The following is a 110,696-nucleotide window of genomic DNA, read 5'->3' on the forward strand; positions in this document are numbered from 1 at the left end:
GGACCTTGGACTTCACCTTCTGGGGAGTCCGGCCCTTGCGGACCAGCTGGTTGATCGTGGGCATGAATGCTTCACCTTTAAATGTCCGCCCATCAAAGCGAACGGTTACTGTACTGCGGTGGATGAAGCTCCGGTCCGTAACCCACCAAAACTGGCGGAAAAGGCCGACCTGATAACAGCAAAAGACCCCGGGGGAATCGCATTGATCCTCCGGAGGCTCCATCCGCGCCAGCAATGTTCAAGCGCTGTTGCAACTGAAAGAGGCAGCAAACTGCCCTTTTCGGTCGAGCGCGCCCCTAGCGGTGATTCCCTCCCCGGTCAAGGGTGCGGTCAAGGGCGAAGCAAGATTGTTGCGCCGCTCGGGCTGGGCTAACGGTCGGCAATGCCCGCCGTCCGCCACGCCAGCTTTGCCCCGCATGCCGCGCCCGACACACGGCTGCTGATCCTCGGTAGCCTGCCCGGCGCGCGCTCGCTCGTCGCGCGGCAATATTACGCACATCCGACGAACCAGTTCTGGCGGCTGCTCGGCGAGGTCGTCGGTATGCCATTGGCGGCGCTCGCCTATGACGACCGGCTGGCCGCGCTGCGCGAAGCCCGCGTCGGCCTGTGGGACGTCATCCGCACCGCCGAGCGGCGAACGAGCAGCGACAGTGACATCCGCGAGGCCGACCCGCACGACCTCGCCGCGTTGGTGGCGACGCTGCCCGACCTCCGCATCGTCGCGTTCAACGGCGGCAAGGCCGCGGCGATCGGACGGCAGCAGTTGCCCGCGCCGAAGGGCGTCACCCTGATCGATCTGCCGTCGAGCAGCGCCGCCAACACCCGCGGCTATGCAGCCAAGCTGGAGGAATGGCGGGCCCTGCGCGACACCCTGACCGACTGAGCGTCACTCGACGACTTCGCCGCGTGCCATCACAAAATCGACCTTCTTGAGCACCGTCACATCGGCGATCGGGTCGCTTGCCACAGCGATGATGTCGGCGCTCTTGCCCGGGGCGATTGTCCCGATCTCGTTCGACAGGCCGAGGAGGTCGGCGGCGTTGACCGTCGCCGCCACCAATGCCGCGGTCGGCGTCATGCCGTTCTGGACCATCAGCTCGAACTCGTCGCCGTTGCGGCCGTGCTTCGACACGCCCGCGTCGGTGCCAAAGGCGATGCGCACGCCGCGCGGGACAAGCTGCTGCAGGCTCTTGCCCGTGATCGAGATGCGCCACTGGATCTTGGCGAGCACGTCTGGTTCATAGGCGTTGGCATTGGCGGCGATGCGTTCCTTATATCCGTTCACCGTCGACAGCGTCGGGACATAATAAGCTTTCGACTTCACCCAGGCGGCGATCGTTGCTTCGTCGAGGATCGTGCCATGTTCGATCGAATCGGCGCCGGCATCGAGCGCCAGCCGGATGCCGTCGGCGCCATGCGCGTGGACCGCGACTTTCTTGCCGAACATATGCGCGGTGTCGACGATCGCCTGCGCCTCGTCATCGAACATCTGCTTGCCGAGGCCAGCGCCGATCCGGCTGTTGACCCCGCCGGTCGAAGCGAATTTGATCACGTCGGCGCCGCGGCCGATCTGCAGCCGCACCGCGCGGCGGCAGTCGTCGGCGCCGTTGCACGTGTTGCCCGCGCCCGCGAAGAAGGGGCGGAGCTCGTCGCGATAACCGAGCGATCCATCCATATGCCCCGCGCTGCCCGAGATGCTGTTGCCCGCATCGACGATGCGCGGCCCCTGCACCTTGCCCGCGGCGATCGCATCCCTGAGTGCCAGCGTCGCGCCGTCGCCGTCGCCGAGGTTGCGCACGGTGGTGAAGCCCGCGCGTAGCGTCTTCATGCCATTGGACTCGGCATTGAAGGCCTGTGCCGCGGGGCTGAGCGTGATCTCCTCGAGCTGCCCGGCGAGGCCGCCGGCATCGCTGGTCAGATGGACATGGCTGTCGATGAGGCCGGGGAGGACATATTTGTCTTTGAGGTCGATGACGGTCGCGCCGGGGTCGGCGGGTTGATAGCCGTCGACGATCGACACGATCTTGCCGCCCTCGACAATGATCGTCGACGCGCCGCGCGCGGATTTGCCCGGTTCGGCGAGAAGCTGGCCGGCGTGAATGAAGGTGCGCGCGGGCGCTTGCGCCGCCAGTGGCGCAGTGACCAACGCCCCGGCGAGTGCAAGCGGGAAGAAAAATATCGGCTTCATCTGCGCATCCTCTGTTAGTCGTTCGGGACGGTTAAAGCCGATCAGAAGCCCATCGTAAAGCGCAGCGCCGCACCGCGGTCGTCGGGGAGCGCGGCGATATGGCCGGGGTCGCGCCGCCACCAGGCGTTGGCAGTCAAATCGCCACCAAGAAGCGCGACGAGATAGCTCGCCTCGACCACCAGTTCGCGGCCCGTCGGGGCAAGATGATAAGTGCGGCGGCCGAAATCAGTGCGGCCGCTGGCATAATCATGCGCGACCGGGAGCATCAGGTCGATACCGCCGCGCGACACGCGGAGCGGCTGCGCGAAGCGGAGCGCGGCGCGGTCGCCCGAAGTGAGTAGCCCGGCCTTGGCGATATCGACCGAGAAAGCCGACGACCAGAGCGCGCCGCCCGCGACGAGGCCATGGCTGTCGGGGCGCGTCCACATCTGGCGCCACGCGGCGGCAACTTGCCAATCATCGCGCATATCGAGGATGAGGCTGGCATCGCCGACAAGGCTGGTCGCGCCGCCGGCGCCGAAGACGGGGCCGAGGCGGGCGCCGAGGAGGCTGTCCGATTCGCGCAGCCAGCTGGCGCCGAGCGCGGTGCGGACGGAGCCGAAGCGCGCGTCCCATGCGGCGCCGACGCGCTGGTAGCGGCTGTCGCGGCCCGAGCGGTAGCGGAGGAGGGGGTCGTCCTGCCAGCGCGAACCCGATACCCATCCGCTTTCGGCAGTTACATTAACATATTGATTATAAGATATATTATATCGGAGAAGGGTACCAATACCGGGGCGGGCGGCAAAGCCGAGCCCTTCGTGCGCCGCGTCGCCGATCAGCATCGCATGCCCCGATACGCCGCGCTCGCCCGCGAGCAGGCCGTCGACGCCGCGCCCGGCGGCGAAACCCAGACGGGTGCGTGTATCGAGGCGGGTGACGACCGAGGCGGCGAGGGTGCGCGCGCGTTGCGCATCGTGGAAGGAGAGGCCGGCGAGCGCGTCGCCGTCGCCCACGCCCGGCGCGGTGACGAGCGACAGCGCGGTCGCTTGGCTCGCGGCGCTCTGCTGGCGCACGAGCCCGCCGAGCGCGCCCGACAGCCTGAAGTCGGGGCGGCGCTGGCGCAGCGACTGGCCAAAGTCGACGCTGAAGGCGCGGCCAAATCCGTCGGACACAAGCCCGACCGTCGCCCCGGGACGGTTCGCACCGGCATCGCCCATCGGGCCGCCGAGCATGCCGAGCGCGGTATCGAGCCGGACCGCGGTCGACGTCCCCGCGAGCGTCGTCGCCCCCACCGGCTGAAAAGCGCGCGCGATGTCGAGGATACCCTGACCGAAGACCGCGTCATCGCCCGCCGCGCCCGCGTCGCGCGCCGATTGATAGAGCAATTGCACGATCTGCTGGCTCGAAAGATTCGGAAAGGCCTGCGCGAGCAGCGCCACCGCGCCCGCGACCTGCGGCGCCGCAAAGCTGGTGCCGTTGAGCAGGAAAACGAAACCGCCCTCGGTCTTCAGCACACCATTTTCATAGGCGCAGCAGACGCCCTCGCCGAGTGCCGACAGATAGGAGCCTGCATAAGCCCCCGCGCGGTTGCTGAAACCCGAACTCGCGCCATTTACGTTGACCGAGCCCGCGATAATGACGAGCCCGCCGCCCGCGTCGCGCATCCCCTGCGCGAAGGGCTGGGGCGTGTTCGGATCGTTGCCGTTCGCGGTGGTATCGCCCTCGTTCCCCGCCGACAGGATGACGACGATCCCCGCCGCGGTCGCGCGCGCCACCGCGGCGCGGAGCGTCGCGCCGGGCGCGTCCTCGCCGCCGAGCGAGATGTTGACGACACGCGCGCCCGCGCTGACCGCGCGGTCGAGCCCTGCGGCGATCGCCGTTTCGGGAAAGCGGCAGCCGCTTTCGTCGTTCGACGGATCCTCCGTCGCGCAGCTGCCCGGCCGGTCGGCGCGCAGCACGAGCAGATTGGCGTTGAAGGCGATTCCCATGGTGCCGGCGTCATTTTTTCCGCCGAGCAACACCTGCGCGACATTGGTGCCATGGCTTCCCTCGCCATCGATGCCGCGCGATCCCGCAACATCGGCCGAAGCAGGCGAGATGCGTCCGGCGAATTCGGGGCTGTCCTGGTCGATGCCGTCGTCGATCACCCCGGCGAGAATATTCTGCCCCGTCGCGCCCGCCTGATAGGCGGTGATCGCGCCGTGGAAGTTGACCCCGTCGGAGCGGCGAACCTCTGCAGTGTTGAAATTGCCCGTCGGCGGCGGAGTGGGCGTGGGGGTTGGTGTCGGCGTGGGAGTCGGTGCGGGAGCGGGCGGCGGCGCGGGGGTCGGCGCGGGACGCGCGCCGCCGCCGCCGCAGCTGGCGAGCGACAGCGCTGCGATGCTCAGCAGAATGGGCAAAGGCCGCCCTGCCATCCATCGGATGCAGCTGCGTCGGTCCGCGTCGGCCATGGCCGTTCCCCTGACTTTTGTCATCCCGGCGAAGGCCGGGATCTCGACCTCTCTCGTTTTGACGCGCCGTTGAGATCCCGGCCTTCGCCGGGATGGCGGTCAAGATAACATCTTCCGATCTTGCGCCATAGACGTTGCCGGAAGGTAAAACGGACTGCCTTGCCGCCACACGCCGCAGCCTTTATGCGGCCGGGCACCATGCCCGCGCCGCTCGACCATATCGATTGCTGGATCTTCGATCTCGACAATACGCTCTACCCGCCGTCGGCGAAGCTGTTCGACCTGATCGATGCGCGCATGGGCGCCTTCATCATGCGGCTGCTGAACGTCGACGCAGTCGAGGCACGGCGGGTGCAGAAGCAATATTTCCACGACCATGGCACGACGATGGCCGGGCTGATGCGCCATCACAACGTCGACCCCGAGACGTTCCTGGTCGATGTCCACGACATCGCGCTCGACCGGCTGACGGTCGACGCGCGATTGCGCGCCGGGCTCGCGCGGCTGCCCGGCCGACGCCTGATCTTTACCAATGCCGACGCGGACTATTCGGCGCGCGTGCTCGAAGCGCGCGGGATCGCCGACCTGTTCGACGGCATCTGCGACATCCGTATCACCCGTTACACGCCCAAGCCCGACCCGGCCGCCTATGCCGCAATGGTCGCGCATCTGGAAATCGATCCGGCGAAAAGCCTGTTCGTCGAGGATATGGCGCGCAACCTGACCCCGGCAAAAGCGCTGGGAATGACCACCGTCTGGCTGGACAATGGCAGCGAAAGCGGCCATCGCGACCACCTGCCGGACCAGGTCGATTTCCACGTCAACGACATCGCCGACTGGCTCGATAGCCTGCCTTTACCATGGGGAATTTCATGAGCACCGACCTGCAAACCACGATCGAAACCGCATGGGACGCGCGCGACACGCTGGGCCTGACAACGCAGGGCGCGGTGCGCGAGGCGGTCGAGACCGCGCTTGCCGGACTCGACGACGGCAGCTTTCGCGTTGCGGAGCGCGACGCCGGCGGCACGTGGCAGGTCAACCAGTGGCTGAAGAAGGCGGTGCTGCTGTCGTTCCGCCTCAACGACATGGAACTTATCGAAGGCGGTCCCGGCGGCGCGCGCTGGTGGGACAAGGTGCCGTCGAAATTCGCCGGATGGGGCGAGAACCGCTTTCGCGACGCGGGTTTCCGCGCCGTCCCCGGTTCGATCGTCCGCCGCGGCGCCTTTATCAGCAAGGGCGCGGTGTTGATGCCGAGCTTTGTCAACATCGGCGCCTTTGTCGGTGAGGGGTCAATGGTCGACGCATGGGCGACGGTCGGCAGCTGCGCGCAGATCGGCGCCAACGTCCATCTGTCGGGCGGCGCCGGGATAGGCGGCGTGCTCGAACCGCTGCAGGCCGGGCCTGTCGTCATCGAGGACGGCGCGTTCATCGGCGCGCGCGCCGAAGTCGCCGAGGGCGTGATCGTGCGCGAGGGCGCGGTGCTGTCGATGGGGGTCTATCTGGGCGCGTCGACCAAGATCGTCGACCGCGCGACGGGCGAAATCTTCATCGGTGAGGTGCCAGCTTACTCGGTCGTCGTTCCCGGCGCGATGCCGGGCAAGCCGCTGCCCGACGGCAGCCCGGGGCCGTCGCTGTACTGCGCGGTGATCGTCAAGCGCGTCGATGCCAAGACGCGCGCGAAGACGGGGATCAACGAACTGCTGCGCGATTGAGGCAAATAATCCTCCCTATGGCTTCGCCACAGGGAGGATCAATTCCGACACTCGTCGAACTGCACCGGGCATTGGTAGACATGGAATAACAATAAAATTATTGCGAACTATTCGCGATTGGGGAGGCCATCTGTTTCGATAGCGGCCGCGAGGGGGAATTATGTCGGCCGTTCTTCACGGGTCATCGCTTGCCATTGCGGCCTTGCTGTCGGTCGCGCCGGTCGCGGCGCAGGAATCCACCGGCGACGCGCCGCCCGCGATCCCCGTTCCGGTGAATGGCGCCGAACGCTATACCCCCACCGACTTCGCGCGCTTCGCGCCGCGCACCGCGCTCGACATGGTCGAGAAGGTGCCGGGCTTCCTGATCGTCACCGGAACCAACGGCGGCGATCGCGGGCTGGGCGCAGCGACCGAGAATGTGCTGATCGACGGCGCGCGCATCGCCAACAAGTCGACCGACGCGCGCACCGCGCTGGCGCGCATCGCCGCGGCGGAGGTCGCCTATATCGACATCGTCGACGGCGCCGGGCTGAACGTTCCGGGGCTGACCGGACAGGTCGCCAATGTCGTGCTGATCGCGGGCGCGGGAAGCGGCGGATTCAAGACCACGATCCGCTGGCAGCCCGAATGGCGCCCGCGGCTCGAGAAGAACTGGCTGAACGGCGAGATTTCGACGACGGGCAAGATCGGCGGCACCAACGTAACGCTGAGCCTGAAGAATGAAGCGAGCCGTAAGGGTCACTGGGGCCCCGAACAGGTTTATGACGGGGGCGGCGTGCTGCTGTTCACGCGCGACGAGTTCGGCGCCTATGACGGCGAACGGCCACGGCTCGCGCTGGCGCTCGCGCGGACGACGACGGCCGGCAACAAGTGGAATTTCAACCTCGGCGGCCAGTTGCAGATACTCGACGAATCGGTACGCGGCACCTCGGTCCGGCCCGCGAACGGTACGGTGCGCGAGACGTTCAAATTTACCGAAGACGAGCATAATTTCGACATCGGCGGCGATTATGAGCTGGGGCTGGGCAAGGGCCGGCTCAAGCTGATCGGACTTTACCGGTTCGAGCATAGTCCGTTCGTCGACAGCTTCATCGTCGAGCGCGAGATCGGCGGACGCAGTGGCGAGCGCTTCAAGCAGACCGCCGACGAAAGCGAATCGATCCTGCGCGGCGAATATAGCTGGCGCACCGCGGGCGGCACCGACTGGCAGGTCGCGCTCGAGGGCGCGTACAACACGCTCGACGTCGACGCCGAGCTCGCGACGCTCCAGCCCAATGGCAGCTTCCTGCCCGTCGTCTTCGGCGGTGGAAAGACCCGGGTCGAGGAAAAGCGCGGCGAGGCGTCGCTGACCTGGGGCCGGTCGCTCGCCCCCAATTTGACCGCGCAACTCAACCTCGGCGCCGAATATAGCGAACTGACCTCGTCGGGTCCGGGCGGGCTGACGCGCAACTTTATCCGGCCGAAGGGCAAGCTCGCACTGGCGTGGAAGGTCGGCGCGAAGACGACGATCAACTGGTTCGCGCAGCGCCGCGTCGACCAGCTCGACTTTTTCGATTTCGCGAGTTCGGTCGATGTCGCGAACGGGCAGGGCAATGGCGGCAACGGCCTGCTCGTCCCGCCGGTGGTCAATCGCACCGAGCTCGAATTTGTGCAGGACATGGGCGCGTGGGGCAATGCCTCGGTCGCCTTCGCTTATGCCTATGCGCAGGATCTCGTCGACCAGATCCCGCTGTCGCCGACGACCGAGGGCCGCGGCAATCTGCCGCCCGCGCATCTCTATCGCATCAGTTCGAAGGCGACGCTGCTGCTCGACCGGCTGGGCTGGAAGGGCGCGCGGATCAACAGCGACCTGACCTGGCGCCGCAACCGCGTGCGCGATCCGCTGACCGGGCTATGGCGCGACCAGAGCGAGGGGCAGGAATATATCGTCGATCTGTCGCTGCGCCACGATGTCCCCGGCACCAATCTCGCGTGGGGTGCGGGCTATTTCGACGAACGCTACAGCCCGAACCTGCGGCTCGGCGCGATCGAGCATGAATATACCGACGGGCCGTTCGTCACCGCCTTTGTCGAGCACAAGGATGTCGCGGGCTTCACCGTGAAGCTGTCGTACCGCAACCTCGCCGGAATGCGGGACGGGTTCGATCGCACCGTCTTCGTCGACCGGCGCGACGGGCCGATTGCGTTTAGCGAAAGCCGCCAGCGCAAGTTCGGGCAATATTTCCAGCTGACCGTGACGGGGACGCTTTAATCGTTCCGTCATTGCGAGTGAAGCGAAGCAATCCAGAGCGGTTACCGCACACTCTGGATTGCCGCGTCGCTTCGCTCCTCGCAATGACGAAGTAGGCTTATCGCTCGCTGAGGTAATAGCGTTCGCGCGCGGTCAGATCGTCGTTCAGCTCATAGACGATCGGCTGCCCCGTCGGGATTTCGAGCCCGGTGATGTCGGCGTCCGAAATGCCCGACAGATGCTTGACCAGCGCGCGCAGGCTGTTGCCGTGCGCCGAGATCAGCACCGTCTTGCCCGCGGCGAGCTCTGGCACGATCGCCGCTTCATAATAGGGGAGCACGCGCGCGATCGTGTCCTTGAGGCTCTCGGTCGAGGGAATCGCGATGCCGGCGTAACGCGGATCGTTCGCAAGATCATATGGCGAACCGGCATCGAGCGGGGGCGGCGGGATGTCGAAGCTGCGGCGCCAGATCTTCACCTGATCGTCGCCGTGCTTCGCCGCGGTCTCCGCCTTGTCGAGCCCGGTGAGACCGCCATAGTGGCGCTCGTTGAGGCGCCAGTCCTTGGTGACGGGGAGCCACAAACGCCCCATCGCCTCGAGCGCGAGGTTGAGCGTCTTGATCGCGCGCGATTGGACCGAGGTGAAGCCGATGTCGGGCGCGATCCCCTTGGCCCTCATCAGTTCGCCCGCGGCCCACGCCTCGGCCACGCCCTTTTCGGTGACATCGACATCCCACCAGCCGGTGAAGCGGTTTTCGAGATTCCACTGCGACTGGCCGTGACGGATGAGGATGAGCTGGGGCATGGACTGTCCTTCGATTGGAGAGGATTCGCCGCCCCATAGCGCGGCGCGAACGGCAGGGCCACCGCTCCCCTTGAAATGATTTCTTTGCATCCCAGATTCGGATCATCCGGTCGCCGGAACGGGGCCGGGTGGCGATCGCGGCACAGGCGCCGCGGTCGCAGACTTCGCTTTTTCAAGGAAGGAATGACCCAATGCGTAACAGTTTCGACTGGACCCCCTATCGCCGCTCGACCGTCGGGTTCGACCGGCTGTTCGATTTCCTCGAGACGGGCGGTTCGGGCGCCGAAAATTATCCGCCGTTCGACATCGAAAAGATCGCCGACGACCATTTCCGCATCACGGTTGCGGTCGCGGGATTCAAGTCCGACGAGATCGATATCACCGCGCAGCAGAACATGCTGACCGTCAGCGGCCGCAAGGCGCCGGTCGCCGAGGGCGAGGAACGCCAGCTGCTCTATAGCGGCATCGCGACGCGCGCGTTCGAGCGCCGCTTCCAGCTCGCCGATTTCGTGCGCGTGGAAAAGGCCGACCTGTCGGACGGGCTGCTCGCGATCGACCTGGTGCGCGAAGTGCCCGAGGCGATGAAGCCGCACAAGATCGCGATCGGCGGCGCCCAGCCGGTAATCGAGGAAAAGAAGGCCGCGTAACGCACCCTTCGCCACAATGCCCCGTGGGGCATCACCAACGGGGTCCGGAGTCCCTTCCGGGCCCCGTTTCCGTTTAGGCAGCTTGCCCGACAAGCGATGCGTCGTGGCCGAGGCCGCGTCCTTATTTGTTTCGCACAAAGACACGAAGAGGAAGCTGTGAGCCGTCAGGCTCTTCCTTTCATCGACGATGCGCCTTGATGCGACGTCGCAAGGAAAAGGTCGCTTCGCGGCAAACGCGACATCTTCGTGTCTTTGTGCCTTTGTGCGAAACTCTCTCAGAGCATCCGCGTCATGAAGCGGCTGAACGGGTCAGGCTTGTAGTCCGCAAAGGGTTCGCAGTCCTGAAACCCATAGCGCCGATAGAGCGCGAGCGCGGGTTCGAACGCCGGGCCCGACCCGGTTTCGAGGCTGAGCCGCTTCAGCCCCCGGCCGCGTGCCTCCACCATGATATGGTCTAGCATGCGCGCCGCGACGCCTTGCCGCAGGAAAGCATCCGACGTCCGCATCGACTTGATCTCGCCATGCGCCGCGCCCAGCATCTTGAGTGCCCCGCATCCCGCCAGCTCATCGCCGCGATGGATCGACCAGAAGGTCACATCGGGCGCATTGAGCCCGTCGAAATCGAGGAAGTGGCAGCTGTCCGCCGGCGAATTTGCCAGCATCCCCGCAAAATGCTGTTCGAGCAGCGCGCGGATCGGCGCGCCCGACAGATCGTCGACGACGATCCGCCAGGCCCCGATCGCATTGGGACTCACAGCATCTGGTCGAGCGTCTGAAGGCATGCGTGCGCGAGCAGTTTCGAGCGTTCGGGCGACCAGCCGGCGACAGGGTCGGGCAGGTCGCGATTGTCCTTGAACGGCATTTCGATCGTCATCGACACCCCGCCGAAGCGTTCGGCGAGCTGCGTCGTCGACATCGAGAGATTGGCTTTGCCCGGCGCCGATTCGGCATAGCCCAGATCGACCTGGAAATCGGGGGTGTTCGCGGCGAGTGCCGCCTCGAACGCCTTGTACTTGTCGGTCTGCTCGGCCTTCAGCGACGGAATACCCTCGAAGCCCGCGATAAAGACCGCGGGGATCGCCTCGTCGCCATGGACGTCCATCGCCCAGTCGACGCCGGTCTCGTCCATTGCATTCCGCACGCATAAAACTTCGGGGCTGCGCTCGGCGGTCGGCTCGTGCCATTCGCGGTTGAGATTTACCCCGGCAAAATTGGTGCGCAAATGTCCGCGGCACGACCCGTCGGGATTCATGTTCGGGACGATATGGAAGCGGCATTTCTGCAGCAGCGAACGCGCGTGCGGGTCGGCGGGGTCGGTGAGCTTTTCGAGCGCGCCTTCCATCCACCATTCGGCCATGCTCTCGCCCGGATGCTGGCGCGCATAGAGCCAGACCTGCGTATCGCCGCTGCCCATTTCGAGGCAGTCGATCGGCTGGCCCTCAAGGCTGGTGCCGAGGCAGCGATAGGTGACGCCTTCGCACTCGGCAACCGAGGCGATAAGGTCGTGATGACGCTCCATCGAATAGGGCGCGAAATAGGCGAGGTAAAGGATCGGGCTTTCGGCGGTGTGACGGATCGTCAGCGTGCCGGCTTCATAGTTGGTGTCGAGGCGGAACCAGTTTTCGCGGTCGGTGCTCGCGCAGGCGGCGTAGCCGGGCCAGCCGTCGGGATAGGCCGAGGCGTCGAGGCCGGTGATCGCGAGTTCGAGCGCGTCGCCCACCGCGCACGACACGCGGAAGTGAAACCACTGGAAGAAATCGGATTCGCGATCCTTGCGGATGGACAGGCGGGCCGAGCTGCCGTCGATGCTGTCCACGACGATGTTGCCGCTGTCGAAAGCGGCGTTGATGCTGATAGTCATTTGACGCTGATAGTGCGTCCCGATTCTCCGGGGAAGTCCTTGAATAAGGCTTCGGCCAATTTCGCCGCGGCGAGCGACGGCTGCGACGCGGGCGCCTTCACCGGCACCGCGGCAAGCGCACGGCCTTCCCATAGGGCGCGGCCGCTGGCGCTGTCGTCGATGCGCACCGCAAGCTGAAGATCCTGCATCTTGCGGGGTCCGCCGCCGAGGTTGAGCCCGATGCCGAGCCCGACCCCCGAGCCGTAACTGCCCGTCGAACCACCGACCCCGACCGAGACCGGCGAACGCTTCGCGACGCTCTCTCGATCCATGCGGTCGAAACCGATGCGGACTTTAAGCGGCGCGCGCGCGCCGTCGGGCGCCGCGACCAGCCCCTGCAATTGCAGCTGTTGTTCGACCGCGGTGCGATAGCTGTTCCATTCGAGCGACGGCTGGCTTGTGCCAACCATCGCCGCGGCATCGCCGAGCGGCGCGCTATCGACGGTATAGCGCGTGCCCGGCGCCCAGCCCGCAGGGGCGGCGGCGTGGAACCGGGTAACTTCGACCGGCGGGACCGCGGTGGCGCAGCCGCCGAGCGAAAGCGCCGCTGCGCAAAGCAGGGCGACGGAAAGAGGACGCGTCATCCCCGCATCATGCGCCACGAAATATGGCTTGGCAATGAACGGGATGTCTATCGCTTCGTCATGCCGGGCTCGACCCGGCATCCATCGACGGTGGCGCGGATGGACCCCGGATCAGGTCCGGGGTGGCGAATGGGAGGGGCGCGGTTTGTGCCGCACCAATCGCCTCAGCGATAGAAGATGTGATTGTCGATTTGCGCGACGCGCGTCTTGCGCCAGCCCGGCGAGACGTAGCGTGCGTGAAAGAAGAGCGCGCCCGGCGCGTGATTCTTCCAGCTGCCGTCGCGTGCGATCTGCGCGATCGCGACGGCATTGTTCCACTGCGCGCCATTACGGATCGCGGGCATCTTGCCGCCGCGTACGAAGCTGAACTGGCTCTTCTGGTGCACGACGCCGCAGAGGCTTTTGGGAAAGCGGCCCGACTGGGCGCGGTTGATCACGACATGCGCGACCGCGAGCTGGCCGGGGAGCGATTCGCCGCGCGATTCGAAATAGACCGCGCCGGCGAGGCAGCGCAGTTCGGGATCGAGGTCGGCGGGACGCGGCGTCGCAGCCACGAGCTCGGCGAGCGAATCGGCGGTCAACGGAGCCGGCTTCGGCTCGGCGACAGGCGCTTCGTTTTTTTTGTCGATGTCATCGATCGGCGCTTCGGCCTCGGTCGACAGATCCGCCTTTTCGGCCGCGGCCGGCGCGTCGGCGCCCGGCAGGACGATAGCGGGGATATTGGCGTCGGCGGCAAGATCGCTTGCAAAGCCGGGTTCAGCCAAAAACAGCATGGTGGCGGCGGTCATGCCGACGGCAGCCACGCTGGCTCCATTCAAAATGCGACTCATATTGTCCGTCAAAAGTGCGGCCGATGAACCGAACCTCTCAAAACAGGTGGGGGGCTAGGGCCCAATTTCACCTGCGGTCATCGTCCGACTGCGTGTCCAAACCGTTTTGCCGGGGCATCAAGGCGATACAACCCACGGAACGACCTACGCGTTATCGAATGCGCGCCACTTATTGTGCGCTGCAACAGAGTCAAGTTAACGCGGCCCACTCCGCGACGAGTTGTGGCGCATCTGCGATGTCCAGTTCAATCAGCCACATGTCGGGATCGGCCTGGCGCCGCCGATCCTGATAATTTGCGCGCGATTCCCCATCATTGGGGTCGTCCGGACCAACGGCCTCCCAGATATAGTGGCCGCCCGCCGAAAAGCGCCGTTCGAGCAGCGGGCCGGGCTCGCCGCGATCGGTGCACTGAACGAGGATGATTCCCGACGTTTCGTCGCCCTTGGCGAGAATCGTTGCAAAGCCGCCTGCCGCTTCGGTGCGACGCAGCAACAGATCGACGAGGAAACGGCTTTTCAGCCGCGCCACGGGAAGACTCGCTGCGCGGCTTTACGCCGCGTCACGCGCTTCGGTGTCGACGAGCAGCGCATAGAGCGCTTCGTCGTTCTTTGCGCCGCGCAGGCGTTCGGCGATCGCCTCGTTGCGCAGCATGCGCGACACGCCGGCGAGCGCCTTCAGATGGTCGGCGCCGGCATCGAGCGGCGACAGCAGGATGAAGAGCAGGTCGACCGGCAGGCCGTCGACCGCGCTGAAATCGATCGGACGCGAAAGTTGCAGAAACAGGCCGCGCACGCCGGTGAGGTCGGCCATCTTGGCGTGGGGCAGGGCGATGCCGCGGCCGAAGCCGGTCGAACCGAGCCGTTCGCGTTCGAGCAGCGCCTCGCTGACTTCGCCCGCGTCGAGGCCGAGCGAACGGCTGGCGAGATCGCCCACGAAGGGGAAAAGCGCCTTTTTCGAATCGAGCTGCACATGCGCGCGCACGGTCGCGGGATAAAGAAGGGAAGAAAGGTTCATCGGTCTGGTCAAATCTTGTAAAACGCCGGCCGCTGCCAAGTCATCTGCTGGCGAGCGATCGCGGATCTGTCGTGGCAGGCCCCCGCCATCCCGGCATCGGGCAGTGTTGGGCGCGGCCCTTATGCCGGTTGGCGAAGAAAATCCAGCCCTATCGTGGTTCGACCCAGCCGATCGTCCCGTCGTCGCGGCGATAGACCATGTTGTGTGCGCCGGTCTTGCTGTTGACGAACAGCAAGGCATTGGTGTTCCGAAGGTCGAGCATCATCACCGCATCGGACACGCTGCTGCTCGGGATATCGACGCGCGTTTCGGCGATGATCGCGGGCGCGTCGCCCGCATCCTCTTCGCCGCCGCCGTCGAAGACGATGTAGCTGGCATTATCCTCGATCTCGTCGACCGTCGGCGAAGGCTCGGCCGGACCGTTGTTGCGATCCTTCAAACGTCGCATATAGCGTCGCAGCTGCTTTTCGATGCGTTCGGCGGCGCCTTCGAACGCGACATGCGCATCCTGTGCCTGGCCATGCCCCTTGAGCACCAGCCCCTGCATTACATGCGCGACGATGTCGCACTGGAAACTGTCGTGCGGCCCTTTTCCGAAGGTCGCGTGCGCCCCGATCGCCCGCGAGAAATATTTGTCGGCAATCGCGTTCATCCGGTCCGACACATGCGCCTGGAGCGCTTCGCCGGTTTCGATCTGGTGGCCAGAGACGCGGATTTCCATTTTTCTTCTCCTCTATGGCCGGCGAGGTGACATCAAGCGCGTGTCATCACACCGTATCGAGCCACAGCGGCTGGGTGAGCCCTGTGACAAATTCGGCGTGGCGCGCGAGTTCGGCGGCCGACGCCATATGGGGACGGGGTTCGCGAAAGGGCCGTTCGGCACCGCGCGCCGCGGCGGGTGTAGCGACGGCAGCTGCGAATTCGGCGGCAGCGGCCGACGATGCCAGCCCGAGGCCGATCTGACGGCCGCCGGTCATTTCAATATAGAGATGCGCGAGCAATTCGGCGTCGAGCAGCGCGCCATGTTTGACGCGGTGGCTGCGGTCGATGCCATAGCGCACGCAGAGCGCGTCGAGGCTGTGCTTCGCCCCGGGGTGGAGCTTGCGCGCCATCTGCACGGTGCAGCACATGCGCGTCATGTCGAGCGCGGGGCGGCCGGCGCGCGCCAGTTCGGCGTTGACGAAGCCGAAGTCGAACGCGGCATTGTGCGCAATCAGCGGTGCGTCGCCGAGAAACTCCATGAGTTCATCGACGCGAGTCGCGAACAGCGGTTTGTCCGAGAGAAATTGGATCGACAGGCCGTGCACCGCTTCAGCCGCAGCGGGCATGTCGCGTTCGGGGTTGAAATATGCGTGGAAGGTGAGCCCGGTCTCACGGCGGTCGACCAGTTCGATGCACCCGATTTCGACCAGCCTGTCTCCGGTCTTGGGATCGAAACCCGTGGTTTCCGTATCGAAGATAATCTCTCGCATCAAGCTTCTAATCTGGACCCTATCGGGCACGGAAACAAGAGGCGATCGCCCGAATCTGGCGATGCGTCGCGCTTTTCGGCCGACCCGTTTCGATAATGAAATCAGCGCGCGCCCGCTTGACCCTGTCGAGCACTTGCAGTCGGCGTATCGCTTTCAGCTTGGCATAGGTCATACCCGGCCGACGCATCACCCGCCGCGTCTGCATCCAGGCGGGGGACGAGACGACCGCGATCGCGCCGACCTTTCGCCAGCCGCCCTTTTCGAAGAGCAGCGGGATGTCGAGGACAACGACGTCGCGTGCACGATGCTTCGCCAGGAATCGCTTTTGCGCCTTGCCGACCGCGGGATGGACGATGGCCTCGAGCGCGGCGAGTTCGTGCGTGTTGCCGAGCACCAGCAACCCGAGTTTCTGCCGGTCGACCCCCGCGGGGCCGGTGGTGCCGGGAAAGCGCGCCTCGATCGCCGCGACGAGCGCGCCGCCCGGCCCCTGGAGCCGATGCACCTCGGCATCGGCATCGAACACCGGCACGCCTTCGCGTTCGAACATCGCCGCCGCGGTCGACTTGCCCATGCCGATCGAACCGGTGAGGCCGAGGATGAAGGGCCGCCGCAGCCGCGAAGCGGGGCGCGGGCGATGCGTCATGCGGTCAGCAGCGCGCGCAATTCCTCGTCGCGGCCCTCGGGCGGCGCGGCGCCGAAGAACAGCTCGAAGGCGAGCGCGGCCTGGCCGATCAGCATGTCGAGCCCGTCGACGGTGTCGAGCCCGCGCGCTTCGGCGGCCTTGAGCAAGCCGGTCTGGAGCGGCGAATAGACGAGGTCGTAGACGATCGCATCCTCGGGAAGCGGCGACAGGTCGAGGTCGAGCGGCGGCTGGCCCGTCATGCCGAGACTGCTCGAATTGACGAGCAGCGATACCGGCGGAAGCGCGGCGTCGAGGGCGACGACATCGCCCTTGAGCCCGAAGGTTGCGAGCAGGCCCATGGCTTTCAGGGGCGAGCGGTTGAGGATCGTTACAGGACCGACGTTCGCGCGCGCCAGCGCGAACAGCACTGCCCGCGCCGCACCGCCCGCGCCGATGATCGCAACGGGGGTGCCCTCGAGATCGAGTTCGGCGAGCGGCGAATAGAAGCCCGCGGCATCGGTGTTGGTGCCGATGAGCGCGCCATCGGGTTGGCGCACGATGCTATTCATCGCGCCGATCGTGCCCCGGATATTTCCGGGGTCATCGACCAGATCCATCACCGCCGCCTTGTGCGGCATGGTGACGTTGCAGCCGCGCCAGTCGGGATCGGTGCGGCGCGCGGCAATATAGGCGGCGAGGTCTTCGGGCTTCACATGAGCGCGGCGATAGTCGCCTGCCATGCCCAGCGCATCGAGCCAGAATTTGTGAATCAGCGGCGACTTCGACTGGGCGATCGGGTCGCCGATGACTTCGGCATAGGGGATATTGCTCATGATGTGGCCAATCCCGTGGTGCGGAGCCAGGACAGCAAAGGGAGCATCGGCATGCCGATAATGGTCCAGGGGTCGCCCTCGACCCGGTCGAATAATTGCACGCCCGCTCCCTCGATTTCGTAACAGCCGACGGTCCAGCGGATGCTGTCCCAGTTGCGCGCCACATAGTCGGCGATGAAGGCGTCGGACAAGGGGCGCATCCACAGCTTCGCCTCGCCGATCGCGCGCCATATCGGCGCCCCGTCGCGCGCGGCGACCGCGGCGCTGAACAAACGATGGCGCGCGCCGGCCATGCGGCGCAGATGTTCGGCCGCCTCTTCGGGGTTCCCGGGTTTCGCCAGCATCGTCCCGTCGTCGAGCGCCAGCGTGCTGTCCGCGCCGATCACCGTGACGCCGGGCAGGCGCGACGAGATCTTGATCGCCTTCGCCTCGGCGAGCGCGTCGGCGATGTTGCGTGGCGTCTGGCCGGCTGCAAGCAGTGACGCCGTCAGCGCCTCCTCGTCGACATGCGCGGCGGTCGTCTCGAAATCGAGTCCCGCGGCGCGCAGCATCGCGGCGCGCCCGCTGCTTTGCGAGGCGAGGAGCAACGTCATGCGCTCGCGGCCGAGCGGTCCTCGACGAGCTTGATCACCGCCGCGGCGGTTTCCTCGATCGAGCGGCGCGTGACGTCGATCACCGGCCAGCCATTGTCGGCGAACATGCGCCGCGCATAGGCTAGCTCGGCCTTGACGCGCTCGTCGTCGACATAGCTGGTCTCAGGCGCCTGGTTCAAAGACAGGAGCCGGTTGCGGCGCACTTGCACCAGCCGGTCGAGCCCGGTGGTGAGCCCGACGATCATCGGGCGCTTGAGGGTGAACAGCGCATTCGGCGGCGGCGATTCGGGGACGATCGGGATGTTCGCGGTCTTGAAACCGCGGTTGGCGAGATAGATGCTCGTCGGAGTTTTCGAGGTGCGCGACACGCCGGCGAGGACGATGTCGGCCTGCTCCCAATTTTCCCAGCCGATGCCGTCGTCGTGCGCGACGGTGAACTGGATCGCCTCGACGCGCGCGAAATAAGCGGCGTCGAGTGCGTGCTGACGGCCCGGCCGCGCCTTGGCTTCCTGTCCGAGCATCCGCGACAGCGCATCGGTGACCGCGTCGAGCGCGGCGACCGTCGGCAGGTTGAGTGCGCCCGCGCGGCGTTCGAGGCTGACGCGCAGCTCGCCGTTGACGAGGGTGAAGAGGATCATGCCGGGGCTCGCCTGCACTTCGGCCATGATGCGGTCGAGATGCGATTCGGATCGCACCATCGGCCAGAAATGGCGCACCACTTCGACATCGTCGAACTGCGCGATCGCCGCCTTGGCGATATTTTCGAGCGTCTCGCCCGTGGAGTCGGATATGAGATGAAGGTGGAGCCGGCCCATCGCCGCACCATGGCGGGAAACCGCCGAAAAAGGCAAGCGGGGAAGCTTGCGCCGCCGCCTGTGGATAAATCTTGGAGAAGCACAGGGAGCAAATGGGCATGGAAGATTCATCCCCGACGCTGCCGATTCCGCCCATGCGTTTTCCACAAGGGATGAATCTTATCCACAGGCTGTGAATATGGGGGAAGGTGGTTGGCGACTCTGTACCGGATGGCGGTCGCTACGGAGTCAAGCTGTTGGCAAAATGGACGCCCCGGCCTAAAGCCGCGCTGTCCGCCGACCAACAAACCACCACAATCATATTATATATATATTGAAGAGAGAAAGAGGGGCCGCGTGAAGGCGTCACCGAAGAGCTTGCTGGCAACGCTGCGCGGGGTGCGGCAGGAGCGTCCGTCGCTCTGGCTGATGCGCCAGGCCGGACGCTATCTGCCCGAATATCGCGCGCTCCGCGAAACCAAGGGCGGGTTCCTTGAGCTTTGCTACGATCCCGAGGCGGCGGCGGAGGTGACATTGCAGCCGATCCGGCGCTTCGGTTTCGACGGCTCGATCCTGTTTTCGGACATCCTCGTCATCCCGCACGCGCTCGGCCAGCATCTGTGGTTCGAAGCGGGCGAGGGGCCGCGGCTTGCGCCGCCGCTCGTCGATGGCACGCTGGCCGCGCTCGAAGCGGCGCCGCAGCGGCTCGACCCCGTCTATGCGACCGTCGCGCGCGTCGCGTCCGCGCTTCCCCCCGAAACGACCTTCCTCGGCTTTGCAGGGAGCCCGTGGACCGTCGCCACCTATATGGTCGCCGGACAAGGATCGAAGGACCAGGCCGCCGCCCGGCGCCTCGCGTTGGGCGATCCAGCTGCGTTCCAGGCGATCATCGATGCGATCGTCGATCTCACCGTCACCTATCTCTCGGGACAGATCGAAAATGGCGTCGAGGCGGTGCAGCTGTTCGACAGCTGGGCGGGAAGCCTCAGCCCCGCGCAGTTCGAGCAATGGGTGATCGCACCCAATGCCGAAATCACGCGCCGGTTGAAGGCGATGCACCCCGATACGCCGGTGATCGGCTTTCCCAAGGGCGCCGGGGGCAAGCTTCGCGCTTATGCCGACGAAACCGGGGTCGATGCGATCGGGCTCGACGAAACAGTCGATCCGGTCTGGGCCGATGCGGTCTTGCCCTCGCATCTGCCTGTGCAGGGCAATCTCGATCCGCTCGCGCTTGTCGCGGGCGGGGCGGCGCTCGACGCAGCGATCGACCGCATCCTTGTGGCCTTCCCGTCGCGTCCCCATATCTTCAATCTCGGCCATGGGATCGTGCCCGACACACCGATCGCCCATGTCGAGCATCTGATCAGACGCGTTCGCGGCGGATAATATATGGAACTGGCAGGCTTTCTGGGGGCGACGATGCTTTGGGTCAAAGCGGCGCATATCATTTTTGTGATTTTCCTGATGGCCGGCCTGTTCATGATGCCGCGCTTTTTCGTCTATCACCACCAATGTCCGGTCGGGTCCGACGAGGACAGGAAGTGGATCGAGCGCGAGGATCGGCTGCGCCGGATCATCCTCAATCCCGCGATCACCATCGTCTGGGTCTTCGGGCTGATGCTCGCTTTCAACGGCGATTATTGGCGCGAGGGCTGGTTTATCGCCAAATTCCTGCTCGTGATCGCGCTCTCGGGCTATCATGGCTGGATGATCGGCTATTCGAAAAAGCTCGCGCGCGGGCTTCGTCCACTGACCGAAAAGCAGCTTCGCCTGCTCAACGAGGTGCCGGGAATCGCCGCGGCGATCATCGTCATCCTCGTCGTCGTTCGTCCCTGACCCTGCGTCTTCCCGGCGCAGCCCGATTGACTTGAACCCGGCCCGGTTATAGGGGCCGATCAACCCCGCCTTGCGCGGGCGGCGCTTCCTTGCGCCGAAGCTATCTTTAACGGTCGTCCCACGGCCGGATAGGCACCCCCGCGGTGCATCGAAACCGATTGTATTTTCTCCCAAAACCTATCCTGGAATCCATCCATGCATCTTAAAGAACTTAAAACCAAATCACCCGCCCAGCTTGTCGAAATGGCTGAGGAACTGGGGGTCGAGGGCGCGTCGACGCTGCGCAAGCAGGACCTGATGTTCTCGATCCTGAAAGAACTCGCCGAAGAGGGCGAGGAAATCATCGGATCGGGGACGATCGAGGTGTTGCCGGACAGCTTCGGCTTCCTGCGGTCGTCCGAAGCCAATTATCTCGCCGGTCCCGACGACATCTATGTCTCGCCGAACCAGGTCCGCAAATATGGCCTGCGCACCGGCGACACCGTCGAGGGCGAGATCCGCGCCCCGCGCGACGGCGAGCGTTATTTCGCGCTGACCAAGCTGATCAGCGTCAATTTCGACGATCCCGACGTCGTCCGCCACCGCGTCAATTTCGACAATCTCACGCCGCTTTATCCGAACCAGAAGCTGTCGCTCGACACGATCGACCCGACGGTCAAGGACAAGTCGGCGCGCGTGATCGACCTCGTCAGCCCGCAGGGCAAGGGCCAGCGCGCGCTGATCGTCGCGCCGCCGCGTACGGGCAAGACCGTGCTGTTGCAGAATATCGCCAAGGCGATCACCGACAACCATCCCGAGGTTTACCTGATCGTCCTTCTCGTCGACGAGCGTCCCGAGGAAGTCACCGACATGCAGCGCAGCGTGAAGGGCGAAGTCGTCTCCTCGACCTTCGACGAACCCGCGACGCGCCACGTTCAGGTCGCCGAAATGGTGATCGAAAAGGCGAAGCGTCTCGTCGAGCACAAGAAGGATGTCGTCATCCTGCTCGATTCGATTACGCGCCTCGGCCGCGCCTACAACACCGTCGTCCCCTCGTCGGGCAAGGTGCTGACCGGCGGTGTCGATGCGAACGCACTGCAGCGTCCCAAGCGCTTTTTCGGCGCCGCGCGTAACATCGAGGAGGGCGGCTCGCTCTCGATCATCGCCACCGCACTGATCGATACCGGCAGCCGCATGGACGAAGTCATCTTCGAAGAATTCAAGGGCACGGGTAACTCGGAAATCGTGCTCGACCGCAAGGTTGCCGACAAGCGCATCTTCCCGTCGCTCGACGTCGGCAAGTCGGGCACCCGCAAGGAAGAGCTGCTCGTCGAGAAGGACAAGCTCAGCAAAATGTGGGTGCTGCGCCGTATCCTCATGCAGATGGGCACGATCGACGCGATGGAATTCCTGCTCGACAAGATCAAGGATTCGAAGACCAACGAAGATTTCTTCGACTCGATGAACCAATAGCCGACGCCGCGATGGCCGTGATCGAGCATGCCTTGCTTCCCGTGCGTGCGGGCAGCGAAGCGGCGTTCGAGGCGGCCGTCGCCGAAGCGCGGCCGCTGATCGAAGCGTCGCCCGGCTTTATCTTGCTCGAAATTCGTCGCCCGACAGGAACCGGACAACCTTATCTGCTTTTAGTGGAATGGCGGTCGGTCGAAGATCATCGGGAAGGCTTCCGTCAGTCCGATCGCTATCAGCAGTGGCGCATGTTGCTGCACCCCTTTTATGACCCTATGCCTGTGGTCAGCTATTTCGGAGATTTGGTGTGATTCTGGAATTTTTGACGCAAGCTGGCGCCGCTGCCAGCGGTTTCGGTGGCCCTGCGGAAATATGGGGCCACATCGTCAATGACTTTTCGAATATTACCGAACCCGCGGCCTTTGCCACCTTCCTTCAGGTGCTGATGATCGACCTCGTGCTCGCGGGCGATAATGCGATCGTCGTCGGCGCGCTCGCGGCGGGGCTTCCCGCCGAACAGCGCAAGAAGGTCATCCTGATCGGCGTGCTCGCCGCGCTGGTGCTGCGCATCGCCTTCGCGCTCGTCGTCACCCAGCTGATGCAGATCGTCGGATTGATCTTCGTCGGCGGGCTGCTGCTCGTCTGGGTGGCGTGGAAGATGTGGCGCGAGCTGCGTCACACCGGCCAGTCGCACGGGTCGCCCGAGATCGAGGGTGACGAGCATTCAGGCCTGAAGCCCGCGAAAAGCTTTGCCGGCGCCGCCTGGGCGGTCGCGGTCGCCGACGTCAGCATGAGCCTCGACAATGTGCTCGCGGTCGCCGGTGCGGCGCGCGAGCATCCGGGCATCCTGATCGTCGGGCTGATCTTTGCCGTCGCGTTGATGGGCCTCGCGGCGAACATCATCGCCAAATATATCGAACGCTACCGCTGGATCGCCTACGTCGGCCTTGCGGTCATCGTCTATGTCGCGGTCAAGATGATCTACGAAGGCTGGATCGATCCGGCCGTCGGGATCGGGACGCTGTTCAGCTAAACTGTATTCGGCATCAAAGAGGGCGGGTTGATGAGACCCGCCCTCCATTGTAGATTGCAAGCGCTCGCTAGAGCTTGCGGACCGGCGTCGCGCTGGTCGTGCCTTTCACGAGATTGATCGCGTTGTCGCAGTCGGTCTCATTCCAGTAAGATTCGCCCGACGCGATGATCTCGTGATTGGCGGCTTTCAGGCGCCAGCGCCATTGGCCGGCTTGTTGGTATTTTTCGAAATACATAGCTTTTCCCTCCTTTCCAGTCTTTCCAGACCGGTGGGTCCGCAATCGACCCAATATGTGTCGCACACCATATGATGTGCTCCAAGTAAAAATTTACCACAACTTGCTGTAGAGAGGTCGGTGTTGGCTAATTATGCTGGATTTCTTTTACGTTTAAAATATAGTTCTGAGCATGACTAATTTATTTGAGTCTTGCGATTCTAGGCGAGCTGCTCAACTTGCAGGCTTCAAAACGGTCGCGATGCTGGACTATCTGCAGAGGTCAGGGGTTTTTGTAGCTAGGCGTCCTGGAGGGAAGAGACGCGGCAAAGGTCGGAAATATGACTTCCGAGATATTTTGGTGCTCAAAGCGATTAAGCGACTGCTCGACTCTGGTGCGTCCGTTGCAAACCTAAAGAAATCGCTTGCCGAATTTCAGAAAAAGAAATGGTCGGCTGACGAGACCACGCTTGAGAATGCAGACGGGATCATCCGCTATCTAATTGTCAGCGGCGATTCTGTTTATCTGAGAAAAGATCCAGATACGATCGTAGACATGTGTCGACAGGGGCAATTGACATTTTCATTCATTATCGATCTCGAGAACCTGCATAACGAGCTTCGAGTTTCGTTAGGAATCCCGGTGGTCGAGCAGCCCGCGCTACCGTTTTTGGAAGCGATTTAGAAGAGCGCGGCACTTTTCTTTCGAGCGATCAGAGCCCATATACTTTTTGTGTCCGCCCTCCATATGACCCGCGTTGCCGTCGGCTGCGCCGACTATCCCTCTCTTGTCGCGCGTATCGTCGAGCGGGCCGAGGGCGATGAGATTCGCTTTACGACGCGGTTTCGGCCGAAGCGCGCCGACGAGCTGCTCGGCGGCAAGCTGCATTTCATCGTGAAGCACACGCTCGTCGCGCGCGTTGAAATCTTGCGCTTCGAAGATCGCAGCGACGGGCGGGTCGATATTGTGTGCGTCGCCGATCTTGAGCGGATTCACCCGCAACCGAAGCGCGCGCATCAGGGTTGGCGCTATCTCGCCGATGCCGACGCACCGAAAGGCGCTGATGATGCGAGCGGCGTCGGCGCGCTGCCGCCCGAGCTCTACCGCGAACTCGCCGAGCTGATGCTGATCTAGCGCGCGGCCATCTTATTTCTGGGTCGCCAGCATCTCGCCCATCTTTTCCCAGACCTTGTTGATAGCCTTGCGCGGGCGAACCATCACCTTGAAATCGCGTATCTTTCCATCCTCGTTCCAGCGAATGATGTCGACGCCATTGATCTGGATCCCATCGAGGGTGCTCTGGAACTCGAGCATCGCCTGGTCGCCGTCGACGATCTCGCGCAGATAGCGGAAACTGTCGCCGCCGAGAACGTGGCTCGCCGCGTGGAGATAAGCGAAAACCTTGTCGCGGCCGGCCTGCGGGGTGTGGACGACAGGCGAGTGGAAGACTGCATCCTCGGCGAGCAGGTCACGAAGCGTCTGCGGGTCGCCGCCGCCCGCCATATAGGCGTGCCACGCGGCGAGGCCGGGATGGGTGCTCATGCGAGATGCTCGGCGAAGAAGGCGCGGGTGCGGCCGTCGGCGAGCTTGGCGCCCTCGTCGTTGCGGCGATTGCCCATCGTCGCGGCAAAGCCGTGATCGAGGCCGAGGTAGTCGTGGAGCGTCACCTTGGGATGCGGATCGAGCCCGTCGTGAATCTTCTTTTGCGCATCATGGTCGACCAGATGATCGTCGGTCGGGATGTGCAGCATCAGCGGATGGGCGATTGCGTGGCTTTCGTTCAGCATCTGGTCGATCATCACGCCATAATAGCCGACCGACGCGTTGATGTCGGTGCGCGCCGCGGTCATATAAGCGAGGCGGCCACCCAGGCAGAAGCCGACGCAGCCGACCTTGGTTGCGCCCTCGCCGTGGAGCCAGCGGATCGCCGCTTCGATGTCTTTCACTCCGTGGTCGGCATCATATTGGCCGAAATAGCCAAAGGCTTCCTGCAGCTCGGACTCGACATCGGGGTTGAGTTCGACGCCCGGCGCGAAACGCCAGAAGATGTCGGGCGCGATCGCGAGATAGCCCTCGGCGGCCCAATCGTCGCATTTTTGACGGATCCCCGCGTTCACCCCGAAAATTTCGGGAATCACGATGATTGCGCGCGAAGAATCGGCGTCGGGACGCGCTACATAGGCGGGAATCGCGCCTTCGCTGTCGAGCGCGGGGATGGCGGTGTTCGTCGCGGACATTGGGGAGCTCTCCTGACTCTTGCTTCTTTGCAGTGAAAGCGCGAAGCTAGCTGGGCTGCGAGCATGGCTCAAGCGGCTTACCGGCATTTCGGGGCGGAGACAGGCGATGAAATTCAATATCGAGATCGATTGCACCCCCGAAGAGGCGCGGCGGCTGTTCGGCCTGCCCGACCTCGAGCCGCTGCACGATATTTATCTCGATCGCGTCAAGGAGCTGATGGCGAAGGGGATCACCCCCGACATGGTGCAGACGATGGTCAAGACGTGGGTGCCGATGGGCGAGAGCGGGCTCGGGCTGGTCCAGTCGCTGCTCGGCCAGTTCGGCGGCGGGCTGATGGGTGGCGCTACCAGATCGGCCGACACGAGCGACGACGACAAGCCCGCGCGGGGACGCAAGAGCTGAACCAAAACATTGTAAACGATACGATTTTTGCGCTGTCGAGCGGGATTCCGCCGGCGGCGATCGGCGTCGTGCGCGTGAGCGGGCCGCACGCGGGCGAAGCGCTGCGCCAGCTCGCCGGACGATTGCCCGAAGCGCGGCGCGCGGTGCTCGCCGAATTGCGGGGGGGCGGTGGTGCTCCCCTCGACCGAGCGCTGATTCTCTGGTTCCCCGGCCCGGCGACCGCGACGGGCGAGGATCTCGCCGAACTGCACCTCCACGGCGGGCGGGCGGTGGTCGCGGCGGTCGACGCGACGCTGGGCGCGATACCCGGATTACGCCGCGCCGAGGCCGGCGAGTTCACCCGGCGCGCCTTCCTCAACGGGCGGATCGACCTCGCCGAAGCCGAAGGCCTCGCCGACCTGCTCGCGGCGGAGACCGAGAGCCAGCGGGTACAGGCACTTGGGCTGGCGAGCGGCCATGTGTCGCGCGCGGTCGAGGGGTGGCAAGATCGGCTGCTGGCGCTGATGGCGGGGGCCGAAGCCGAACTCAATTTCGCTGACGAGGACGATGTCGAAGTCGGCGATGCGGTGACGCGGCGGATGGTGACCGGCATGGCCGCGCTTGCGTCCGAACTCGAAGAATGGCTGGCGCGGCCCGCGGCAGAAGTGATCGCCGAGGGGCTTTCGGTGGTGATCGCGGGACCACCAAATGCCGGAAAATCGACTTTAATCAATGCTTTGGTGCAGCGTGAGCTGGCGATCGTGTCGCCAGTGGCGGGGACAACGCGTGACGTAATCGAAACCCCGCTGGCGCTCGACGGAATCGCGATGCGTTTTTCGGACACCGCTGGACTGCGCGGCGAAGGGGCCGACACCATCGAGTCGATCGGCATCGATCGCGCCCGCGCGGCGGTTGAAGCAGCAAGCATCCTGCTTTGGCTGGGGTCGCCGGGTGAGGCGCCCGAGCATCCGCGCGTCATCCTGATCGCGGCGCAGGCCGATCGCTGGCGCGGCGACGCGGCCGCCGAGGCCGATGCGGCGCGGTGCGACCTGACGCTGTCGGCGGCGACGGGCGAGGGGATGGACAAGCTCCACAAATATATCGTCGAAATGGCGCGCACCCTGTTGCCGCGCGAGGGCGAAGCGGCGCTCCGCCAGCGCCAGCGCGCGGCGCTCGCCGAGGCGAGAGACTGGCTGGCCGTCGAAACGGGATCGCACGAGGCGGGCGACCTGATCCTCCTCGCCGAACGGCTGCGGCTCGCGAGCGGCGCGCTCGACCGGATCACCGGGCGAGCGGGGGTCGAAGATATGCTCGACACGCTGTTCGGACGTTTCTGTATCGGAAAATGATGTTCCACGTGAAACATCGCATCGGTCGCAGCATGGTGGATTCGCGTGTCGCTTTGCGGTAAAGGCCGCAGCAATCATGCACAGCAGCGACACTTTTGATGTCATCGTCGTTGGCGGTGGCCACGCCGGAACCGAAGCCGCGGCCGCCGCCGCGCGGCTTGGCGCGCGTGTCGCGCTTGTCAGTTTTGACCCCGCGTTGATCGGGACGATGTCGTGCAATCCGGCGATCGGCGGGCTTGGCAAGGGCCATCTGATGCGCGAGGTCGATGCGCTCGACGGGTGGATGGCGCGCGCCGCCGACAGCGCGGCTATCCATTACCGGATGCTCAATGCGTCTAAGGGCGCGGCGGTGCAGGGGCCGCGGATCCAGGCCGACCGGGCACTTTATCGCGATGCGATCCAGAAGCTGCTTGCGGCCGAAGGGGGTATCGTCGTTGTCGCTGGAGAGGCGGCGGCGTTGCGACTGTCGCCCGATGGCGCACGTGTCGAGGGGCTACAGCTCGGCGATGGCACCGCGCTGACCGCGTCGGCCGTCGTGCTCGCGACCGGGACCTTTCTCGGCGGCCGGCTGTTCCGTGGCGAAGAACGGATGGAAGGCGGACGCATCGGCGAGGCCGGGGCGCATCGGCTCGCCGAGCAGCTCCGCGCCGCCGACCTGCCGATGGCGCGGCTCAAGACGGGGACGCCGCCGAGGCTCGACGGGCGGACGATCGATTGGGCGCGGCTCGAGGAGCAGCCGTCTGACGATGGCAGCTGGACCTGTTCCACGTGGAACGACGCGCGGACGGTGCCGCAGATTTTCTGCGCGATCACGCGCACCAATGCCGAATCGCACCGGATCATCGCCGAAAACCTCCATCGCTCGCCGTTGTTCACCGGCGCAATCGGTGCGGCGGGTCCGCGCTATTGCCCGTCGATCGAGGACAAAATTCACCGCTTCGCCGACCGCGACGGGCACCAGGTGTTTCTCGAACCCGAGGGGCTCGACACCCACCTCGTCTATCCGAACGGCATTTCGACCTCGCTTCCCGCCGATGTGCAGCTCGCGATGCTGCGGACGATGGAAGGGCTCGAGACGGTCGAGATGGTCGTTCCGGGCTATGCGGTCGAATATGACCATATCGATCCGCGCGCGCTCGACCGGACGCTGCAGCTCCGTGCGATGGGCGGGCTTTATTGCGCGGGACAGATCAACGGCACCACGGGTTATGAGGAAGCCGCCGCGCAGGGGCTGATCGCCGGCGCCAATGCCGCGCTGGCGGCGCAAAGCCGCGAACCGCTGATTCTTGATCGCTCCGAATCCTATATCGGGGTGATGGTCGATGATCTTGTGCTCCAAGGCGTGACCGAGCCGTACCGCATGCTCACCGCCCGCGCTGAATATCGGCTGCGGCTGCGCGCCGACAATGCCGCGACGCGGCTGACGCCGAAGGGGATCGAGCTGGGGCTGGTTCGACCCGCGACCGCGGCGTTGTTCGCGGAACGGCAGGCGATCCGGGCGAGGGTGGAGGCGCTGCTCAGTGTCTCGGTTGCCACCGTGGATTATGCGATGATCGGGCTGGCGATTCCCGGCGACGGCATCGCGCGCAAGCGAATCGACCTGCTGCGTTTTCCCGACGTGACGATCGCCAACCTTGCGCGTCTCGCTCCCGAACTCGAATCGATCGATGCGGCGATTCTCTCGGAGATCGCCGAGGACGCGCATTATGCGCCTTATATTGCGCGGCAGGATGCCGAGCTGCGCGCGCTGGCGGCGAACGAGGCGATCATGCTCGATCCGGCGCTGGATTATTCGGCGATCGGCGGGCTGTCGCGCGAAATGGTCGAGCGGCTGTCGAAGGCGCGCCCCGAGACGCTGGGGCAGGCGGCGCGCATCGACGGGGTGACGCCCGCGGCGCTCACCGCGATCATGGTGCACAGCCGCCGACGCGCGGCGTAATGTGGAAGATGCTCGTTTCCATTTCGTCATTCCCGCGAAAGCGGGAACCCAGCGAGCCGAGATTGAAACGGGGTTCCCACTTTCGCGGGAATGACGAGTGAGGGTTGAGATGTCGATTGGGTTCTTGGACAGTGAAGATGCAGCACGTGCCTGGATAGGCGACGCCTTCGCGCCGACGCCCGACCAGTGGAAACGGCTCGAGCAATTCATCGAACTGCTCATCGCCGAAAATGCGCAGCAGAATCTGATCGCGGCTTCGACGATCCCGACGATGTGGGTGCGGCATATTGCCGACAGCGCGCAGCTTCTTTCGTTCGACACGCGCGACGGCGATGGTCTCTGGATCGATCTGGGAAGCGGGGCGGGATTACCCGGGCTGGTTGTCGCGATTTTGAGCGCGCGGCCGATGTTGCTCGTCGAATCGCGCAAGCGGCGCTGCGACTTTCTGCGGAACGTCGCAAGCGAACTCGGCCTCTCCCATGTCGAGGTCGTCGAGGCGGCACTCGAGCGCATAGAAAAGCGCCCAGCAGCGACGATCAGCGCGCGCGCTTTTGCCCCGCTCGACCGGCTGCTCGACTTATCCGCCCGTTTTTCCACCGAATCGACGCAGTGGCTGCTGCCAAAGGGCCGAAACGCGGTTAAGGAACTGGCGTTGCTGCCCCAGCCATGGCAGAGAATGTTTCACGTGGAACAGAGCCGTACCGACGCCGAGAGCCAGATTTTGGTAGGGCGCGGAAAAATCGCGGCAAAACAGCGAGGAAAGCGATGATCCGCATTGCCGTGGCGAACCAGAAGGGTGGGGTCGGCAAGACAACGACCGCGATCAACCTGGCGACGGCACTCGCGGCCACCGGCTGGCGGACGCTGATCATCGACCTCGATCCGCAGGGAAATGCGTCGACCGGGCTCGGAATTAAGCAATCGCAGCGTGAATATTCGAGTTATGAGCTGCTGCGCGGCGATGCGACGCTCGCCGAATGCGCGATTCCGACCGCAGTGCCGCGGCTCGATATCGTCCCGGCAACGGTCGATCTGTCGGGCGCCGAAATCGAGTTGATCGAGTTTCAGGATCGGCTTCACCGTATGCAGCAGGCATTGTCGAGCGCCGAGGCGGGGCAGTGGGATATCTGCCTGATCGATTGCCCGCCGTCGCTCGGCATGCTGACGCTTAACGCACTGATCGCCGCCGAATCGCTGATCGTGCCATTGCAATGCGAATTTTTCGCGCTTGAGGGACTGAGCCAGCTGCTCACCACGGTCGAGCGCGTGCGCGAGCGTTTCAACCAGAAATTGACGATCCTCGGCGTCGCGCTCACCATGTTCGACCGGCGCAATCGGCTGACCGATCAGGTGTCGGACGATGTCCGTGAAGTGTTGGGCCCGGTGGTGTTCGAAACGGTGATTCCGCGCAACGTTCGCCTGTCCGAAGCGCCGAGCCATGGCCTGCCGGCGCTGATCTACGATCATCGCTGCGCCGGATCGGCCGCCTATATCGCGCTCGCGCGCGAGCTGATCGACCGACTGCCAAACATCCGCAAGGCTGCATAAATGTCTGATAATAAAGACGAAACTGGATCATCCTCACCTGCGCGCAAGCGGCCGTCCGGACTCGGGCGCGGGCTGAACGCACTGTTTGGCGACGTTGCGGTCGAAGCGCCTGTGCTGGCGACCGCCGGCAGCGCGGCGAAAGCCGCGCCGGCGGCGTCGGGCGATGCGGTGCAGCATGTGGCGGTCGGGTCGATTCGGCCGCTGCCCGGCCAGCCGCGTCGCCATTTCGACGAAAATGCGATCGCCGAGCTGGCCGATTCGATCGCTGCACGCGGGTTGTTGCAGCCGATCATCGTCCGCCGGGCATCCGATGGGCAGGGCTATCAGCTCGTCGCGGGCGAACGGCGCTGGCGCGCGGCGCAGCGCGCGGGGCTGCACCAGATTCCCGCGCTTGTGCGCGAGCTCGACGATGCCGCGACCTATGAGATCGCGCTTGTCGAGAATATCCAGCGCCAGGACCTCAATGCGATCGAAGAGGCGAGTGCCTATCGCCGCCTGATCGAGGATTTTGGCCACAACCAGGAGGCGATGGCCAAGCTGGTCGGCAAGTCACGCAGCCATGTCGCGAATCTGATGCGGCTGCTTGATTTGCCCGCGGGCGTACAGGCGATGGTCGGCGACGGATCGCTCGCGATGGGACACGCGCGCGCGCTGATCGGTGCCGAGGATGCCGAAGCGATCGCGCGCCGCGTCGCAAAGGACGGACTGTCGGTCCGCACGGTCGAGGCGCTGGTGCGCGCCGGCAAGGGCGGCGGCCGCAAGGCGCCGCTGGAATATAAAAGCGCCGACGGCGGGCGCGATCCCGACATCGTTGCGGTCGAGCGCCACCTGTCCGAACTGCTCGGCATCGGCGTCGCGATTCAATATGCCGGCGGCGGTAAGGGCGCGCTGACGCTGAAATTCGCGTCGCTCGACCAGCTCGACATGATCTGCCAGCGGCTGAGCGGCGAATCGATCTGATCGCCGCTTAAATTGTACCAGTCCGGGCCGTTAAAGAAGGACGGGCGGTGTCCACGGCCACCCTCATATGGCGCTAAGATCCTGATTTCGGCCGGTTACAACGTGCAACGCGGGCCAATCCTTGTTGTATTGTTAACCAAGCTTGCTGGCAAAGCCTGAACAGGTCGTTCCGTAAAGAGGTCGGCGAATGGGGTGGGATTTCCATTCGAATTTCGACTGTAAGTTATCGAATTCAAGGGACCAAAAACTATGCGCAAATTTGGAATGAAGCGCGCCCTTCTGGGTGCCGCGATTGCTGCCCTCGCCATGAACGCCTCGGCGGCCCATGCAGCGTCGGCAACGGGTACGGCGAAGGCCAAGATCCTGCGCCAGATCACGCTCACCAACACCAGCGACCTGCAATATGCGACGATCATCAGCGGTGCGACCGCTTCGACCGTCGCGGTGTCGACCGCCGGCGCTCGCACGTGCGGTGCAGGGCTGACCTGCACCGGCACGGCCACGTCCGCCAACTTCAATGTTGCCGGCACCGACGGTGCCGTGGTGCTGGTCGGCGGCGATTCGAGCGTCACGCTCAACGGGTCGCTCGGCGGCACGATGGCGTCGACGCTGACCTATTCGTCGGCGAACATCACGCTGGGCGCCACCGGCGGCAGCTTCCAGGTCGGCGGCACGCTCAGCGTCGGCGCCAACCAGGCCGCGGGCGACTATACGGGGACGTTCAACGTCACCACCGATTATCAATAAGGTGGTGGGTACCGGCGGGCCGCAAGCTCGCCAGCCACGAAAGAAGGGGTCGCCAGGCGCAGGTCCGGCGACCTCCTTTTTTGCCCCCCGCACCGATGGTTAGCAAAATATCAACCATGCTGGCGCAAGCAGGACGCGACCATCGGGATGGTGTGGGCCATTTCCGGAAAAACGATTGTGGGGATCGTATCCATGTTGCGCTTTTTGAAGGGCTTCGGCCTGTTTACCGCGGCCGTGCTCGGCGTCGCGGCGTCTCCCGCCCACGCGGCGGGCGACCTGCTGGTCGCGCCGACGCGCGTCATTCTCGACGGATCGCGCGGGACCGAGGTGGTGCTGAACAATATCGGCGCCGAACCGGCGACCTATCGCATCAGCCTCGAAATCAAGCGGATGACCGCGGCGGGCGGGCTCGACGAGATTGCCGAGGACCATGCCAGTGCCGCCGAAAAGGCGGCGCTGGGCATGATCGCCTTCAGCCCGCGCCGGGTTACGCTGCCGCCCAACCAGCCGCAGGTGATTCGCGTCGGGGTGCGCGTTCCTGAAGGCACGCCGCCCGGCGAATATCGCGCGCATATGCTGTTCCGCGCGGTTCCAGACGCGGTGGTTGCGGCATCGGAAGGCGCGAAGCCCGCGAGTGGGGGTGTGTCGATTGCGCTGACGCCGATCTACGGCATCACCATCCCCGTCATCGTCCGCGTTGGCGACCTCGGCGCCGAGGCGACGATCGGTGAGGCGTGGATCAGCGAGGGCACCGACGGACCCGCGTTCAACTTCGACCTTTCACGCACCGGCAGTCGTTCGGTCTATGGCGATATCGAGGTGACGCGCGCGGGCGCGCCCGAGCCTTTGCTCGTCGCGCGCGGCATTGCGGTCTATCCCGAAGTCGGCGCGCGTCAGGTGTCGCTGCGCGTTCCGCCCGAACTCGCGGCAAAGCTCAAGGGGCCGGTGCGCATCCGCTATACCGAGGACCGCGAAATCGGCGGCGGCACGATCGACACGGCCGATCGGGTGGTGAAGTGAAAGCATAAGGCCGGGACAAGGCGGGCGGGACGATGATCCGCGCGGCGCTCGCGCGATGCAGGTCGGTGATCCTGGCCGGGCTGGTGCTGGTGGGGCTCGCCCCAGCTGGAGCTCATGCCGTTGAAAAAAAGCCAGTTTCTATCGCGGCCGATAGCTGGGCACCGAGCGAGGATGATAGCTGGCTGTTCGATGTGCGTTCGGGACAATATCGGCTGGGGGATGGCGTGCGCGGCTATCAGACGCCGCAGGGGATTTGCGTCGACCTCGCCGACGTCGTGCTCGCGCTCGACCTTGCGGTGCGCGTCGACAAGAAGTTGCGCCGCGCAACCGGCTGGGTGTTCGACGAGCGGCGGAGCCTGACGATCGACCGCGAGGCGGGCGAAGTGCGCGCGGGTAGCCAGAGCTTCCGGCTGACCCCGGCGACGATTCGCGACACCCCCGCCGGCTGGTGCGTCGGTCTCGATAGCCTGGGCAATTGGCTCGGCGTGCCGATCGCCGCCGACCTGTCGAACGCGGTGCTGCGCATCGACACCAAGGACAAACTTCCCTTCCAGCTCGCGGCTGAGCGCCGCGCGCGCGCGGCGGGGATTCGTCCGCAGGTGCAATTCGACCTTGCGAGCCTGCCGCAGGCTGCGCGGCCGTACCAGGCGTGGGCGACGCCGTCGGTCGATGTCGTCGCCTCGGTGGGCGTCGTGTCGGACAAGCGCGGCGGGTCCTATGTCCAGGCGCGCTACGAGGTTTTTGCGGCGGGTGAGGTGTTCGGGCAGAGTTTCGATGCGCGACTGTCGTCGGACAATGAGGGCGTTCCCGACAGTCTACGCATGCGGCTCTATCGGACCGATCCCGAAGGCCGCCTGCTGGGGCGGCTCAAGGCCACCCATTATGCCGTGGGCGATGTCAGCCTGCTGTCCACAGGGATCGTCGCCTCGTCGGCGCCGGGCCGCGGCGCGGTATTGACCAATCGCCCGGTCGAGCGCCCCGATAATTTCGACCGCACGACCTTTCGCGGCGACCTGCCCGCGGGCTGGGATGCCGAGCTTTATCGTAACGGGCAATTGCTCGCCTTCACCAGCCCCAATGGCGACGGCCGCTACGAATTTCTCGACGTGCCGCTGCAATATGGCGCGAACCGCTTCGAGATCGTGCTTTACGGTCCGCAGGGGCAAATCCGGCGCGAAATCAAGCAGGTGCAGGTGGGGATGGATTCGATCCCGCCGCAGCAGACCTGGTACTGGGCGGGTTTCGCGCAGGAGAATGCCGACCTGATCGAATTCGGGAGCCAGCGTCGCGGCGCCTTTCGGCGCGGCTGGCGCGGGACGCTGGGGATCGAGCGCGGGCTCGACACGCGCACGTCGATCGCTGCCTATGCGCACAGCCTGATGATCGAGAATGTCCGGCGCAGCTATGGCGAGGTCGCGCTGCGGCGTTCGATCGGCCCGACCTTGCTCGAGGTGGCAGGCAGCTATGCCGGTGCTTCTGGAGGAGGCGCGGGCGGCGGCGCGGCGCGGGCAAGCTGGCTCGCGGCGTTCGGCGAAACCTATGTCCGCGCCGACGCGATGCGCGGCTGGGGCGGTTTTGTGTCGGATCGTTTCATCAATAATATCAACGGTCTCTATTCGATCTCGGTCGACCAGTCGGTCAAGCTCGGGCAGACGGTGCTGCCGCTCCATTTCGATGTGCGGCAGGTCGAGCGGCGATCGGGGATCGACAGCCTCGAGGTGAGCGCGCGGGCGTCGGCGAGTTTTCGCGCGCTGACCTTTACCGGCCAGCTCGACTGGGCGCGGACCAAGGTGCCGATCGGTCCCGACCCGCCCGACAATCTGACCGCCAGCCTGCTTGCCAACGCCCGGATCGGGCGCGTCCGCCTGCGCGGCGAGGCGCGCTTTGCGCTGTCGGGCGACAATAGCGATACGCGCATGACGCTGATCGGCGAATGGGCGGGCAAGGGCGATTCGGAATGGCGCGCCGAGCTCGGCTATGATCGCGGGCTCGACCGCGCGCGCGCTGGCGCTGGATATACGCGCCGTTTCAACAAGTTGCAGCTGACCGGATTCGGCGAAGTCGCGAGCGACGGGTCGGTTGCGGCGTCGCTCGCGCTCGCCTTCAGCTTCGGCCCCAAGCCGGGCGGCGGCTGGCGCGTGTCGAGCGAGAAGCTCGCGAGCCGCGGCCAGGTGATCGCCGACGTGTGGATGGACGACAACGGCGATGGCATCCGGCAAGCCGGCGAGACCGCGCTTCCCGGGGTGCCGCTGACCGCGGGCAACGCCACTGTCGAGGCGGCGACCGACAAACAGGGCCGCGCGACGATCGATGGGTTGGAGCCTTTCCGCCCGGTGCTGATCGGCATCGATGCGGGCAGCCTGCCCGATCCCTATGTCCAGCCCGCGTTGCCCGGCGTCGTCGTCTCGCCGCGTCCGGGGGTTGCGACGCGCGTCGCGCTGCCGATGGTCGCAGCGGGCGAGATCGAGGGGACCGTACGGCGCGATGGCGGCAATCCGATCGAGGGATTGAGCCTCGAGCTCGTCGATGCCGAAGGCCGCGTCCGCGCGACGACGCTCACCGAGTTCGATGGATATTTTCTTTTCGAAAGCGTCGCTTACGGACGCTACACGGTGCGGCTGGGTCAGACGTCGGCGGCCGCGCTGCGGCTCGATAGCACCTTTGCGATCGGCGCCGCGCCGGGCAAGGCCGGCCCGCGCGTCCGGCTGGGGACGCTCGCGCTCAAACCGCTCCGCCGCGAGGTCGCGGTGCAGGGCGCGGCGGTCCCCGGCGCCGGCAACAGCGCGCGCGGACCGCCGGACGCGCCAGGCGCCAACGACAACCCCCGACCGGCGCTATCGCCGAACTAGCAGCGGCGACCGCCGCGATCGATCTCGCGTCCGATCAGCGCGCCTGCGGCGCCGCCGATGATCGTGCCGGGAACGCGATCGCCATAACGGTCGACCTCACGGCCGAGCAGGGCGCCGGCGGCACCCCCGACGATCAGACCCGTCGTACCGCTGCCGCGCCGGCAATAATAGCGGCGGTCGCGATAATGGCTGCGCCGATAGTCGCGGCGGTAATCACGCCGGTAGTCGCGTCGATAGTCGCGATAGCGGTCATTGTCGCGGTGGCTGTAATAGGAATGGCGGTGGTGGCGATCGCGCGCGTCGGCTTCGACGGGTAGCGCGGTGAGGGCGCTCGCGCCGATGAGGGCGGTCAAGGCCAGTTTTTTGAGCAGGAACATCAGTCTTCCTTCCGTCTCGGTCCCAAGGGCCAAGATTAGGGGATGAAAGCTGGCGCTTCGCTGAATTGCCGGGCCTCGTTGGGGGCGGCAATTTCGGTTCGACCATTTTTCGAGGCGGCCCGTCGCGTCGGACCCGGCAGGCTTGCTCCACCGCGCACTCGCAGCGCAGGGCGAGGCGGAGAGGAAAATTCCTACTGCCCCCTTAACCAGTTTTTAGCGCGCCTTGCCGCAGAGCGGTGAAGGGCTGTCTTTTGCAGGCGTTCGCGACCGGCGTTCGCCCCAGATCGGCCTCGGTGGATGGGGTGATTGGGGCGATGCATCGGACACACAGGACGGGCGAACTCTTCGAGCACGTCGGCGCCAGCGGGCTCGCGGTACGGTTGTGGCTGATCCTTGTCGTGCTCAACCCGTTCTTTCATCACGACGCGATCCTCCTGCTCCAATACCCCGATCCCGACGATGCGATGCGGCTGGCGCAGGTGCGCGACCTGATCGGCGGACAAAGCTGGTTCGACATCAAGCAATATCGGGTCAATCCCGTCGAAGGCGGCGGGCTGATGCACTGGTCGCGCTTTGTCGACGCGTCGATTGCGGGTCTTATCCTCATCCTGCAGCCCCTGTTGGGCGAAGCGGCCGGCGAGCGTTGGGCCATGGCGCTTTATCCGCAGCTGCTGATCCTTCCGCTCCTACTGCTGCTGGGCCGCATCCTTACGGAACTGGGCGATCGGCGCCTCGTTGTCGCCGGACTGTTGATCGCCTTCACCGGCGTGACCTTCCTCCAATATTTTGCGCCGATGCGCATCGACCACCATAATTGGCAGCTATTGCTGTCGGTGGCGATGTTCTGGATTGCCCTGCGGCCGCCGACTTTTGCGAACGGGCTGGTCGCGGCGGCGATCATCACGCTGCATGTCGAGATTTCGCTCGAGGGCCTGCCCTATCTGGCGATCTTTGGAGCCTTGTTCGCGTTCGACTGGCTTCGTGATCCGCTGACATCGCGGCGTCTTGCAGGGTTTTCGGCCGGTTTGACAGTCTTTCCCTTCGCCTGGCTGCTGGCGATGCGCGGCGTGCAATCGACGTCGACGGTCTTCTGCGACAGTTTCTCCTTGCCTTATGCGGCGGCCGTCGGGGTCGCAGCGGCGCTGCTCTGTGCCTGGACCCAGGCACCCGCGGCCTTGTCGATGTCGACGCCCCGTCGTCTGCTCGCGCTTGCCGTGGTCGGCGCGACGGGGGCATCGGTCTTCGCGCTTTCGGGTCCGCAATGTCTTGGCGGACCTTTCGGTGCGCTCGATCCCCTCGTGCGCAGCTACTGGTATGACACGGTTTTCGAAGGGCGGCCGATCTGGGCGCAGGAAGCCACCTATGGCATCATCTATCTCGCGCCGACGCTGGTCGGTCTTGCGGCGCTTGCCGGTGCCTGGCGACAGAGCCGGGGCGGACCTTTTGCCGAAAACTGGACCCGCGCCGCCGCAATCATCCTGTGCAGCGCGCTGACGTCCTTCCTCGTGACCCGTATGGGGGCGACGACCCACGCGTTTCTGGTCCCGGCCTTTGCGGCGATGGCGGTCGGCCTGTGGCATTGGAGCCGCAACCGACCTTCGCTGGTGGGACGGGTCGCGTCGGTCCTTTTGGTCTTCGCCGCGTTGCCGGGGGTCGATGCCGCGTTGGGGGTGCGGCTGGCGCGCGTTTCGGCGGGCGAACCGCTCGTCGAGCCCGGGGTGATGCGGGCCTGTCCGACCGAAGCGACGCTTGCCGCTTTGGCCAAGGAGCCGCGGGCGCATCTGTTCGCGCCGATCGACATCGGTCCGGCGCTGCTCGTCCGCACACCGCACAGCGTCGTCGCAACGGGACATCATCGCAACGACCGCGCGATGCGCCGGATCATTTCGGCCTTTATCGCCGAGCCTGCCGCGGCCGAGGCGCTCGTCCGCGCCGAGCGCGCGAAATATCTGGTCGCCTGCCTCGGCCTGCCGGAAATGCAGCGTTTCGCGGTCGAGGCACCCCGCGGACTGGCGGCGCAGCTAGTGCGGGGAGAAGCGGTCAGCTGGCTGGCCCGCGATGTCCGCCTCTCGGCGGGGCCCGTCAGCGTCTATCGAATCGTTCCGCCGGCCGGGGCCGGAGCGGAAGGAAAGATCGGCATCGGCGACGGTTTCATAGCATCTCGTTAACCATTTTTTAGCGCGTCATGCGCCAGTGGAATGTCCATCGGGACTTGCCTGTGGGGGAATATTCAGTGATCGATACTCGACTTTCCAAAAGCCGACCGACCAGCGCCGACGTCGCCATCATTGGCGCCGGCCCGGCCGGGCTGACCGCTGCCTATCAGCTGACCCAGCAGGGCTATTCGGTGACGGTGATCGAAAAGGATCCCGTCTATGTCGGCGGGATCAGCCGCACGGTCGAGCATGAAGGCTTTCGCTTCGATATCGGCGGGCACCGCTTCTTCTCGAAAAGCCAGGAAGTCGTCGACCTGTGGAACGAGATCCTCCCCGACGATTTCATCCAGCGCCCGCGGATGAGCCGCATCTATTATGAAGGCAAATTCTATAGCTATCCGCTGCGCGCGTTTGAGGCGCTGTGGAACCTCGGCGTCTTTCGCTCGGCGCTGTGCATGGTGAGCTATGCGCAGGCGAAGCTGTTTCCGAACAAGAATGTGCGCAGTTTCGAGGACTGGACGATCAACCAGTTCGGGCAAAAGCTCTATTCGATCTTTTTCAAGACCTATACCGAGAAGGTGTGGGGCATGCCGTGCGACGAAATGTCGGCCGACTGGGCAGCGCAGCGCATCAAGGGGCTTTCGCTCGGCGCCGCGGTGATCGACGGGCTGAAACGCAGCCTCGGGCTCAACAAGCGTCCGAACGATGGCATGGCGACCAAGACGCTGCTCGAAACCTTCCGCTATCCGCGCCTCGGCCCCGGCATGATGTGGGATGCGGCGCGCGACAAGGTCGCCCAGGGCGGCAACCATGTGCTGATGGGCCATAGCTTCAAGCAGCTGACGCAGGATCAGAAAACCGGCCGCTGGCGGATGACCGCGAACGGCCCCGACGGCGAGATTGTGATCGACGCCGCGCATGTCATCAGCTCGGCGCCGATGCGCGAGCTTGCCGCGCGTATCCATCCGCTGCCCGCCTGCGCGCTGAACGCCGCGCCGAACCTCAAATATCGCGACTTCCTGACCGTCGCGCTCAAGATCCGCTCCGAAGACCTGTTCCCCGACAACTGGATCTATATCCACGACAGCAAGGTGCAGGTCGGCCGGGTGCAGAATTTCCGCAGCTGGTCGCCCGAAATGGTGCCCGATCCCGAACTCGCGTGCGTCGGCCTCGAATATTTCTGCTTCGAGGGCGATGGGCTGTGGGCGTCGAGCGATGACGATCTGATCGCGCTGGCGACGAAGGAAATGGCGATCCTCGGTCTTTGCAACCCCGACGATGTCGTTGGCGGCGCGGTGGTGCGGCAGGAAAAGGCCTATCCCGTCTATGACGATGATTATGCCCTGCATGTCGAAACGATGCGCAGCGAGCTCGAGGCGCGGTATCCGACGCTGCACATGGTCGGGCGCAACGGCATGCACCGCTATAACAACCAGGATCATGCGATGATGACCGCGATGCTGACGGTGCGCAACATCGCCGCCGGCGCGCGTGTCTATGATATCTGGGGCGTCAACGAGGATGCCGAATATCATGAAAGCGGCACCGAGGGCGAACAAGCGGCGCTGGCGTCGGTCCGCGAGGTTCCCTCGCGCGTGACCAAGGCCGCCTGAGGCCTTGGCTGGAGGCGCTATCATCATGCACCCCGCCATCAAACTGATCGGCTCGATCCGGCGCGGCGAGATACGCTGGCTGAACTATCTGCTCGCCAGCGGACTCGCGCTCGGCAGCGATGCCGGGCTGTTCCTGCTGTTGCTCGACGCCGGGCTATCGCCGATGTCGGCGTCGGCGATCGGCTATTGCGCCGGGATATTGGTCCACTGGATGGTGTCGAGCCGGCTGGTCTTTGCCGATGGCGCCGCGGCGCGCGGCTCCGATGAACGCCATCGCCAGAAGCTGCTGTTCGTCGGGTCGGCGCTGATCGGTCTTGCCGTCACGACGGCGATCGTCGGGGGCGGCAGCGCGCTCGGCCTCGACCCGCGCCTCGCAAAGCTGCTCGCGATCGGCATCAGCTTCCAGACGACCTATTTGCTGCGCCGCCATATCGTGTTCCGGACCGCCGCGGCATGACCGACGCCCCCGCGCTTCCTGCGGGCGGCGAGGGGGCGCCGGTTCCCGCGCCTGCGTCGAACGGCATCGCTTTGGGGCCGTGGTTCACGCCGGCGCGAATCGCGCTGATCGTGTGGGCGGCAATGAGCCTGATCGCGATCGTCGCCCAATGGCAGGCGATCGGTGCGCTCGATCTTTCCGACACCGACGATGCGATGCGCATGGCGCAGGTGCGCGACCTCCTCGCCGGGCAAAGCTGGTGGGACCTGTCGCAATATCGCGTCAATCCTTCGGGCGGCGGCGTGCTGATGCACTGGTCGCGGATCGTCGACGCGCCGCTTGCCGCCGGCATATTGCTGCTGAAACCGTTGTTCGGACAGGCGATGGCCGAACGCATCGTGATGGCCTTGTGGCCGCCGATGCTCGGCGCGGCGCTCAGCGTCGCCTGCGCGCTCGGCTACCGCAATCTTTCCGACCGCCGCATTGCCTATGTTGTGCCGCTGTTCCTGATCATGTCAGGTTTCATCGTGATGCAGTTCCGCCCGCTGCGGGTCGATCATCACGGCTGGCAGATATTGCTGGCGATGCTGATCATGGGACAGGCGCTTCGGCCCGCGACATGGCAGGCGGGCTTGCTCGGCGGCCTGTGCGCGGCGGCGCTGCTCGCGGTATCGATCGAAGGATTGCCGATTGTCGCGCTGTTCGCCGGACTCGCCGCGCTGCGCTGGGCCTTGCACGGGCGGTGCGAGGATCGGCGCCGACTCTGCGGCTATATGGGCGCGCTCGCGGGCGGTGCCATATTGTTCCAGTTCCTGACGCGCGGCCCCGCGGGGCTCGCCGGAACCTGGTGCGATTCGCTTTCGGCGCCCTATATGACCGCGTTCGTTGCCGCGACGGCGGGAACCTTCGCCGCGGCCCGGGCCAATCCGGGCCTGCAGTGGGTGCGGTTCCTCCTCCTCGCCGCAGCGGCGGGCCTCGCGGCGGGCGCTTTGGTGTGGACCGAACCGCAATGCGCGAACGGCCCCTTCGCCTCGCTCGATCCGATCGTCGTCGAATATTGGTACAGGAATATTCTGGAGGGTCAGCCGCTTTGGGCGTCGCGTCCGTACGATGCCATCTATGTTCTCGTCCCCTCGCTCGCCGGTCTCGTCGGATCGTTGCTGGCATGGCGCGGCAGCATCGCAGCCGCGGATCGCAAAGCGTGGGCGACGGTGACGATCGCGCTGCTCGGCGCGGCGGCGCTGTCGCTGCTCGTCCTGCGCAGCGTTTCGACCGCGCACCTCTTCGCCTTGCCGGGCTGTGCCTGGCTGGGGCTCAGGGCGTGGGCGTGGGCTCGCACGATCGCGTCGACTGGGCCGCGTATCCTCGCATCGGCGATGGCGGCGCTGACCTTGCCGCTGCTCGGCAGCATCGCGGTTGCGGTCCCGCTCGGCTGGGTTTTTCCGGCGCTGAATGCCGATGAAGAGGAAAGCGCCGTGGCGACGCCGTTCGAGCAGACCTGCCTCGACCCCGCGACGATCGCCGCACTCGATCGCCTGCCGCCAACGACCATCCTGACCCCGATCGATCTCGGCGCGCCGGTGATTTTCTGGACGCACCACAGCCTGGTGGCGACGGGGCATCACCGTAACAAGGAAGCGATGGCCGACACGATCCGTGTCTTTGTCGGCGATCCCGGACAAGCCGAGGCGCTGGTCCGCAAGCAAAAGGCGACGCTGATCATCTTCTGCCGTACCGCCAACGACCTCGTGCAATATCGCGCCGCGCGCAAGGATGCGCTCGCCGCGCAGCTTTATGCGGGGAAAGCACCCGTCTGGCTCGAACCGCTTGCCGTGGGCAAGCAGACCGGGCTGTCGGTGTGGCGGGTCAAGCCGGCAGCGCGCTGACGCCGCGATTCTTATGTTGCCGCGTTTTCCGAGCCGTCAGGTGATTCCACCTGACTGAAAACGCTCTAGGCGGGGCGGAAGGTCAGCGCGGCGCCGTTCATGCAGTAACGCTTGCCGGTCGGTTTCGGCCCGTCGTCGAAGACATGGCCGAGATGGCCGCCGCAGCGTTTGCAATGCACTTCGATGCGCGCATAGCCGAGGTCATGGTCGGTCGAGGTGGCGATCCCGCCCTTCAGCGGCGCCCAGAAGCTCGGCCAGCCGGTGCCGCTGTCGAACTTGGTCTTGCTCGAATAGAGCGGCAGCGCACAGCCCGCGCACAGGAAGGTGCCGGCGCGCTTTTCCTTGTCGAGCGGATGGCTGAAGGGGCGTTCGGTCGCGGCCTCGCGCAGGACACGATATTGCAGCGGTGACAGGCGCTTCTTCCACTCGGCATCGGAAAGCTGCCAGCCGGCCTCGGCGCGCGGGCGCGACGATTTGGCGAAGAGCATCGGTGCGCCGATAATGGCGCCACCCAGCGCAAGTCCGCCGATCAGATAACGACGTTCGATCATAGTCCCGATACGTACGCCTCACTCAAAGGGTTACAAGCCCGCGTCAATATTTCTCGATCTGGACAGGGATCGACCGGAAGCCATGGACGAAGCAGGCGTGGACACGCTCGGGCTCGCCGACGACGTTGACGCGCATGTGCCTTGCCGCCATTTCCTCGAGCAGGATGCGAAGCTGCAGTTCGGCGAGCCGCGCACCGACGCAGCGATGCACGCCGTAACCGAACGACAGGTGCCGCCGCGCGTTGTCGCGGGTGAGGTCCAGATCGTCGGCGTGATCGAACACGCTCTCGTCACGGTTCGCCGAGATATACCAGAGGATCAGCTTGTCGCCCTTGGCGATCTTGTGCCCGAACAGCTCGGCATCCTCGAGTGCGGTACGGCGCATGTGCGCGAGGGGGGTCTGCCAGCGGATGATTTCGCTGACCGCATTGGGGATCAGCGCCGGATCGGCTTCGAGCTTCGCGCGCTGATCGGGGAATTTGTTGAGGCCGTAAGCAAGCCCCGACATGGTGTTGCGCGTCGTGTCGTTGCCGCCGACGATCAGCAGGACGAGGTTGCCGATGAACTCATATTTGTCCATGTGGCTCATCGCTTCGCTGTGCAGCATCATCGATAGCAGATCGGGGGTCGGCGGCTGGCTCGCCTTGTCCATCCACAGTTTCTGGAAATAGACGAAGGCTTCCTCGAGCACCGCGCGACGCTGTTCCTTGAGCTCGGGTTTCTGCGCGAGCTCGACATCGCCCATCCAGTCGGACCATTCCGACAGCTTGCGCCGGTCCTCCCACGGGAAGTCGAAGAGGATCGCGAGCATCTGCGTCGTCAGTTCCATCGACACGCGATCGACCCAGTCGAACGTCTCGCCCCACGGCAGGCCATCGAGCACTTCGCCGGTGCGGTTTCGGATGTCTTCGCTGAGCCGCGTTATCTCGGCGGGGGTGAAGGCGGGGGCGACGGTGCGGCGCTGGTCGGTGTGCTGCGGCCGGTCCATCGCGATGAACATTGGCAGACGGAAATCCTCGTCCTCGTCGCGCTCGAGGATGGTGATCCCGCCATATTCCCACGACGAGCTATAGATGTCGGGCAGCGCCTCGACATGCTGGATCGCCTGGTGGCTGGCGATATTCCAATAGGGACCGTGGGCGCTGTCCTCGCATTTGACGATGCCGCCGAGCTTGCGCAGTTCGGCAAAGGGCGCTTGCCAGCGATCTTCCGAATAGATGGCGGCGGAGCTCATGTCATGGACATGGGAAACAGTCTGGGGTTTGGCTGCGGTCGCCATCGGGCATCCTCTCTTCGCAAAGGACTCGCCGCGACGCTTGCCGCCGTCGGTGGAATCAGTTGCAGAATGCCACTGCTAACAGCTTTGTCAATGACGGTCGGAGGCGGCCGCCGCGGTTATCGCAGCAGCCGTCGCGGCGCGGCGCCAGAATTTCCAGCCGCTGCCGCCGCTGAGCACGCCCGCGCGGAACAGCCGGACCGAAAGGTAAATGACGAGCGCGACCCAGATTGCCTGCCAGCCGAACGCGAGCAAATGAACCGCCCTGGCATCATCGCTCGCGGCGCGCGCCGCCATCGCGAGCGGCGAGGAGAAGGGGAATATCTGCGCGAAGGTCGCGAGGCCGCTGCCCGGCGCACTCGCCGCCGCCGCCGACAGGCTGAACATCCCGACCTGGAAGATGGTGATCGGCAGGCTGAGCATCTGGATCTCGCGCACGGTTCCCGCCTGCGCGCCGACGCCGAGAAACACCGCGCCGAGCAGCAGGAAAGCCATGATGAAATAGGCAAAACCGATGCCGATGAAGAAGGGCCAGCCGGTCGCGGGGGCCGAAAGCAGCGCGGCCGCCGGCTTGCTCGCGGTGCCTGCGGCGGCGATCGCGGCGGGGTCCATCTGCGTCGCGGCGATCAGCCCGCCGCCGATCGCCATCGTCGACCAGAAGGCGATGAAGAGGATCGCGACGCCGAGCAGGCCGAGCAGCTTGCCGAGGAAGACGCTTTCAAGCGGCACCGCCGCGGCGAGAATCTCGATGACCTTGTTGCCCTTTTCTTCGGCGAGCATGCCGACTGCCTGGCCGGCGAGCAGCAGCGTGAGCAGGAAGATGACAAAGACCGCGGCAAAACCCATCGACTGCTGCACCGCGATGCTCGCGCCGCCGCTTGTCAGGCTTTCGAAGCGGGGGGCAACGGGCGGGACGGTGCCCGCGGCGCGGGTGAGCAGCACCTCGCTTGCGAGCAGTGCCAGATACCGGCCCGAGCTGCTGTCTTTCTCGCGTTCGACGATGCGCGGCGCAGCCAGTGGCCCGCTCAGCACCGCATAGGTGTCGCTGCCCTTTTCGCGCGCAATCGCGACCGGGTCGATCGGCTCGGCAGTAACGATGCGGATTTTGAGCGTCACCGGACGTTCGCTGCGCGGCAAGGCGTCGCGCAGGCGGACATCGGCGGCGCGGAGCGCCTCGGCATCGCGTTCATCGACGACTGCGACGATACGCCCCGCGCCGCGTGCGCTGTCGGCGAGCTGCGAGGCGCCGACCCCGCCGATCGCGCCCATGCCGATCATGAACAGCGGCGCGAGCAGGAAAAGGAGGAAGGTCGGCGTCGCGACGATCGACAGGAAATCGCGCCGCGCGATGACGAACATATTCTTGAGGAAAGGGCTCATGCCAGCGCCTCCTCGACCGCGTCGTCCCCGGGGTCGGCATCGAAACTCGCATCAATCTGGCGGACGATATGGACGAAGGCATCGTGGAGCGCGGGGCGGCTGATCGACAGGCCGGTGACGCCAAGGCCGCTTGCGGTGATCCGCGCCAGTAGCGGTTCGACCTCGGCATCTTCGATCGCGAAATGCCAGGCGTCGCCGCGCAGCGCGGCGCCGGCGGGAAGGCTCGCGGCAACCGCGGCTGCGTCGCCGGCGCTGCGGGGCGTGTAGCGCACCTGCATCGGCAGCAGCGCGCGCGCCTCGTCGACCGTGCCCTCGAAACGCCGCGCCGAGCGCGCGATGATCGCGATGCGGTCGCATAGGCGCTCGGCGTGCGCCATGACATGGGTCGAGAACAGGATCGTCGCGCCGCGGTCGCGCTCGCGCCGGACCAGCATCTCCAACCGCTCCTGATTGACCGGGTCGAGGCCCGAAAAAGGTTCGTCGAGCACGATCAGGTCGGGGGCGTGGACGATCGAACCGATCAGTTGGATCATCTGCGCCATGCCTTTCGACATCTTGCGGATCTTTTCGTCGATCACGCGCTCGAGCCCGAGTTCGGTCATGAAACCCGCCGCACGGCGGCGACCCTCGGCCCAGTCGAGCCCGCGCAACGCACCCATGAAGGCGATCGCTTCGCGCGCCTTCATACCGGGATAAAGCCCACGCTCCTCGGGAAGATAGCCGATGCGATGCCGCACCGACTGCGGACGCTCACCGAAGATGCGGCTGGTCCCTTCGTCGGGGTCGATGATTCCCAACGTCATGCGCAGGCTGGTCGTCTTGCCGGCGCCATTGGGGCCGAGCACGCCATAGATGCTGCCCGTCGCCACCGCGAGCGACACATGATCGACCGCCTTGAAATTGCCGAAATATTTGGTGAGGCCATTCGCCTCGACGCTGAAATCGCTCAAGCTTCGGTCCCCAATCATCCGCTCACCAAGCTATGGCACGGTGAGGCGGCTCGCGTATAGAGCGCCAATGGTTGCCGAAGCCTTGCCTCTTGATATGCCTTCACTCGAAGACCGCCTCGAGGCGGTCGCGCGCGCGCATGGCTTCGCCGCGTTCGGTATCGCCGACGCCGGTGCGGCGCCGCTGACCGCCGAACGGCTGAACCAGTGGCTCGCCGAGGGGTGCCACGGCGACATGATCTGGATGGAAAGCCGCGCGGCGCAGCGCGGCTCGCCCAAGGGATTGTGGCCCGAGGTCAAATCGGTGATCGCGCTCGGCATGAGCTATGCCCCGGCGCACGACCCGCTGGCGCTCGAAAACCATCGGACACGCGGTCGCATTTCGGTTTACGCGCAGGGCGGCGATTATCATGACGTCGTCAAAAAGGCGCTGAAGGCGGTCGCACGCTGGTTGGTCGCCGAGGTGAAAGACGCCGAGGTCAAGGTCTTCGTCGACACCGCGCCGGTGATGGAAAAGCCCCTGTCGGCCGCCGCCGGGCTCGGCTGGCAGGGCAAACACACCAATCTTGTCAGCCGCGATCATGGCAGCTGGCTGTTCCTCGGCGCGATCTACACGACGCTCGATCTGGCGCCGAGCGTAGCGGGGCGCGACACCTGCGGCAGCTGCTCGGCGTGCCAGGACGCCTGCCCGACGCAGGCCTTTCCCGCGCCGTACCGGCTCGATGCGCGGCGCTGTATCTCCTACCTCACGATCGAGCATGACGGGCCGATCCCGGTCGACCTTCGGCACGGGATCGGCAACCGCGTCTATGGCTGCGACGATTGCCTCGCGGCCTGTCCGTGGAACAAATTCGCCGACACCGCGCACGCGCACCGCGCCTTCCTGCCGCGCGCCGAGCTGGTCGCGCCGTCGCTGGCCGATCTGCTCGCGCTCGACGATGCCGGATTTCGCCAGGTGTTCGCGGGGTCGCCGATCAAACGGATCGGGCGCAATCGCATGGTACGCAACGCCGCGATCGCGGCGGGAAACAGCGGCGATGTGCGCTTTCTGCCGGTTCTGGAACGGCTGGCCGGCGATGAATCACCGATGGTGGCCGATGCGGCAGGCTGGGCGCTGGCCGAGCTGACGCCGTGACGCCAACCTATTTGCGCAGCGCCTCGATACAGCCCGGCACAGGGGCATCGCGGCCGTCGGGGGTGCGCGCGTCGACATGGGTGGCGAGCGGGTCGGCGCCCTGTTTCGGCGCATAATAATAAATGTCGATGATGCAGGTCGTCCCGGCGAACTGGAGCTTGCGGCCCACGCCCTCGGCGACATCGAGGCGCGGTTTGCCGAACAGGCCGAGCGCGGCATTCGCATTCTGGCCGATCAGGCTGTTGTTCTGCGTCGGGCGCGGTGGGGTGATCGCAGCGGGCGGCGGGGCGGTTCTCGGCGGCGTCGCCCGCGGGATCGCCGGACCGGCGCACCCGCCGAGCAAGATGGCAACGCTGGCGATAGCGAGAAGGCGGCGGTTCTGGATCATCGATGCTCCCATCATTCGTCCCTGGCCCGCAAATGGAGCATGTGCACGGCCATAGCGGCGCCGAGAATCGGCGCCAACAGATTGGCGACGGGAACCACGAAGCTTGCGGCGGACAGCAGGCCCATCGACCAGCGTGCGGGCCGATCGAGCCGCAGCCGGCCGGGGTGGCGCGCGAGCACCATCGCCTCGAGGTCGCGGCCGAGCAGCAACGCATTGACGAAGAGCGCGAAGATCGGCGTGCCGATGCCGGTGACGAGCAGCAGGATATAGATCGGCAGCGCGAGCAGATTGCCGCCGATCAGCCGCACCAGCGAGGCGAGGGCAAGCGTGATGTTTTGACGCCAGCCGACATCGACCGCCTGGCTGGCCGCGGCGGGATAATGGCGTCCCTCGACATCGGCGATGATGCTGTCGGCAAACAGCCCGACGACGACGATTGCAACGGCACGGAACAGCAGCCAGCTGCCGGCGATGATCGCGAGGACGATCAATATACCCGCCATGTCGCGCTCGGCTTCGCCCAGCCATTGCCAGTGCGCGAGCGCCCAGCGCGCGGCGCAGAAGATCGCGACGCCGGAGACCGCCAGAAGCAACAGGGTGAGCGCAAGGCTTTGCAGCAGGATGCGAAGCACGCGCGGGCTCGGCAAGTCCTTGAGCGCGAGGAGGAAAGCGTGAACGGCGCGGGCCATGGCCAAGCGATGGTGGGCGGCAGCGCGCGCGTCAAGCGTGAAGCTTGCCTTGGCGGGCGCCGCCGCCTAAGGCGCGGCGCAGCTTTTTCCACGCATCACAGGATTTTTCATGGCCTCCACCGCCCGTTTCGACGTCGTCGCCATCGGCAATGCGATTGTCGACGTTCTCGCCCGCGCCGACGACGCGCTGATCACCGCCGAAGGCCTGACCAAGGGGTCGATGCGGCTGATCGACGCCGAAGAGGCCGAGCGACTCTATGCCGCGATGGGTCCGGCGATTGAAATGTCGGGCGGTTCGGCGGCGAACACGCTCGCGGGCATGGCGGCGCTCGGTCAGCGTTGCAGCTTTATCGGGCAGGTCGCCGACGACCAGCTCGGCCATGTGTTCACCCACGACTTGCGCGCCTTGGGCGTTGCCTATGAAACCCCGCCGCTTGCCGAAGGCGCGCCGACCGCGCGCTGCCTCATTCTCGTCACCCCCGACGGCCAGCGGACGATGAACACCTTCCTCGGCGCGAGCCATCTGCTCGACCAGGCAATGATCGACGAGGCGTGGATTGCCGATTCGGATATTCTCTATCTCGAAGGCTATCTGTGGGATCCGCCGCTGTCGCGCGCGGCGATGCGGCGCGCGATCGATGTCGCGCGCGGCGCGGGGCGCAAGGTTGCCTTCACGCTTTCGGACGCCTTCATCATCGATCGCCACGGCGCCGATTTCCGCGCGCTGATCGCCGAGGGATTATTCGACATATTGTTCGCGAACGAGGTCGAGATCGGCGCGCTTGCCGAAACCGAAGATTTCGAGGCGGCGGTCGCGAGCGTCGCGGCGCAGGTGCCGCTGCTCGTCGTCACCCGCGGATCGCACGGCGCGATCGCGCTGACCGGCGGCGCGCGCACCGAGGTTGGCGCCGAGCCGATCGACGATGTCGTCGACACCACCGGAGCTGGCGACCTCTTCGCCGCGGGTTTCCTCTCGGGCCACGCACAGGGGCGTTCGATCGCCGACTGCCTGACGATGGGCGCGGTATGCGCGCGCGAAATCATCGCGCAGGTCGGCCCGCGTGCGCAGACCGACCTCAAGGCCAAGGTTGCGGCGCGGCTCGGGTAGGAACCTTCCCCGGTCCGAAGCGTCCTATGCCATCAGCAATAGGAGGCTTTATGGCCGACGAAATTCACGAAACCACTGCGCCCGACGGGACGACACATACGACGACGATCATCGATCGCGAACCGCGCCGTGGCGGCGGATGGGGCATGGGCCTGATCTTGCTGGTTGTTCTGGCGGTTGCGGCCTTTGTTGCGTTCCAGTTCCTGGCCAATGACAAGACCGAAAGCGGCGCGATCACCGAGGCGGCGCAAAAGGTCGGCAACGCCGCCGAGGATGTCGGCGACGCGGCGCAGAAAGCGGTCGACTAGGGTCAGGTAGCGACCGGTTCCGCCGTTTCGGGGTGTTTTTTGAACAGCGCCCGGTCGGCAGGGCCGAAGCCGCGCGTCCAGATCAGCCACGCATAAATGCCGAGGATGAATGGCACGCCGATCAGCAGCTCGGCCCATTCGGGCAGCTGTGTCGCGCCCCAACCGAGGATCGCGGCGCCCGCGGTGGCCCAGACGAGCGCCCAGCGCAGGCTGTTCACCGGCGCGCCGAGGATGTGCGCGAGCAGCCGCGCCTTGACCAGCGAGGCGAAACCGAGCGCGAGCATCAGCGCGACCGCGACCGCCCCGGCATAAGTGATTGGCGGCAGACCCATCGATTTCGCGATCAGGATCAGTGCGACGCTGAGCCCCGCCTGCAACGCGAGCGTCGCGATGCTGATCAGCAGGTTGCGATGGCGAGCGACATAAACGAGCGCCGCTTCGCTGACGACGGCGGTCGCCGCGACGACTTCGGCGGCGAGCAGGAAAGCGAGCGCGGCGGTGCCGCTGACGAATTCGGGGCCGACAAGGCCCATCACCGCCTCGCCCGGAATGCCGAGCGCGAGCGCGACGCCGGCCTGCGCGGCGATGATCCAGAAGCCGACCTGGCTGACCTGTGCCGCCACGGCGGCAAGCCGCTTTTCGGCGAGATTGCGGGTGATGACGGGGCCGAGGATCGGCTCGAAACTGGTCTTCAATTTCTGCGGCAGCGACGCGACCTGCTGCGCCATATAATAGATGCCGTAAATCGTCGGCGAGGTGAACTGGCCGAGGATGAAGAGGTCGAGACGGCGCGTGCCCCATTCGATCGCGTCGGCGGCGGCGAGCGGCGCGTTGCGCCGCGCAACCATGATCAGGTGCGCCGGGTGCGGCTGCCACCCCTGTGGCCCGCCATAGTGGCGGAGCATCGGGACGAGCGCGGTGAGGAAGGCGCCGATCATCGCGGCGGCATAGGAAAGCATCAGCCCGTCGCGCACCGACACGAACCAGAATCCCGCCGCGGCGGCGCTGATCACCCACGGCTCGACGATCGCGCGCGCGCGCACGGTGGCGCCGATGTCGAATTTATAGGCGCAAGCGGCGAGCGCGACATCGGTTCCGGCGATAGCGAAGACGAGCAGCGCCATCCAGCGGTCGGTGCTGTCGACGCCGCCTGCTGGATACATGAGCTGCGGGAAAAGGAAGAGAAGCGCCGAGCCCGTCGCGGAAGCGAGCAAGGCGACGAACATCCCGTCCCACACGACGGTGCGATGGTCGGCACCGGGCGCGCTCAGCTGCTCGGCGAGGCCGCGTTTCAGCCCGAGCGTCGCGAGCTGCGCGACGAGTTCGATGACGAGCACGGCAAAGGCGAAGCGTCCGACCGCCTCGGGCCCATACCAGCGGCCCGCCACATAGAGGAAGGGCAGGCGCGCGACGAGGCGGAGGATGAAGCCAAAAAAATTGGTGCGTCCGCCCTTGGCGAGCGCGGCCGTGTCCGCATCCTGTGGAGGAGCGTCCGGCGAAGCGGGCGCGGCTGCGCTGTCCGTCTGGCTCAAGCCTGCCGCCCCTTCTGCCTCGCCCTGGCGGGCAGTCTAGCGCGGCTGGGGGGAGCAGGCAATTGGTCGAAGCAAATCATTGGCCTTCGGATCGCAGCGGCCGGCTGAGCAGCGCCTGAATGGCTTCGGCGACGCGGGTTTCGCCGGCAACGAGCCGCGCCACCGCGTCGGTGATCGGCATCTCGATGCCGTCGGCGCGCGCGGCGGCCGCCACCACCGGGGCGCTGAACGCACCTTCGGCAACGGTGCGGCGGTCGGCCATCAGCGCCTCGGCCGCTTCGCCGCGCCCCAACCCTTGGCCCAGCGCGAAGTTGCGTGAGTTGGACGAGGTGCAGGTGAGGACGAGGTCGCCAAGCCCCGCGAGGCCCGCGAGGGTTTCGGCCTGCGCGCCGCGCGACAGGCCGAACCGCGTCATTTCCGCAAAACCGCGGCTGATCAGCGCCGCGCGGGCGTTGAGCCCGAGCCCGGCACCGTCGACGATGCCGCAGGCGATGGCGAGGATATTCTTGACCGCGCCGCCGATCTCGGCGCCGATGACGTCGGTCGACGCATAGGGACGGAAGTACGGCCGTGCGAGCGCGTGCGCGATTTCGGCAGCCAAGCCGGCATCGGTCGCGGCAAGCGTGATGGCGGTCGGCAGGCCCGCGGCGACCTCGTGTGCGAAGGTCGGGCCGGAGAGCACGGCGTGCGAGCGCTGCGGCGCGAGGTCGCGTGCCATATCGATCGGGAAAGCGAAGCTGCCCGCCTCCATCCCCTTGCTGCAAAAGATCAGCGGCGCGTCGCCCGCGGGCAGATCGGCGAGCACGGCGCGGAGGTATGGCACAGGTACGACCACGAGCAATGCGTCGAGATCGGCCATATCGGCGAGGTTGCCGGTTGCGGTCAGCGAGGGCGACAGCGCGGCGCTGGGGAGGAAGGCCGGATTGCGATGCTCGGCGTTGATCGCCGCGACCACCTCTTCCTCGCGCGCCCAAAGGCGAACGGGGGCGCCGTCGGCGGCGAGAAGCTGTGCGAGTGCGGTGCCCCAGGCGCCGCCGCCGATCACACCGAAGCGGGTAAAGCGCGACGTCATGCTTTCACTCCTGCGCCGCGCACGGCTTCGGCCTCGGGATCGAGCGGCCAGCGCGGGCGCGCAGAAACCGAAAGATCGTCGGTAAGTCCGGCGGCGAAACGCTCGGCGCCGGCCCAGGCGATCATTGCGCCATTGTCGGTGCACAGCCACAGCGGCGGCGCAACGAAAGGCTTGTCGAATCGCGCGGCGAGATCGGTGAGCGCGGAGCGAATCGGGCCATTGGCGGCAACGCCGCCCGCGACGACGAACGCGGTCGCATCGGGGCAGGCGGCGAGCGCGATCCGGCTGCGATCGACGAGGCAGTCGACGACCGCCTGCTGGAACGAGGCGGCGAGGTCGGGGATGCTGTGCTCGCCTGACGCAGCGGCGCGCGCGACCGCGCTCTTGAGCCCGGCAAAGGAGAAATGCGGCTCGGCGCTGCCGACGAGCGGGCGCGGCAGCGGCACCGCGTGCGGATTGCCCTCGGCGGCGATGCGCTCGACAGCAGGGCCGCCGGGATAGCCGAGCCCGAGCAGCTTCGCGGTCTTGTCGAACGCTTCGCCCGCGGCGTCGTCGATCGTGGTGGCGAGACGGCGGTAATCGCCGACGCCCCTGACGAGCAGCAACTGGCAATGGCCGCCCGATACGAGCAGCAGCAGATAGGGGAAGGCGAGGCCGGGGTCGACGAGACGCGGCGAAAGCGCATGGCCTTCGAGATGATTGACCGCGATCAGCGGCTTGTTCGCCGCGTGCGCGAGCGCCTTGCCGGTGACGAGCCCGACCATCACGCCGCCGATCAGTCCCGGCCCCGCCGTTGCGGCAATCGCGTCGACCTGGGCCAGTGACACACCGGCGTCCGCGAGCACCCCCTCGACGATCGGCGCGAGCCGGTCGACATGCGCGCGCGCGGCGATCTCGGGAACAACGCCGCCATAGGGGCTATGCTCGGCCTCTTGGCCCGCGACGCGATGCGCCAAAATGCGCCTGTCGCTGTCGACAAGCGCCGCTGCGGTTTCGTCGCAGCTCGATTCAAGGCCGAGGATCAGGGTCATATTATTGCGCGTTCCTTTACCCGCCCCTTTATCGACAGGGCAACCCGCGCTAGCAGCGAGCGATGAGTTCACTTCCGACCCCCGAAAACCCGTTGCGCCTCGGCACGCGGGCCTCGCCGCTCGCGATGGCTCAGGCGCATATGGCGGCTGCTGCGCTGATTGCCAGCCATGGTTTCGATTTGTCAGCGATCGAAATCGTGCCGATGACCGCGACCGGCGACCGGATCCAGGACCGCGCGCTCGCCGAGCTTGGCGGTAAGGCACTGTGGACGCGCGAACTCGACGCCGCGCTCGACGCCGGGATAATCGATATCGCAGTTCATTCGCTGAAAGATGTCGAAACCATACGCGATCCGCGCTTTGCGCTCGGCGCGATGCTCGAACGCGCCGACCCGCGCGACCGATTGGTGGTGCGTGATGGAATCGAAGCCGCCACGATCGCCGATTTGCCGAACGGCGCGCGGCTGGGGACGAGCAGCCCGCGCCGCGCGGCGCAGGTGAAGCGGATCCGCCCCGACCTCGAAACCGTGCTGTTGCGCGGAAACGTCGCGACGCGGCTCGCGAAGCTCGCGGCGGGCGAGGCCGATGCGACCCTACTCGCCGCGGCGGGTCTCGACCGGCTGGGGATGCACGATGTGGGCACGGTGCAGGAAGCGACCCTGCTGCTGCCCGCGGCATCGCAGGGCGCCATCGGCATCGAATGCCGCGCCGACGATGCCGCCGTGCTGGCGCTGCTCGCGGCGATTGACCATGCACCGACGCACCGTGCCGTCGCCGCCGAGCGCGCTTTTCTTGCGGCGCTCGGCGGCGATTGCCGCTCGCCCGTCGCGGCCTATGCCCATTGGCGCAGCGACGGCATGCTGCGCCTCGATGCCGAGATTTTCTCCGAAGATGGCGCCGATCATGCCGCGGGTCACACGCTTGTCGTCGATGTGGATGCGCCCGAAACGCTGGCGCGCCGCATGCTCGGCGAGGCCCCCGACACGGTCCGGCGCCTGTTCGCGGCATGATGCGCGGCCTGCCGCTGATCGTGACGCGGCCCGAACCGGGCAACGCCGCGACGGTGGAACGGGCGAGGGTGCTGGGCCTTGATGCCGGGGCGATGCCGCTTTTTGCGGCGCATCCGCTCAGCTGGGAAGTGCCGAGAGCAGCGGATTTTGATGCCTTGCTGCTAACCAGCGCGCAGGCGGTGCGGCTTGCCGGGCCCGCGCTCGCGAACCTCTCGTCGCTCCCCGTCCATGCTGTCGGTGCGGCAACGGCCGAAGCCGCCGAAGCCGCCGGACTGACGGTGGTCAGGGTTGGTCCGGCGGACGCGCAAAGCCTTCTTGATGGCATGACGTCAGAAAATATCCGCCGGATATTATGGCTTTGCGGCCGCGACCGGTCTGAACTCGACCCGCACGGAGCCATGCTGGAGCCGCTCCCCTGCTATGCCGTCGATCCGGTTGACCCACCGGCCGAATGGGCGGCGCAGATCGCCGCGCCAGCAGTCATCCTCGCGCATTCGGCCCGCGCGGCGCGGCGCATCGCCGCGCTTGCCGGCCCGGCCCGCGCGCATCTGGCGCTGGTCGCGATCAGTCCCGCGGTGGCGGCCGAGGCGGGCGCGGGCTGGGCGGAATTGACCGCTTCGGCACAGCCGAACGATGCGGCAATGTTGGCACTGGCCCATGCTTTGTGCCACAAGGGCGGAAAATAGGGTCGTTCGAAAGAGACACATGGCAATCGACAGCATCGACACCTCCTCGCCCGCGGACGAGGCGGTCCCGGCAAGGGGACCATCGTTTCGCGCCTTAGCCATTGGTGCCTTCCTCCTGCTCCTGATCGGCACTGTCGGCGGCGGCTGGGCGGTAAACCGCTGGCTGACCGGCGATGCCGCTCCCGCGATAAAAACGGCCGAAACATCGGTTGGCGGTGAGATCGCGGCTCCGGTTCTGGTCGCCGGTGGCACTGCAAAGGGCATCGCGGCCGGTCAACCGCTGGTGGTGACGCCGGTCGACGGCGCCAACGCGCTCACCGCGCGGGTCGCCGAACTCGAACAGCGGCTGTCGCGTATCACGCTGGAAGCCGAATCGGCATCGGGCAATGCGTCGCGCGCCGAAGGGCTGCTCGTCGCTTTTGCCGTGCGCCGCGCGCTCGATCGCGGGCTGTCATTGGGGTATCTCGACGCGCAGTTGCGGCTGCGTTTTGGCGACGACCAGCCCAATGCGGTGAAAACGATCATCGATACGTCGCGCGAACCGGTGACGCTCGAACAACTCCGCGCCGAACTCGACACGATGGCACCGCAGCTTGTCGGGCGCGGCGGCGACGGAAACGGCAGCTTGTGGACCGGCCTTCGCCGCGAGCTTGGCGAGTTGTTCGTCGTGCGTGCCGCAGGGACACAGTCGCCGCGGGCATCGGAGCGGCTCGAACGCGCGCGGCGCTATCTGGCGGCCGGCGAGGCCGACCAGGCCATTGCAGAAGTCGAGGCAATGCCCGGTGCGGCGATCGCAAACGACTGGCTGATCGATGCGCGCCGCTATCATGAGGCGCGGCGCGCGCTTGACCTGATCGAGACGGCGGCGATATTGGAGCCGCGCGACAGCCCCGCTGCCGCGATGGCCCGCAAAACGGCCGATCCGACCCCCTAGCGCGTATCCCGTAAAGGGCTGCTCGCCTTTAGAGAAAGCCCGTTCCATGGCCCTCGCCGACCCGCAGCGCATCGAGGCGCTGGACCCGCTCGACCCCCTCCAGCTCGATGCCGAGCTGAGCGAAGAGGAGCGGATGGTTCGCGATACCGCGCGTGCCTATGCGGAGGGCGAGCTGTTGCCGCGCGTCACCTCGGCGTTTCTCGACGAGCGCTTCGACCGCGAGATCATGTCCGAAATGGGTGCGCTCGGCCTGCTCGGCGCGACGATCGATCCCGAATATGGCGGCGCGGGGCTGAACTATGTCAGCTACGGGCTGATCGCACGCGAGGTTGAGCGGATCGATTCGGGTTATCGCTCGGCCTGCTCGGTGCAGAGCTCGCTCGTGATCCATCCGATCAACGCCTATGGCAGCGAGGAGCAGAAGCGGAAGTTCCTGCCCGGCCTGACCTCGGGCGAACTCATCGGCTGCTTCGGCCTGACCGAACCCGATGCCGGCAGCGACCCGGGCGGGATGCGCACGCGCGCCGAAAAGATCGCCGGCGGTTACCGCCTCAAGGGCGCGAAGATGTGGATCACCAATTCACCGATCGCCGATGTTTTTGTCGTCTGGGCGAAGTCGGAGGCGCATGACGGCGCGATTCGCGGGTTCATACTCGAAAAGGGCATGAAAGGCCTGTCGGCGCCGAAGATCGAGGGCAAGGTGTCCTTGCGCGCCTCGGTCACCGGCGAGATCGTGATGGATGGGGTCGAGGTCGACGAAGACGCGCTATTGCCGCATGTGTCGGGTCTCAAAGGACCCTTCGGCTGTCTCAACCGCGCGCGCTACGGCATCGGCTGGGGCGCGATGGGCGCAGCCGAATTCTGCTACGAAGCCGCGCGCAATTATACCGGCGAGCGCAAGCAGTTCGGGCGGCCGCTCGCGGCGAACCAGATCGTCCAGCTGAAACTCGCCAACATGCTCACCGAAATCGCGCTCGGCCTGCAGGCGGCGCTGCGCGTCGGCCGGCTGATCGACGAGGGACGGCTCATTCCCGACGCGATCAGCCTGTTGAAGCGCAACAATTGCGGCAAGGCGCTCGATATTGCGCGGGTCGCACGCGACATGCACGGCGGCAACGGCATTTCGGCCGACTATCATGTCATCCGCCACGCGGTGAATCTCGAAACGGTGAACACCTATGAGGGCACGCACGACGTCCATGCGCTGATCCTCGGCCGCGCGATCACCGGCATTTCGGCCTTTGCCTAAGCCGCTGGAGGGCATCCGCGTCGTCGAACTGGCGCGGGTGCTCGCGGGGCCGTGGTGCGGGCAGTTGCTCGCCGACTTGGGTGCCGAAGTCATCAAGGTCGAGCGGCCGGGCGTCGGCGACGACACGCGCAGTTGGGGCCCGCCATTCGTTATGGATGACAGCGAAAATCTCGGGGCGGCCTATTATCATAGCTGCAACCGGGGCAAGCGCGGCGTGGCGATCGATATTGCAACGCCTGAGGGACAGGCGGAGATTCGCGATCTGATCGCTGGCGCCGATGTCGTGATCGAGAATTACAAGGTCGGCGGGCTCGCCAAATATGACCTCGATCCCGCGACGCTGATCGCCGATTTTCCGCGCCTGATCGTCTGCTCGATCACCGGCTTTGGTCAGACCGGCCCTTATGCGCATCGCGCCGGCTATGATTTCATCATCCAGGCGATGGGCGGCGCGATGTCGCTGACCGGCGAGCCCGATGGTGCACCGCAAAAGGCGGGCATCGCCTATGCCGATATCTTCACCGGCATGTATTCCACGGTTGCGATCCTCGCGGCGCTACGGCGGCGTGACGTCACCGGCGATGCCAAGGGTGGGCGCGCGCATATCGACATGGCGCTGCTCGATTGCCAGGTCGGGGTGCTCGCTAATCAGGCCGCCAATTATCTCGCGAGCGGCGTTTCCCCGCGGCGGATGGGCAATGGTCACGCCAATGTCGTGCCCTATCAGGCGTTCGCGACCGCCGACGGCCAGCTGGTGATCGCGGTCGGCAACGACGGCCAGTTTCGTAAATTATGTGTGATCCTGGGCGAGCCCGGTTGGGCCGACGATGCGCGCTTTGTTAGCAATGCGGCGCGGTTGGCGCATCGGGCCGAGCTGATCCCGCTACTCGCAGCGAAGATCGCGACGTGGGGTGCGCAGCCCTTGTCGCTGGCGCTTGAGGCCGAGGGCGTCCCCGCCGGACCGATTAACGACATCGAGGGCGTTTTTGCCGATCCGCAGGTTCAGGCGCGCGGGATGCGCTTTCGGCCTGAAGGCGCGAGCGTCGACGGGCTCGCGAGTCCGATCGTCATCGACGGCGAGCGGATGGTCGCCGCGGAGGGCGCCCCACCGCTCGCAAAATGACCGTCGCCCCCGCGAAGGCGGGGGCCGCTGGCAACCTGGCGCTAGGCTGATAACGGCCCCCGCCTTCGCGGGGGCGACGATTGGATCAGAACTTCACCGTGCCGGTGACGAACACCTGGCGCGGGTTGCCGTAAAAGGCGGTGAGCGTGCCTTCGCGGCCGAGCGCCGAGGTCGGCAGGCCATTGGGGGTCGTGATCGGCACGCCGGTGACCGGATTGACGTTGATGAAGGTGTATCCCGAGGTCTTGTATTCCTTGTTCGTCAGATTTTTGCCGAACACGCCGATGCTCCAGCGATCATCGGGCGCGGTGTAGACGAGGCTTGCATCCCACAGCGCGAAGCCCTTCTGGTCGATATAGGGGTTCGGGATTTCGAACTGATAGGTCTTGCTGCGGTACGACAATGTCGTCCCGAAGCTGAGGTCGCCATCGCCGATCGGGGTCGAATAGGCGATGGTGCCGCTTGCAGTCCATTTCGGCGTATTCTGGACCTCGCGGAAATCGGAGACATCGGTCGGCCTGTTGACCCCGCCCACAAGGATATTGGAGATATATTCCTTATAGTCGGCCTGGATATAGCCGAGCGCGGTCGACAGCGTCAGCCGGTCGCCCGCGGTCGCCAGATCTTCGCCAAGCCGCGCGCGGCCTTCGAATTCCACGCCCTTGAAGGTCGCCTTTCCGGCGTTCGACACGACGCCGCAGAAGCTCGGCAGGCCGCTGACGGTGCAGGCGACCGAGCCCGGGATCTGGACGTCGGTATAATCGGCATAGAAGGCGGCGAGCGCGACATTGACCGCGCCGTCCATCAGGCTGCCCTTGTAGCCGACTTCATAGCTTTCGACCTTTTCGGGGCGGAAGCTCAGGAAAGCGGCGACTTCGTCGTCGGTGGGGCGACCCGGGATGGCGGCCGGCGCATTGACCCCGACGCCGCGCGGGTCGAAGCCGCCGCCCTTGAAGCCCTGCGAATAGCTGGCGTAGAAATTATGGTCGGGGGTCGGCTTGAACGACAGCGAGGCGCGCGGGGTGAATTTGTTGAAGCTGCGCTTGCCGTCGAAATTGGTCCCGGGCGCGCCGAAGGGAAGGCCCGCGCCGCCGAACACCGGCGAGCCGCCACCGAGATAATTCTGCCGCAGGATCGATGCTTCGCGCTCGTCCCATGTGTAGCGGCCGCCGACCGACAGGCTGAACTGTTCGCTGAAATCATAAGTGAAATCGCCGAACACCGCGAAGGTCTGGGTATCGACATCGGCCTCGGTAAAGGCGGTCAGGCCCGCGAGATTGTTGAAGATCCGGACGTCGAACAACGTGTCACCGCTCGCATCGAGATAATAGAAACCGAGCAGGCCCTTCAGCCTGTCGCCTTCGTACAGCAGCTGGAATTCCTGGCTGACCTGTTCGTTGAAATAGAAGCCGGGAACGTCGATGTCGACGCCGGGCAGCGCGTCGAAGTCGATCGGGGTCGCCGACGTGTCCTTGCGCCACGCGCTGATCGACCGGAGCGTGACCGTGTCGCTCAGCTCGGCGGTGACGTTCATCGCGAGGCCGTACGCTTCGATCTCCTGCTTCGGATCATTGAGGCCGCCGCGGCTGTCGAACACGTCGCCCAGCACAGGGGCGTTCGTCAGCAGCGACGGGATCAGGCGGTGGCCGCCGCGCGGATCGCTCTTGTCTTTGGAATAGTCGCCTGAAATACGGATCAGCACCGGGGCGCCATAGCCGCCAAGTTCGACCGTGCCGCGGCCGGCCCAGACGTCCTTGTTGTAATTTTCGCGCCCGGTGGTGAGATTGTCGCCGAAACCGCCGCGCGACAGCCGCGCGACCGATCCGCCGACGCGGAGCAGGTCGCCGATCGGCGCGCTCGCGGTGACGACGAGGTCGGCCTGGTCATAGGTGCCGAGTGTGCCCTTGATCTTGAGCGAGAATTCTTGCGGCAGCTGCTTCGTTACATATTTGACCGCGCCGCCGATCGTGTTGCGGCCATAGAGCGTGCCCTGCGGCCCGCGCAGGATTTCGATGCGTTCGACGTCATAGATGTCGAGCACCGCGGCCTGCGGGCGGTTCAGGTAAACGTCGTCGAGATAGATGCCGACGCCCTGTTCGAAGCCCGAGACCGGGTCCTGCTGGCCGACGCCGCGGATGAAGGCGCTGAGCGTCGAGTTCGAGCCGCGCGACACTTCGAGCGTCGTGTTCGGGGTCGTCTGGCCGACGTCGGTGATGTCGATCGCGCCGGCTTTTTCGAGCGCTTCGCCCGAATAAGCGGTGATCGCGATCGGCACATCGACCAATCGCTCGTCGCGGCGGCGCGCGGTGACGATGATCTCATTGTCGCCGCTGTCGGATCTCGCGCCTTCCTCCTGCGCAAAGGCGGTGGGGGCAAAGGCGAGCATGGACAGCGCGCTCGAGGCGAGGACGGCACGGCGCAGCTGACGAGCGAAAGGACGCATGAAGGACTCTCCCATGTGGCGGGTGACCCCTCGTCACCCTTTTTGGTTTTCTTGGGCCGGTGCTTGCCAAGCCGCGCCGTATCCAATAGTGAAACATGAACCAAGTTTCAACTTGGAATGTTGGGCCGTCGTTTTTTGCTTGCCAGTGGTGCGGAAAAGCCACGATGCAGCGACAGGGGGCAGCGACGGAGGGGAGACGAGGGCAGTTATGGATCAGCCGCCAGTCGCGACAGGGAGTGCCGAGAGCGAGGCGCGCGACAAGACGCCGCGCACCGATCGCGGGCGCCGCACCTTACGAAAACTGCTCGATGCCGCGGCGATCGAGTTCGGCGAGCGCGGTTTCCACGAGGCGTCGATCAGTGCCATAACCCGCCGTGCCGGGACCGCGCTCGGCAGTTTCTACACTTATTTCGATTCGAAGGACGAAATCTTCCAGGCGCTCGTCCGCTATATGAGCGAGCAATTGCGCGACCATGTCACCCCGCTCGTCCAGGCGGCACCCGACGAAATCTCAGCCGAACGCATCGGGCTCGAATCCTTCCTTGGCTTCGTGCGCGAGCATAAGGAAATCTATCGCATCATCGATGAGGCCGAATTCGTCGATTATGCGAGCTATCGCCGCCACTATGAAACGACGGTCGCGCGCGTCCGCCAGCGACTCGAGGCTGGCGCGGCGCGCGGCGAGATTCGGGCCGATGTCGGCGAAATCCACGCCTGGGCGATCGGCGGCATGAACGTCTTTCTCGGCATGCGGTACGGCCTGTGGGACGAAGAGGCCGACATAGCGGAGATTGCGCGGATCGCGAACGACCTGCTGGCGAACGGGTTGAAACGGCAGGGCTGACGCTTGTTCCCTTCCCGCCTGCGGGAGGGGAGAATCAGCCTCGCGAAATCAAAAAGATCGCATGTTCGGCGCGCCAGCTTGCTGCAGCATCGCTCGTCGGCTGGTCGCCCGACAGATACCATATCGCCTCGACGCGGATCCCCTGGTCGCGCACGAGGTCGCGAAAATCGCTGACGGTCACATGGTGGATGTTCGGCGTTTCGTACCAGGCAACGGGCAGCAGTCGCGTCACCGGCATGCGGCCGTTCCACAGCAGCGCGAGCCGCACCCGCCAATGCGCGAAATTGGGGAAGCTGACGAAGGCGCGCGGCGCGATGCGGAGCAGTTCGCCCACGACGCGGTCGGGGCGCTCGGTCGTCTGCAGCGTCTGCGAAAGGATCGCATAATCAAAGGCGTCGTCGGGATAGTCGGCAAGGTCGCGGTTGCAGTCGCCCTGCACGACCGATTGCCCGCGTGCGATCGCGGCGGTGACGTTGGCGGGGTCGATCTCCAGCCCGCGCGCGTCGACATTCTTCGTATCGTGCAGCGCCGCCATCAACTCGCCGTCGCCACAGCCGACGTCGAGCACGCGCGCGCCCGACGGCACCGCATCGGCGATGATGGCCAGATCGGGGCGGAGCTTCATGATTGGGTCCGCCCATAGACGCCCGGAAAATGACGCTGCATAAATGGTTTGCTATCCTCGATGGCCGTCCAGCCGAGTGCTGCATAAAGCGGATGCGCATCGCTGGTCGCAAGCATCCACCGCCTGAGCCCTTGTAGATCCGGATGATCGTGAAGCGCCGTCACCATCCGGGCGGCCAAGCCGCGCCGGCGATGCGATTCGAGCACATAGACGTCGGCGAGATAGGCAAAGGTGGCGTAATCGGTGATCACTCGGGCGAATCCGGACTGATCGCCTTCGGGCGCAAAGCTTCCGATGCAAAGCGACCCTGCAATGGCGCGCTCGACGAGCGCGAGCGAGATATTCTCGGCCCAATAGCTCCGCGTCAGAAAGGCATGAATTGCCGCGATCTGCATGTCGGCCCGATCGAAGGACAGGCGATAGCCCCCGTTCATGGCGCGCCCGATCGCAAGGATCCGGCGACAAGGCGGTCGAGCGCCGGCACGTCGAGGAGGAAGCTGTCGTGGCCGAAGGGCGCCGACAGTTCGACGAAGCTCGCGGCGGCGCCGACGCTCTGCAGCGCCTGGACGACGCGGCGCGATTCCGACGTCGGGTAAAGCCAGTCGGTATCGAAACTCACGAGCGTGAAGCGCACGTCCTTCGCCGCGGCAAAGGCGCCCGCGAGCCGTCCGTCATAAGGGTCGGCGAGGTCGAAATAGTCCATCGCGCGGGTGATATAGAGATAGGCGTTGGCGTCGAAGCGGTCGGTGAAGGCGAGGCCCTGGTGCCGAAGATAGGATTCGACCTGGAAGTCGGCGTCGAAACCGAAACTCTTGATGTCGCGCGCCTGCAGCCGGCGGCCGAACTTCTCGGTCAGCCCTTCTTCGGATAAATAAGTGATGTGCGCCGCCATGCGCGCAACCGCGAGCCCCTTGGTCGGCGCGCGCGCGCTGCCATAATATTGGCCGTCCTGCCAGTCGGGGTCGGCCATGATCGCCTGTCGCCCGACCTCGTGAAACGCGATATTCTGCGCCGAATGGCGCGCCGCGCTGGCGATGACGAGCGCCGAGGCGAGACGCTCGGGATAGGTCGCGGCCCAGGCGAGCGCCTGCATCCCGCCCATCGACCCGCCGACGACGGCATGAAGTCGCGAAATGCCCAAATGATCGAGCAGCATCGCCTGCGCGCGCACCATGTCGGCGATGGTGATCACCGGAAAGGCCATGCCAAGCGGCGCGCCGGTCGCGGCGTCGGGCGACGCCGGGCCGCTCGACCCCATGCAGCTGCCGAGCACATTGGCGCAGATGACGTGGAAGCGGTCGGTGTCGATCGGCTTCCCCGGACCGACCATGCGCGCCCACCAGCCGGGCTTTCCCGTCGCGGGATGGTTGCTCGCGACATATTGGTCGCCGGTCAGCGCATGGCAGATCAGCACCGCGTTCGACTTGTCGGCATTAAGCGCGCCATAGCTTTGATAGGCGATCGTCACCGAAGGCAGCAGCTGTCCGCTGTCGAGCGGCAGCGGCGCGCCGATCGTCACGCTGTCGTGCTGGATATGGTGAAGCAGGCTGGCCATCGTGCGGCGGGGCTAAGCGGCGGCGCGCACCCTGTCAACGTGCTGGACTAGACGCTGGACTTGGGGCGTACAGCCGTTAAACGCCGCCGCATGACCGACACGACGCAGACCCTTAGCCCGAAGCCGTGGATCAGCGGCATCGCCCCCTATGTTCCCGGCAAGTCGGCCGGTGCCGATGGCCGTCCGCTGATCAAGCTCAGCGCGAACGAGAATCCGCTCGGCACGGGAGAAAAGGCGCGCGCGGCGTTCCGCGCGGCGTTCGCCGACGCCGATGCGCTGTCGCGTTATCCCGATCCCGGTTCGGTAGGGCTGCGCGAGACGATCGCGGCGAAGTTCGGGCTCGATCCCGCGCGCATCATCTGCGGCAATGGCTCGGATGAGCTGCTGCACCTCGCGGCGGGCACCTATGCCGGCGCGGGCGACGAGATCCTTTATGTGCGCTATGGCTTCGCGGTCTACGAAATCGCCGCGCGCCGCGTCGGCGCGATCCCGGTCGAGGCCGATGACAAGGATTATGCGACCGACGTCGATGCGCTGCTCGCCGCGGTGACCGACAAGACGCGCGTCGTCTACCTCGCCAATCCGAACAATCCGACCGGCACACTCGCGACACGCGAAGAGGTCGCGCGTCTCTATGCGGGGCTGCCGAAGAATGTCCTGTTCGTGATCGACCAGGCCTATTCCGAATATCTGTCGGACGACGAAGATGACGGCGGGCTCGAGCTTGCGAAAACGCAGCCCAATGTCTTCATCACGCGGACCTTTTCGAAGATCCACGGCCTCGCCGCCGAGCGCATCGGCTGGGGCTATGCCTGTTCGGACGTGATTTCCGCGCTGCAGCGCATCCGCCTGCCGTTCAACGTCACCCGTGCGGGTCAGGCGGCGGCGATCGCGGCGCTCGGCGACGATGATTTCGTCACGAACAGCCGTGAGCATAATGCTAAATGGCGCGCGTGGCTGGCCGCTGAGATCGAAAGCCTCGGCAACCATGGCGTGCGCATCGTGCCGTCGGCGTGCAATTTCCTGCTCGTGCTGTTCGAAGGCGATGTGAGCGCCGAGACGGTGTACGGGCGCCTGATGGACGCGGGCTATATCGTGCGCTGGCTGCCGGGGCAGGGATTGCCCAATGCGCTGCGTATGACGATCGGCACCGAAGACGAGACGCGCGGGCTGGCGGCGGCGATTCGCGCCGCGTTGAACGGCTGAACCATGGCGCGGGGCGTCGAGCGCGTTGCGATTATCGGGCTGGGCCTGATCGGCTCGTCGATCGCGCGCGCGATCACGGAGCGGATGCCGCAGGTGGCGGTCACCGGCCATGACGCCAGCGAAGAGGTGCGCGGCGTTGCACACCGCCTTGGCCTGTGCGACCGGATCGCCGACGATCCCGCCGCCGCGGTCGCCGATGCCGACCTCGTCATATTGGCGGTTCCGGTTGGGGGCATGGCCGATGCCGCGGCGGCGATTGCGCCCGGGCTTGCCGCGCATGCGATCATTTCGGACGTCGGCTCGTCAAAGGCCGGAGTCGCCGCGGCGCTGGCAAAGGCGCTGCCCGACCATGTCATTATTCCCGCGCATCCGGTAGCGGGGACCGAGAACAGCGGTCCGGCGGCGGGTTTTGCCACCCTGTTCGACGGGCGCTGGTGCATCCTGACCCCCGGCGCCGACGCGCCGGCCGATGCGATCGCGGCGGTCGCGAAATTCTGGGAAGCGCTGGGCGCCAAGGTCGACGTCATGGACGCCGCGCACCACGACATGGTGCTCGCGGTGACGAGCCATCTGCCGCATCTCATCGCCTATACGATCGTCGGCACCGCGAGCGAGCTCGAAGAGGTCACCGAGAGCGAAGTGATCAAATACTCCGCCGGCGGTTTCCGCGATTTCACGCGCATCGCGGCGAGCGATCCGGTGATGTGGCGCGATGTCTTCCTTGCCAACAAGGATGCCGTGCTCGCGACCTTGCAGCGCTTCAACGAGGATCTGACGGTGCTCCAGCAGGCAATCCGCCGCGGCGACGCCGACAAGCTTGAGGACTGGTTCACGCGCACGCGGGCGATCCGGCGGTCGATTATCGCCGAGGGTCAGGACGATCCGGCGCCCGATTTCGGGCGGAAGCACTAACCGAACTCAATTTTCGCTCGATGCGAACGGAGTTTAGGTGGCGGTCGAGCTTTCCAGCAACGCTTCCGGCGGATTGAGCGCATTGATCGCGACCCGCACGCGCGCTTCGGCTTCCTCGCGTGGCAGGCCGGCAGGGATTGTCTCGCCGATCTTGTAAGTGATCGTGCCCGGCCATTTGACCCAGCGGCGCGGGGGGAAAGCAAGGCCGCTGTTCACTGCCACGGGGATCACATCGACCCCGAGCAGACGGTACATACCGGCAAACCCCGGGCGTAACGCAGGGGCTTCGCCATGCGGAACGCGCGTACCTTCAGCAAACAGCACCAGCGGCCGCCCCGCGGCCAGCGCCGCCTTCGCCGCGCCGAGCATAGCGCGCATCGCCTTGCCGCCGCCGTCGCGATCGACGGGGATCAGGCCATAGAAACGCGCCGCCTGCCCCCAGACGGGGATCGAGAACAGCTCTTCCTTGGCGAACACCGCGGGATGCTTGAACAGCATCGGCTGCTCGACGGTTTCGAACGCCGATTCATGCTTGAAGACGTAGAGCACCGGAATGTCGGGCATCGCGCCCTCGATGACGATCGTCTGCCCGAGCAGAAAGCGGCAGAAGAGCCGGTGCGACTGCGCCCAGATGCGCACGAAGAAAATAGTGCCGCGGTGCGAGATCGGCAGCGCGATGACCCCGCCGATCGACGAGATGCTGCTCATCACGAAAAAGGCGATCCAGAACAGGATCGAGCGGAGCAGAGCGATCGCGTATCTCACAGGCCGAGCAGCCCGCCCGCCAATCCGGCCAGATATTTGTGATATTCGCGGAACAGGGTCGCGAAATTGGGCTGGCTGCGCACCGCGTCGGGCAGGATCGTGACTTTGTCGCCGACCGCGCGACCGATCTCATATTCGGCGCGGCGCATGTGCCAGTCGGTGGTGATCAGCCGGATGCTCTTGTAGTTGCGCCGCGCAACCCAGGTCGCGACCTCGGTTGCATTCGAGCGCGTATCCTCGGCCTCGAACCCCAGCGCGATGCAGCAGTCGAAGAGATCCAACGGGCGCTTGTAGGTCACGGCGAGCTCGCGCGGCTTCACTTCGCGCGCGACGCCGCTGATCAGCAGGCGCTTGGCATCGCCCGCCTCGAGCCGTTCGAGCGCGCGGTCGATGCGTCCCGGCCCGCCGGTGAGCACGACGATCGCGTCGGTCTTCTGCGCGTCGGCAGGCAGCGGCAGCAGCAGCGCGAACCACGCAAAACCGAGCACCCAGGCCAGGAAAATCAGGGAAATCAGGCGCTTGATCATAGAATCTTCTTGAGCGCCGCGAGCAGGGTCTGGCGCGCGGTGAGGGCTGCGAGCGCGATAGCCAATAGCGGCAGCGCCAGCAAGAGCGCCCAGCCCGCGGGGCCGAATGACGCGGTCGCGGCGAGTCCCGAAGTGACACCCGACCATTGCCAGCCGATCAGCAGCAATATCGCCGCGGCGACGGCGGTGCCGAGCGCGATGCCATAAGCGGTGTCGATCGCGATGCGGCGCTGGAACAGGCGCGTGATCTGGCGGTCGGTCGCGCCGATCATGTGGAGCATCTCGATCGTCGGAAAATGTGTGGCGAGCGCGGCGCGCGCGGTCATGATCACCACCGCAGCGCTGGCCAGTGTCATCAGTACTACCATGGCGCCGGCGATCCACGCGAGCGAGCGGATCAGCCGCGCGACCGGCCCCAGCCATTCGGCGTGCGGAATGATCCGCGCGCCGGGCGCTTCCCGCGCGACCAGCGCGCGGAGCTGCTGCATATGGCCGGCCCGATCCTCGCCGACAAAATCCACGTCGACGAGCGCGGGCAAGGGGAGCGATTTCAGCACCGGATCGTCGCCTTCGGCGCTGCCGAACCATTGGCCGAGCGTTGCCTGCAGCTCGTCCTGTCCGACCGAGCGCGCCGAGAGGACGAAGGGCTCTGCGGCGGCGGCGCGGCGCAGCGCGGCGGCCTGTTCGGCGCGGGTCACGGGGTTCGCGGTGACGATCTGGACCGTCACGCGCCCGGCGATCGCGTCGCCGATCGCATTCGCCGATCGGGCAAGACCGATCCCGGCGGCGGCGGCGAGCAAAGTCAGCATCATCAGGATCGCGATGACCCACGGCGTCGGCCCCGACAGACGGCGGTCGGGAAGCAGGCGGCGATGCTGGATCGGGACGCGCGGGATGATCATGCGCGGTTCGGGGGATAGCGCAGCGCGCCGGTGGGATCGGAAAGGCGGCCCTTCTCCAGCCGCATCATCTGCGCATTTTCGATGCGGCTGATCAGGTGGATGTCGTGGGTGGCGACGACGACGGTTGTGCCGAGGCGGTTCAAAGCCTCGAACAGCCCCAGGAGGCGCATCGCCATTTCTGGATCGACGTTCCCCGTCGGCTCGTCGGCGACGAGGAGTTGCGGGCGCGCGATCACCGCGCGCGCGATGGCGACGCGCTGCTGCTCGCCGCCCGATAACGTCGCGGGGCGCGCATCGGCGCGTTCGTCAAGGCCGATCCAGCTCAGCATTTCGCCGACGGGCCCCGACAGATCCTCTTCGCTGACGCCGGCAATACGCAGCGGCAGGGCGATATTGTCGCGCGCCGACAGGTGCGGGATCAACCGGAAATCCTGGAACACGACGCCGATGCGGCGGCGAAAGCCCGGCAGGCGCTGGCGTGGCATCGCGACCAGATCCTCGCCAAACAGGCGGACGATGCCGCGGCTCGGCCGCTGCGCGAGATAGAGCATCTTGAGCAGCGAGGTCTTTCCCGCGCCCGACGCGCCGGTGAGGAAATAAAAACTGCCTGGTTGCAGATTGAAGCTGATGTCGCTCAAAACCTCGGCATCGGGACCATAGCGGAGGCCAACGCCGTTGAATTCGACCATCGCGCCGCCGGTGCGCTGGTTCAAGGCATCTGTCATGACGTCACCTGCACGCCATCGCGCGCCTGCGTTGGGCCAAGGAACAGGGGCGCTGGTCCGCTCATCAGGCTGGCTCTCGCACGGCTATCCACTAAGGACAAGCGCTTCGCGATATGTTTCCGGTGCCCGGAAACAGTTACGGCGCCAGCCCACTCCCCCACCCGGCCTCCCCAACGATAGTAGCCTAGGGAGGCTGGGTGGGGGAGTGGGCTGGCGCCGTAACAAACCCAAACGCCACGCAGCGCTTGCAACGCTGCGAATCAGCGTGTTTAGAGGAACCCCATGATCCTCGCCTGCCCGTCCTGCCATACGCGCTATGTCGTGCCCGATACGGCGATCGGCCCGGCGGGCCGTACCGTCCGCTGCGCCAATTGCCGCCACAGCTGGTTCCAGGAGCCGTCTGCAAGTGCTGCGGCCGCCGTACCGGCAGCGAGTGAGCCCCCCGTCAGTACGCCGTCCCCTGAGCCAGCTCCCGCGCCCGAGCCGGCGGCATCCCACACGGGCGGACCCGCGCCGATGGCCGAGCCCGTGCCGCCGCCGCCCGAGGCTTTCGCCGCCGAACCGCCGCCGCGCCCCGCGCCCTTTGCCGACAATGAGGCACCACTGCCCTTCCGCCGCCCGCGACGCAATCCGGCCAAGCGTTGGACCATCATCGCCGCGAGCGCCGCGGCCTTGATGCTCGCCGCGACCGCGGGCCTCGTTTATTTCGGCCTGCCGAGCTGGGCGCAGGGGCTGGGACTGCCGGGCATGGCGGCCGAGCCCGATCTAGTGATCGAGCTGCCGCCGAACCAGGATCATCGCGAGCTTGCCGACGGAACTATCTATTTTGCGGCATCGGGGGTGATCATCAACCCGACCGATCGCGAGCAGCGCGTGCCGCCGATCCTCGCCGAACTGCGCGATGCGCAGGGAACGATCGTCTATAGCTGGACGATCAAACCGCCGGTGCGGATGCTGCCGCCCAATGAAAAGGTCAATTTCAGCGAGGCGAAGCTCGATATTCCGCGCCGCGCGACGCAGCTGACCGTCAGCTGGGCACTTCCAAAAGGTTGAAATCTGAACGCATTACTCTGACGCCACGGCGTCACAGGCTGAGCGCGGCCGCGAGCGATAACAGGAAGCTGGTCAGCGTCGCGACGATGATCGGGGCGAAACTGCGCCATCCCTGATCGAGCAGCAGGTGCAGCCGCGCCTTCATCGCGGTGGCAACGATCGCAAGCAGCAGCAATGCCTGCGCCCCCGTCGCGGCCGCATCCTGGGCAACCTTGGGGATCGCGACGAGCGAATTGATCGCTGCAATCGCCAGAAAGCCCAGGATGAACCAGGGCAGGCGCAGCGGAATGCGCGTCTTGCCCGCCGTCTCGCCGCTGCGTCCGAGCCACAACGCGACGAGCATCAGCATCGGCGCGAGCAGGGCGACCCGCGTCAGCTTGACGATCGTCGCCACCTCGCCCGCGGCCGGCGAGAAGGAGAAGCCGCCGCCGATCGCTTGCGCGACATCGTGGATCGATGCGCCGATCAGGAAACCGGCCTGCGCGTGCGTAAGCCCCAGCTCGGTCGCGAGGACGGGATAGAGCGTCATCGCGAACGCGCTCGCGACGGTGATGCCGACGAGGGTCAGCGTGAAGCGCGCCTGGTCGACGCGCTTGTCGCCGATCAGCGAATAGAGAGCGAGCGCCGCCGATGCGCCGCAGATCGCGGTCGCGCCGCCCGCGAGCAGCGCGGCATGGCGATCCTGGCGGAACAGCCGCGCGGTCCAGACGGTGACGATGATCACCGCCACCATGATGACGACGAGCAGCGCGAAGGGCAGCGGCCCAAGCTCGGCGAGCTGTTCGGCGGTGATGCGTGCGCCGACGAGTACGATGCCGACACGCAGCGCGGTCTGCGACATCAGGTCTAGCCCGGCGTGGGTGCGCTTGTCCTGCGAGAGGAAGCTCATCGCGAGGCCGATCAGCAGCCCCATCAGCACCAGCGGCGCGGCATAATGATCGGCGAGCCAGGCGGCGGCGAGCGCGGCGATGGCGGTGACGAGAACGCCGGGTAGATAATCGCGCCAGCGATGCCGCGCCGGCGGATGCGCCTCGAGCTGCATTTCGCCATAAAGATCGGCCGCCATCGGCCAGCTTTGTTCGGATGCTTTCGTGCCGGCGTCGCTCATGCCCATGCCGCCGCTTCGCACATCGGCGGCCTGCGGTCGATAGGCCATTGCTGCCGGCCCACGCTCTTGCTAGAGGCCGCGCTCTACCGGCACCCGTAGCTCAGCTGGATAGAGCGCTGCCCTCCGAAGGCAGAGGCCAGGGGTTCGAATCCCTTCGGGTGCGCCATTCCCCACCAGCCTGCCCGATGCCGTCACGCAATCGCGAGCGGCGAGGGCTTGCGTCTCAGCAACTGCTGTTGCTCGGCACGCGGGCGATAGAGGAAATCATACGGCAGACCGAGGCGCTCGCTCGCGACGCACGGCGGCGAAGCGCGATCGATCCGGCGGTCGGCAAGGCGACCCGCAAATTTGAGGGCATAGCGGTCGACACGAGTGAGGTCGTAGCGCCGCCCGAGGTCGAGGCGGCGGCGGACATGGCCGGGTAGCAAGGAGACCGCCGCGCGGGCCACGGCGCGGTGCAGGAAGCGCGGAATAGTGGGTGCAGCGCGCCCCGATTCGATGATGTCCAGAAATTCGAAGATGATCGGATGCGGTTCGAACCGCGGCTCCAGATCGGCCATCATCGCGATGAAGGCATCGACCGTCGGCGGCGTGTGCCGAACCCCGAACTCGCGGCCGATCGTATCGCCGTCGCGCATGAAACGGTCCTTGTCGGCGTCGCCCAGCCGATCGACGAAGCGGTCGTAAGCCATCAGGAAACCAAAGGATGCGGTGGCGGCGACCCAGTCGAGCAACACGGGGTCTAGTGCGCGATACGCCTCTCCGGCGGGCGTTTCGCCCTTAACCTTGCCGTGCATGCGGTTGATCCGCCCGATCACCACTTTCGCGCTGCTCGCCGGGCCATAGCAGGCGAGCATCGCGACAAGCCCGGTGCGGCGCGAGCGGCCGATCGGATCCTGCCTGTAGGTCGAATGATCCCACACCCCGCTGCGGATGCGCGGCTCGGCGAATTCGAGGAGCACCGCCGCGATTCCGCCGATGCCGAGCGCGATCGGATTTTTATAGATGCGCCACTGGATGCTGTCGGGCGCGAGCAGGGCAGGCTCGCCGGGCGGGGCAGCGAAATCGATCGCGGTTCCCAGATAGCTGTCCTGCATCACCTGTTCCACGCCGGCCTCCTAGAAGTCGAAACCCACGGTCAGGCCATAGGTTCGCGGTGGATTGGCAAAGCGTACCACGACATTCGCGTTGCTCGCGACCGCCGACCAGTAATATTTGTCGAACAGGTTCTTCGCCCACAGCGACACCGACCAGCCGCTTTCGTGTCTGAGGCCAAGGCTGGCGTTGACGGTGCCATAGGCATCGACCTTGTAGAGATCGAGATCTTCGAAGATCGTGTTCGACTTGCCTTGATAACGCGCGCTTACGGCGCCCGAGAGGTTGAGCGCGTCGGAGACCGGCGTGTCGTAAACGAGGGTCAGGCTGCCCTGGAATTCCGGGCTGTAGATGAATTCGGCGCCGTCGAAATTCTCGGGCTGACCCGCGGCGTTGGTGCCGTTATAGTCGTTGATCCGGGTTTTGAGCCACAATCCGTTGGCCGAGAGCGTGACCCCCGGCATCGGGCGCACGATCAACTCGCCCTCGACGCCATAGGCTTTCGAATCGGGGACATTGTCGAGCCGCGACAGCGCGGTGTAGATCGGATCGGCGAAATAGGTGCTGATCTGCTTGTCGCGATAATCATAATAGAAGGCGGAGAGATTGGCCTGCACCGCGCGGTCGGCCAGCGTGGCTTTCACCCCGATTTCATACGCTGTCAGCTTCTCCTGCGTCACCGGTGCATTCTGGCGTGCAAGATTGGCGGCATTGATCGGCGTCGTCCCCGCCTTGTAGCCGCGCGAGACCGACGCATAGAGGAGGGTGTCGTCGCTGGGCGACCAGTCGAGCGCGGCGCGCCACGCGACATTATTTTCCTTGAACAGCGACTGCACCTCGCCAAAACTTCCCGTCGCCGGATCGAAGGTGTTGCACTGTCCCTCTGCGATCGGCGCCGCGAGCACGCCATAGGTCTGAAGATATAGCGCGCGGTTCACGACGTTGACGTTGGGCAGCATGTTGCCGTTGAAGTCGCGCGAGCAGCCATTGAAGCGCTGCTTGTCCTCTGTGTAGCGAACGCCGATGGTCAGCTTGAGCTGATCGGTCAGCTCGGCGTCGGCGTTGGCGAACAGGCTCCAGGTATTGGTGCGGATACGGCCGAAATCCTCATAGGTGCGGAACGCCTGTTGCAGCTGCGCCAGCGTATAGCCACCCGAGTTGAAGATCGGGCTCGCGAGCAGCGGCGCCCCGGCGGCGCGGATCAGCCCGACATTGGCATTCTGGCCGAGCATCGTGCGATTGGAATCGATGATCCGGTCATTCGCATAATAGCCGCCGACGAGCCATGTCACCGCGCCCGTCTCGCCCTCGATATGCAGATCCTGTGCAAAGCTCTTGATCCGGCCGACGGTGTTTTGCAGCAGGATTTCATACGGCGCGCCGCTCCAGTCCGAAAGCGCGTTGCGTTTGAAATCATTATAGCTGGTCAGCGAGACAAGCTTGATCGTCTCGCCCAGATCCTGGTCCCAGCGCAGTTTCAGCCCCCAGAAGTGGTTATTTTCGGCGAGCGGGCCGCCCAGGCCGAGCCCGGTGCCGATGTCGGCCGATCGCGCGGCTTCGGGCGCCCAGTCGGCTTGAGCGGCCTTGGTCGGGACATTGTTCGCCAGATAGGCCGCGAGCCCCGGCGCGTTGAAGAAGCGCGAATTGCTGGTGCCGGTAACGGGGTTGGTCGCGGGCGTGAAACCGATCCCCTGGCCGGCCACGGTGTCCGACTTGTTGCGCCACCAGGTTACCGACAGGTCGAAATGGGTGCCGGGCGCCGGATCGATCGCGAGCGCGCCGCGAACGCCATATTTCTCGATCTTGCCGAGCCGCTCGCCGCTCGTGTTGCTGACCTGCCAGCCCTTGTCGCTATTCTCGCTGCGAAAGACGATGCGCGCCGCGATGCCGTCGCCGAGCGGACCCGAAAGATGACCGCCGATGTTGTAGGTCTGATAATTGCCAAGATCGGCCTTGATGCCGCCTTCGAAGCTGTCGGTCGGTTTGGCGGTGATGAAGTTGATCAGGCCCGCGGTGGTGTTGCGGCCATAGAGCGTGCCTTGCGGCCCCTTCAGGACCTCGACACGTTCGAGGTCCATCACCGGACCCGTGTTCATGATCGGATAGGCATAAGCGACTTCGTCGACATAGGTGCCGACGGTCGAGGTCGAGGACAGGTTGATCGTGTTGAAGCCGATGCCGCGCAGCGTATAGGTCGGCACCCCCTGATAGCTTTGCGAGACGGTGAAGCTCGGGGCGACCGCGGTCAGGTCGCGCATGTCGGTGACGCGCAGCGTTTCCAGCGTCGCGCCATCGACCGCCTGGATCGCCATGCCGATGTCGTTGAGCGATTCGGCGCGGCGCTGTGCGGTGACGATGATGTCGCCCTCGGCCGCCACCGTATCGGCGGCGGCTTCCTCCGCAGCGAACGCCGGGGTTGCCAAAGCGAGACCGGTCGCGGCGCTCGCGCCCAGGAAAATACGCATTGCCCTCATCACTCATCCTCTCTCAAACAGCTTGTCGCGGCGCTCGTCTTTGTGCGAGCCTCGCGCGAAACCGGACCGTGCCAGAACATCGAATATCGGGCGGACGGACAAGCTGACACCTGTGTCAGGATAGTGGAGGGACAAGGGTGATCGATCATCGGGCGGAATGCTGGGGCGACATGCCGGCGCTGGTCGCGGCGGTGCAGGCGATCGGCGACGCGATCGGCCTGCCCTATATCGCGGCGCAGGCCGACCTTGGCGATCCCGAACCGATGGCCGATGCCGACGGGCGCCCCTATGCCGAAACGAGCTTCCGCTGGATCGATCCCGATTATGCCTATTGGCGCGACCGAAAGCTGGCGCTGCAGATTGCGTTCCTGACCGCGGCCCGGCTGACGGCAGAGCCCTTTTGCTACAGCGACGGCCGGCTCAGGACGTGGCGCTTCACCCGGTTGCTCGATGCCGTCGATTGTCAGCAGGCGAAGAATACGCCCAACTTCGGCGAAGCGATCATTGCGCCGGTGCATCTGCCGCGCGGGCTTGTCGGTGCGGTCTTCTGGTGCTCGCGCGAGCCTGTCGGCGTGGAGGCGCTGTTTGCGAAACACGCCGCCGATCTGCACAATCTCGCGCTGAAGCTCGTCGCGACCCACAATGAGGCGCGCGATCGGCCGCGCAACGCCACCGTGCCGCAAACGCTGACACGGCGCGAGGTGCAATGCCTGCGCTGGGCCGCGGCGGGCAAGACCGATGGCGAGATCGGGATCATCCTGTCGCTTTCGGTATCGACGGTGCGGTTTCACCTGCGCAATGCGGCGGCGAAGCTCGGCGCGACAGGGCGCGCGCAGTCGATCCAGATCGCCGCCGGGCTGGGTTTTGTCGGCGCGCGGGCCGCCTGATGCTTTCGCCAGCTTGGCCCGCCGCGCGATCGCCCTGTAAGTCGGACGCATGGACATGCTGAACGATCCCGCTCTCGAGGTTTTTCGCGACGAGGTTCGCGCTTTCCTCGACGCCGCGTTGCCCGACGACCTCCGCCGCGCCGCCGCCCGCGCGACCAGCGTCTTCATCGACCCCGCGGTGTCGCTGCCGTGGCAGCGCATCCTGAACGCGCGCGGCTGGGCCGCGCCCGACTGGCCGGCCGAGTTTGGCGGACCGGGATGGGACGAGATGCAGCGCTATCTCTTCGCCGCCGAATGCGCGCGCGCCGGGGCGCCGAATCTTGCGCCGATGGGGCTCAAGATGGTCGCACCGGTGATCATGCACTATGGCAGCGCCGAGCAGCGGGCGCATTATCTGCCGCGTATCCTGTCGGGCGCGGATTATTGGTGCCAGGGCTTTTCGGAGCCGGGTGCGGGATCGGATCTCGCGTCGCTCCAGCTCCGTGCAACGCCCGACGGCAGCGACTATGTGCTGAACGGGTCGAAAATCTGGACGACCCATGCGCATTTCGCAAACCGGATGTTCGCGCTCGTGCGCACGTCGAACGACGGCAAGCCGCAGGCGGGGATCAGTTTCCTGCTGCTCGACATGGCGACGCCTGGCATCAGCGTCGAACCGATCCGCACGCTCGCGGGCGACCACGAACTCAACCAGGTTTTCTTCGACGATGTCCGCGTACCGCAGGCGAACCGGCTCGGCGCCGAAAATGCGGGCTGGTCGGTCGCCAAGCATCTGCTGACCTTCGAACGCGGCGGAAAATATGCGCCGGCGCTGATCGGCCGGCTCGAACGGCTGCGCGGGCAGGCGGGTATTGATCCGGTGCTGCGCGCGCGCCTCGATCGCGAGGCGATCGGGCTCACCGCCTTGCAGGCGCTCGAACTCAAGGCGATGCGCGGGCTCGGCGGCAGCGCGGCGCTCTATGCGTCAGTGCTCAAGGTCCTCGGCACCGAAACCGCGCAGCGGATCGATGTGCTGGCGTGCGAGATCGCCGGCTATTCGGCCTGGGCCGACGCCGATGGACAGGCGCCCGCCGACGTCGCGGTCGCGGTACCGCGCTATCTCAACGATCGGGCGGCGAGCATCTATGCCGGCTCGAACGAGATCCAGCGCGACCTGATCGCGCGCCACATGCTTGGCTGATCAGGCGGCGGTTTCGGCAAAGCGCGCCAGATGATCGGTCTGCGGCCCCATCGCCGCGGCGATCGCCAGCGCGCGCTTGAAATGACCGCCCAGGCGCAATTCCTCGGTCAGTCCCATCGCGCCGTGGATCTGCACCGCGCTTTCGCCGACGATACGGACCGCGTCACATGTTTCGACGCATGCGGCGCTGACCAGCGCGGCACGGTCGCCGCGATCCTGTTCGACGCCAAGAATGGCGGCTTCGGTGAGCGCAGCGGCTTTCATCATCGCGAGCTGCATGTCGGCCGCGCGGTGGCGCAGCGCCTGGAATGAGCCGATCGGCATTCCGAACTGCTGGCGCTGGCCCAGATAGCCGGCGCTGTCCGCGACCATGCGCTGGATCAGCCCCACCGCCTCGGCGCAACGCGCGGCGAGCATCATGTCATTGGCGGCGGCGGTCCTGGACCGCGCCGCCATGCCCGACGCGAGCCGCTCGGCATCATCGGCGTTCAAGGCGAAACCGAGGTCGGCGGTGACGCTGCCATCGAGCATGATGCGATGCCGCTGATCGACCTTGTCACGGTCCGCAGCAATCAGCAGGATGGCATTGCTATCGGCGAGCAGGAACAGGTCCGCCTCGGCGCCCCCGGCCACCAGCGCCGCGCTGCCGCGGACGATCGCGCCATCTTCGACCGACGGCATGCTGGCGGTCGAGGCGGGGCAAATGATCGCCGCGCGAAGCGTTCCGGCCGCGAGGCCGGGCAAGGCATCGTGGCCGGGCACCGTCCGTCCGAGCAGCCATGTTGCGATAGCATGCGACAGCCAATCGGCGCCCGCAAGCGCCGGGCCCAGCTCGGCCATGACCAGCGCGATATCGAGCATCCCGCCGCCGAAACCGCCCGCCGCGTCGGGCACCGCAATCCCGCCCAGTCCCAGGACGTCGGACAGGTCCCGCCATCCGGGCCGCCCCTTGTCGGCAAGAAAGCGCTGAAGGCTGCCTTGCAACAATTGCTGGTCGGGGCTGAGCGGCAGGTCGAGCATCACATCAAATCCCATCGGTCATGCGCTTGTTCGTCACTTTGCCTCTCCCGCTGTCCACCTGCGGCATATCCCGCGAGCGGTCTAGCTGACGGGCGTAACAGGTCGCTCCCGGCAAGACACCCCGATCAAGATGGCGGGTTGCGTTTCATTTTCGAACCCGCTTTACGGCGACCGCCGAAGTTCGCTAGCATGGCGTGATGGCTTGAAAAGAGCTGGTCCGGTCAGTGACAAGTGGGAGACAAGGCCGGATGTATGATTTGTTGACAGGTCTATCGGTGATCGAGGCGTCGTCCTTTGTCGCGTCGCCCACCGCGGGCCTCTACTGCGCGCAGATGGGCGCCGAGGTGATCCGGGTCGACCAGATCGGCGGCGGCCCCGACTTTCGTCGCTGGCCGGTGACCGACGCCAATGATTCGCTCTATTGGGAAAATCTCAACCGCGCGAAGAAATCACTCGCGCTCGATCTCGGCCGCCCCGAAGGGCGCGAGCTGCTGCAGGAACTCGTGCGCGCGACCGGCCAGTTCATCACCAATTTTCCGGTGAACGGCTTCCTGTCGCATGCGGTGCTGGCGGACGCTCGCGCCGACCTGATCACCGTTCGCGTCATGGGCTGGCCCGACGGATCGCCGGCGCTCGACTATACGGTCAACAACAGCGTCGGTTACCCGATGCTCACCGGCAGCGGTCCCGATCCGGTCAATCACGTGCTGCCCGCGTGGGACCTGCTGACGGGCGCCTATGCCGCCTTCGCGCTGCTCGCGGCGATCCAGCGCCGCAGCATGACGGGCGAGGGCGGTGAGGTCCGTATCCCGCTGTCCGATGTCGCGATCGGCACCGTCGCCAACCTCGGCGGTGTCGCCGAAATGCTCTATACGGGCGCGAACCGTCCGCGCCTCGGCAATGCCGTCTATGGCCTTTTCGGGCGCGATTTCGTGACGCGTGACGGCCAGCGGACGATGATCGTCGTCGTGACCCCGCGACAATGGGACAACTTGGTTACCGCACTCAAGCTGAACGATGCCATCGCCGCGATCGAGGCGACACGGGGCATATCCTTTGCCAGCGACGATGGCCTTCGCTTCACGCATCGTGACGCGCTTTATCCGCTGTTCGAGTGCGCGATCGGCGCGCACACGCACGCCGACCTCGCCGCCGCTTTCGACGCCGGGGGCATCGTCCATTCGCCCTATCGCACGATGTACGATGCGGTGCAGGACCCGGCGCTCGTTGCCGACAATCCGATCTTTGGCGCCGCCGACAACCCTAGCGGTTTTACCTATCCCGCCGCCGGCGCCTTTGCGACATTGCCGCGGCACGACCGCCAGCCGCCGCGTGCCGCGCCGCGCAATGGCCAGCATAGCGAGGAAATCCTGAGCGGCCGCCTGTCTCTTTCGTCGGGCGAGATTGCGCGGCTGGTCGATGCCGGTATCGTCGGCGTCGAATGATTGGAGAATCACCGATATGACCCTTCGCCGCGCCGCCATCGTCGCCCCGATCCGCACCGCCGTCGGCAAGTTCGGCGGTAGCCTCGCCAGCCTCGACGCGGGACAGCTCGGTGCGGTGGTGCTGAAGGCGCTCGTCGAGCGAACGAAGATCGATCCCGCGCGCGTCGACGATGTCGTTTTTTCGCAGGGCTATGGCAATGGCGAGGCGCCGAGCATCGGCCACTGGTCGTGGCTCGCCGCGGGGCTGCCGCTCGAAGTGCCGGGCTACCAGCTCGACCGCCGCTGCGGGTCAGGGCTGCAGGCCGTCGCGAACGCCGCGATGATGGTCCAGACGGGCATGTCCGACGTCGTCGTCGCGGGCGGCGTCGAATCGATGTCGAACGTCGAACATTACAGCATCGACGTCCGCAAGGGCGTACGCGCGGGCAATCTCACGCTCCACGACCGGCTGACGCGGGGGCGGCTGATGTCGCAGCCGATCGAACGCTTCGGGGTGATCAGCGGGATGATCGAAACCGCCGAAAACCTCGCGAAGGATTATGACATCAGCCGCGAGGCCGCCGACGCCTATGCGGTGCGCAGCCACCAGCGCGCCGCGGCGGCATGGGAAAAGGGGTTGTTCGACGACGAGCTTGTCCCGGTCGCCGTCCCGCAGCGCAAGGGCGATCCGGTGATCTTCGCGCATGACGAGGGCTACCGCGCCGACGCGACGCGCGAATCGCTCGGCGCATTGAAGGCGATCGAGGCGAAGACGATCCCCGGCGCGGTCGTCACCGCGGGCAATGCCAGCCAGCAGAACGACGCCGCCGCGGCTTGTCTCGTCGTCGCGGAGGACAAGCTCGAAGAACTCGGACTCGAGCCGATCGCCTGGTTCCACGGCTGGGCGGCCGCCGGCTGCGACCCCAGCCGGATGGGCATCGGCCCCGTCCCGGCGGTCGAGCGGCTGTTCGCGCGCACCGGTTTGGGCTGGAACGACATCGATCTTGTCGAGCTCAACGAGGCCTTCGCGCCGCAGGTGCTCGCGTGCCTCAAAGGCTGGGGCTGGTCCGACGACGACAGCCGGAACGAGATTTTGAACGTCAACGGGTCGGGCATCTCGCTCGGCCATCCGATCGGCGCGACGGGCGGGCGCATCCTCGCCAATCTGACGCGCGAACTGGTGCGCCGCGACGGTCGCTATGGGCTCGAGACGATGTGCATCGGCGGCGGCCAGGGAATCGCGGCGATCTTCGAGCGCTCCGCCTGACCATGTTGCGTCAGGCCCTGACAGCCGCGCAAGCTTATCGCGGCGCGGCACAGACCGCGCTCGCCGCGCGGCTGGCGGCGCGGCCGATCGACAGCGAGCAGCGCGCGGCGCACGGCTTTGCATGGGTCGCGACGACGGTCGCGGCGCTCGAGGCGGTGCTGGACTGGTGCGAGTCCGGGCAGGGTTCGAACCCGGTCGATGCAAGGATTGCGGCGCTCGCCTTTGCCGAAGCGATCGGCCAACTCATCGGCGGGCTGCCGATGGGGCAGAATGAAATCTTCCGGCCGGCCGATCTGGGGCTGGGCGCCGCGGCGCGAATGCTTGCCGAGGCCTGCGCGGCGCTGCTCGATGCCGACCATGCCGGGGCGCGCGCCGAAGTCGCCGCCGCGCTCGCGGCGGGGCATTGGCCAAGCGAGACGCTGCACGACGCCGATCTCGACGCGATCCGCGACCAGTACCGGCGTTTCACCGACGCCGAAATTCTTCCCAATGCGCACGGCTGGCACCTCGCCAACGACCTGATTCCCGATGCGACGGTACAGGCGATGGCCGACCTCGGTACCTTCGGCGTCTGCATCCCCGAGGAATATGGCGGGCTCGGGCTTTCGAAGCTGGTGATGTGCATTGTCACCGAAGAATTGTCGCGTGGGTGGATCGGCGGGGGGTCGCTCGGCACGCGGTCGGAGATCGCGGGCGAGCTGATCGCGACGGGTGGCACCGACGCACAGAAGGCGCAGTGGTTGCCTAGAATCGCGAGCGGCGAGATATTGCCGACCGCAGTGTTCACCGAACCCGATGTCGGGTCGGACCTCGGTTCGCTCCAGACGCGCGCGCGGCAGGATGCGAAAGGCCAATGGGTGATCGACGGTGCGAAGACCTGGATCACCCATGCGGCGCGGTCGGACCTGATGACCTTGCTCGCGCGGACGCTCCCCAATGCGAAAGGCTATGCTGGCCTCTCCATGTTGCTGGTGCCGAAGCCACGTGGCACGGGCGACGATGCGTTTCCCGCTGACGGCATGAGCGGGAGCGAGATCGAGGTGCTCGGCTATCGAGGGATGCGCGAATATGCGCTGCAGTTCGATGCGATGCGGGCGCCCGCCGACGCGCTGCTCGGCGGGGAGGAGGGGCAGGGATTCAAGCAGCTGATGCGCACCTTCGAGGGCGCCCGCATCCAGACCGCGGCGCGCGCGGTCGGCGTCGCGCGGCGGGCGCTCGAACTGGGACTGGATTATGCGCTCGCACGCAAGCAGTTCGGCCAGGCGATCGTCCATTTCCCGCGCGTCGCCGACAAGCTCGCGATGAGCCTTGTCGATTTCGTCGCCGCGCGTGAGCTCAGCTACGCCGCCGCGCGCGCGAAGGACAGCGGCAAGCGCTGCGACATCGAGGCGGGGATGGCGAAATTGCTCGCCGCGCGCGCCGCCTGGTCGAACGCCGATGCGAGCCTGCAGATCCACGGCGGCAACGGCTATGCGCTCGAATATGAGATCAGCCGCATCCTGTGCGATGCGCGAATCCTCAACATCTTTGAGGGTGCGGCGGAGATCCAGGCGCAGGTGATCGCGCGCGGCCTCGTCGAAGGCCGCAACTGACGCTAGGCAGCCAGCCAGAGCAAAGGCTGGCGGATCGGGAAGTTGCGCACGACCTCGCCGATTGCGGGATCGGGGTTCAGCCGCTGCCAGAGGTTCAGCCAGTCGGTGCGGTCTTGCGCGAGGCCGCCGAAGAGCAGGCTTGGATGGCGCACGGGAAAGCCGCCGAAATATTCGATGTCGGGGGCGAATGGCCATGCTCCCTTGTCGGCGATATAGGGCGCCATCCACGCGATCGCGCCGCCGATCGAGCGCCCGTCGCGGGTCTTCCAGTCGATCAGGCCGCCCGTTCCGCCCGCGAGCAGCCAAGCCGAGGCGGCGAGCGCGTCGAGATTGAACAGCGAATAGGCGTAAGGCTTGGTGCGCGCGAGTTCCAGCGGCTGGCGGCCGTCGGGTTCGATCTGGGTCGGGACGATGATGGACTGGAGCCGGGTGCGCGCGTCGTCGAGCACATCGTTGCGGCCGAGCAGTGCGGCAAAGGAAGCAGCCTGCAGCAGCCAACAAGTCCCGTGGTTGTTCCTTTCGTCGCGTTCGGTGGTGCCGAAGGGCGATGTGGTGAGCCATTCGAGATAATCGGTGAACCAGCTCTCGACGCCCGCCCGGATGGCCGCATAGCCCGGCGCCTCCTTGCGCGCGAACAGCGCTGCGGCGCGGGCGACCTCGACGATCTGAAGCGTGTCGATGACGCCGATCGCGCGGCCGGTGTTGATGCCGATGATGGCCTGCGCATGGTTGAGATTGGTGGCCATCCGCGTCGCGGGGTCGACGAACCAGGCGGCGACATGGCGCATCGCGGCATCGGCAAAGCGCGTCTCGCCGGTGAGATCCCACAGCGCGGCGAGCGCTGGCACGGTGCGGCCAAAGGCGAGCAGCGCGTCGCGATGGCCATCGAACTTGTTGGGGTTCGAGCGGCCATCGCGGCGTATATAAGGGCCGCCGGGGTTCGCGGGGTCCGGCCACCAATAGTCGCCTTCGGAATAATAGTCCTGCGGCCCCGCCGGGCTGCGCGATGCGGGGATGGCGGCAATGGTGCGCGGCGGTGCGGCGAGCAGCGCCCCGGCTTGCGGCAGCAGGCGTCGGCGCTCGATCGCGCGGATGTCGAGCGCGCCGGATTTTGGCCGCGCCCATGCCGCGGGTGCGGCGAGCAGTGCGGCGAGCAGCGCGGTGAGCAGCAGGGAACGGCGCGCGATCATCGCTTCATCCTCTAGGGGATGCGATAGCGCAGCAACAGGTCGCCGCTGGCGGCGCGCGGATAGACTCCGGGCCCCCAGACACTGTCGGCACGGACGAGCAGTTCGTCGAGCGTTTCGGCGGGCCAGCCGATTTCCTCGTACGGCCATTCGGCGGCGCGGCCGCGAAAGGCGGCGACATGGTCGGTCGCCTTGCGCAGCGAGCGCCCCTTTTCCTCGGCCCGGTAGAGATCGACGCCGAGGCACGCCGCGCTGTCGGCGAGCGTGTAGGCGGCGCCCAGCGCGTAAAGCGAATAATGGAAGCTGCGCGTCCGCCCGAGTTCGGCGGGAAGCGCGCCCGACGGGTCGATTTGCCGTTCGATGCGCGCCTTGGGGAAGGCCGCGACGATCTTTCGCGCGATGTCGGGCTTCCGTGCGAACAGCGCAAAGCGCGCGACCTGCGCGTCGTACCACAGACCGTGGTTGTTCGACGCCTCGCCCTCGGCCTTGCCGTTCGGGCTTTCGAGCATCCAATCGACATAGCGCACGAACCAGTTTTCGAGCGCGGCCACCTCGGCCGGCGTCAGCGTGCCCGATGGTGCGATCAGCCCCGCCGCGTCGATCACCGCGATGAAACTCGCGCCATCGAGCACGCCCTCGGGCCGGCCTTCGGAGATGCCCGGCACCGCCTGCGCATAATTCATGTGCGGGTTCATCGCCGTTGCCGGATCGAGAAACCATGTGCGGATCACCCGCGCCGCGCCGTCGGCATATTTGGGCTCGCCGCTGTAATAGTAAGCGAGTGCCAGCGTATCGGCGTCGCGCGTCATGCGGCTCAGCGCGGCGCGGTCGAAGCGATTCGTCTCGATTTCGGGATTGGTGTCGCCATCGCGGCGCACATAAGCGTCTTTGGGATTGGCGGGGTTCGGCCACCAGTAGCGGGCGAGGCTCACATAGTCGTGGCGGTCGCCCGACACGGGGATGCGGCGCTTGTCCATCACCGACGCGGGCTTCGCCGCAAGCGCCTTGTCGGCGCGCGCGATCAAGTCGCGATAGGCGGCGGACACCGCCGGATCGTGCGGGAGCGCGGCCTTGATCGCTTCAAGGTCGCTGGGGAGCAGGGTGAAGGTGCGGCGGCCGCCAAAGGCGGCGGCATAGCCTTCGCTCGCCTCGCAGTCGGGCGCTGCGGCGGGCAAGGAAAAAGCCGCCGCCGCAGACGGGAAAGTCGCGGCGACGGCCAGTATAGCCCAAGGGAGGGCTAAGGCGAAGCGCTTCACCGGCGGATCCGGAAGCCGAAGAAATATTGGGTACCGCTGCAGACCAGCAAGACCGATGGCGACTTCATTTTCTTCCCTTCATGCCGCCTCCGGTGCCGGCCGCGACCCGGTTGATACCGGTGCTACCTTTATATGTATTACAACTACAAGATGTAATACAACTATGGAAGGGCAAGTCAATGCTCTTGCCCCGATTCGTCATGCGAAGCGGCAGGGGAACGGAGGCCTGTTTTATATGGAAAAAATCAGCGACGCGGACGTTTCCGCGCGAGATCGTACATCGCCGTGCCGGCGAGCAGGAAGGCGCCCGAGCCGTAGAATTGCGTTTCCTTCGCCGATACGCTGTCGGGGCGGTCGCCGACCTGCTGGACCCAGCCGAGCATGCCGTCGGGCTGGACCGCGCCTTGCAGTGCATGCCAGCCCCGCACCGCCGCCGGTTCATAGGTCGCGCGGTCGAGCAGGCCGGTATCGACGCCCCATGCAAAGGCATAGGTGAAAAAGGCGGTTCCGCTCGATTCGGGCAGCGTGCCCGGATCCTTATCGAGCAGCGACGCGGGCCAATATCCGTCGGCCTTTTGCAGCGTGACGAGCTTGGCCGACATGTCCCTGAACAGCGTTTCATAGGTGGGGCGCTGCGGGTCGTCCTTGTCCATCACCTGCAGCATCCGCACGAGGCCGCCCATCACCCAGCCGTTGCCGCGGCTCCAGAACAGCTTGCGGCCTTTCGCGTCGCGCATGTCGAAAAAGCGGCTGTCGCGAAAATAGAGATTCTCCGACGGATCGAAGAGATAGTCGGTCGTCGCCTTGAACTCGGCATGCGCGAAGTCGGCGTAACGCTTGTCGCCGGTCGCCTTGGCCAGCCGCAGCAACGTGGGTGGTGCCATGAACAAGGCGTCGCACCAGCACCAGCGGTCGGTGCATTTCGACGTCCCCTTGCCCGGCGCGACGGGAATGAATTCGAGGCTGATGGTGGGGCGGTTGGCGAGCACATGGTCGAAATAGGCCCGCGTCGGTGCCATCGCCTCCTTGCCCGCGCCATGGCGCGAAGCCCAGAGCCACGCCTGGCCGATCAGCTGATCGTCGGCGTGGAAGGCGAGATCGCCGAGTTGCCATTTCTCGGCACGGCCGAGGTCGAGCAGCGGCTTCGCATAGCGCTTGTCGCGGCTCGCAAGCTCGGTCAGCGCGATCCAAAAGGTCGCCTGCTGCCAATCGCGCGGTTTCTGAACGCTCTTCCGCGCCGCGGGCATCGCCGCCCAGTTCGTGCGGTTGGCAAGCTGCCAGTCGGCGACGCGGCGCGTCTGGGCAAGGATCGCCGCCGGTTTTGGCATGACGGGCGCGGCGTCGGCAACCACCGCGGGCGCGCTGATCAGGGCAAGCGGGGCAAAGAGGCTCAGCGACATGTCAAATCCTTTGCGGCGGGTAAGGCGATCAATGCGAAGGAGATGGCGCTCGCCATGGCCAGCCGTCCGCCTCGCTTCACATCCATCTCCCTGGCATCTCCCTGGCGATGGCCGGGCCATCGCCCTTGATACCGGTAACAATCTCTTTCCTTTTCCGGCGAGCATGTCAATAATGTTGTCACACAACTAACCACCTGGCGTAGAGGGGATGGAATGCCGAAGATCGTGTCAGCCCGGGTGATCACCACCTGTCCGGGACGAAATTTCACGACGTTGAAGATCGAGTGCGACGACGGAACCACCGGCGTCGGCGACGCGACACTGAACGGCCGCGAGCTCGCAGTGGTCAGCTACCTCGCCGACCATATCGCGCCCTGCCTGATCGGGCGCGACGCGCACCGGATCGAGGATATGTGGCAATATCTCTACAAGGGCGCCTATTGGCGGCGCGGACCGGTGACAATGGCGGCGATCGCGGCGGTCGACATGGCGCTGTGGGACATCAAGGGCAAGATCGCGGGGCTTCCGGTCTATCAGCTGCTCGGCGGCGCATCGCGCGAGGGGTGCATGGTCTATGGCCATGCCAATGGCGTGGACGTGGCCGATACGATCGACGCGGCGCTCGATTACCAGCATCAGGGCTACAAGGCGATCCGGCTGCAATGCGGCGTGCCGGGGATGGCGTCGACCTATGGCGTCAGCAAGGACCGTTATTTCTATGAGCCCGCCGACAATGACCTGCCCACCGAGAATATCTGGTCGACGAGCAAATATCTGCGCATTGTGCCCGAATTGTTCGCGGCGGCGCGCGAGGCGCTGGGCTGGGACGTGCATCTGCTCCACGACGTCCACCACCGGCTGACCCCGATTGAGGCGGCGCGGCTCGGCAAGGATCTGGAGCCGTACCGCCCCTTCTGGATCGAGGACCCGACCCCGGCCGAGGATCAGGAGGCATTCCGCCTGATCCGCCAGCACACGACCACGCCGCTAGCGGTAGGGGAGATTTTCTCCTCGATCTGGGACTGCAAGGCGCTGATCGAAAACCGGCTGATCGACTATATCCGCGCGACGGTGCTCCATGCGGGCGGCATCACCCATATGCGCCAGATCGCTGCGCTTGCCGATCTCCACCAGGTGCGCACCGGCTGCCACGGAGCGACCGACCTGTCGCCGGTGACGATGGCGGCGGCGCTGCATCTCGGGCTCGCGATCCCCAATTTCGGCATCCAGGAATATATGCGCCACACCCTCGAAACCGACGCGGTCTTCCCGCACGCCTATCGCTTTGAGGGCGGCATGCTCCATCCCGGCGACACGCCCGGCCTCGGGGTCGATATCGACGAGGCGCTCGCCGAAACCTTTCCCTACGCCCGCGCCTATCTGCCGGTGAACCGGCTCGAGGACGGGACGATGTGGAGCTGGTGATGCGCCTTCTCCTTGGTCTTGCGCTGCTGGCGACCCCGGCGGCCGCGCAGGAGCGTCGGCCGCTGCGTCCGGCGACGGCGGAGGAGCAGAAGGCGCGTACGGCGGTCGTCATCGCCGACTATCGCTTTGACGACCTGCTCTGGGAAAACGACCGCATCGCGCACCGCATCTATGGCCGCGCGCTCGAAAAGGCCGAACCGCCGTCCTCGTCGGGGATCGATGCGTGGGGAAAGCGCGTGCGCTGGCCCTGGATGGACCGCCAGCTGCGCACGGGCGATCAGCACACCGATCATGGCGAGGGGCTCGATTTCTATCATGTCGGGACCGGACGCGGGACCGGCGGCCTCGGCATCTGGTACGACAACAAGCTATGGACCTCGCGCAACTATGTGCGGCCCCGGATCCTGCGCGCGCGCGGCGACGTCGCCGATTTCATCGTCGATTACGACCCATGGCCGGTCGATACGCTGCGCATCGTGCGCGAAACGCGGCGCTTCACGCTGCCCGCGGGGACCAATTTTACCCGCATGACCTCGACCATCGATGCGAGCAATGGTGGCGAGCTGATCGTCGGCATCGGCATTTCAAAACGGTCGGTGGGCGGGACCAGGCTGGGCGAGATCGGCAAGGACAGCGCCGGCGCGCGCCTGACATGGTGGGGCCCCGCCGATGGCGAAGGAGAGGGTGGCAAGGGGCGTATGGCGGCGGCGGTGATCGTCGATCCCGCCGCCTTCGCGGGCTTTGCCGAGGATGCCGACAATTATCTGATCCTCATCCGCGCCCAGCCGGGGCAACCGTTCGTCTATTATAGCGGCGCGGCGTGGGATCGCGGCGGCGATTTTGCGACGAAGGCGCAATGGCAAGCCTATGTCGACGCGCAGCGACCCGATTTCGGACCCGTGAGTCAGCGCTAGCCAGTGTGACGGAGCGATGATAGGCACCCGCCCATGGCGGTAACCAAGGCAGCATCGCTGGCGGACGATCTGGTCCAGCGCTTCGAGGAGCGTATCGAGAAGGGCGATATGCCGCCCGGGTCGCGCTTTCCGACCGAAAAGGCGATCACCGAGGATTTCGGTGTCAGCCGCACCGTCGTGCGCGAAGCCTATTCGCGGCTCGCGGCGCGCGGCCTGCTCATATCGCGGCGCGGGTCGGGCGCCTATGTTCCCGATGGCGCTCAATATCGCGCGTTCCAGGTCACCGCCGAGGAGGTCGGCGAAATCGACGATGTGCTGAAGCTGCTCGAAATGCGCATGGGTTTCGAGGCCGAGATGGCGGACCTCGCCGCGCGGCGCCGGACCGACGAGGATCTTGCCGAACTCCGCCGCGCGCTGGACGCGATGGAGGAAAGCAGCGATGTCGACGCCTCGGTGGCGGCCGACGCGGCCTTTCACGCGGCGATCGCGCGCGCCACGGGCAATCCTTATTTCCTGCGCTTTACCCAATTTCTCGGCGTCCGGCTCGTCCCCTCGCGGCGACTGTATCTGCAGGGCGACGATCCGGTCCGGCACCAGCATTATGCCCACACCATCAATCGCGATCACGAGGCGATCGTCGTCGCGATCGAGGCGGGCGACCCCGCCGCCGCGCGCCGCGCCGCGCGCCGCCATATCGAAAAATCGATCCTGCGCTATCGCACGCTGAAGGAAAGCGGCGGGGAACTGCCGACGGGTTAGCGGCGCTCGGGTTCGGTCCCTCCGCCCAGCGCCTGATAGAGCGCGACATAGCTGGTCAGCCGATCGGTGCGCAACTGGATGAGCGCGAGATCGACCGTCAGCAGCGCGCGCTGGGCATCGATCTGTTCGAGATAGGGCGAATAGCCGGCGCGGTAGCGGTTGGTCGCATGGCGCAGGGCGTCGGCGACCGCGGCGCGCTGGGCGAGCAGCGCGGTTTCTTGCGCGTTTTGCCGGTCGATCACCGCCAGCTGGTCCTCGACCTCGCGAAAGGCGGTGAGCACGGCGCGGCGATAGCCGAACGCGGCCTGGTCGCGCTGCGCAGTGGCGGCGTCGAACTGCCCCTGCAGCCGCCCGCCCTGGAAAAGCGGCGCGAGGATGCTGCCGCCGATCGACCAGATGCTGATGGGATCGGGAAGCGCCGACGAGATTGCCGCACCGGCCGAGGCCGACAGGCGTATCTGCGGCAGGAATTGCGCGCGCGCGGCGCGCAGATTGGCGTCGGTCGTGGCCAGCGCATATTCGGCCTGCGCGATATCGGGGCGACGGCGGACGAGATCCGACGGCAGGATTTTCGGCACGACGGGCGGCATCAGCGCATCGAAGTCGCGGTCGCGCACGACCCGCTGCGGCATTTCGCCGACGAGCAGCGACAGCGCATTCTCCTGCCGCGCGATCGCGGCCTCGATCGCCGGGATCTGCTGTTCCGTCGCGCGATATTCGGCTTCGGCCTGGCGCAGTTCGAGCTCGGACGTATAGCCCGCCCCCTCGCGGTCGCGCGCGATGCGCAGCGCCTCGCGGCGCGATTCAAGCGTCTGGACGAGCAGCTGGCGCCGCTCGTCGAGCGCGAGCAGCGTGATATAGCCGCTGGCGGTCGCGGCGCTCACCGACAACGTCGCCGCCTCGCGCGCCGCCTCGACCGCTGCGGCGTTGGCGCGTGCCGCCTCGACCTGCGCGGCATTGCGGCCGAACAGATCGATTTCATAGGCGGCCTGGAAGGTCGGCTGCGCGGCGAAGCTTTCGGTCGCCTGGCCGAAGGGATTGACGCTGCGTGCCTCGGCGCCCGATGTGCTGGCGCTGAGCGTTGGCAGCAACAGCGATCGCGACACTTTTTCCTGCGCGCGCGCTTCGGCGACGCGCGCGGCGGCGATGGCGAGATCGACATTGCTCGCCCGCGCCTGCTCGACCAGCGCTGCGAGCCGTGTGTCGCCAAAACCAGTCCACCAGCGCCGGTCGACCTCGCCCGCCCTCGGCAGGCCGGTGCGCCATTCGGCGGGGGGTGCCACCGCGCTGGCGGACGGGTGCGGCGCGATCGTCGGCGCGCAGGCGGCGAGGAGCAGGGGCAGCAACAGGGCTCCGCGCGTCGATGGACGCGCCATCATTCGGTCCCCGTCTGCACGGTTGCAATCACCGACATGCCGGGGCCGAGCCGCGCGCTGAGCTTCTGGTCCTTGTCGATACGGATGCGCACCGCGATCCGCTGCGGCACCTTGACGAAATTGCCCGATCCGGTGTCGGGCTTGATGACGCTGAATTCGCTGCCCGCGGCAGGGGCGACGCTTTCGACATGGCCCTTGAGCTCGGCGCCGCCGAGCGCATCGACCCGCATCGTTGCGCGCTGGCCGACGCGGATTTTTGCGGTCTGCGCTTCCTTGAAATTGGCGACGACCCAGTGATGCCGGGGCACCAGATACATCAGCTGCGTCCCCGGGTTGACGAGCTGGCCGACGCGCACGGGCACTTCGCTCAGCTTGCCGTCGCGCGGCGCGCGGATGATCGTGTTCATGAGGTCGATGTCGGCAAGGCCGCGCGTCGCCTTGGCATTTTCGACCCCGGCCTCCAGCCCGCCGCGGCCGACCCCGACCGAGCGGACCTGTTCGAGCGCGATCTGCCGCTGCGCCTCGGCCTGGCGGACCGCCGCTTCGGCCTGACGCAGCGCCGCCAGCGTCTGGTCGCGTTCGCGCAGCGATACCGACCCCGCGTCGACCAGTTCACTGACGCGGCGCATGTCGGCCTGCGCGCGGGCGAGCTGCGCCTTTGCATTGCCGACGCTCGCATCCTGCAACTGCACCTGCGCCTCGGCCGAACGGCGGCTTTGCTCGCTGTTGCTGAGGTTCGCCGCCTGCGCGGCGATGCTGGCGCTGCCTTGCGCGACGCGCTGGCGATAGATGCGGTCATCGATCGTCACCAGCACCTGCCCCGCCTTCACCTGCTGGAAATCCTGCACCAGCACCTGCGTCACATAGCCGCCGACCTGCGGCGCGATGATCGTCGTCTGGCCGCGAATATAGGCATTGTCGGTCGTCTGGCTGGTCGGACGGAAGGGCGGCAGGCCCCAAGCATAAAGTATCGCGAGTGCGCCCGCGAGGATCAGTCCACCGAACAGCAGCATGCGCCCGCGCGACCGGTCGGGCCGCCAACCGTCGGCCGGCGGCTCTTCGGCTTCGGCAGGCGGCTCGGCCGGGACGGCGGCTGGCGGCGGCGCGGGCTTTGCTTTCGCCGTGGCGGCGGGAGCGGGCGGCGGGGCAGGTGGTTCGGTCTTGTCGGTCATTGGTTTCTCGTCAACATTTTCTGGAGCGCCTCAAGTTCCTGCGCGAGCGGGTTGTATCCGCGTCTGCGATCATGGAGCCAGCGCGCGAACATCACGGCAAAGGCCAGCGCGGCCCCGGCGCCGATCACGAAAAACACGTCGTTGAACGCCAGGATCGCCGCCTCGCGCGCGGCTTCCTGTACGACCTGCGCACCCGCGGTCGCGCTGCGCAATGCGGGGTCGGTCATGGTGCCGCTCATGCTCGCGGCGAGCGCGTTGATTGCTTGTGCCACCGCCGGGTCGCTGGTCGACAGGCTGCCCCCCAATGTCATCAGATGCGCCTTGGTCCGCAGGGTATGGAAAGCCGAAAGCGCGCCGACCCCGGCGAGCCCGCCGAGCGTCTGCGACAGGTTGAACAGCGCGAGGAAGCTGATGACGTGCGACGGCCCCTTCGCCAGCGCGCGCACGAACCCTTCCATCAGCATCGGCCCCATGAAATAGACTGCGGCGAAGGCGAGCGCGGCCTGCGACAGATAGAGGTTGGCGGGCCGGGTCAGCAGCCCCGAATGGGTGTCGACGAGCGCGGCGACGGCGATGATTGCGAGCGAGATCAGCGTCGGCCGGCGCAGGTCGTTCGGGTTGAGCCGGGCAACCGCGAGCAGCGCGCCGAACAGCGTCGCAAGGCTCAATAGCGCATAATAGGAAATAAGCTGGTCATTCCCCATGCCGACCGCCGAGAGCAGGCCCGTCGCCCCGAAATTCTGTTCGGACAGCAGCACGCGGACGAACGCGCCGGTCAGCGCGAATTTGATGAGGTCGCGGCTGCTCATCCACCGCGTGTGCAGCATCGGATTGCTGCGATTATGCTCGATCAGGAAGGCGATGCCGATCAACAGGACCGCGGCGGCCAGCGTCCCGCCCAGCCACGGCGTCGTCCACCAGACGATCCGCCCCTGGACGAAAAAGGCGCAGAGCAGCCCGACGCCGGTCGCGAGCAGCGGGAAGGTCACGAGGTCGAGCTTGCCGAACGAACGTATCGTCTCGCCCGGCGGCAGCTGCAGGAGGTTGACCAGCCCGACCGCGACGAGCGACAGCGCGAATTGCAGGATGAACAAATTGGTGAGGTCGCCGTCGGCAAGCAGCAAGGGCGAAATGGCGCGGGCAAGCGGCAGCGCGACCTGGCTCATGCCGATCGCGAGCAGGAGCCCGCCGATCCGCGCCTTTGCCGGCATCCCCTGCATCAGGTAAAAGGCGGCGAGCGTCGAAAGACCGCTCGCCGCGATGCCCGACACCCCGCGCGACACCAGTTCGAGCCGGTATCCGGCGTCGAACAGCTGCAAGAAATTCGCGAGAAGCAATGCCAGCATTGTCGCGCGGACGAAGCGCTGGATGCCGAACTCCTGCCGGACCTTGAACAGCAGGATGCTCATGCACGCGTTGGTCATGCTGTAGGTCGCGGTGACCCAGCCGGCGTCGACCGGCGTCAGGTCGAGATGACCCTGCAGCGCGGTCAGGTTCGCGAGCAGGAGCCCGTTCTGAAAGCCCCCGACGATCGCAAGATAGAGGCCGATCAGGAAATAGCCGACCTTGCGCCGCGACGGATGATCGGGGTTTGCCGGCGAACCCGGCATGATCGGCCGCTCGTGCGGCTTGAAGATATAGCGGCCAGGCGCGGCGCCGGGTGCGAGGCGATCAGCCATGGCGGATCGTGCGGACATGCGGCGCGATGAGCGATGTGTAGAGCGACTGGCGAAAGGCGTCTTCGTCCGCGAGCGCGGGCACAAAGGCGACGATCCGGTCGCGCCGCGCCGCGCTGACCGCGGCGCCATAAACAAAGGTCAGGAAGAAAAGCTCGGGAATCGGTGCCGACACGTCGCCCGCGTCGTGCGCCCGTCTGACGAAGGGCAGGAAATGACCGAGCACCGGGCGCGACATATGGTCGAACGCCCATTGCGACCGTTCGGGGTCGCCGCCGGCGTCGCGCAGGAAGAAGCGCGGGATCGATTCATTGTCGCAGTTGATGTCGATCAGCGCTTTCATGCACGCGGCGAGCGCCTCGCCGGGCGGTGCCGTCTTGCTCGCGGCGGATGCGGCGAGTTGGTGGAGCATGTTGGCGCCGAGGCGTTCGACCACCGCTTTCCAGAGGCCGAGCTTCGACCCGAAGCGATAGGAAATCAGCGCGACATCGACGCCGGCGTCGGCCGCAATATCGCGAAGGCGTGTCGCGTCGAAGCCGCTGTCGGCAAAGCGCCGCAGCGCTGCGCGCCGGATGCTGAGCTCGGTATCGCCATGATCGGCGGGCCGGCGCCCGCGGCGGGAGGTGGCTGGCACCGCATATGCTCCATATCGTCGGCCGACTCGCCGTATCGCATATTTCGGATAGCCCGGATTTCGATTTAATTCAACAATAGATGAAATAAGGAGAAGGCTGTGCGACGCTGCCTTGGACAGCAGTCTCGACCCCGCCGCCCCACACAGGATTCGCGTCGGTGTTGGCTTGTCAAAAAAATTTGTGGGACATCAAGGTTAATGTAAAATGCAACAACGGCCGGATAGTGGGGTTTTTTAGCGGGGAAATGGCCCCGCAGCGGGACACTTCGGCCGCGAATCACCATGCTCCCTAACTTGATTTCGACTCATGATGCTCTATTCCAGCCCCGTGCAAGGCGACCCCGACAATTACATAAGTCTGCTGTCGGTGGCGCAGATTGAAACGTTGCGACATGTTTATGAGCACAAAAATTCCAAACAGATCGCGCGCCTGATGAATGTTTCACCGCACACGGTCGATGAACGTGTGCGGCGCGTGCTAAAAAAACTTAATGTTTCCAACAGGATCGAAGCGGCCCGGATTTTGGCGGTTAACGGTGTCTTCGATCATGTTACCCCTTATCAGCCTTTGACATATCAATTGATCGACCTAGGCGACGCTCCGTCGACGACCGATGCCGAACCGGGGCGCAGTTCGTTTCGGCGATTATTCGATATCGGTTCGCCATTTCCGACCGCGTCCCAGCCGGCCAACCGGCATGGGTTGATGGAAAGGATAATCTGGCCAATTCTGATCGCCTTTGCGACCATTTTGGCTTTCTCCGCTCTCTATTCGATCCTTGTCGGACTCGGTCGTGTGATGACCTGAATGTTCGAACCGAATGCTGCGGGGGGGAAACCGGTAGCATTCTTTTTCAAGGAAAAAGATAATGCTGAACGAACGAGTTTCTGCGGCGAAGAAAATTGCCTCCGAGTTGCACCAGGCCGAAGATGCCATCGACGAAGCGATGATCCGTATCGCCCAGCTGGCGGCCACCCTGCCGACCGCACGGCGCGATACGAACATGTCGGCGATCGTCGGCCAGGCTGCGATGTCGAAGGTGGCGAACGCGCTCGCCGCCGCCGGCGAAGTCCGCCAGCTGTTGACCGACGCGCATCTGGCGCTGACGGTCACGCAGAAGGAAGTGGGCCTGGGGACGCGCATGTTCGGTGCCGGCGTCAAGCCCGCCGAAGCGAAGCTGATCGAAGAAGGCAGCAACGACCGGTCGGGCGCAAAGGTTGCCGCCCTGCCGCTCGCGCAGGCCTCTTGATCACCAGGAAAGGTTGACAGCCACAATGTGGTCCGTGGCGATCTATTACACTGTACTGCTCATCACGGTGGCCGTCGCGGTTCGACGCGGCGGTCCCCTCGAGCGGTGGGCGGCCTATACCGCCCTGATCGCCTCGGTCCTCACCAGTGCCCTGACGCCTTTCCCGACCTGGACCGATATTGAACTGAATATCTTCGTCATCGACGTGCTGGTCTTGCTAAGCTTCTGGTTCATCGCCCTGAAGACGCATAGTTTCTGGCCCTACTGGATCACCGGATGGCAGCTGATCGCCATTTTCGGGCATATCCAGAAGTATATGTTCTCGGAGATACTGGCGCGACCCTATTCGCTCCTGTCAGTCTATATATCCTACCCGATCCTGCTTTTGATCATCTATGCTTCGGGATCGTCCAGCCGGAAGAGTGAAGCTCAGGCCTAGTGTGCGTGGCGCCCCGGGGGGGAGCTGACATGCAGCAATTTTCGAACCAAGAAATTGCCGAGTTAAAATCGCGTATCGACCAGATCCATGAGCTGCTAGCGAGCCGCGGCGACGAGCCGCCGGCCGAGGCGCCGCGCCGCGTCGAAAACACGGGCAGCGATGCGCCGCCGAAATCGGCGTTGCTCGACCAGGTGTCGTTCAGCATCCAGATGCGCCGGCTGCGCCGCAGCCATTTCGGCAGCACCGAGCTGTCGGGACCGACCTGGGATATGATGCTCGACCTAATGCTGGCGAGCACATATGGCCGCGTGCTCAGCGCCAGCGATCTTGCCACCGGTGCCGGGGTTCCGCTGTCGTCGGGGCTGCGCATGATCAGCGCGCTCGAACGGCTCGCTCTGGTGCAGCGCTCGATCGACGAGCGCGACCGGCGGCGCACGATCGTCCGGCTGACCGAGATCGGGACCGAACGCATGGCCAGCTATTTCGAGAAAATCGGTATCGCCCGGCAGAGCATCCAGACCCTGGCGGCCTGACCTCTCCGTGACCGCATATGGTGCCTCGTGCACCGCATCCGGTCATCGCGCTATTCGGTCATCTCGCGCATCATGCGGTCGACCTTGATCATCGCATCGCGCTTGATCTGGCAGATGCGCGCGGCGCTGACGTCGAGGGTCAGGCCGATTTCGTGGAGGTTGAGCTCCTCGAAGAAATAGAGCTGCAGCACCATCTGCTCGCGGTCGGAGAGGCGGCTGACACACTGCCGCAGCGCCCCCATCAAATCCTCCTGCTCGCATTTCTCGCTTGCTCCGATACCGTCGTCGGCGGCCAGGAAGGCGCCGATATCGGTCAGTTCGTCGAGCGAGGTCGAGCGGCCGTGCGTCGCGTTGCGCTCGAGCGCGAAATAATCTTCCGCCGACATATCGAATGCGACCGCCATTTCGGCGGCGGACGGCGCGCGCATCAACTGCTGTTCGAGCGCGCCGCGCACCGCCTGCAGCCGCTTCGCCGCGACCATCGCCGACCGGCCGACATCGGCTTCGCGGCGCAGCTGGTCGATCATCGCGCCGCGGATGCGCGTCGTGGCATAGGTCGCAAAGGCAAAGCCGCGCTCTTCATAGTGGCGGCTCGCCTCGATCAGCGCGATCAGCCCGGCCTGGATCAGGTCGTCGAGTTCGCTCGTCCGCGACACGCGCGAGAAGACCTGCCACGCGATCTTGCGGACCAGCGGCGAATATTCCTCGACCAGCGCCTCGACGCTTTCGCCATAGCCGTGCGCGCGCGGCGCGCGGCCGGCCGTCCCGGCAAATTGCTCGTCGGGCTCAATTCTCATGCGGTTGGTCCTCCATTTGGGCGCCCTGCCCGGCCGCGAGGCGGGGCACTTCGCCGCCGATCGTCGCGACGATTTCGGTTTGCTTGTTCGCCGGGATTTCGAGGTAGGAAATGACGGCGACGTCGGGGAAAGTGGCGCGCACGAGCCGCGACAGCGCCGAGCGGCAGATTGGCGAGGCGACGAGGGCAAAGCTGCGCGTTTGCAAAAGCAGCGGTTCGACCGCCTGGCCGACCTGTTCGATGATCTTCATCGCCATGCCATGTTCGAACGGCCACTCGGCCCCGGGATTGGCGCGCACCGACTGGTTGAGCAGAATCTCGACGTCGGGGCTGAAGGTGACGACGGGCAGCGGCATGCGGCTCGGCACGATCGTCTGGACGATCAGCGCACCGATGCGCTGGCGCACCGCCTCGACCAGGTCGGTTTCGCCCAGCTGCTGCGCTGAAAGCGCGACCATCGCCTCGGCGATCTTGCGGAAGTCGCGCAGCGGCACGCGCTCGACGAGAAGCGATTTGCAGAGGCTGGCGACGCGCGGCAACGGATAGCCCTGCGGGCTCAGATTCTGCGCAAGCTGCGGATAATGCGCCTTCAGATTCTCGATCAGCGCCTGCGCATCGTCGATCCCGAACAGTTCGGCGGCCGAACCGACGATGCTGTTGTTGAGATGGGTGGCGACGACCGTCGCGGGATCGACGACGGTATAGCCGGCGGCGATCGCGTCATTCTGCGTCGCCTTCGGGATCCACAGCGCGTCGAGGCCGAAGGTCGGGTCCTTGCACGGCCGGCCGACAACCTTGGTGACGAGGTCGCCCGAATCGAGTGCGAGCATTTCATTGGGGAAAACCTCGTCCTCGCCGACGATCACCCCGGCGACCGAGATACGATAGACGTTGCCGGGCAGCGACAGGTCGTCGCTGACCTTCACCGGCGGGACGACGAAGCCGAGCTCCTTCGACAATTGCCGGCGGATGCCCGTGATGCGCGTCATCAGCGGCGCGCCCTTGCGCTCGTCGACCAGGCTGATCAGCGCATAGCCGATCTCGAGCTGGCACGCGCTGGAATCACTTACGTCGGCCCATTCGATATGCGACGGATCGGGTGCCGGCGCGGCGGGTTCGGGGGCGTCGGCGATAGCGGCGGCGGATCTGCGCAGCTGCCAGCCGATGGCGAAGGACAGGGCGGCGGCGGGCAGGATCAGCATCTGCGGCATCGCGGGGACAACGCCCAGGATGAAGAGGATACCGCCAACCGCCATCCAGATGGTGGGCGATGCGAACTGGCTGCTGATCTGGCCGCTGAGGTCGAACGGCGACGCGACACGGGTGACGATCGCAGCGGCGGCGATCGAGAGCAGCAGCGCCGGGATCTGCGCAACCAGCGCGTCGCCGATCGCGAGTGTGACATAATTGCTGCCGGCTTCCGAAAAGCTGAGCCCGTGGCTGAAAATGCCAAGGATCAGCCCGCCAACGATGTTGACGAACAGGATCAGCAAGCCCGCGATCGCGTCGCCCTTCACGAATTTCGAGGCGCCGTCCATCGATCCGTAGAAATCGGCTTCGGTCGCGACTTCGACGCGGCGCGCCTTGGCCTCTTCGGGGCTGAGCAGCCCGGCGTTGAGGTCGGCGTCGATCGCCATCTGCTTGCCCGGCAGCGCGTCGAGGGTGAAGCGCGCCGACACTTCGGACACGCGCCCCGCGCCCTTGGTGATGACGACCATGTTGATGATCATCAGGACGAAGAAGACGAAAAGGCCGACGACATAATCGCCGCCGATCAGCACCTGACCGAAGGCTTCGATGACATGGCCCGCGGCGGCCGTACCCTCGTGCCCGTGGACGAGCACGACGCGCGTCGAGGCGACGTTGAGGGCAAGGCGGAACAGCGTGGCGAGAAGCAGGACGGTCGGAAAGGACGAAAAGTCGAGTGGTTTTGCCGCCGACAGCGCGACCATCAGGATCGCGAGGCTGATCATGATATTGGCGACAAAACTGATGTCGAGGATCAGCGGCGTTACCGGGATCACCATCAACCCGACGAGGATGAGCATCCCAACGGGGAGCGCCGAGGCGCCGGCCATGCGTCCGATGTCGCGAAGCTGGAAACCGGCGATCATGCCGTGCCTCCCGACAAGGAGGCGAGCCGCCGATAGGCATCGGCGGCAAAACCCATCGAAAGTTTGCGCGGCATCGGCTGGATATCCATCATCGGCAGCGGCGGACGTCCGCCTGACCCGGCCAAGCCGCTCGAACTGCTCGCTTGCGCGTGCCACCCGGCGGGGGCGAAGGGCTTCATATTTTCGATCTTGCCGCCATCTTCGAGCTTTACGCGAAAGCGTTCGCGGATCTCGGCGAGGCTGCGCATACTGCCGTCGGGGGCATAGAAGACCGAGCGGTTGGCGGCCGCGGCCTCGGGCATCATCGACGCGCCCGGCTGGTCGGGGTTCGCCTCCAGCGCGGAAAGGAATTTCGCCGCGCCGCCGCTGCCCAGGAAATGCGCGAGATAGAGGTCGACCGGTTCGGCGCTGCGGCCGATCCGGCTTTCGAGATAATCGCGATTGTCGCCGGTCAGCGCGGCGGCCATGTTCGACGACGCGGCGGGATCGTCGCGCAGGTCGAAAATCTGCTGGCGGAGCGTGGGATCGGCCACCGACAGCCGGCCCGACGCGTCGCGGCCGATCGCGTCGGCCGCCCAGGCGAGGCCGTGGCTCGCGCCATGGCGGTCGAGCGTCGCGAGCCAGGTCTGCTTGGTGAACTGGTACAGGCCGCGCGCCGAAGAGGTCGGCGCTTTTGCGGTCGGATTATAGCCGCTCTCGACGCGGGCGACGTCGACCAGATAGTCGAAATCCACACCCGTCCGCGCCGATGCGCTCTGCACCGCATCCATCACGGGTGCGGCGATGCGGGTCGGGCCTTGAGGATTGTTGATTGCGTTCATGCTGTCTGGTTCCGCTGGTTCAGCAGGGCTGTCTCAGCAGACCAAAAGCAATCATCGTGCCATTTGCGGTTAACGACAGGAAGTTACATGGTTATCAGTAGTTTAAGGCAGCACCTCGATGGTGGGTGCCGCGAATTTCATGGTTCCTGTCAATCCTCTGACGCGTCCAGTCCTTCAGGATATTGACGCGGATCGACGCGGCTTCGAGCTGGCCGAGCGTCTTGCCGATCAGCGCGCGCGCGCGATGTTCGCTCCCCGCGGGAATGTTCGCGCCGCGAAACAGGATGACCGCGGTCGCCAGCTCCTCGGTCGCCGCGATGATCGCGCCGGCGTCACGCCCGTCGAGCGCGCCGACCAGCGTGTCGAGCCGCGATTGCACCTCGTCGAGCATCATTCGGCTCCGCCGCCGTGGAAATCGAGCATCGCGCTCGCGATGATCGCGGGGTGGACGCCATAACTGCCATTGGCGATCGCACTGCGCAGCGTGGCGACACGCGCGACATCGACCGGCGGCGACTGATCGGCGAGGCTGGCCGCGAGGCGGGTCAGGCGTGCGGTCGGCAGGCTGTCCTGCGCTGCCTGCAGCTTCGCCGGCGCCTGCATCGGCGCGGCGGATGCGCTGGCGACCCAGCGCAGCGCACCCGTGCGGGCAACACTGCCGATTTGGCCGATCTTGCTGTCACCCGACATAATTGCCTCCATCCGGTGCCGTCAGAAAAGTGACGGCGCGGTTCACGAAGGCTTTAACGGACGGTGATGCGGGCGATTAAGGCGATCCACTGCAAAAAAGAAAAAGAAAGGCCCGGCGGCGTCGGGAAGCCGACAGCACCGGGCCAGCGGGTGAAGTGAAAGATAGGATCAGTCGTCGAGGCGCGCGCGGCCCGGACCGGTGACGGTGGCGCTGAGCGACGATTTGGCGTCGCTGCCGCGCAGACCGATCGTTTCGCCGATGCGGCCATCCTGGGTCGCGACGGCGGCATAGCTGATCGAAAAGCTTTCGGTGTCGATCGTCACGCGAACATTGTCGCCGCGACGGATGACGGGGGCGCCAGCGGGTTTGGCATAACCGGCGTGCGTTGCCATGCTGCTCGCCGGGCCGGTCATCGGTACGCGCAAGCGCCAGCCGAGCGAGGTGCAGCGGACAGCGAGGGTGTGGGCGTCGATCGCGGTCACCGACGCCTGTTCGGGGCAACGCGCCAGCTTGATGCGGCGGTCGACCGGGGTCGCGGTGCGGCCCATCGCGCTGGCGACCATGTCGGTCAGCACGTCGATGGTCTGCCAATCCTCATTGGCTTGCTGCGCGGTGGCCGGGATGGCGGTACAGGCGAGGCCGGCGGCCAGGCACGCGAAAATATTGTGGGACAAGATCCATCTCCTTTGGGTCCAAAATGGTCGTCCGCCATTGTGCAGGAAGCGTGCCAGTCGCGGTTTGCGGCGCGGTTGCGCGTAGTGTGGCGGGGCGTCGTCGGTTTTTTGACGAGCGCGTTTGCGCCTTTTGACGGCGCGACATCAAATCATTGAAAATACACGGTAAACTTCTTTTGGCACGACGATTGCATCTTGCCTTGTGTTTTCCGCGCGCCTGCGCCGGCCTGGCCGGTCGAGGCGGTCGGTGAAGAAGGATTATGATGATGGCATCCGAGAAACTCTTTGGCCTGCACGCGACGGCGCTTCAGCTGCGTAGCCAGCGCATGATGATGCTCGCGTCGAACATCGCCAACGCCGCGACGCCCAATTACAAGGCGCGCGACCTCGATTTTTCGAAAGCGCTCGACCTGGCGCAGCAGGGCGGCTCGACCGAAGGCGCGATCAGCTATCGCGTCCCGGTCCAGGCGTCGCTCGACGGCAACACCGTCGAAATGGCGACCGAGCAGACCGCCTTCGCCGAAAACGCGCTCGCCTATCGCTCGAGCCTTTCGTTCCTCAGCGGCCGCGTCAACACGCTGACGCGCGCGATCAAGGGCGAATGACGATGAACGGCAACTTCTCGGTCTTCGATATCAGCGGCCGCGCGATGTCGGCGCAGCTCGTCCGGCTCAACACCACCGCGTCGAACCTCGCCAACGCGGGGACGACCGCGGGCAGCGAGGCGGGCGCCTATCGCTCGCTCAAGCCCGTGTTTCGCACCGTGATGGACGGACAGGGCCGCGCGACGGTCCAGATCGATCAGGTCACGACCTCGAAAATGGCGCCGTCGAAGCGCCACGATCCCTCGAACCCGCTCGCCGATCAGGACGGCAACGTTTGGGAAGCCGCGGTCGATAGCGCCGCCGAGCTGGTCGAGATGGTCGAGACCGCGCGCCAATATCAGAACAATGTCCAGGTCCTCGAAACCGCGAAGGGCCTGATCAACGAAACTCTCAGGATGGGACAATAAGATGAGCGTCAACAGCATCACCACCAACAATAACCCCGTGCTCCAGCCCCCGGGCGGCCAGCAGATGGGGCAGAGCGATTTCCTGCGCCTGATGACCGCGCAGCTGTCGCAGCAGGACCCGTTCAACCCGGTCGATAACCAGCAGATGGTCGCGCAGATGGCGCAATTCTCGAGCCTCGCCGGGATCAGCGAAACCAACACCACGCTTCAGAAGATTTCCGAACAGCTCACTGCGCAGACCGCGCTGCTCAAGGACATCAAGGCCGCGACGCCGCCGGCCAACAACCCCACCACTTAAGAAGGATAAGTCCATGTCATTCTATACCTCGCTTTCGGGCCTCAAGGGTGCCCAGACCGACATGTCGGTGATCTCGAACAACATCGCCAACGCCGGCGCGGTCGGTTTCAAGCGCAGCAAGGCGCAGTTCGGCGATATTTTCGCGTCGTCGCCGACCCAGTCGACCAAGATGATCGCGGGCCAGGGCACGCGCCTCAACGGCATCACCCAGCAGTTCACGCAGGGGTCGTATGAGGCGAGCGAAAAGACGCTCGACCTCGCGATCGTCGGCGAGGGCATGTTCATCGTGAAGGGCGAACCGCCGCGCGAAGCCATCACCTATACGCGGAACGGCTCGTTCGAACCGACCCCCGACCGTTATGTCATCGATTCGACGGGTGCGAAGCTGCAGCTGCTGCCGGTCGATGCGAACGGCAATGTCACCAACAACACGCTCGCCGGCGCCTTCGACCTTCGGTTGCCGCAGGGTGCGCCGACCGACCCCACCTCGGGGCTGGTCAACGTCTCGATCGGGCTCGACGGCCTCGTTACCGCTACCTTTGCGAACGGCGAAGACCAGGTGCTCGGCAAGGTCGCGATGGCGACCTTCCCCGCGATGTCGGGCCTGCGCCCGACCGGCGATGCGCACTGGCAGTCGACGGGCGAAAGCGGCCCGCCGACGATCGACGCCCCGACCAACGGCCCGTTGGGCGCGGTCCGCTCGGGCGCTCTCGAACGCTCGAACGTCGATATCACCGAGGAACTGGTGATGCTGATGGCCGCACAGCGCAATTTCCAGGCCAATGCCAAGGCGATCGAGGGCGCATCATCGCTGACCCAGACGATCATCGGCATGCGCTGACGCATCGCTGACCGCCGCCTGCCGGGAGAAACCAGATGGACCGCCTCATCTATACCAGCCTTACCGCGATGCGGGGCAGCATGGCCCGGCAGACGGCGATCGCCAACAACCTTGCCAATGCGCAGACGCCGGGCTTTCGCGCCGACATGGCCGAAGCGCAGTCGCTGTGGCTCCAGGGCAGCGGGACGGGCGCGCGCGCCATGTCGTCCGAAGAAGTGATCGGCGCCGACATGCGCGCCGGCACCGTCACCGCGACGGGGCGCGACCTCGACATCGCGGTGCAGGGCGACGCGCTGCTCGTGGTGCAGGCGCCCGACGGCGAGGAAGCCTATACGCGGCGCGGCGACCTGCAGATTTCACCCAGCGGCCTTTTGACCACCGGCGACGGGCATCCCGTCCAGGGCGCCCAGGGCCCGGTCACCATCCCGCCCGCCGACTCGATCACGATCGACGTCGACGGCCGCGTCTGGATTGTCCCCATCGGCGGCGATCCTGAAAACCCGCAGGAGGTCGACCGGCTGCGGCTCGCGGTCCCGGCGGGGTCGGACATCGCCAAGGGCCTCGACGGCCTGTTCCGCGTGAAGGGCGGCGGCATCCTGCCCGACGATCCCGAAGCGCGGCTTCTCACCCGTTCGATCGAAGGATCGAACGTCGCGGCGACCACCGCGCTCGTCGACATGATCGAGGCGAGCCGCAGCTGGGACACGCAACTCAAGCTCGTCAGCGACGCGCGCGACATGGACAGCGCGACCGCCAATCTGATGCAGCTCCCCCGTTAAGGAGAATTGAAATGAGCTTCGGTGCCTTGCACGTCGCGCGAACCGGTCTGGATGCCCAGGGCTTCCGGATGCAGGTGATCGCCAACAACCTTGCCAACGTGAACACCACGGGCTTCAAGCGCGACCGCGCGAGCTTCGAGACGTTGAGCTATCAGATGATGACCGCACCGGGCGCGGCCTCGTCGGCGGAAAACCGCTATGCCACCGGGCTCAATCTCGGCACCGGCGTGTCGCTCGGCGGCACCGCGCGCATCGATACGCAGGGGACATTCGCGACGACGGGCAATGCGCTCGACATGGCGATCGACGGCGCCGGATATTTCCAGGTCGAGATGCCCGACGGGCGCACCGGCTATACGCGCGCCGGCAATTTCGGCCGCGCACCCGACGGCACGATCGTGACCTCGGACGGCAAGCCGGTCACCCCCGCGATCCAGATTCCCGAAGACGCGACCAATGTGTCCATCGGCGCCGACGGCACCGTATCGGCGACCGGCGCCGACGGCACCCTCACCGAGCTGGGCCGGATCGAGCTCGCGCGCTTTGCCAATCCGGCGGGACTGCAGGCGATCGGCGACAATATGCTGGTCGAAACCGCCGCGTCGGGTGCGCCGCAGGTCGGCGCCGCGGGCGCGGAAGGCCGCGGCACCCTTCGCGGTGGCATGCTCGAGGGATCGAACGTCAATGTCGTCGAGGAACTCGTCGACATGATCGAGACGCAGCGCGCCTATGAGGTCAATTCGAAGATGATCTCGGCGACCGACGAGATGATGAAAAATGCCTCGCAGACTCTCTAAAATGGCCCTGCTGGCCCTCGCGCTTACGCCCGCGCCGGCGCTCGCGAAGGACAAGCTGCCGCCGGAGGCTTTCGCAGCCACGGTTCCGGTCGCCCCGGCGCCGCTGCCGGGCAACGGCTCGATCTTCCAGGGCAGCTATGTGCCGCTCACCTCGGGCGGGCGGGCGGGACAGGTCGGCGACATCGTCACCATCCAGCTCGTCGAGCGCACCGCCGCGACCAAGAGCAATGCTGCCGGCACACAGCGCGACGGCAATATCGGCCTGACGCCGCCAGCCACCGGCCCGCTGTCGCTATTCAATCCCAGCGACATTGCGATGGGCGGCGGCCAGCAGTTCAAGGGCAAGGGCGACGCCTCGCAGTCGAACGCGCTCTCGGGCGAGGTCAGCGTGACGATCGCCGCCGTCTATCCCAATGGGACGATGCTGGTGCGCGGCGAAAAGCTGCTGACGCTCAATCGCGGCGACGAACGTGTCCAGATTTCGGGCATCATTCGCGCGATCGACATCAGCCCCGACAACCGCATCCTGTCGACCCGCGTCGCCGACGCGAACATCCGTTACGTCGGCAAGGGCGAGATCGCGCGCGCCAGTCAGCAAGGCTGGCTGCAGCGCTTCTTCGCCATCATCAGCCCGTTCTGAAGAGGAATATAAAGTGACCCAGCGTCCGTCCCTGTTCACCCTTTTTGCGCTCCTGCTCGCCAGTTTTGCCTTTGTGGCGCCGGCGCAGGCCGAGCGGATCAAGGACATGGGCCAGTTCCAGGGCCTGCGCGCCAACCAGCTCACCGGCTATGGCATCGTCGTCGGGCTCGCGGGAACGGGCGACGACAGCCTCGATTATTCGACGCTGGGCATGAAGGGTGCGGTGTCGCGTTTTGGCCTGACGCTGCCGCCGGGGGTGAACCCGGCGCTGAAGAACGCCGCGGCGGTGATGATCACCGCCGAACTGCCGCCCTTTGCCAAGCCCGGCCAGCGTCTCGACGTCACCGTGTCGGCAATGGGCAAGGCGAAATCGCTGCGCGGCGGCACGCTCGTGCTCGCGCCGCTTTATGGCGCCGATGGACAGATTTATGCGATGGTGCAGGGCAATCTCGTCATCGGCGGGCTCGGCGTCGATGCCGCCGACGGGTCGAAGCTGACGGTCAATGTGCCATCGAGCGGTCGGATCGCCGGCGGCGCGACGGTCGAGCGCGCGGTCGACACCGGCTTCGCGAACGGCGACTGGCTGACCTTCAACCTCCATCAGTTCGACGCGACCAATGCCAAGCGCGTCGCCGATGCGATCAACGCGGCCATTCCAGGCAGCGCATCGATGATCGACGGCGCGAGCATTGCGATCCGCGCGGGCGGCAACGGCGACGAACGCATGCGGCTGATGTCGCAGATCGAAAATCTGGGCGTCCAGCGTACCGAGCCGCCGGCGAAGGTGATCGTCAACGCCCGCACCGGCACCGTCGTGATCAACGGTGCGGTCCGCGTCGGAACCGCGGCGGTGTCGCAGGGCAAGCTCACCGTCTCGATCAAGGAATCGCCGATGGTGGTGCAGCCGGCGCCGTTCAGTCGCGGCGAAACCGCGGTCGAACAGTCGAGCGAGATCGGCGTCGACGAGGAATATCGCCCGATGATGCTGGTCAAACCGACCGCGTCGCTTTCCGAGCTCGTCGATGCGATCAACCGCATGGGCGTTCCCCCCGGCGACCTGGTCGCCATCCTCGAGGCGCTGAGCCAGGCCGGCGCCCTCACGGCGGAGCTGGTAATCATATGACGACGCCCATCTCTTCTTCGGTGCCGGCTTCGGCAACCCCCACGCTTGCGGGCGGCGGCGACGGCGGCCTGCGCAAGGCAGCCGAGGCTTTCGAAGCCGTGATCCTGCGCCAGCTGATGGCCTCGATGCGTCAGGCAAAGCTTGGCGACGACATCTTTGGATCGAGCGCGACCGATAATTTTCGCGAAATGGCCGATGCGCGCACCGCCGATTCGCTTGCCGCGATGCGTCAGTTCGGCATCGCCGACATGGTCGAACGCCAGTTCCGCGGGCGCGTCGGTGGCCCCGGAAGCGGCCTGGCGGGCGGCCTGGGCGGGGGCGTACAATGAGCGACCTTCTCGGCATCGGCTATAGCGGTCTCAAGGCCTATTCGCGCGCCCTGTCGACGATCGGCGACAATATCGCCAACGCCCAGACGCCCGGATATGCGCGGCGCCGGCTCGATATGATGGAAGCCGCCAGCGGTAGCGACTCGGTCTTTTATCGCGGCAATGTCAATCCCGGCGGGGTCGAGATCCGCGGCATAAACCGCTCGGTCGACGCCTGGCTGATCGAGGATTCGCGTATCTCGGGGGGCGATTCCGAACGCTCGGCGACCAGGCTCGGATGGCTCGACAAGGTCGAGGGCGCGCTCGGCGACGACGCGAACGGGATCAAGACCGGCCTCACCAAGCTTTTCACCACTGCTGACCAGCTGACCGCCGATCCGTCGAACCAGACGCTGCGCAGCCAGTTCCTGCAGGCAGCCGACGATATCGCCTCGGGCTTTCGCACCGTGGCGGGCCAACTGGGCAAGATGGCCGACGGGGTCGAGGGCGCGGCCAGCAGTTCGGTCGACCAATTCAACGCGAACCTGAATGCGCTCGAACAGATCAACATCGGTCTCCGCAAGGCGCGGCCGGGATCAACCAACGAGGCGAGCCTGCTCGACGAACGCGACCGGTTGCTCGACAAATTGTCGTCGCAGGCCGGCGTCAGCCCGACCTTCGACAATAATGGCGCGGTGACGCTGCGCGCGAGCGGGTCTGGCGACCTGCTCGTCGGTGGCGGCGCGGTGAACCCGATCGCGGTGACCGCGGCGGCGGACGGACGCCTGTCGTACAGCATCGGCGGCGCGCCGCTTGCGATATCGACGGGCTCGCTCGCCGGATTGTCGGAGGCAGCGAACCATGTCGCCGACCAGCGCGCGTCGCTCGATACGATGGCGACCCAATTCGCCAGCCAGCTCAACGCCGCGCATCAGGCGGGCACCGATGCCAATGGCAATCCGGGCGCACCCTTGTTCACGGGCACCAGCGCGGCGACGCTGACCGCGGCGCCGCTGACCCCCGACCGGGTCGCGGCGGCGAACGCGTCGGGCAGCAACGGCAATATGCTCGCGCTCGGCGCGATGCGCGGCGCGAACGATCCCGAAGCACGCTGGTCGGGCCATCTGGCGTCGCAGGCGCAGACGACGGCGTCGGCGCGCGCGCAGGATGCCGCCGCCGCCACGCGCGCCGATGCCTCGGCCGCGGCGCGCGACGGGGTGAGCGAGGTCGATCTCGACAAGGAGGCGGCCGAATTGATGCGCTTCCAGCAAGCGTATCAGGCCGCGGCGCGGACTCTCCAGGTCGCGCGCGAAACCATGCAAACGCTGCTCAGCTCGATCTAGGAAGGTCAGGACGATGATCAACGCCGTGGGCAATCGCATGACGCGCGAAATCGCGCGCCAGCAAAAACTCGCCGACCAGCTCGAACGCACGCAGATGCAGATTTCGGGCGGCAAAAAACTGCTGCGCATGTCCGACGATCCCGTTGCGGCGCGGCGGATCGCGACGATCGGGACGACGCAGGCGAGCATGACCGCTTGGTCGGCCAACATCAACGCAGCCGAAGCGCTCGTTTCGCAGGCCGACGGCGTGATGAAATCGGCGAGCAATTTGATGACGCGCGCGCGCGAGTTGGCGCTTGCCGCGGCGAGCGATTCGATGAGCGCCGCCGACCGCGCCACGATCGCCGCCGAACTCGGTACGATCGCCGACGAGATCGACGGCCTTGCGGCGACGCGCGATTCGAACGGCGAGCCGCTGTTCGCCGCCGGCTCCGCGCGGGTTATGCGGTTCGATTCGGACATCAGCTTTGCGCCCGTTCCGTCGGCGGGCGACGTCTTTGTCGTTGGCGGAAACAGCCTGTCGACGGGCCTTCGCGATGCCGCGGCGGCCGTCGCGGCGGGTAACAAGCCGGCGATGGGCGCGTCGATCGACGCGCTCGCCACTGCGATCGGCCATGTCGCCGACCAGCATGCCGCGCTCGGCCTCGCGGGCGGGCGGCTCGAACGCATCGGCGACGGGCTGACGGCGCGCGGCATCACGCTCAAGGACGAACGCTCGGCGGTCGAGGACACCGACCTGTCGGTCGCGATCGCCGAACTCAACGCGCACGATTTGACGCTGAGCGCCGCGCAGGCGGCCTTTGCCAAGATCAACCGGCAGACCTTGTTCGATATTTTGAACTGACGGCGCTCAATCTCGCGGCGCCGCTGCCGTTAATCAGTGAGACGTCTTTGAATTTGCGGGCCTCGGCGCCCGAATGGAGTTGACCCTGCATGTTTCCCGTTGTCGGCATCATCGTACTGATCCTGCTGGTCTTCGGGGGCTTCGCGCTGACCGGCGGCAACCTCGGTCCCGTCATGCACGCGTTGCCGCACGAGATGCTTATCATCGGCGGCGCCGCGGTCGGATCGCTCATCATCGGCAATTCGGGCAAGGACCTGAAGGCGCTCGGCGGCGGGCTGGTCAAGGTATTCAAGGGTCCGACCTATCAGAAATCGGACTATCTCGACTGCATCCTGCTCGTCTCGACGCTGATGAAGATGATGCGCATCGAGGGGCCGGTCGCGGTCGAACCGCATATCGAGGATCCGGCAAACTCGCCGATCTTCCAGCAATATCCCAAACTGCTGAAGGACCAGACTTTGGTCCACCTCATCTGCGATACGCTGCGCCTCGTCGTCGTGTCATCGGGCACGCTCGACCCGCACGCGGTCGAGGATGTGATGGACAATGCGGTAAAGAACCACCACCACCACGCGATCAAGCCCGCCGACGGGCTGCAGAGCCTGGCCGACGCGCTCCCGGCTCTGGGTATCGTCGCCGCGGTGCTCGGCGTCGTGAAGACGATGGGTTCGATCGACAAGCCGCCCGAGATCCTCGGCGCGATGATCGGCTCGGCGCTGGTCGGCACCTTCCTGGGCGTGCTCCTCGCTTATGGCCTCGTCGGCCCCTTCGCGACGCGCGCGCGCACCGTGATCGAAAGCGATGCCGCGATCTATCATACGGTGAAGCAGCTGATCATCGCGTCGCTGCATGGCCACCCGCAGCCGCTGGTGATCGAAGCGGCGC

At 65.8% G+C, this 110,696-nt stretch carries 114 protein-coding genes, 1 tRNA gene and 1 pseudogene (1 of these 116 running past the window's edge); 62 read left to right on the forward strand and 54 right to left on the reverse strand.

Annotated features, from left to right (window positions below):
* Positions 1 to 235: pseudogene (locus tag V6M50_RS02185) on the reverse strand (hypothetical protein); the annotation flags it as partial.
* Positions 236 to 382: 147 nt separating this feature from the next.
* Here V6M50_RS02185 and V6M50_RS02190 point away from each other — a divergent pair.
* A complete protein-coding gene (locus tag V6M50_RS02190) occupies positions 383 to 883 on the forward strand; it encodes a DNA-deoxyinosine glycosylase (RefSeq protein ID WP_332816899.1) in 501 nt (166 codons plus the stop codon).
* Between the two features lie 3 nt (positions 884 to 886).
* On the opposite strand, the gene V6M50_RS02195 is transcribed toward V6M50_RS02190, so the two are convergent.
* Both V6M50_RS02195 and V6M50_RS02200 read right to left on the reverse strand, forming a co-directional pair.
* A complete protein-coding gene (locus V6M50_RS02195; protein WP_332816900.1) occupies positions 887 to 2,188 on the reverse strand; it encodes a metal-dependent hydrolase family protein in 1,302 nt (433 codons plus the stop codon).
* A 41-nt stretch (positions 2,189 to 2,229) separates the two neighbouring features.
* Positions 2,230 to 4,566, reverse strand: coding sequence for a S8 family peptidase (locus V6M50_RS02200; protein ID WP_332816901.1), 2,337 nt, complete (start codon positions 4,564 to 4,566; stop codon positions 2,230 to 2,232).
* 249 nt (positions 4,567 to 4,815) lie between these two features.
* Here V6M50_RS02200 and V6M50_RS02205 point away from each other — a divergent pair, with 249 nt between their 5' ends.
* From V6M50_RS02205 to V6M50_RS02215, 3 genes are all read left to right on the forward strand, one after another.
* Positions 4,816 to 5,493, forward strand: coding sequence for a pyrimidine 5'-nucleotidase (locus V6M50_RS02205; RefSeq protein WP_332817143.1), 678 nt, complete (start codon positions 4,816 to 4,818; stop codon positions 5,491 to 5,493).
* The gene (dapD, locus tag V6M50_RS02210) at positions 5,490 to 6,332 is read left to right on the forward strand and encodes a 2,3,4,5-tetrahydropyridine-2,6-dicarboxylate N-succinyltransferase (protein ID WP_332816902.1); all 843 of its coding nucleotides are present in this window, start codon (positions 5,490 to 5,492) and stop codon (positions 6,330 to 6,332) included. The genes V6M50_RS02205 and dapD overlap by 4 nt, the downstream gene beginning before the upstream one ends.
* A 160-nt stretch (positions 6,333 to 6,492) precedes the next feature.
* Complete coding sequence (locus V6M50_RS02215) at positions 6,493 to 8,583, forward strand: TonB-dependent receptor (protein ID WP_332816903.1); 2,091 nt, start codon at positions 6,493 to 6,495, stop codon at positions 8,581 to 8,583.
* A gap of 97 nt (positions 8,584 to 8,680) precedes the next feature.
* On the opposite strand, the gene gpmA is transcribed toward V6M50_RS02215, so the two are convergent.
* On the reverse strand, positions 8,681 to 9,367 hold the full coding sequence (gene gpmA / locus V6M50_RS02220) for a 2,3-diphosphoglycerate-dependent phosphoglycerate mutase (protein WP_332816904.1): 687 nt from the start codon (positions 9,365 to 9,367) through the stop codon (positions 8,681 to 8,683).
* Positions 9,368 to 9,558: 191 nt separating this feature from the next.
* Between gpmA and V6M50_RS02225 the strand changes: the two genes are divergently transcribed.
* Positions 9,559 to 10,014 carry an Hsp20 family protein gene (locus tag V6M50_RS02225; protein ID WP_332816905.1) on the forward strand — a complete coding sequence of 152 codons (456 nt, stop codon included), beginning with the start codon at positions 9,559 to 9,561 and terminating at the stop codon, positions 10,012 to 10,014.
* Positions 10,015 to 10,289: 275 nt separating this feature from the next.
* Here the strand turns inward: V6M50_RS02225 and V6M50_RS02230 are convergent, their stop codons facing one another.
* From V6M50_RS02230 to V6M50_RS02285, 12 genes are all read right to left on the reverse strand, one after another.
* Positions 10,290 to 10,769 carry a GNAT family N-acetyltransferase gene (locus V6M50_RS02230; protein WP_332816906.1) on the reverse strand — a complete coding sequence of 160 codons (480 nt, stop codon included), beginning with the start codon at positions 10,767 to 10,769 and terminating at the stop codon, positions 10,290 to 10,292.
* Positions 10,766 to 11,875: a M14 family metallopeptidase gene (locus tag V6M50_RS02235; protein WP_332816907.1), complete on the reverse strand. Its 1,110-nt coding sequence runs from the start codon at positions 11,873 to 11,875 to the stop codon at positions 10,766 to 10,768. Before V6M50_RS02235 ends, V6M50_RS02230 begins: the two co-directional genes overlap by 4 nt.
* Entirely contained in the window at positions 11,872 to 12,498 is a 627-nt protein-coding gene (locus tag V6M50_RS02240) for a DUF4136 domain-containing protein (RefSeq protein ID WP_332816908.1), read from the reverse strand. The genes V6M50_RS02235 and V6M50_RS02240 overlap by 4 nt, the downstream gene beginning before the upstream one ends.
* 164 nt (positions 12,499 to 12,662) lie before the next feature.
* Positions 12,663 to 13,328, reverse strand: a complete 666-nt coding sequence (locus V6M50_RS02245) for a cell wall hydrolase (protein WP_332816909.1) — start codon at positions 13,326 to 13,328, stop codon at positions 12,663 to 12,665.
* Between the two features lie 190 nt (positions 13,329 to 13,518).
* On the reverse strand, positions 13,519 to 13,857 hold the full coding sequence (locus V6M50_RS02250) for a DUF1491 family protein (RefSeq protein WP_332816910.1): 339 nt from the start codon (positions 13,855 to 13,857) through the stop codon (positions 13,519 to 13,521).
* A 21-nt stretch (positions 13,858 to 13,878) separates the two neighbouring features.
* Positions 13,879 to 14,343: a PTS sugar transporter subunit IIA gene (locus tag V6M50_RS02255; RefSeq protein WP_332816911.1), complete on the reverse strand. Its 465-nt coding sequence runs from the start codon at positions 14,341 to 14,343 to the stop codon at positions 13,879 to 13,881.
* 148 nt (positions 14,344 to 14,491) lie between these two features.
* Positions 14,492 to 15,064, reverse strand: a complete 573-nt coding sequence (gene hpf / locus V6M50_RS02260; protein ID WP_332816912.1) for a ribosome hibernation-promoting factor, HPF/YfiA family — start codon at positions 15,062 to 15,064, stop codon at positions 14,492 to 14,494.
* 46 nt (positions 15,065 to 15,110) lie between these two features.
* Complete coding sequence (gene dnaQ, locus V6M50_RS02265; RefSeq protein WP_332816913.1) at positions 15,111 to 15,815, reverse strand: DNA polymerase III subunit epsilon; 705 nt, start codon at positions 15,813 to 15,815, stop codon at positions 15,111 to 15,113.
* 19 nt (positions 15,816 to 15,834) lie between these two features.
* The gene (gene coaE / locus V6M50_RS02270) at positions 15,835 to 16,458 is read right to left on the reverse strand and encodes a dephospho-CoA kinase (protein ID WP_332816914.1); all 624 of its coding nucleotides are present in this window, start codon (positions 16,456 to 16,458) and stop codon (positions 15,835 to 15,837) included.
* Positions 16,455 to 17,270: a shikimate dehydrogenase gene (gene aroE, locus V6M50_RS02275; RefSeq protein ID WP_332816915.1), complete on the reverse strand. Its 816-nt coding sequence runs from the start codon at positions 17,268 to 17,270 to the stop codon at positions 16,455 to 16,457. The genes coaE and aroE overlap by 4 nt, the downstream gene beginning before the upstream one ends.
* Positions 17,267 to 17,863: a Maf family protein gene (locus V6M50_RS02280; protein WP_332816916.1), complete on the reverse strand. Its 597-nt coding sequence runs from the start codon at positions 17,861 to 17,863 to the stop codon at positions 17,267 to 17,269. Before V6M50_RS02280 ends, aroE begins: the two co-directional genes overlap by 4 nt.
* Entirely contained in the window at positions 17,860 to 18,678 is an 819-nt protein-coding gene (locus V6M50_RS02285; protein WP_332816917.1) for a pyruvate, water dikinase regulatory protein, read from the reverse strand. The genes V6M50_RS02280 and V6M50_RS02285 overlap by 4 nt, the downstream gene beginning before the upstream one ends.
* A gap of 336 nt (positions 18,679 to 19,014) precedes the next feature.
* Between V6M50_RS02285 and hemE the strand changes: the two genes are divergently transcribed.
* The 5 genes from hemE (at position 19,015) to V6M50_RS02310 (ending at position 22,972) form a co-directional block, all read left to right on the forward strand.
* Positions 19,015 to 20,043 (forward strand): uroporphyrinogen decarboxylase, encoded by a 1,029-nt coding sequence (gene hemE / locus V6M50_RS02290; protein ID WP_332816918.1) that lies wholly within the window; start codon positions 19,015 to 19,017, stop codon positions 20,041 to 20,043.
* Between the two features lie 3 nt (positions 20,044 to 20,046).
* Complete coding sequence (locus V6M50_RS02295; RefSeq protein ID WP_332816919.1) at positions 20,047 to 20,493, forward strand: CopD family protein; 447 nt, start codon at positions 20,047 to 20,049, stop codon at positions 20,491 to 20,493.
* A 195-nt stretch (positions 20,494 to 20,688) separates the two neighbouring features.
* Positions 20,689 to 21,945 (forward strand): transcription termination factor Rho, encoded by a 1,257-nt coding sequence (rho, locus tag V6M50_RS02300; RefSeq protein ID WP_332816920.1) that lies wholly within the window; start codon positions 20,689 to 20,691, stop codon positions 21,943 to 21,945.
* An 11-nt stretch (positions 21,946 to 21,956) separates the two neighbouring features.
* The gene (locus tag V6M50_RS02305; RefSeq protein ID WP_332816921.1) at positions 21,957 to 22,250 is read left to right on the forward strand and encodes an antibiotic biosynthesis monooxygenase family protein; all 294 of its coding nucleotides are present in this window, start codon (positions 21,957 to 21,959) and stop codon (positions 22,248 to 22,250) included.
* 11 nt (positions 22,251 to 22,261) lie between these two features.
* Positions 22,262 to 22,972: a TerC family protein gene (locus V6M50_RS02310; RefSeq protein ID WP_443030469.1), complete on the forward strand. Its 711-nt coding sequence runs from the start codon at positions 22,262 to 22,264 to the stop codon at positions 22,970 to 22,972.
* Between the two features lie 67 nt (positions 22,973 to 23,039).
* On the opposite strand, the gene V6M50_RS02315 is transcribed toward V6M50_RS02310, so the two are convergent.
* Positions 23,040 to 23,207, reverse strand: a complete 168-nt coding sequence (locus V6M50_RS02315; RefSeq protein ID WP_332816922.1) for a YegP family protein — start codon at positions 23,205 to 23,207, stop codon at positions 23,040 to 23,042.
* Positions 23,208 to 23,379: 172 nt separating this feature from the next.
* On the opposite strand from V6M50_RS02315, the gene V6M50_RS02320 reads away from it, so the two are divergent.
* Positions 23,380 to 23,871, forward strand: coding sequence for a MerR family transcriptional regulator (locus V6M50_RS02320; RefSeq protein WP_332816923.1), 492 nt, complete (start codon positions 23,380 to 23,382; stop codon positions 23,869 to 23,871).
* 63 nt (positions 23,872 to 23,934) lie between these two features.
* On the forward strand, positions 23,935 to 24,321 hold the full coding sequence (locus V6M50_RS02325; RefSeq protein ID WP_332816924.1) for a DUF1489 family protein: 387 nt from the start codon (positions 23,935 to 23,937) through the stop codon (positions 24,319 to 24,321).
* Positions 24,322 to 24,333: 12 nt separating this feature from the next.
* Here the strand turns inward: V6M50_RS02325 and V6M50_RS02330 are convergent, their stop codons facing one another.
* Positions 24,334 to 24,729: a nuclear transport factor 2 family protein gene (locus V6M50_RS02330; protein ID WP_332816925.1), complete on the reverse strand. Its 396-nt coding sequence runs from the start codon at positions 24,727 to 24,729 to the stop codon at positions 24,334 to 24,336.
* Positions 24,726 to 25,424, reverse strand: coding sequence for a dienelactone hydrolase family protein (locus tag V6M50_RS02335; protein ID WP_332816926.1), 699 nt, complete (start codon positions 25,422 to 25,424; stop codon positions 24,726 to 24,728). The genes V6M50_RS02330 and V6M50_RS02335 overlap by 4 nt, the downstream gene beginning before the upstream one ends.
* A gap of 106 nt (positions 25,425 to 25,530) precedes the next feature.
* On the opposite strand from V6M50_RS02335, the gene V6M50_RS02340 reads away from it, so the two are divergent.
* The 9 genes from V6M50_RS02340 to V6M50_RS02380 all read left to right on the forward strand — a co-directional run bounded on the left by V6M50_RS02340 (position 25,531) and on the right by V6M50_RS02380 (position 36,218).
* Positions 25,531 to 25,827 carry a DUF6489 family protein gene (locus tag V6M50_RS02340; protein WP_332816927.1) on the forward strand — a complete coding sequence of 99 codons (297 nt, stop codon included), beginning with the start codon at positions 25,531 to 25,533 and terminating at the stop codon, positions 25,825 to 25,827.
* An 8-nt stretch (positions 25,828 to 25,835) separates the two neighbouring features.
* Positions 25,836 to 27,155 (forward strand): tRNA uridine-5-carboxymethylaminomethyl(34) synthesis GTPase MnmE, encoded by a 1,320-nt coding sequence (mnmE, locus tag V6M50_RS02345; RefSeq protein ID WP_332817145.1) that lies wholly within the window; start codon positions 25,836 to 25,838, stop codon positions 27,153 to 27,155.
* Positions 27,156 to 27,231: 76 nt separating this feature from the next.
* On the forward strand, positions 27,232 to 29,094 hold the full coding sequence (mnmG, locus tag V6M50_RS02350; RefSeq protein WP_332816928.1) for a tRNA uridine-5-carboxymethylaminomethyl(34) synthesis enzyme MnmG: 1,863 nt from the start codon (positions 27,232 to 27,234) through the stop codon (positions 29,092 to 29,094).
* A 109-nt stretch (positions 29,095 to 29,203) separates the two neighbouring features.
* Complete coding sequence (gene rsmG / locus V6M50_RS02355; RefSeq protein WP_332816929.1) at positions 29,204 to 29,863, forward strand: 16S rRNA (guanine(527)-N(7))-methyltransferase RsmG; 660 nt, start codon at positions 29,204 to 29,206, stop codon at positions 29,861 to 29,863.
* Entirely contained in the window at positions 29,860 to 30,642 is a 783-nt protein-coding gene (locus V6M50_RS02360) for a ParA family protein (RefSeq protein ID WP_332816930.1), read from the forward strand. The genes rsmG and V6M50_RS02360 overlap by 4 nt, the downstream gene beginning before the upstream one ends.
* Positions 30,643 to 31,602, forward strand: a complete 960-nt coding sequence (locus V6M50_RS02365; RefSeq protein WP_332816931.1) for a ParB/RepB/Spo0J family partition protein — start codon at positions 30,643 to 30,645, stop codon at positions 31,600 to 31,602.
* A 264-nt stretch (positions 31,603 to 31,866) separates the two neighbouring features.
* Positions 31,867 to 32,349, forward strand: coding sequence for a DUF4402 domain-containing protein (locus V6M50_RS02370; RefSeq protein ID WP_332816932.1), 483 nt, complete (start codon positions 31,867 to 31,869; stop codon positions 32,347 to 32,349).
* Between the two features lie 192 nt (positions 32,350 to 32,541).
* Entirely contained in the window at positions 32,542 to 33,369 is an 828-nt protein-coding gene (locus V6M50_RS02375) for a fimbrial biogenesis chaperone (RefSeq protein WP_332816933.1), read from the forward strand.
* 32 nt (positions 33,370 to 33,401) lie between these two features.
* A complete protein-coding gene (locus tag V6M50_RS02380; RefSeq protein ID WP_332816934.1) occupies positions 33,402 to 36,218 on the forward strand; it encodes an MSCRAMM family protein in 2,817 nt (938 codons plus the stop codon).
* On the opposite strand, the gene V6M50_RS02385 is transcribed toward V6M50_RS02380, so the two are convergent.
* Positions 36,215 to 36,595 carry a glycine zipper 2TM domain-containing protein gene (locus tag V6M50_RS02385; RefSeq protein WP_332816935.1) on the reverse strand — a complete coding sequence of 127 codons (381 nt, stop codon included), beginning with the start codon at positions 36,593 to 36,595 and terminating at the stop codon, positions 36,215 to 36,217. The genes V6M50_RS02380 and V6M50_RS02385 overlap by 4 nt on opposite strands.
* Before the next feature lie 314 nt (positions 36,596 to 36,909).
* Here V6M50_RS02385 and V6M50_RS02390 point away from each other — a divergent pair, with 314 nt between their 5' ends.
* The 4 genes from V6M50_RS02390 to V6M50_RS02405 all read left to right on the forward strand — a co-directional run bounded on the left by V6M50_RS02390 (position 36,910) and on the right by V6M50_RS02405 (position 42,686).
* On the forward strand, positions 36,910 to 38,763 hold the full coding sequence (locus tag V6M50_RS02390; RefSeq protein ID WP_332816936.1) for a hypothetical protein: 1,854 nt from the start codon (positions 36,910 to 36,912) through the stop codon (positions 38,761 to 38,763).
* Positions 38,764 to 38,828: 65 nt separating this feature from the next.
* Positions 38,829 to 40,364 carry an NAD(P)/FAD-dependent oxidoreductase gene (locus tag V6M50_RS02395; RefSeq protein WP_332816937.1) on the forward strand — a complete coding sequence of 512 codons (1,536 nt, stop codon included), beginning with the start codon at positions 38,829 to 38,831 and terminating at the stop codon, positions 40,362 to 40,364.
* Between the two features lie 25 nt (positions 40,365 to 40,389).
* Positions 40,390 to 40,821, forward strand: a complete 432-nt coding sequence (locus V6M50_RS02400; RefSeq protein ID WP_332816938.1) for a GtrA family protein — start codon at positions 40,390 to 40,392, stop codon at positions 40,819 to 40,821.
* Entirely contained in the window at positions 40,818 to 42,686 is a 1,869-nt protein-coding gene (locus V6M50_RS02405; RefSeq protein ID WP_332816939.1) for a hypothetical protein, read from the forward strand. The genes V6M50_RS02400 and V6M50_RS02405 overlap by 4 nt, the downstream gene beginning before the upstream one ends.
* A 65-nt stretch (positions 42,687 to 42,751) precedes the next feature.
* On the opposite strand, the gene msrB is transcribed toward V6M50_RS02405, so the two are convergent.
* The 4 genes from msrB to V6M50_RS02425 all read right to left on the reverse strand — a co-directional run bounded on the left by msrB (position 42,752) and on the right by V6M50_RS02425 (position 46,861).
* Positions 42,752 to 43,237 (reverse strand): peptide-methionine (R)-S-oxide reductase MsrB, encoded by a 486-nt coding sequence (gene msrB / locus V6M50_RS02410; protein ID WP_332816940.1) that lies wholly within the window; start codon positions 43,235 to 43,237, stop codon positions 42,752 to 42,754.
* Between the two features lie 43 nt (positions 43,238 to 43,280).
* Positions 43,281 to 44,516, reverse strand: a complete 1,236-nt coding sequence (locus V6M50_RS02415) for a cytochrome P450 (protein WP_332816941.1) — start codon at positions 44,514 to 44,516, stop codon at positions 43,281 to 43,283.
* 87 nt (positions 44,517 to 44,603) lie between these two features.
* Positions 44,604 to 45,893, reverse strand: coding sequence for an ABC transporter permease (locus V6M50_RS02420; RefSeq protein WP_332816942.1), 1,290 nt, complete (start codon positions 45,891 to 45,893; stop codon positions 44,604 to 44,606).
* On the reverse strand, positions 45,890 to 46,861 hold the full coding sequence (locus V6M50_RS02425) for an ABC transporter ATP-binding protein (RefSeq protein ID WP_332816943.1): 972 nt from the start codon (positions 46,859 to 46,861) through the stop codon (positions 45,890 to 45,892). The genes V6M50_RS02420 and V6M50_RS02425 overlap by 4 nt, the downstream gene beginning before the upstream one ends.
* Positions 46,862 to 46,937: 76 nt before the next feature.
* On the opposite strand from V6M50_RS02425, the gene queG reads away from it, so the two are divergent.
* A complete protein-coding gene (gene queG / locus V6M50_RS02430; RefSeq protein ID WP_332816944.1) occupies positions 46,938 to 47,975 on the forward strand; it encodes a tRNA epoxyqueuosine(34) reductase QueG in 1,038 nt (345 codons plus the stop codon).
* A 7-nt stretch (positions 47,976 to 47,982) separates the two neighbouring features.
* On the opposite strand, the gene V6M50_RS02435 is transcribed toward queG, so the two are convergent.
* Positions 47,983 to 48,363 carry a hypothetical protein gene (locus V6M50_RS02435; protein ID WP_332816945.1) on the reverse strand — a complete coding sequence of 127 codons (381 nt, stop codon included), beginning with the start codon at positions 48,361 to 48,363 and terminating at the stop codon, positions 47,983 to 47,985.
* 11 nt (positions 48,364 to 48,374) lie between these two features.
* Positions 48,375 to 49,052: an EI24 domain-containing protein gene (locus tag V6M50_RS02440; RefSeq protein WP_332816946.1), complete on the reverse strand. Its 678-nt coding sequence runs from the start codon at positions 49,050 to 49,052 to the stop codon at positions 48,375 to 48,377.
* Positions 49,053 to 49,161: 109 nt separating this feature from the next.
* On the opposite strand from V6M50_RS02440, the gene V6M50_RS02445 reads away from it, so the two are divergent.
* Together V6M50_RS02445 and V6M50_RS02450 are read left to right on the forward strand one after the other, a co-directional pair.
* On the forward strand, positions 49,162 to 50,160 hold the full coding sequence (locus V6M50_RS02445) for an adenosine kinase (RefSeq protein WP_332816947.1): 999 nt from the start codon (positions 49,162 to 49,164) through the stop codon (positions 50,158 to 50,160).
* Between the two features lie 50 nt (positions 50,161 to 50,210).
* The gene (locus V6M50_RS02450) at positions 50,211 to 50,468 is read left to right on the forward strand and encodes a hypothetical protein (protein WP_332816948.1); all 258 of its coding nucleotides are present in this window, start codon (positions 50,211 to 50,213) and stop codon (positions 50,466 to 50,468) included.
* A gap of 2 nt (positions 50,469 to 50,470) precedes the next feature.
* On the opposite strand, the gene V6M50_RS02455 is transcribed toward V6M50_RS02450, so the two are convergent.
* From V6M50_RS02455 to tsaD, 3 genes are all read right to left on the reverse strand, one after another.
* Positions 50,471 to 52,000, reverse strand: coding sequence for a lipopolysaccharide biosynthesis protein (locus tag V6M50_RS02455; RefSeq protein WP_332816949.1), 1,530 nt, complete (start codon positions 51,998 to 52,000; stop codon positions 50,471 to 50,473).
* Between the two features lie 76 nt (positions 52,001 to 52,076).
* Positions 52,077 to 53,072, reverse strand: a complete 996-nt coding sequence (locus tag V6M50_RS02460; protein ID WP_332816950.1) for an NAD(P)H-dependent glycerol-3-phosphate dehydrogenase — start codon at positions 53,070 to 53,072, stop codon at positions 52,077 to 52,079.
* A complete protein-coding gene (gene tsaD / locus V6M50_RS02465; RefSeq protein WP_332816951.1) occupies positions 53,069 to 54,103 on the reverse strand; it encodes a tRNA (adenosine(37)-N6)-threonylcarbamoyltransferase complex transferase subunit TsaD in 1,035 nt (344 codons plus the stop codon). Before tsaD ends, V6M50_RS02460 begins: the two co-directional genes overlap by 4 nt.
* 62 nt (positions 54,104 to 54,165) lie before the next feature.
* On the opposite strand from tsaD, the gene hemC reads away from it, so the two are divergent.
* From hemC to V6M50_RS02490, 5 genes are read left to right on the forward strand one after another with little or no spacing between them, the layout of a single operon-like run.
* Positions 54,166 to 55,113: a hydroxymethylbilane synthase gene (gene hemC, locus V6M50_RS02470; protein ID WP_332816952.1), complete on the forward strand. Its 948-nt coding sequence runs from the start codon at positions 54,166 to 54,168 to the stop codon at positions 55,111 to 55,113.
* The gene (locus V6M50_RS02475) at positions 55,110 to 55,799 is read left to right on the forward strand and encodes a uroporphyrinogen-III synthase (protein ID WP_332816953.1); all 690 of its coding nucleotides are present in this window, start codon (positions 55,110 to 55,112) and stop codon (positions 55,797 to 55,799) included. The genes hemC and V6M50_RS02475 overlap by 4 nt, the downstream gene beginning before the upstream one ends.
* 19 nt (positions 55,800 to 55,818) lie before the next feature.
* Positions 55,819 to 56,733 carry a mitofilin family membrane protein gene (locus tag V6M50_RS02480; protein ID WP_332816954.1) on the forward strand — a complete coding sequence of 305 codons (915 nt, stop codon included), beginning with the start codon at positions 55,819 to 55,821 and terminating at the stop codon, positions 56,731 to 56,733.
* Positions 56,734 to 56,779: 46 nt separating this feature from the next.
* On the forward strand, positions 56,780 to 57,982 hold the full coding sequence (locus tag V6M50_RS02485; RefSeq protein ID WP_332816955.1) for an acyl-CoA dehydrogenase: 1,203 nt from the start codon (positions 56,780 to 56,782) through the stop codon (positions 57,980 to 57,982).
* Positions 57,975 to 59,105 (forward strand): CaiB/BaiF CoA transferase family protein, encoded by a 1,131-nt coding sequence (locus V6M50_RS02490; protein ID WP_332816956.1) that lies wholly within the window; start codon positions 57,975 to 57,977, stop codon positions 59,103 to 59,105. Before V6M50_RS02485 ends, V6M50_RS02490 begins: the two co-directional genes overlap by 8 nt.
* Positions 59,106 to 59,190: 85 nt before the next feature.
* Here the strand turns inward: V6M50_RS02490 and V6M50_RS02495 are convergent, their stop codons facing one another.
* Positions 59,191 to 61,548, reverse strand: coding sequence for a TonB-dependent receptor (locus V6M50_RS02495; RefSeq protein ID WP_443030470.1), 2,358 nt, complete (start codon positions 61,546 to 61,548; stop codon positions 59,191 to 59,193).
* 208 nt (positions 61,549 to 61,756) lie between these two features.
* On the opposite strand from V6M50_RS02495, the gene V6M50_RS02500 reads away from it, so the two are divergent.
* Entirely contained in the window at positions 61,757 to 62,392 is a 636-nt protein-coding gene (locus tag V6M50_RS02500) for a TetR/AcrR family transcriptional regulator (protein ID WP_332816957.1), read from the forward strand.
* A 34-nt stretch (positions 62,393 to 62,426) separates the two neighbouring features.
* On the opposite strand, the gene metW is transcribed toward V6M50_RS02500, so the two are convergent.
* Genes metW through metX form a run of 3 tightly spaced genes read right to left on the reverse strand, consistent with a single transcriptional unit; the run spans position 62,427 to position 64,572 of the window.
* Positions 62,427 to 63,017: a methionine biosynthesis protein MetW gene (gene metW, locus V6M50_RS02505; protein ID WP_332816958.1), complete on the reverse strand. Its 591-nt coding sequence runs from the start codon at positions 63,015 to 63,017 to the stop codon at positions 62,427 to 62,429.
* Positions 63,014 to 63,412 carry a GNAT family N-acetyltransferase gene (locus V6M50_RS02510; protein WP_332816959.1) on the reverse strand — a complete coding sequence of 133 codons (399 nt, stop codon included), beginning with the start codon at positions 63,410 to 63,412 and terminating at the stop codon, positions 63,014 to 63,016. Before V6M50_RS02510 ends, metW begins: the two co-directional genes overlap by 4 nt.
* 35 nt (positions 63,413 to 63,447) lie before the next feature.
* On the reverse strand, positions 63,448 to 64,572 hold the full coding sequence (gene metX / locus V6M50_RS02515) for a homoserine O-acetyltransferase MetX (RefSeq protein ID WP_332816960.1): 1,125 nt from the start codon (positions 64,570 to 64,572) through the stop codon (positions 63,448 to 63,450).
* Between the two features lie 90 nt (positions 64,573 to 64,662).
* On the opposite strand from metX, the gene hisC reads away from it, so the two are divergent.
* Positions 64,663 to 65,778, forward strand: a complete 1,116-nt coding sequence (hisC, locus tag V6M50_RS02520) for a histidinol-phosphate transaminase (protein WP_332816961.1) — start codon at positions 64,663 to 64,665, stop codon at positions 65,776 to 65,778.
* A gap of 3 nt (positions 65,779 to 65,781) precedes the next feature.
* Positions 65,782 to 66,690, forward strand: coding sequence for a prephenate/arogenate dehydrogenase family protein (locus V6M50_RS02525; RefSeq protein ID WP_332816962.1), 909 nt, complete (start codon positions 65,782 to 65,784; stop codon positions 66,688 to 66,690).
* 33 nt (positions 66,691 to 66,723) lie between these two features.
* Here the strand turns inward: V6M50_RS02525 and V6M50_RS02530 are convergent, their stop codons facing one another.
* Genes V6M50_RS02530 through ftsE form a run of 4 tightly spaced genes read right to left on the reverse strand, consistent with a single transcriptional unit; the run spans position 66,724 to position 69,609 of the window.
* A complete protein-coding gene (locus tag V6M50_RS02530) occupies positions 66,724 to 67,455 on the reverse strand; it encodes a lysophospholipid acyltransferase family protein (protein WP_332816963.1) in 732 nt (243 codons plus the stop codon).
* Positions 67,452 to 67,982, reverse strand: a complete 531-nt coding sequence (locus V6M50_RS02535) for a YdcF family protein (protein ID WP_332816964.1) — start codon at positions 67,980 to 67,982, stop codon at positions 67,452 to 67,454. Before V6M50_RS02535 ends, V6M50_RS02530 begins: the two co-directional genes overlap by 4 nt.
* Entirely contained in the window at positions 67,979 to 68,884 is a 906-nt protein-coding gene (locus V6M50_RS02540) for a cell division protein FtsX (protein WP_332816965.1), read from the reverse strand. Before V6M50_RS02540 ends, V6M50_RS02535 begins: the two co-directional genes overlap by 4 nt.
* A complete protein-coding gene (ftsE, locus tag V6M50_RS02545; protein ID WP_332816966.1) occupies positions 68,881 to 69,609 on the reverse strand; it encodes a cell division ATP-binding protein FtsE in 729 nt (242 codons plus the stop codon). Before ftsE ends, V6M50_RS02540 begins: the two co-directional genes overlap by 4 nt.
* A 282-nt stretch (positions 69,610 to 69,891) precedes the next feature.
* On the opposite strand from ftsE, the gene V6M50_RS02550 reads away from it, so the two are divergent.
* Positions 69,892 to 70,662: a zinc-ribbon domain-containing protein gene (locus tag V6M50_RS02550; RefSeq protein ID WP_332816967.1), complete on the forward strand. Its 771-nt coding sequence runs from the start codon at positions 69,892 to 69,894 to the stop codon at positions 70,660 to 70,662.
* A gap of 31 nt (positions 70,663 to 70,693) precedes the next feature.
* On the opposite strand, the gene V6M50_RS02555 is transcribed toward V6M50_RS02550, so the two are convergent.
* A complete protein-coding gene (locus V6M50_RS02555; RefSeq protein WP_332817147.1) occupies positions 70,694 to 71,770 on the reverse strand; it encodes a YeiH family protein in 1,077 nt (358 codons plus the stop codon).
* Between the two features lie 89 nt (positions 71,771 to 71,859).
* Here V6M50_RS02555 and V6M50_RS02560 point away from each other — a divergent pair.
* Positions 71,860 to 71,936, forward strand: a tRNA-Arg gene (locus tag V6M50_RS02560).
* A gap of 25 nt (positions 71,937 to 71,961) precedes the next feature.
* Here the strand turns inward: V6M50_RS02560 and V6M50_RS02565 are convergent.
* Positions 71,962 to 72,879: an oxygenase MpaB family protein gene (locus V6M50_RS02565; RefSeq protein WP_332816968.1), complete on the reverse strand. Its 918-nt coding sequence runs from the start codon at positions 72,877 to 72,879 to the stop codon at positions 71,962 to 71,964.
* A 9-nt stretch (positions 72,880 to 72,888) separates the two neighbouring features.
* A complete protein-coding gene (locus tag V6M50_RS02570) occupies positions 72,889 to 75,330 on the reverse strand; it encodes a TonB-dependent receptor (protein ID WP_332816969.1) in 2,442 nt (813 codons plus the stop codon).
* Positions 75,331 to 75,476: 146 nt separating this feature from the next.
* On the opposite strand from V6M50_RS02570, the gene V6M50_RS02575 reads away from it, so the two are divergent.
* Together V6M50_RS02575 and V6M50_RS02580 are read left to right on the forward strand one after the other, a co-directional pair.
* The gene (locus tag V6M50_RS02575; RefSeq protein ID WP_332816970.1) at positions 75,477 to 76,226 is read left to right on the forward strand and encodes a helix-turn-helix transcriptional regulator; all 750 of its coding nucleotides are present in this window, start codon (positions 75,477 to 75,479) and stop codon (positions 76,224 to 76,226) included.
* Positions 76,227 to 76,275: 49 nt separating this feature from the next.
* A complete protein-coding gene (locus V6M50_RS02580) occupies positions 76,276 to 77,406 on the forward strand; it encodes an acyl-CoA dehydrogenase family protein (RefSeq protein WP_332816971.1) in 1,131 nt (376 codons plus the stop codon).
* Here the strand turns inward: V6M50_RS02580 and V6M50_RS02585 are convergent, their stop codons facing one another.
* Positions 77,407 to 78,426: an acyl-CoA dehydrogenase family protein gene (locus V6M50_RS02585; protein ID WP_332816972.1), complete on the reverse strand. Its 1,020-nt coding sequence runs from the start codon at positions 78,424 to 78,426 to the stop codon at positions 77,407 to 77,409.
* Positions 78,427 to 78,674: 248 nt separating this feature from the next.
* Here V6M50_RS02585 and V6M50_RS02590 point away from each other — a divergent pair, with 248 nt between their 5' ends.
* Genes V6M50_RS02590 through V6M50_RS02600 form a run of 3 tightly spaced genes read left to right on the forward strand, consistent with a single transcriptional unit; the run spans position 78,675 to position 82,709 of the window.
* Positions 78,675 to 79,871, forward strand: a complete 1,197-nt coding sequence (locus V6M50_RS02590; protein WP_332816973.1) for a CoA transferase — start codon at positions 78,675 to 78,677, stop codon at positions 79,869 to 79,871.
* Positions 79,872 to 79,887: 16 nt separating this feature from the next.
* Complete coding sequence (locus V6M50_RS02595; RefSeq protein ID WP_332816974.1) at positions 79,888 to 81,117, forward strand: acetyl-CoA C-acetyltransferase; 1,230 nt, start codon at positions 79,888 to 79,890, stop codon at positions 81,115 to 81,117.
* 2 nt (positions 81,118 to 81,119) lie between these two features.
* Positions 81,120 to 82,709 carry an acyl-CoA dehydrogenase family protein gene (locus tag V6M50_RS02600; protein ID WP_332816975.1) on the forward strand — a complete coding sequence of 530 codons (1,590 nt, stop codon included), beginning with the start codon at positions 81,120 to 81,122 and terminating at the stop codon, positions 82,707 to 82,709.
* Between the two features lie 2 nt (positions 82,710 to 82,711).
* Here V6M50_RS02600 and V6M50_RS02605 read toward each other — a convergent pair whose 3' ends face one another.
* From V6M50_RS02605 to V6M50_RS02615, 3 genes are all read right to left on the reverse strand, one after another.
* Positions 82,712 to 83,899 (reverse strand): alginate lyase family protein, encoded by a 1,188-nt coding sequence (locus V6M50_RS02605; RefSeq protein ID WP_332816976.1) that lies wholly within the window; start codon positions 83,897 to 83,899, stop codon positions 82,712 to 82,714.
* Positions 83,900 to 83,910: 11 nt separating this feature from the next.
* Positions 83,911 to 85,152, reverse strand: coding sequence for an alginate lyase family protein (locus tag V6M50_RS02610; protein ID WP_332816977.1), 1,242 nt, complete (start codon positions 85,150 to 85,152; stop codon positions 83,911 to 83,913).
* 245 nt (positions 85,153 to 85,397) lie between these two features.
* Positions 85,398 to 86,552: a glycoside hydrolase family 88/105 protein gene (locus V6M50_RS02615; RefSeq protein WP_332816978.1), complete on the reverse strand. Its 1,155-nt coding sequence runs from the start codon at positions 86,550 to 86,552 to the stop codon at positions 85,398 to 85,400.
* A gap of 213 nt (positions 86,553 to 86,765) precedes the next feature.
* Here V6M50_RS02615 and manD point away from each other — a divergent pair, with 213 nt between their 5' ends.
* Genes manD through V6M50_RS02630 form a run of 3 tightly spaced genes read left to right on the forward strand, consistent with a single transcriptional unit; the run spans position 86,766 to position 89,650 of the window.
* The gene (gene manD / locus V6M50_RS02620; RefSeq protein ID WP_332816979.1) at positions 86,766 to 87,977 is read left to right on the forward strand and encodes a D-mannonate dehydratase ManD; all 1,212 of its coding nucleotides are present in this window, start codon (positions 86,766 to 86,768) and stop codon (positions 87,975 to 87,977) included.
* On the forward strand, positions 87,977 to 88,891 hold the full coding sequence (locus V6M50_RS02625; RefSeq protein WP_332816980.1) for a DUF4861 family protein: 915 nt from the start codon (positions 87,977 to 87,979) through the stop codon (positions 88,889 to 88,891). The genes manD and V6M50_RS02625 overlap by 1 nt, the downstream gene beginning before the upstream one ends.
* Positions 88,892 to 88,924: 33 nt before the next feature.
* The gene (locus tag V6M50_RS02630; protein ID WP_332816981.1) at positions 88,925 to 89,650 is read left to right on the forward strand and encodes a FadR/GntR family transcriptional regulator; all 726 of its coding nucleotides are present in this window, start codon (positions 88,925 to 88,927) and stop codon (positions 89,648 to 89,650) included.
* Here the strand turns inward: V6M50_RS02630 and V6M50_RS02635 are convergent.
* The 4 genes from V6M50_RS02635 to V6M50_RS02650 are packed head-to-tail and all read right to left on the reverse strand — an operon-like array spanning position 89,647 to position 94,508.
* Positions 89,647 to 91,029, reverse strand: a complete 1,383-nt coding sequence (locus V6M50_RS02635; protein WP_332816982.1) for an efflux transporter outer membrane subunit — start codon at positions 91,027 to 91,029, stop codon at positions 89,647 to 89,649. The two genes, V6M50_RS02630 and V6M50_RS02635, sit on opposite strands and share 4 nt — an antisense overlap.
* Positions 91,026 to 92,198, reverse strand: coding sequence for an HlyD family secretion protein (locus tag V6M50_RS02640; RefSeq protein WP_332816983.1), 1,173 nt, complete (start codon positions 92,196 to 92,198; stop codon positions 91,026 to 91,028). Before V6M50_RS02640 ends, V6M50_RS02635 begins: the two co-directional genes overlap by 4 nt.
* The gene (locus V6M50_RS02645; RefSeq protein ID WP_332816984.1) at positions 92,195 to 93,877 is read right to left on the reverse strand and encodes an MFS transporter; all 1,683 of its coding nucleotides are present in this window, start codon (positions 93,875 to 93,877) and stop codon (positions 92,195 to 92,197) included. The genes V6M50_RS02640 and V6M50_RS02645 overlap by 4 nt, the downstream gene beginning before the upstream one ends.
* Positions 93,870 to 94,508 (reverse strand): TetR/AcrR family transcriptional regulator, encoded by a 639-nt coding sequence (locus tag V6M50_RS02650; protein WP_332816985.1) that lies wholly within the window; start codon positions 94,506 to 94,508, stop codon positions 93,870 to 93,872. The genes V6M50_RS02645 and V6M50_RS02650 overlap by 8 nt, the downstream gene beginning before the upstream one ends.
* A 307-nt stretch (positions 94,509 to 94,815) precedes the next feature.
* Between V6M50_RS02650 and V6M50_RS02655 the strand changes: the two genes are divergently transcribed.
* From V6M50_RS02655 to V6M50_RS02670, 4 genes are all read left to right on the forward strand, one after another.
* Positions 94,816 to 95,316, forward strand: a complete 501-nt coding sequence (locus V6M50_RS02655) for a response regulator transcription factor (protein WP_332816986.1) — start codon at positions 94,816 to 94,818, stop codon at positions 95,314 to 95,316.
* A gap of 61 nt (positions 95,317 to 95,377) precedes the next feature.
* A complete protein-coding gene (locus V6M50_RS02660) occupies positions 95,378 to 95,758 on the forward strand; it encodes a hypothetical protein (RefSeq protein WP_332816987.1) in 381 nt (126 codons plus the stop codon).
* Between the two features lie 25 nt (positions 95,759 to 95,783).
* Positions 95,784 to 96,197 (forward strand): hypothetical protein, encoded by a 414-nt coding sequence (locus tag V6M50_RS02665; protein WP_332816988.1) that lies wholly within the window; start codon positions 95,784 to 95,786, stop codon positions 96,195 to 96,197.
* A 29-nt stretch (positions 96,198 to 96,226) separates the two neighbouring features.
* Positions 96,227 to 96,730: a MarR family winged helix-turn-helix transcriptional regulator gene (locus V6M50_RS02670; protein ID WP_332816989.1), complete on the forward strand. Its 504-nt coding sequence runs from the start codon at positions 96,227 to 96,229 to the stop codon at positions 96,728 to 96,730.
* Between the two features lie 50 nt (positions 96,731 to 96,780).
* Here V6M50_RS02670 and V6M50_RS02675 read toward each other — a convergent pair whose 3' ends face one another.
* From V6M50_RS02675 to V6M50_RS02700, 6 genes are all read right to left on the reverse strand, one after another.
* The gene (locus V6M50_RS02675) at positions 96,781 to 97,527 is read right to left on the reverse strand and encodes a sigma-70 family RNA polymerase sigma factor (RefSeq protein WP_332816990.1); all 747 of its coding nucleotides are present in this window, start codon (positions 97,525 to 97,527) and stop codon (positions 96,781 to 96,783) included.
* The gene (flhA, locus tag V6M50_RS02680; protein WP_332816991.1) at positions 97,517 to 99,640 is read right to left on the reverse strand and encodes a flagellar biosynthesis protein FlhA; all 2,124 of its coding nucleotides are present in this window, start codon (positions 99,638 to 99,640) and stop codon (positions 97,517 to 97,519) included. The genes V6M50_RS02675 and flhA overlap by 11 nt, the downstream gene beginning before the upstream one ends.
* Positions 99,637 to 100,461: a transglycosylase SLT domain-containing protein gene (locus tag V6M50_RS02685; protein WP_332816992.1), complete on the reverse strand. Its 825-nt coding sequence runs from the start codon at positions 100,459 to 100,461 to the stop codon at positions 99,637 to 99,639. The genes flhA and V6M50_RS02685 overlap by 4 nt, the downstream gene beginning before the upstream one ends.
* Positions 100,462 to 100,555: 94 nt before the next feature.
* Positions 100,556 to 100,855 (reverse strand): hypothetical protein, encoded by a 300-nt coding sequence (locus V6M50_RS02690; RefSeq protein ID WP_332816993.1) that lies wholly within the window; start codon positions 100,853 to 100,855, stop codon positions 100,556 to 100,558.
* Positions 100,852 to 101,151 (reverse strand): flagellar biosynthesis anti-sigma factor FlgM, encoded by a 300-nt coding sequence (flgM, locus tag V6M50_RS02695; protein WP_332816994.1) that lies wholly within the window; start codon positions 101,149 to 101,151, stop codon positions 100,852 to 100,854. Before flgM ends, V6M50_RS02690 begins: the two co-directional genes overlap by 4 nt.
* 168 nt (positions 101,152 to 101,319) lie before the next feature.
* Entirely contained in the window at positions 101,320 to 101,826 is a 507-nt protein-coding gene (locus V6M50_RS02700; protein ID WP_332816995.1) for a flagella basal body P-ring formation protein FlgA, read from the reverse strand.
* A gap of 266 nt (positions 101,827 to 102,092) precedes the next feature.
* On the opposite strand from V6M50_RS02700, the gene V6M50_RS02705 reads away from it, so the two are divergent.
* The 12 genes from V6M50_RS02705 to motA form a co-directional block, all read left to right on the forward strand.
* On the forward strand, positions 102,093 to 102,431 hold the full coding sequence (locus V6M50_RS02705; RefSeq protein ID WP_332817148.1) for a flagellar basal body rod protein FlgB: 339 nt from the start codon (positions 102,093 to 102,095) through the stop codon (positions 102,429 to 102,431).
* A complete protein-coding gene (gene flgC, locus V6M50_RS02710) occupies positions 102,428 to 102,838 on the forward strand; it encodes a flagellar basal body rod protein FlgC (protein WP_332816996.1) in 411 nt (136 codons plus the stop codon). Before V6M50_RS02705 ends, flgC begins: the two co-directional genes overlap by 4 nt.
* Position 102,839: 1 nt before the next feature.
* Positions 102,840 to 103,136: a flagellar hook assembly protein FlgD gene (locus tag V6M50_RS02715; RefSeq protein WP_332816997.1), complete on the forward strand. Its 297-nt coding sequence runs from the start codon at positions 102,840 to 102,842 to the stop codon at positions 103,134 to 103,136.
* A 13-nt stretch (positions 103,137 to 103,149) separates the two neighbouring features.
* A complete protein-coding gene (locus V6M50_RS02720) occupies positions 103,150 to 103,977 on the forward strand; it encodes a flagellar hook-basal body complex protein (RefSeq protein ID WP_332816998.1) in 828 nt (275 codons plus the stop codon).
* Positions 103,978 to 104,012: 35 nt separating this feature from the next.
* On the forward strand, positions 104,013 to 104,756 hold the full coding sequence (locus tag V6M50_RS02725) for a flagellar basal body rod protein FlgF (RefSeq protein ID WP_332816999.1): 744 nt from the start codon (positions 104,013 to 104,015) through the stop codon (positions 104,754 to 104,756).
* Positions 104,757 to 104,767: 11 nt separating this feature from the next.
* On the forward strand, positions 104,768 to 105,553 hold the full coding sequence (gene flgG, locus V6M50_RS02730; protein WP_332817000.1) for a flagellar basal-body rod protein FlgG: 786 nt from the start codon (positions 104,768 to 104,770) through the stop codon (positions 105,551 to 105,553).
* Positions 105,534 to 106,193, forward strand: coding sequence for a flagellar basal body L-ring protein FlgH (locus tag V6M50_RS02735; RefSeq protein WP_332817001.1), 660 nt, complete (start codon positions 105,534 to 105,536; stop codon positions 106,191 to 106,193). The genes flgG and V6M50_RS02735 overlap by 20 nt, the downstream gene beginning before the upstream one ends.
* Before the next feature lie 13 nt (positions 106,194 to 106,206).
* Positions 106,207 to 107,316 (forward strand): flagellar basal body P-ring protein FlgI, encoded by a 1,110-nt coding sequence (locus V6M50_RS02740; RefSeq protein WP_443030471.1) that lies wholly within the window; start codon positions 106,207 to 106,209, stop codon positions 107,314 to 107,316.
* Positions 107,313 to 107,645 (forward strand): rod-binding protein, encoded by a 333-nt coding sequence (locus V6M50_RS02745; RefSeq protein WP_332817002.1) that lies wholly within the window; start codon positions 107,313 to 107,315, stop codon positions 107,643 to 107,645. Before V6M50_RS02740 ends, V6M50_RS02745 begins: the two co-directional genes overlap by 4 nt.
* A complete protein-coding gene (gene flgK / locus V6M50_RS02750) occupies positions 107,642 to 108,967 on the forward strand; it encodes a flagellar hook-associated protein FlgK (RefSeq protein WP_332817003.1) in 1,326 nt (441 codons plus the stop codon). The genes V6M50_RS02745 and flgK overlap by 4 nt, the downstream gene beginning before the upstream one ends.
* Before the next feature lie 13 nt (positions 108,968 to 108,980).
* Complete coding sequence (locus V6M50_RS02755; protein ID WP_332817004.1) at positions 108,981 to 109,811, forward strand: flagellin; 831 nt, start codon at positions 108,981 to 108,983, stop codon at positions 109,809 to 109,811.
* A gap of 89 nt (positions 109,812 to 109,900) precedes the next feature.
* Positions 109,901 to 110,696 carry the 5' portion of a flagellar motor stator protein MotA gene (gene motA / locus V6M50_RS02760; protein WP_332817005.1) on the forward strand. 68 nt of this gene lie beyond the right edge of the window, so 796 of the gene's 864 nt are visible here — the first part of the coding sequence; its start codon is at positions 109,901 to 109,903; the stop codon falls past the right edge of the window.

Origin of the sequence: Sphingopyxis sp., assembly GCF_036675685.1 — a bacterium.
Lineage (GTDB): Bacteria > Pseudomonadota > Alphaproteobacteria > Sphingomonadales > Sphingomonadaceae > Sphingopyxis.

Coding starts and splice junctions, on each gene's coding strand:
- V6M50_RS02190 (WP_332816899.1), top strand. CDS start 383: ATGCCCGCCGTCCGCCACGCCAGCTTTGCCCCGCATGCCGCGCCCGAC.
- V6M50_RS02195 (WP_332816900.1), bottom strand. CDS start 2,188: ATGAAGCCGATATTTTTCTTCCCGCTTGCACTCGCCGGGGCGTTGGTC.
- V6M50_RS02205 (WP_332817143.1), top strand. CDS start 4,816: ATGCCCGCGCCGCTCGACCATATCGATTGCTGGATCTTCGATCTCGAC.
- dapD (WP_332816902.1), top strand. CDS start 5,490: ATGAGCACCGACCTGCAAACCACGATCGAAACCGCATGGGACGCGCGC.
- V6M50_RS02215 (WP_332816903.1), top strand. CDS start 6,493: ATGTCGGCCGTTCTTCACGGGTCATCGCTTGCCATTGCGGCCTTGCTG.
- gpmA (WP_332816904.1), bottom strand. CDS start 9,367: ATGCCCCAGCTCATCCTCATCCGTCACGGCCAGTCGCAGTGGAATCTC.
- V6M50_RS02225 (WP_332816905.1), top strand. CDS start 9,559: ATGCGTAACAGTTTCGACTGGACCCCCTATCGCCGCTCGACCGTCGGG.
- V6M50_RS02235 (WP_332816907.1), bottom strand. CDS start 11,875: ATGACTATCAGCATCAACGCCGCTTTCGACAGCGGCAACATCGTCGTG.
- V6M50_RS02240 (WP_332816908.1), bottom strand. CDS start 12,498: ATGACGCGTCCTCTTTCCGTCGCCCTGCTTTGCGCAGCGGCGCTTTCG.
- V6M50_RS02245 (WP_332816909.1), bottom strand. CDS start 13,328: ATGAGTCGCATTTTGAATGGAGCCAGCGTGGCTGCCGTCGGCATGACC.
- V6M50_RS02255 (WP_332816911.1), bottom strand. CDS start 14,343: ATGAACCTTTCTTCCCTTCTTTATCCCGCGACCGTGCGCGCGCATGTG.
- hpf (WP_332816912.1), bottom strand. CDS start 15,064: ATGGAAATCCGCGTCTCTGGCCACCAGATCGAAACCGGCGAAGCGCTC.
- dnaQ (WP_332816913.1), bottom strand. CDS start 15,815: ATGCGAGAGATTATCTTCGATACGGAAACCACGGGTTTCGATCCCAAG.
- coaE (WP_332816914.1), bottom strand. CDS start 16,458: ATGACGCATCGCCCGCGCCCCGCTTCGCGGCTGCGGCGGCCCTTCATC.
- aroE (WP_332816915.1), bottom strand. CDS start 17,270: ATGAGCAATATCCCCTATGCCGAAGTCATCGGCGACCCGATCGCCCAG.
- V6M50_RS02280 (WP_332816916.1), bottom strand. CDS start 17,863: ATGACGTTGCTCCTCGCCTCGCAAAGCAGCGGGCGCGCCGCGATGCTG.
- V6M50_RS02285 (WP_332816917.1), bottom strand. CDS start 18,678: ATGGGCCGGCTCCACCTTCATCTCATATCCGACTCCACGGGCGAGACG.
- V6M50_RS02295 (WP_332816919.1), top strand. CDS start 20,047: ATGGAACTGGCAGGCTTTCTGGGGGCGACGATGCTTTGGGTCAAAGCG.
- rho (WP_332816920.1), top strand. CDS start 20,689: ATGCATCTTAAAGAACTTAAAACCAAATCACCCGCCCAGCTTGTCGAA.
- V6M50_RS02305 (WP_332816921.1), top strand. CDS start 21,957: ATGGCCGTGATCGAGCATGCCTTGCTTCCCGTGCGTGCGGGCAGCGAA.
- V6M50_RS02315 (WP_332816922.1), bottom strand. CDS start 23,207: ATGTATTTCGAAAAATACCAACAAGCCGGCCAATGGCGCTGGCGCCTG.
- V6M50_RS02320 (WP_332816923.1), top strand. CDS start 23,380: ATGACTAATTTATTTGAGTCTTGCGATTCTAGGCGAGCTGCTCAACTT.
- V6M50_RS02325 (WP_332816924.1), top strand. CDS start 23,935: ATGACCCGCGTTGCCGTCGGCTGCGCCGACTATCCCTCTCTTGTCGCG.
- V6M50_RS02330 (WP_332816925.1), bottom strand. CDS start 24,729: ATGAGCACCCATCCCGGCCTCGCCGCGTGGCACGCCTATATGGCGGGC.
- V6M50_RS02335 (WP_332816926.1), bottom strand. CDS start 25,424: ATGTCCGCGACGAACACCGCCATCCCCGCGCTCGACAGCGAAGGCGCG.
- V6M50_RS02340 (WP_332816927.1), top strand. CDS start 25,531: ATGAAATTCAATATCGAGATCGATTGCACCCCCGAAGAGGCGCGGCGG.
- mnmG (WP_332816928.1), top strand. CDS start 27,232: ATGCACAGCAGCGACACTTTTGATGTCATCGTCGTTGGCGGTGGCCAC.
- rsmG (WP_332816929.1), top strand. CDS start 29,204: ATGTCGATTGGGTTCTTGGACAGTGAAGATGCAGCACGTGCCTGGATA.
- V6M50_RS02360 (WP_332816930.1), top strand. CDS start 29,860: ATGATCCGCATTGCCGTGGCGAACCAGAAGGGTGGGGTCGGCAAGACA.
- V6M50_RS02365 (WP_332816931.1), top strand. CDS start 30,643: ATGTCTGATAATAAAGACGAAACTGGATCATCCTCACCTGCGCGCAAG.
- V6M50_RS02370 (WP_332816932.1), top strand. CDS start 31,867: ATGAAGCGCGCCCTTCTGGGTGCCGCGATTGCTGCCCTCGCCATGAAC.
- V6M50_RS02375 (WP_332816933.1), top strand. CDS start 32,542: ATGTTGCGCTTTTTGAAGGGCTTCGGCCTGTTTACCGCGGCCGTGCTC.
- V6M50_RS02380 (WP_332816934.1), top strand. CDS start 33,402: ATGATCCGCGCGGCGCTCGCGCGATGCAGGTCGGTGATCCTGGCCGGG.
- V6M50_RS02385 (WP_332816935.1), bottom strand. CDS start 36,595: ATGTTCCTGCTCAAAAAACTGGCCTTGACCGCCCTCATCGGCGCGAGC.
- V6M50_RS02390 (WP_332816936.1), top strand. CDS start 36,910: ATGCATCGGACACACAGGACGGGCGAACTCTTCGAGCACGTCGGCGCC.
- V6M50_RS02400 (WP_332816938.1), top strand. CDS start 40,390: ATGCACCCCGCCATCAAACTGATCGGCTCGATCCGGCGCGGCGAGATA.
- V6M50_RS02405 (WP_332816939.1), top strand. CDS start 40,818: ATGACCGACGCCCCCGCGCTTCCTGCGGGCGGCGAGGGGGCGCCGGTT.
- msrB (WP_332816940.1), bottom strand. CDS start 43,237: ATGATCGAACGTCGTTATCTGATCGGCGGACTTGCGCTGGGTGGCGCC.
- V6M50_RS02415 (WP_332816941.1), bottom strand. CDS start 44,516: ATGGCGACCGCAGCCAAACCCCAGACTGTTTCCCATGTCCATGACATG.
- V6M50_RS02420 (WP_332816942.1), bottom strand. CDS start 45,893: ATGAGCCCTTTCCTCAAGAATATGTTCGTCATCGCGCGGCGCGATTTC.
- V6M50_RS02425 (WP_332816943.1), bottom strand. CDS start 46,861: ATGATTGGGGACCGAAGCTTGAGCGATTTCAGCGTCGAGGCGAATGGC.
- queG (WP_332816944.1), top strand. CDS start 46,938: ATGCCTTCACTCGAAGACCGCCTCGAGGCGGTCGCGCGCGCGCATGGC.
- V6M50_RS02435 (WP_332816945.1), bottom strand. CDS start 48,363: ATGATCCAGAACCGCCGCCTTCTCGCTATCGCCAGCGTTGCCATCTTG.
- V6M50_RS02440 (WP_332816946.1), bottom strand. CDS start 49,052: ATGGCCCGCGCCGTTCACGCTTTCCTCCTCGCGCTCAAGGACTTGCCG.
- V6M50_RS02445 (WP_332816947.1), top strand. CDS start 49,162: ATGGCCTCCACCGCCCGTTTCGACGTCGTCGCCATCGGCAATGCGATT.
- V6M50_RS02450 (WP_332816948.1), top strand. CDS start 50,211: ATGGCCGACGAAATTCACGAAACCACTGCGCCCGACGGGACGACACAT.
- V6M50_RS02460 (WP_332816950.1), bottom strand. CDS start 53,072: ATGACGTCGCGCTTTACCCGCTTCGGTGTGATCGGCGGCGGCGCCTGG.
- tsaD (WP_332816951.1), bottom strand. CDS start 54,103: ATGACCCTGATCCTCGGCCTTGAATCGAGCTGCGACGAAACCGCAGCG.
- hemC (WP_332816952.1), top strand. CDS start 54,166: ATGAGTTCACTTCCGACCCCCGAAAACCCGTTGCGCCTCGGCACGCGG.
- V6M50_RS02475 (WP_332816953.1), top strand. CDS start 55,110: ATGATGCGCGGCCTGCCGCTGATCGTGACGCGGCCCGAACCGGGCAAC.
- V6M50_RS02480 (WP_332816954.1), top strand. CDS start 55,819: ATGGCAATCGACAGCATCGACACCTCCTCGCCCGCGGACGAGGCGGTC.
- V6M50_RS02485 (WP_332816955.1), top strand. CDS start 56,780: ATGGCCCTCGCCGACCCGCAGCGCATCGAGGCGCTGGACCCGCTCGAC.
- V6M50_RS02495 (WP_443030470.1), bottom strand. CDS start 61,548: ATGCGTCCTTTCGCTCGTCAGCTGCGCCGTGCCGTCCTCGCCTCGAGC.
- V6M50_RS02500 (WP_332816957.1), top strand. CDS start 61,757: ATGGATCAGCCGCCAGTCGCGACAGGGAGTGCCGAGAGCGAGGCGCGC.
- metW (WP_332816958.1), bottom strand. CDS start 63,017: ATGAAGCTCCGCCCCGATCTGGCCATCATCGCCGATGCGGTGCCGTCG.
- V6M50_RS02510 (WP_332816959.1), bottom strand. CDS start 63,412: ATGCAGATCGCGGCAATTCATGCCTTTCTGACGCGGAGCTATTGGGCC.
- metX (WP_332816960.1), bottom strand. CDS start 64,572: ATGGCCAGCCTGCTTCACCATATCCAGCACGACAGCGTGACGATCGGC.
- hisC (WP_332816961.1), top strand. CDS start 64,663: ATGACCGACACGACGCAGACCCTTAGCCCGAAGCCGTGGATCAGCGGC.
- V6M50_RS02525 (WP_332816962.1), top strand. CDS start 65,782: ATGGCGCGGGGCGTCGAGCGCGTTGCGATTATCGGGCTGGGCCTGATC.
- V6M50_RS02535 (WP_332816964.1), bottom strand. CDS start 67,982: ATGATCAAGCGCCTGATTTCCCTGATTTTCCTGGCCTGGGTGCTCGGT.
- V6M50_RS02540 (WP_332816965.1), bottom strand. CDS start 68,884: ATGATCATCCCGCGCGTCCCGATCCAGCATCGCCGCCTGCTTCCCGAC.
- ftsE (WP_332816966.1), bottom strand. CDS start 69,609: ATGACAGATGCCTTGAACCAGCGCACCGGCGGCGCGATGGTCGAATTC.
- V6M50_RS02550 (WP_332816967.1), top strand. CDS start 69,892: ATGATCCTCGCCTGCCCGTCCTGCCATACGCGCTATGTCGTGCCCGAT.
- V6M50_RS02555 (WP_332817147.1), bottom strand. CDS start 71,770: ATGAGCGACGCCGGCACGAAAGCATCCGAACAAAGCTGGCCGATGGCG.
- V6M50_RS02570 (WP_332816969.1), bottom strand. CDS start 75,330: ATGCGTATTTTCCTGGGCGCGAGCGCCGCGACCGGTCTCGCTTTGGCA.
- V6M50_RS02580 (WP_332816971.1), top strand. CDS start 76,276: ATGGACATGCTGAACGATCCCGCTCTCGAGGTTTTTCGCGACGAGGTT.
- V6M50_RS02585 (WP_332816972.1), bottom strand. CDS start 78,426: ATGCTCGACCTGCCGCTCAGCCCCGACCAGCAATTGTTGCAAGGCAGC.
- V6M50_RS02590 (WP_332816973.1), top strand. CDS start 78,675: ATGTATGATTTGTTGACAGGTCTATCGGTGATCGAGGCGTCGTCCTTT.
- V6M50_RS02595 (WP_332816974.1), top strand. CDS start 79,888: ATGACCCTTCGCCGCGCCGCCATCGTCGCCCCGATCCGCACCGCCGTC.
- V6M50_RS02600 (WP_332816975.1), top strand. CDS start 81,120: ATGTTGCGTCAGGCCCTGACAGCCGCGCAAGCTTATCGCGGCGCGGCA.
- V6M50_RS02605 (WP_332816976.1), bottom strand. CDS start 83,899: ATGATCGCGCGCCGTTCCCTGCTGCTCACCGCGCTGCTCGCCGCACTG.
- V6M50_RS02615 (WP_332816978.1), bottom strand. CDS start 86,552: ATGTCGCTGAGCCTCTTTGCCCCGCTTGCCCTGATCAGCGCGCCCGCG.
- manD (WP_332816979.1), top strand. CDS start 86,766: ATGCCGAAGATCGTGTCAGCCCGGGTGATCACCACCTGTCCGGGACGA.
- V6M50_RS02625 (WP_332816980.1), top strand. CDS start 87,977: ATGCGCCTTCTCCTTGGTCTTGCGCTGCTGGCGACCCCGGCGGCCGCG.
- V6M50_RS02630 (WP_332816981.1), top strand. CDS start 88,925: ATGGCGGTAACCAAGGCAGCATCGCTGGCGGACGATCTGGTCCAGCGC.
- V6M50_RS02635 (WP_332816982.1), bottom strand. CDS start 91,029: ATGATGGCGCGTCCATCGACGCGCGGAGCCCTGTTGCTGCCCCTGCTC.
- V6M50_RS02640 (WP_332816983.1), bottom strand. CDS start 92,198: ATGACCGACAAGACCGAACCACCTGCCCCGCCGCCCGCTCCCGCCGCC.
- V6M50_RS02645 (WP_332816984.1), bottom strand. CDS start 93,877: ATGGCTGATCGCCTCGCACCCGGCGCCGCGCCTGGCCGCTATATCTTC.
- V6M50_RS02655 (WP_332816986.1), top strand. CDS start 94,816: ATGATGCTCTATTCCAGCCCCGTGCAAGGCGACCCCGACAATTACATA.
- V6M50_RS02660 (WP_332816987.1), top strand. CDS start 95,378: ATGCTGAACGAACGAGTTTCTGCGGCGAAGAAAATTGCCTCCGAGTTG.
- V6M50_RS02665 (WP_332816988.1), top strand. CDS start 95,784: ATGTGGTCCGTGGCGATCTATTACACTGTACTGCTCATCACGGTGGCC.
- V6M50_RS02670 (WP_332816989.1), top strand. CDS start 96,227: ATGCAGCAATTTTCGAACCAAGAAATTGCCGAGTTAAAATCGCGTATC.
- V6M50_RS02675 (WP_332816990.1), bottom strand. CDS start 97,527: ATGAGAATTGAGCCCGACGAGCAATTTGCCGGGACGGCCGGCCGCGCG.
- flhA (WP_332816991.1), bottom strand. CDS start 99,640: ATGATCGCCGGTTTCCAGCTTCGCGACATCGGACGCATGGCCGGCGCC.
- V6M50_RS02685 (WP_332816992.1), bottom strand. CDS start 100,461: ATGAACGCAATCAACAATCCTCAAGGCCCGACCCGCATCGCCGCACCC.
- V6M50_RS02690 (WP_332816993.1), bottom strand. CDS start 100,855: ATGATGCTCGACGAGGTGCAATCGCGGCTCGACACGCTGGTCGGCGCG.
- flgM (WP_332816994.1), bottom strand. CDS start 101,151: ATGTCGGGTGACAGCAAGATCGGCCAAATCGGCAGTGTTGCCCGCACG.
- V6M50_RS02705 (WP_332817148.1), top strand. CDS start 102,093: ATGGCATCCGAGAAACTCTTTGGCCTGCACGCGACGGCGCTTCAGCTG.
- flgC (WP_332816996.1), top strand. CDS start 102,428: ATGACGATGAACGGCAACTTCTCGGTCTTCGATATCAGCGGCCGCGCG.
- V6M50_RS02715 (WP_332816997.1), top strand. CDS start 102,840: ATGAGCGTCAACAGCATCACCACCAACAATAACCCCGTGCTCCAGCCC.
- V6M50_RS02720 (WP_332816998.1), top strand. CDS start 103,150: ATGTCATTCTATACCTCGCTTTCGGGCCTCAAGGGTGCCCAGACCGAC.
- V6M50_RS02725 (WP_332816999.1), top strand. CDS start 104,013: ATGGACCGCCTCATCTATACCAGCCTTACCGCGATGCGGGGCAGCATG.
- flgG (WP_332817000.1), top strand. CDS start 104,768: ATGAGCTTCGGTGCCTTGCACGTCGCGCGAACCGGTCTGGATGCCCAG.
- V6M50_RS02735 (WP_332817001.1), top strand. CDS start 105,534: ATGCCTCGCAGACTCTCTAAAATGGCCCTGCTGGCCCTCGCGCTTACG.
- V6M50_RS02745 (WP_332817002.1), top strand. CDS start 107,313: ATGACGACGCCCATCTCTTCTTCGGTGCCGGCTTCGGCAACCCCCACG.
- flgK (WP_332817003.1), top strand. CDS start 107,642: ATGAGCGACCTTCTCGGCATCGGCTATAGCGGTCTCAAGGCCTATTCG.
- V6M50_RS02755 (WP_332817004.1), top strand. CDS start 108,981: ATGATCAACGCCGTGGGCAATCGCATGACGCGCGAAATCGCGCGCCAG.